This is a genomic window from Frankia torreyi (genome assembly GCF_000948395.1).
Lineage (GTDB): Bacteria > Actinomycetota > Actinomycetes > Frankiales > Frankiaceae > Frankia > Frankia torreyi.
The window spans coordinates 53,740-150,277 of the sequence record NZ_JYFN01000011.1 but is presented as its reverse complement, the minus strand read 5'-3'; the positions used below and the strand labels follow the sequence as shown (position 1 = coordinate 150,277).

Below are 96,538 nucleotides of genomic sequence, written 5' to 3'. Positions count from 1 at the left end.
GCCTTCGTGATCGCCGTGGTCGCCGGCACCTTCACCGGCCCGGCACTGTCTGCCAGCCAGTCGTCGGCGACCTTCACCTGCCGCATCACCTCGTCGTAGCCATCCGAGGGGAACAACGCCAACGCGACCACGTACCGGACCATCAGCGCCGCGGGCAGGTCCCGCGTCCGCTTCTCGCGACGACCGGTCTCGGTGACCACCCGGTCGACCAGCGCGTCCGGGAACTGCGCCGCCAGCACCCCCAGCCCGACCCGGTCCACCAACCGGTCCTCGGGCTTCTCCTTCACCTGACCGCGTCTCGGCACCCCTCGAACCTACACGATCAGAACCTAAGTTCCTGGTATTGGGGCGCGGGGCCGCCGAGTGCGGGGCCCCGGATCTTCTGACATCTGTACCTCGATTCTTGTGCGGGGGCTTGCTGCAGACTTGCGCTAACACCTTGCCTGGCCCCGAGGCGTGTGATCCCCGCGGCTCTGACCCGTCTCTGCCCAGAGGTTCTTAGTTCTTGCGGAGCCAGCCGGACGCGGTCCCTTCATTCCCGGTCTCGATGGGAACGTTGCAACAGGCGATCCGTACCGGCATGGGCCTACTGTACCGGTCCTTCGGAGACGTGTGTTTCATCCCGTCCGCGCCGGGGAAGTCTGGCTTTGCACTACGACGGTGGTCGGGTTTCGGTCCCGATGAATCGGATCGCAGGGTTCGGGTCGTACAGAAAAATCTGTACGCGCGAATTCAAAAAAACCAAGACGCTAGCAGAAGGTCGGATCGGATGCAAGAACCGCTGTCGGCGTGTCGTTGGGTCGAATCGTGCGGACGTCTAACGATGGGTTGCAGGAATTTGCGTCAACCTCATCGACTTCATGTGATAGGTGTGCGTGTTCCGGTGAGGGTTGGCCGGAAGTTTCGGTGAGATCTCGGTCTGCTGTTGCTATCGTGGCGAGCGGAAGATGCATCTCGATCATCTTCTGGGGCTTCTTGCGACCTCTGCCCAGAGGGTGAAGCCAATCGCTGCGGCCCTCAGTTGCAACCTGGGGGCCGCAGCTCCTGCCGGTGTCGATGCAGCCATCTTGCGCCGAGCCCGATGCGACACACTCTGCCGACTTCTGGCGGCGGGAGTCGCACCTCCTTGGTCGGATCCCTCGTGGCACCGACTGCTAATTTCCATAACCCATCGTAGTCGAGTGTTGGGCTCTTAGGTAACTAATTTTACGGGTCTACCTATTAATGCGGATCTTTGCCTTGCCTGTCCGCTCCGGTCTTTACTCGGTGTCGTAGGTGGTATGGGGTGGCCGGTCGGTGTTGCGTGCGGTGTTCTCGGGGCGTCCCCGTTCGGTGTGCCTGGTGGCCTGGATCACGCATCGTCATCGTCCTTCGCCGCCGCCTCTGCCGTCGACGGCGTAAGTCGAATCGGGAGGGGAGGTGCCTGAACGAGATCGGCCCGGCCATGGAGGTGTTTGTTCCGCGATCGGATCAACTGGTGGTGCTCTCGATCGTCATGGTGCTGTCTTCTTGTGCGGTAAATTCCGGCATTCGAGATCCCCGGTGTATTACCTGCAAAATTTCGGCATCCGCGCGGCATGCGTGCCGGTCCGGCCGGACCGGCGACTCTGAACGGCGGGATATGCCGGCCGCACGGATCATCCGATCCATGTGCGGCCCCGCGATCCTGATGGTCGTCGCCGATGTGCGCCACGGGAATATTTCTGATGCGGGCGGGCGGGCAGGTGTGCCGGGTACCTCGGCACGGTCCGGTGCCTGGTGACGGCCGGGCCGCCTGCGAGACTGGGGGCGATGGGTAGCGTCAGCCAGGTTCCCGGCGAGGCCGTGGACGCCGACAGTGACAGTGACAGCCCCGGTCTGCCGTCCGTCCACTCCGGACAGCTCGCCCCGCCGGCGCCAGTGCCAGCTCAGCCCTTGTCGACACGGCCGAGGTCGCGCCGCGCGCCCGGCGCGACCTTCGCGAAGCCCGGCTCTGGGATGCGGGCGGCTCTCGGTCGAGGCCGGCGGGGCGTGCGGAGACACGCGGTGTTCGCCGTACTGTTCGCCCTCGCGGTCGCCGCCCGGGTGCTGGTGCTGGTCGCCTACCCGCCGGCGCTGATGTATCTCGGGGACTCCGCCGCCTACCTGGACCAGGCCTGGCGCGATCTGTGGCCGGGGGACTGGCGGCCGTCCGGCTATCCGATCTTCCTGCGGATTCTCGACGGCCCCAGCCACGTGACCCGGATCGTGGTCGTGCAGCACCTGCTGACTCTGGTCGTCGCGATGGCGCTGTACGCGGTGGCGGTGCGGGCGGTCCGCCGGCCCTGGCTGGCCGCACTCGCCGCGGCCCCCGCGCTGCTCGCGCCGTGGGTGCTGGACCTGGGTCAGTTCGTGCTGGCGGACAGCCTGTTCGGGGTGCTCGTCTCGGCGGGCGTCGCGGTGCTGGCGGGCTGGCGGCGGCCGCGGGCCGCCGCCGCCGCGGGCGCAGGGCTGCTGCTGGGCGCGGCGCTGTGCGTGCGGACGGTGGGCTACGGGCCGCTGGCGGTCGCCGTTGTCGTGCTGGTGGCCGACGCGGTCGCCGTCGCGGTCGCCGGCCGCGGCCGGCGGGCGCCGGTGCGGGCGGTCGCCCCCGTCGTCGCGTTCGTGGTGGCGGCCGCCGTGCCGGTGGGCGCCTACGCGGGCTGGAGCGCGGCCGAGGGCAAGGGCTTCACGGTGTCCGCGCATTCCGGCTTCTTCCTGTACGGGCGGGTGGCCCCGTTCGCCGACTGTTCGACGATTTCCCGCGCCGACCTGCGTACTCTGTGTGACCCGCGGCCCACCGACCAGCGCGGCGCGCCGGTCCGCTACCTGTGGCCCGCCGACTCGCCGTTGCGCCAGGGCCACCGGCAGATCCCGCCGGGGCGGGAGGACCTCGCGGGGACGTTCGCGCACGTGGTGGTGCGCGAGCAGCCGTGGGCGCTCGTCACGTCCTCCGCCCGCTACCTCGCCGGCTACCTGGACCCGGTCCCGTACGAGACCCCGTTGACGTCCCGGGCGGACACCTGGGAGCTGCCGACCCGCGTCACCAACGTGCTGCCCCCGGACGACGCCCACGCCGACGACGGCTACTTCGTCGCCACGGCGGTGCGCTCGCCGCCGGCCAGCCTGCTCGCGGCCTGGTCCCGGATTTCCTACGCCCCGCTGCCGCTGGTCGGCCTGGGCCTGCTGGCGGGAATGGCAGCGTCGCTGCTCACGGCCGGCCGGACGATCCGGGCCCGGCGGGCGCTGCGGCGGGCCAAGCGGCCCCCGCAACGGTCAGCGGCTGCGCCGGCTCCCGATCGTGCCGCCCCTGCCGGGATCGGTCGGGTGTTCTGGCTGGCAGCCGGATCCGGGGTGTCGACCCTCGTGCTGTCCGCGGTCACCGCCGGCTTCGACTACCGCTACCTCGGCGCCGTCATCGGGCCGGTCGCCCTGGCCGCGGTCATCGGCGCGGGCGCGTTCGTCGCCGCGCTGCGGGGGCGAACCGCTGGATAGCCGGCGCGGCCCGGGCGTTACCGTCATATCGGCGGGGACGGACGGGGGCTCGCGCGCCGCCGGTTGATCGGCGGGGGGTGCGGGATGGGACGGCACCGCTCGACCGGCCCGGACGACGATGACTTCGCCGCCGGCCGCACGGCCGCCAAAGCAGCCGAGGTCCATGGTGGTGCCGCCCAGCAGGCGGCCGAGATCCACGGTGGTGCCTCACGGGAGGCCGCGGGTGGTCCTGCGGGCGATGCGCCGCCGGGGGCTGCCGGCCGCGGTCCGGCGATGCGACGGTGGTTCGTGACCGGGGTGGCTGCGGCCGGTCTGATCTTCAGCTCGCTGGGGCTGCTCGTCGCCGCGGTGGTCCCGCCGTTCACCGGGGCCGACGAGGCGCAGCACACGGCGTACGCCCTCGAGCTCGCCCACGGTTCGCTGCCGCAGCTCGACACCCCGGTGCGCGCGCGGGTGCCCGGCATGCCGGGACTGCCGGCGAGCTGCCGGGCCTCGCCCGCACAGGCCCGGGCCGCGGTCGACGCGCATGCCGACGGGCTGTGCGGGGTGCGCCTCGGCCGGGGGCTGTCCAACTTCGATCTGGTCTACACCGCCAACCATCCGCCGTTGTTCTACGCCGTGGAGGCGGTGCCGCTGCGGACCGGCGAGGCGTCGGGCCATCCGTTGGCCGGATTCCGCGCCGCGCGCGTCGTCAACGTGCTGCTCGGCGTGGGCGTCGTCGTCGCGACGGCGGCGTTGTGCCGCGGGCTGCTGCCGCGACGGCCGGGCGTCGCGGTCGGGGCGGCGGCGGTCATCGGGACCGTCGGGCTCGTCGTCGTCACCTCCGGGCAGATCTACAACGACACCCTGGCGATGGCGACCGTGACCGGGCTGCTCGCGGTGACCGTCGCCCTTGCCCGCCGCGGCCCGAGCCCGCGGATCCTCGCGGGACTCGCGGTGCTCGGGCCGGCCGCGGCGGCCAGCCGGGCGAGCGGCGCGGTGGCTCTCGCCGCCGTGGTGCCCGCCGTCGCCGCCGCCGTCGCGCTGCACACCAGGGGAAGCCGGGCCCGCCGGGCCGGCCGGGGCCTGGCCGCCGCCGGTGGGCTGCTTGCCCTCACCGTCGCCGCCGTCGGCTGGTTCTACCTGCGCAATCAGCGCCGCTACGGCGATCCCACGGCCTCCGAGCGGATCGCGGACATGTTCCCGCTCGGCGGGGCACACCCCTCGATCTGGCAGGTGCTGCGCAACGGTGATCTGTGGTGGTACGTCTACCGCGGGTTTTTCGGCCGGCCCACGCTCGTCACCGGTCACGCCGAGCAGGTCGCCGTCGGCATCGCGGTGGTCACCGGCGCCGGTCTGGCCGCAGCGGCCCTGCGCGCGTGTGCCCGACGCCGGTCCACAGGGGGTGCCCCCAGTCCGTCCGCGGCCGATCCGAGCGGTGGCAGTGGCGGTGGCGGCGGCAGCAGCAACAGCGGTGGCGGTGGTGGTGGCGCGGTCGTCGGCTGGCTCCTGGTGGCCGGGCACTGCCTGCTCGTCGTCGCCACCCTGGTGGGATACGTGGCCGCCGGTGGGGCGTCGTTCACCCGCTATCTGCTGCCGATGGCACCGGTGCTCGCGATCGGCGTCGCCGCGTCCTGCCGAGCCCTGCCGCTGGGCCGGCACGGGTTGCCGACCCTGGCCGTCGTCGCGGCGATGGCCGCCTGCACGCTGGTGCTCATCGGGCGGGAACTGGCCTGGAAGCGGCCCGCCCTCGCGCCGCTCGCCCTGCCCGACCGGCTGCGCGCCGCCTGGGCGCTGGGCGGGCCCGGCTCGCCGCGCGTCGGCCTGGCGGTCCTGGCGGCCGCCGCGATCGTCGCCGCGGCGCTGCTCGCCGCCGCCCTAGGAAAGCTCGGCGACCCGGCGGTAGACGGCCGCGGTCAGCTCCGCGGTGCGCCGCCAGGTGAAGGTGCGGGCGTGGGCGCGGCCCGCCTCGGCGTCGCCGGGGGAGGCGAGCAGGGCGAGGATCGCCTCGGCGAGGTCGTCGGCGAACGAGTCCCGGTCGGCCTGCCGGACCAGCCGCACCGGGCTGGCGACGGAGTCGACCAGGGCTCCGGTGACCTCCCGGACGGTCGGGATGTCGGCGGCGACGACCGGGGTGCCGGCGGCGAGCGCTTCCAGGGGCGGTAGGCCGAAACCCTCGTAGCGGGAGGGGAAGCACAGCACGCTGGCGCCCGCGACCGTGGCCCGCAACTGGTCGGCGTCGAGGTAGCCGGCGGTGATGACGCTGCCGGCGGGCAGCCCGGCGAGGTCGAGGGTCGGCCCCCACCCCGGCGGTCCGACGAGGACCAGCGGGGGGGCGCCGAGTTGCGCCGCCTGCAGCCGGCGCACCGCCTCCAGCAGGACCGGCAGGTTCTTGCGGGGTTCGACCGAGCCGACGAAGAGCAGGTACCGCTCGGGCAGGCCGTGCGCCTGCAGCCAGGCGGCCGTCGGCGCCGGGGTGGTGAACCAGGTGTCGTCGACGCCGAGCGGGGTGGGGGTGACCAGCGCCGGGTCGAGCCGGTAGGCGGTGATCACCTCCTCGGCGACGGCCCGGCTCGGGGTGAGCACGGCGCAGGCGCGCCGCAGCCCGCGGGGGACGAGATCGCTGTAGCGGGCGGAGGCGGCCGTGACCGTGTCCGGGGTCCGCAGGTAGGACAGGTCGTGGATGGTGAGCACGCCGCGGGCGTGGCGCAGCGGCGGGAGGACGAAGTTGGTCCCGTGCACGATGTCCGCAGCGCCGGTGAGCCATTCCACGGGCGGCTGCTCGCCGCGGATCCAGGCGTCCTGGAGCAGTCGCGCCGGGGCTCGGCGGGCGGCCGGGCGCACCCCCGCCGGCAGGCTCCCGGCGAGCTCGTCGAGCCCGCGCCACGTGAACGCCGTCGCCGCCAGCTCCCAGGAGGTGTCGAGCCGGGCGAGGCCGGCCAGCAGGTGCTCGGTGTAGCGGCCGACGCCGGTGCGCCGCCCGAGCAGCGGCGTGCCGTCGAGCACGATCCTCATCCGGTGCCTCCCGCCGCTGTCGTGTCGCTCCCGCGCTGCCCCGTCCCGGCCAGCCCACGTCCCGGTCAGTCCTGGTGCCGGTCAGTCCTGGTAGAGCCGGCGGCGGTCGGCGATGTCGCGCCACTGGTGGGCGAACGCGTCGTCCGAGAAGGTCTGGGCCCGTTCGACCGCCGCGGCCGCGAGCCGGCCGCGCAGGTCGTCCTCGGCGGCGAGCCGGCGGGTGAACGAGGCGACCTGCTCCGGTCCGGTCCACCGGTAGCCGTCGACGCCGTGCCGGACGATCTCCCGCTGCCCGGCGCGGTCGATGACGACCGGCACGCAGCCGCCGGCCATCGCCTCGACGGTGGTCATCCCGAAGTGCTCCGCCGTCCAGGGACGGCGTCGGTCGTCCTCGCCGTAACCGGTCGCCGACCAGAACACCGAGCTGGTCGACAGCAGGTGCTCGACCTGCGCCCGCGGGGCGTTCGGGTGAACCTGCACCGGCAGGCCGGCCCCGGCGGCGCGGACCTGCTCCAGGTAGGGCCGTTGGGAGTCCTCGCAGCCGCCGACGACGTGCATCGTCCAGCCCGGCAGGTCGCCGGCGCGGTACAGCTCGCCGAACCACTGCACCATCTCAAGCTGCCGCTTGGCGTGCCCGAGGCCCGGCATGAAGAACCGTCCGACGGTGACGACGGCCTTCTCCCGGACCGGTGCCGGGTGCAGCCGCTGCACCTGGATCGGGGGGAACAGCACGTCGGCGTCGCGCTTCCACAACCGCCGGATCCAGCCCCGGGTGAACTGCGAGTTGGCCATGACCACGTCGTAGCCGTCGAGGTAGGCCAGGTCCGCCGGGTCCCGCAGCAGCCAGGGGAAGCGCAGCGGCAGGCGGGCGATCGGTCCCTCGTCGCCGTCGGTGACCCGCGGCCGGCTCACCGCGACGCCGAGTTCGCGCACGTCCGCGGCGCCCGGCGAGAACGCGTCGCTGACCAGGGTGAGCTCGGTGCCGTCGGTGGTCGGCGGCAGCGGCACCTCGAACGGGGCGAAGTCGGCGCCGATCTCCAGCTTGGCCAGCACCCCGCCGCCCGCGTCGAGGACCCGCAGCGACGTGCCGGCCGGTGCGCCCGGACGGCCGATGTCGGCGCGCAGGGTGCGCCGCTCACCCGGGCTGACGGCGAGGATGCCCGACCCGTTCGTCCAGGTCCACTGCCGGCGGCGGCCGCCCTCCGGTGGGTACCAGCCCTGGCCGAAGCTGACCGCCGGGCGCACCCCGCGCAGCAGCGGGCCGGCGGTGCGCACCGCGGCCTTGCGCCAGGCCGCCATGTCGTGGTCGAAGGGCGTCGGGAAGAAGCACAGGTACGCCGAGCGGCGGGACTGCGGCGCGATGCGGCTCATGTACGAGCCGTTGACGAACAGGTCGTAACCCGCGGACACCGCCGCGATGGCCTCCTCACCGCGGTCCGGCAGCCGGACATAGCGGCAGCCGGCGAGATCCAGGCCGAGATGGCTGCCGAGCTGGTCGAGGTCGACCTCGGAATGCCCGAGGATGTCGACGCTCGCGCCCTCGGCCGCCAGCACCTGGGCGATCATGCCGTTGTGGCGTTCCCCGCCGCCCATCGAATGCCAGAACCGGTTGTAGACGGCGGCCCGCACCCCCCGCGCCGGCCGTTCGTCGGCGCTGGCGGCCGCGCTGGCCGTGGCGGCCGCGGTGGCCGTGGCGGCCGCGGTGGCCGCAGCGGTCGCGGTGGTCGGCGCGGCGGGATCCGTGGCGCCACTCGCGAGCTCGCTCATCGGGAGACCAGCCAGCTCTGCAGGCTCGAGCGCCGCTCGGCGGCGGTGCGGCCGATCTCGCGCCGGGCCCGCAGCATCGCGGGCAGCAGCCGCAGGTACGAGCCGTACACCCGCAGCCGCAGCAGCGTCGGGCGCAGCGCCGGCCGGCTGCGGCCGCGCCACGCCTGGCGCAGGGTGCGCACCGCGATGGAGGCGGTCGTCGCCGGGTAGCGCAGCACCGCGGACAGCGCCAGCGTCGCCGTCGCGTCCTTGGTGAGCATCAGCAGCCGGTTGCGGTCGGTGTGGAAGACGAACAGCGGCGACCACTCGACGCTCGACGCCGAGTGGATGTGCCGCAGCACCGCGCCTGGGACGTAGCGGATCGTGTACCCCCGCGCCCGGATCCGCCATGACAGGTCGGTGTCCTCGTAGTAGAGGAAGAACGCGTCGTCGAACCAGCCGAGCTCGTGACCCAGCGACGACCGGATGGCCATCCCGTTGCCGCAGGCGGTGAACACGTCCTCCGGCTGGTCGAACTGGCCGGCGTCGACCTGCTGGTAGCCGCGGTCCGCGCCATAGCCGTCGGTGAGCACGATCCCGCCGACGTTGTTGATCACATCGACGCGCGGGGCCTCCCCGACGACGGTGAGCGTCACCGTCGTCGACTCGCGGCCGACGGCCAGTTCGGCCCGGCCGCCGTCGGCGGCACCGGTCGGGCCGTCCCAGCTCAGGACGACCTGCTTACCCGACTCCGCCGCCCAGGTGAATCCGAGGGTGACCGGCCCACCGTCCGGGATCGGGACGCACAGCTCGCCGTCGCCGCGGGTCCAGAAGTACGGGGCCTTCGCCGGCCCCTCGGCGCCATAGGTCAGCTTCTCCCAGAGCACCTCGCGCAGCGCCTCGCGCCCGTTCACCGTCACCGACGACACCCGGACGCCCAGCTCCCGGGAGTCGTGCGGGCCGGGCACGAAGGTGGGCGTGCTCAGCCGCATCCGCAGGAAGCGGGGCAGGAACACGACCTTGCCGGTGGCGGCGCCGAGGTGCTGGCCACCGGGCTCGCCGAACGGCCCCAGCAGGGCCGCGAGCCACGTCGGTTCGGGAACGGCGTCGTTGTTCACCAGCACCGCGTACGGCGTGGTGACCTGGCGCAGGGCGAGGTTGTTGCCGCCGGCGAAGCCGAGGTTGCGGTCCGAGGGCACGACCCGCACCCAGGGGTAACGCTCGGCGAGCAGCTCCCGGGAGCCGTCCGCGGAGGCGTTGTCGACGACCCAGGTCTGGAAGGCGAAGCCCGCGTCCTGCTTGGCGATGCCGTCGAGGCAGGCCGGCAGCAGGTGCGCCCCGTTCCAGTTGACGATCACGATGGTCGCCAGCGGCTCGGTCCCCGCGCCGCCGCCCGGCCCGGCGGTGGTTCCCGTCTGCTTCCGCTCCGTCATCCGCGCAGCCTCGCCTCGTAGTCGACCTTGAGAAGCCCGTCCGCCTGCGGGCCGCTGACGCCGAACAGCTCCTCGAACCGGCGGGTCGTCACCGGGGCGCCGGTGGTGGCGTCCGAGACGTGCACCTTGACCGCGAACGCCCCGAGTAGTTCGGGTAGGTGCGGGATGGAGAAGTCCACGATGTGCCGCCCGGGGCCGACGGCGAGCCCACCGGGGGGCGTCTCCATCATCCAGATGGGCACCTCGCTCTGCCCGACGATGTAGGTGTGCAGATAGATCTGCTCCGGGGCGCCCTCGGTGACGTCGAGCTCGACGCTGACCGTGAGCCGCTCGCCCGGGTCGTACTGCACCATCGGCAGCCCGCCGGGATCCAGGCTGAAGGCCACCGACTGGGGGCGGACGGTGGCGTACTCCCACGACACCGGACCCTCGGCCGGCAGGCTGCCCAGCTTCTGCCGCAGCAGCTTCGTGCCCACGGCGGGGTTGCCGTCGTAGATCAGCGAGCCGGACTCCAGGACCAGGATCCGGTCACACATGCTCTCGATGAGGTCGAGGGAGTGGGTGACGAACAGGATCGTGCGCCCCTGCGCCCGGAACTCGGCGATCTTGGCCAGGCACTTGCGCTGGAACGCCTCGTCGCCGACGGCGAGCACCTCGTCGACGAGCAGCACGTCCGGATCGACGTGCACGGCCACGGCGAAGCCGAGGCGCACGTACTGGCCGGACGAGTAGTGCTTCACGTCGTCGTCGATCTTGTGCCGCAGCTCGGAGAAGTCGACGATCGAGTCGAACAGTCGGTCGATCTCCCGCTTGGACAGCCCGAGCAGCGAGGCGTTGAGGTAGACGTTGTCCCGCCCGGACAGCTCGCCGTTGAACCCGGCGCCGAGTTCCAGCAGCGACGCGATCCGGCCCTGCACCGAGACCTGTCCGCTGGTCGGGCGCAGGATGCCGGCGAGCACCTTGAGCAGGGTCGACTTCCCTGAACCGTTCGCCCCGGCGAGCCCGACCGTCTGGCCGCGCCCGATCGTCACGTCGACGTCGCGCAGCGCCCAGAAGTCGTCCCCGGCGGGGCCACCGCGGCGGACGAACCGTTCCTTCAGGCTCGTCGCGCGGTTGTGGTACGAGACGAACCGCTTGCTCACCCCGGTCCCCTGGATCACCACCGCCGAGTCGGGGACGGCCTCGCCGGGGCCGACCTGCTCGGGGGCACCGAGGGGATCGACCGCTGCGGGCCCGCCGGCCGGCGCCGCACCGTTCGCGCCGGGGACGCCCCAGGGATCCGACCGACCCGGCGGCGTCGCGGCGACCTCCGGGTAGGACGGCGGGGCGAGGTCGAGCGGTGTGGGGTCGAGCGCGGTGGGGTCGCGCGGTGCGGGGTCGAGCGCGGCGGGGCCGGCCGGCGCGGCGCCGTCGACCGGGCCACGCGGGGCCGCGGGACGCCGCCCCCACGGCGGGGAGGCCGCACCGCGCTGGTACGCGGACGAGTGTCGGGCCACTACAACTCCTTGCTGGCCGCCGGCGGACGTCTCACCATGATCGCACCGCGGTCGGCGTGCTGGCTCCAGGGCTCGCGGCGGCGGACGACGACGTCGCCGGGCCGCCGGGAGCCCACCTACAGATCCTCGGCGAAGTCCGCCTGCATGGTGCGGAACACGTGGAACCCCACCCAGAGCAGGACGACCGAGATCGCCCCTGCGACGGCGAGATGTTCCAGGTAGAACGTGTATCCCGGGTCCGCCTGGACGGGGGTCGAGCCGGTGGAGCCACCCCCAGGATCGTAGATCGCGCGTTGGAACGTGATGACCACCACTGCCATCGGGTTGAGCAGGTACACCCAGGTCCACTCGTGCAGCCGGTTCTGGATCAGGCCGAAGGCGTAGACCATCGGGTTCAGCCAGAACCAGGCGAGCAGGGCGACGTCGAGCAGGTGGGAGGTGTCGCGGTAGCGCACGTTGAGGGCGCTGACCAGCAGCGACAGTGCGACCGTGAACGTGATGGCGACGGCGCCCGCGGGCACGAGCAGCAGCAGGTCGGCGCCGATCAGGTTGTAGCCGAGGATCAGGATCACCACGAAAAGCACGAGCAACTGGAGCAGGAAGTGCACGGCGGCGAACCCGACCGCCGACAGCGGGAGTACGGCGAGCGGGAACCGCACCTTCTTGACCAGGTTCGCGTTCGCGACGACGCTGCCGCACGCCGAGGACACGCTGCCCGAGAAGGCGTTCCAGATCAGCAGCCCGGACATCAGGTAAATGCCGAACCGCGGAATTCCGGACTTGAGGACGATCTGGAAGACGAACGTGTACACCACGAGCAGGAGCATCGGGTTCGCCAGCGACCAGGCGAAGCCCAGCGTGGAACCCTTGTACTTGACCTTCAGATCCTTGCGGATGAGATTGCGTAGCAGTTCCCAACGCACCCTCGTCTGCGCCCGGCTGCGGCGGGCCAGCCGGCTCGGGTCCATCGCGTGCTGCCCCGGGCCGGGGCCCGCCGGATGCGGGGACGGGGCCGTCGGCGTACCCGCCGGCAGCGGAGCGTCAGCCAGATGTGACATGACCGGCCCTCCCCGTCCCCCGGAGGTCGGGCCGCCGGTCCCCGGCACGGCGTGGCTGGAGCTGCACCTGTCCGCTCCTCACTCGACACGACAGAGATCTGACAGTACCGAGAACCGTCTCCGGCCCGGCACGCCCCCGGCCGGGGCAGCGCCGGGACACGCCCGCCGGACGCTGCGCCCCCCGAAGGGTGATGCGCCCCACGGAGGGTGTTGTCCCGATCGCGGGTGAATGGCCGATGGAGCGCGATGGCGAACCGGCCCGCTTCTCGGCGGAATCGTGACGGTACCGTGCCCGGACCGAGCCGGCGCCGCCACCCGGTCCGCTACCCGGTCCGGTGACCGGTGCCCGGAACGGGGTTCATAGTATCGACCCGTCCATCTGGCTTCGGCCGGCCGATGCCGCGTGGGGGATTCCCGACGTTTGGCGGCCGTCGGGGCCGACCCGGCGGAGGCGGCCGTACCGGTCGCATGGAGCGGCCGTTCCGGTCGCATGGAGAGGACGGCCGTGTTCACCGACGTCCGACTACGCGAAGTGTGGTCGCATCTGGAGTCGGGCGGGGCACAGGCCCTGACTCTCGATGTCTTCGACACCTTGTTGTGGCGCATGGTGCCCGAACCCACCCACGCGTTTGTACTGCTGGGCCACCGGCTCGCCGACGCCGGCCACCTGCCGCCCAGCGTCTCGCCGGGAGAGTTCGCCCGGCTGCGCGTGCACGCCGAGCATGTGGCGCGGATGCACGCCCATGACGCCCGCGGCACCCACGAGGTGCGCCTGGACGAGATCTGGCAGGTGCTGGCGCCCGCGCTGCCGGGGACCGCCGGGGTGCAGGACCTGATCGACGCCGAGGTCGCGGTCGAACGCGAACTGTGCCGGGCCGACCTCGCCGTGGTCGAGCTCGCCGAGCTCGCCATGACCAAACTCGGCCTGCCGGTGTACCTGCTGTCGGACACCTACTTCTCCGCCAGCCAGCTCGAACGGCTGCTGAACCGGCCGGAGCTCTCGGGGGTGCAGTTCACCCGGATCTTCACCTCCTCCGATGCCGGGACCTCGAAGAGTGACGGGCTGTTCCAGCACATGCTGGCCGCGTCCAGTCTCCAGCCGTCCCGGGTGGTTCACCTCGGCGACCATCCCGTCGCCGACGTCGAGGGCGCCCGTGAGCACGGGCTCGTCGCCATCCACTACCCCAAGTACGCCGGATCGCTGCGGCAGACCCTCGACCTGGAGGGACTTCGTAACCAGCCCAGCGACGACGTCCCCATCGACCCGGTCGACGGCGACTTCGGGATGACCGCCCTGCGCGCCCGGACGCTGCACCGCGCGGACGCCCTCGCCGTGCCCGCCGGACTGCGCCGCTACTGGGAGACCGGGGCCACCGTGTTCGGCCCGGTCTTCGCCGGTTTCGCCGAATGGGCGGTGGAGCGGGCACGGGACTTCGGCGCCGACCACATCCACTGCCTGATGCGGGAGGGGGACTTCCTGTCCCGCCTGCTCGTCGACCCGGGCGAGGACGTCGGCATCTCCGTGTCGACGATGTGGGCGTCCCGGCAGGTGTGTGCGCTGTCCAACGTGTTCGAGGGCAGCCCGGAGGAGCTGAAGAGCTTCCTGGTCCGCCGGCACGCGCCGAGCGTCGGCCAGCTGCTGCGCCAGCTCGGTGTCCGGCTGGAGCACGTCGCCGGCATCTCCGCGCTGGCCGACCGGCGCCTCGACGTGCCGGGCCTGCTCGACGACACCCTCGAAGAGCTCTGCTCGGACGAGCGGATCCGCAGCGAGATCGTGCTGACCGCCACCCGGCTGCGCGAGCGCTACGTGCGCTACCTCGACAGCCAGCTCCCGGAGACCGGCCGGGTCGTCTTCCTCGACCTGGGCTGGGGCGGCACCATTCAGGCGCTGCTCACCCGCCTGCTGGCCTCCACCGGCCGCAAGCTGGACATCCTCGGCCTGTACCTGGCGACGAACCAGGCGGCGATGAGCCACCGGCTCGCCGGTATGGAGCTGGAGGGCTACGTGGCCTCCGGTGGCCAGCCGGAGACGATGGCCAACCAGCTCATGCGCAGCCCCGAGGTGCTCGAGCAGCTCTGCATGCCCGACGTCGGGTCGCTGGTCTCGTTCGACGAGATGAGCAACCCGGTCCTCAGCATCGACCGGACCTCACGCACCCAGGTCGCCCAGCGTGCCGCGGTGCAGGACGGCATCCTCGCCTTCCAGCGGGAATGGCTGCGTTACCGGCGCTCGGAGACCCCGATGCCGTCGCTGGCCTCCGCCGGGGCGCGCCGCGCCGGGCTGCGCACGCTGACCCGGTTCGTCGCCCGCCCCACCGCCACCGAGGCCGCCGCGTTCGGCTCCTGGGCCCACGACGACAACTTCGGCTCCGACGCCACCGAGGGTCTGCTGCCGCCGGAGCTCGTGCGCCGGATGCCCTATCTCACCCCGGCCGACATCGACCGCATCTCCATGCGGGAGCTGTACTGGCCCGCGGGCGTCGCCGGCGTCGCGAACCGGCCGCTCGCCATCATCAGCGGGCTGGCCGCGGCTGCCGGCGTCCCGCCGGAGGAGGTCTCGCCGGAGGCCGCCGCCGGCCCCGTCGAGGTCTACGTCGACACCGGGGCCGACTTCGTCAACGGGGTGAAGGAGACGGCGCTGACCCGGTCGGCCCGCGACGGGCTGTCGCTCGTCCGGCTCAGCCTGGAGGCCGTCGGCGCCCGCCGCATCCGCATCGACCCGGCCGGCCGGCGCGGGCTGCTGCGGCTGGACTGGCTGACGCTGTCGTTCCACATCAACAACATCGCCGAGCCCTACAAGGTGACCATCACCTCGCTGGACGACCCCGCCCAGCAGCTCGCGCTCATCGGCCTGCGGCTGCTCCAGTCGAACCTGGTGGAGATCCTCGGCGACGACCCCCAGTTCGTCTACACGATCGACCTCGCCTCCCAGCCGCATCTCGCCGGGGTCTACGCCCTCGACGTCGAGATGGCCTTCGGCTGGATGGGCATCCGGGGCGACTCGCTGATCCTGCCCGCCGCCGGCCCGGCCCGGGACGGGCTCCCCGTCCGGGCGGCCCGCAAGATCCGGCGCGAGCTCGGAGGACTGCGGTGACCGACCAGCGGGACCCCGAACCCGCCGCCATCGGACCGCTCGACGGTGCCGACGCCCCGGGCGCCCCGGGCGAGGGCGCAGAGCCGGGCGAGCCCGCGGTCCGGGGCCCGTTCGAGGTTCGCGGCGGCCCGTCCCGCCAGCCCGGCCCATCCCCGTCCGCGGTGGCGGTCTCCTCGGTGGCGTCGGCGACCGACGTGGCGACGCACGCCGTCGCCGAGACCGGTCCCACGGCCGGGACCGGGTCGGTTGATCCGGAGGAGCACGGTGCCGTCCGGGACAGCTTCGCCGAGCTCGCGGCCATCGCCGCCGCCAGCGACCGCGCTGGCGGCGACCCCGTCGGGACCGATCTGGCCGGTAGCGGCCTCACCGGTAGCGGTCCCGCCGGGACCGACCTCACTGGGGCCGATCTCGGCGGGGCCGATCGTGGCGGGACGGGCCCCGGGTTCGGCCTCGCCCGCCAGGGCGACCACGCCCTCGACGTGGGCGACGCCGCCGAGCCGACGCTGGCGCCGTTGCTGCTGCACTCCCTGTCCGACCTGCGGGAGATCTGGGTGCCGCTGATCGAGGCGTCCGGCGCGCGCAGCGTGGCGGAGATCGGCTCGGAGAGCGGGGTCACCACCTCCCTGCTCGTCGACCTGCTGCGCCGCGGGGGCGGTGGTCGGCTCGTCGTCGTCGACCCGAACCCGGGGGTGGCGCCGGCTGCCGGCGGCGGGCTCGACGTGCAGGTCATCCGCGGTTACAGCCCGCAGGCCCTCGACGACCACGCGCCGACCGACGCCTACCTCATCGACGGGGATCACAACTACGCCACCGTGCGCGGCGAGCTCACGGCGATCGCCGACGCGGTCGCCCGGTTCAGCCGCTCGTACTTCCCGCTGGTGGTCCTGCACGACGTCGGCTGGCCGGCGGGGCGGCGCGACCAGTACTACAACCCGGACCGGGTGCCCGCGGACGCCCGCCAGCCACACTCGTGGGACGTCGGCGTCGAGATCGACGATCCCGGCGTGGTCCGCGGCGGCTTTCGCGGGATGGGGGCGTTTGCCTGGGCGCTGACCGAGGGGGGCCCGGGCAACGGGGTGCGCACGGCGATCGAGGACTTCGTCGCCGAACACGCCGACCTGCGGTTCTTCACAGTCGCGCCGATCTTCGGCCTGGGCGTGATCGTCGACCGTCGGGCGCCGTGGGCACGCCAGATCGCCGACCTGCTGACGCCCTGGGTCTCCAACCGCCTGCTGTCCCGGATGGAGCGCAATCGCGTCGACCTGTACCTGCACGTGCTGCGGTTGCAGGACGCGGCGGCGGCGGTGGCCCGTGCGCGGCAGCGGGAGTGGGCCCGGCTCGACGACGAGCGCAGTCGGCTTGCCGCGGTCGAACTGGAGCACCTGCACCGCATCGGCCAGTTGGAGCACGAGCTCGCCGAGCTGCGCCGGCGCGAGGCCGAGGACGCCGAGCGCGCCGTCCACGGCCACCGGGCGGCCGCCGACGCCGACGAACCGAAGCTCATGCAGGTCGCCCGGATCGCCGGCTCGGCGCTGCGGTCCCGGCTGAGCCCGACCGGGCAGGAACGGCTGGCGCGGGTGCAGACCCGGATCGCCGACACCGGCACCGGCCGCACCGCCCTGCCCGCCCTGCGTCGCCGGCCGAGTGCCTCGCCGCGGGGTGGCCCGAACGATCCGGACGGCCCCCCGCGCGGGTAGGCCCATGGCCTCCCCGATCCTGGACGGCCCCGATCCTGGACGGGTGATTGCAGGAGGTTGGTGACGATCCAGGTCGGGTCGACGGCCATCAACCTCCAGCAATGCGCCAGGAACGACCGGCGGATGGTTGAAAGTCGATGGACGCCGCCCGGCTGGCGCGGACCTGACGGTCTTCGCCAAAGCCGCGCCACGGTGCGGCTGCCATCATGAGGTCGCCCCTGTCGCTGTCCTCCCCCGAGGTGGATCATGGCTGTGCTCCGGATCGTCGCCGACCTGCCGTCCCGGTCCCTGCCGGCCTCCCGGCGCTTCTACGCGGCCGTCCTCGGGCTTGAGCCGGTTATGGACCATGGGTGGGTCGTGACGCTGAGCGATCCCGATCGACCGGGACCGCAGCTCAGCCTGCTGACTCACGATCTGACCGCGCCGGCCGTCCCGGCCGTCTCGGTCGAGGTCGACGACGTCGACGCCGCCCATGCCGCGGCTCTCGCCGCCGGTGCCGACATCATCTACCCGCTCACCGACGAGCCTTGGGGGGTGCGCCGGTTCTTCGTCCGGGATCCGGACGGCAACGTCGTGAACGTCCTCGGCCACTCCCGGCCCTGAGGATCGGGCCCGTCGTCAGCAGACCGGCTGTCAGCAGACCGGCTGGTAGGGGACGTCCGCGATGTGCCGCTGCCATTCGGCATCGTCGATCTGTTTCGACGGGTCGGCGCAGGCGGCGGCGATGAGGCTGGCATCGTCGATGCGGCTGATCCGCACGGTGTAGTCGTCGCTGGCGGTGGCGATGCCATTGCCATCCGGTGTCCACGCCAGGGCCTGGATCCAGTCGCCGTGCCCGCTGATCGTGCCGACCGACGCCGGGCGGCCGGTGCCGGAGACGTCCCACAGGTGCACGGTGGTGTCCCAGCCCGCGGTGGCCAGCGTCCTGCCGTCCGGGCTGAAGGCCAGGTCGAACACCCACTTCTCGTCGGCGGGGAAGGACGCGGTGGCCGCCGGGCGCGACGGGTCGGTGATGTCCCAGATGCGGGCCGTGCCGTCGTAGGCGCCGGTGGCCAACCGCCGCCCGTCTGGACTGAACGCCACCGCCCACACGTAGTCGGTGTGCGCGGTGATCGCCGCCAGCGGCCGCGGCCGGCGCGGATCGGTGATGTCCCACAGCCGGGCGGTCCGGTCGGCGCTCGCGGTGGCCAGCAGGTGGCCGTCGGGGCTGAAGGCGACTTCGTTGACCCAGCTCGTGTGCCGGTCGAGCACGGACAGCGCGGTGGGATGGCGCCGATCCGTCACGTCCCACAGCCGGGCGGTGTTGTCGTAGCCGGAGGTCGCCAGCGTCCGTCCGTCCGGGCTGAACGCGGCGTCGAGGACCCAGCCGTTGTGCCCGAGGATCACGGCGAGCTCGGCGGGATGGCGGGGGTCGCTGATGTCCCACAGGATCGCCGACCGGTCGTAGCTGACCGTGGCCAGCGTCCGCCCGTCCGGGCTGAACGCCGCGTCCAGGACCCAGGACGTGTGCCGGTTCAGGGTCGACAGCTTCACCGGATGCGTCCGGTCGGAGATGTCCCACAACTGGACGAGGTTGTCCGCGCCGGCCGAGGCGAGCAGCCGCCCGTTCGGGCTGATGCCGACGCCCAGCGCGGACGCCGTGTGCCCCGTGAGGACGCTGGCGGTCGCCGCGGCGAAGGATGTGCGCAGCGCGGCGCGGGCCTCGCGCACCGGGCTGATGCGGTAGGCGGCCAACGACAGCCGGGCGGCGAGGTCCGCATCGGAGTTGCGCACGGCTTCGGCGGCCAGCGCCACCCGGGCCGCCGTCTCCTCCCGGCTCGGCCGCTGGCCGCCGCCCGTGGTCAGCGCCAGCGGCATCAACGCCGTGATCAGCAGTACCGCGAGGATGGGTGCGGCGAGCAGCGCGATGCGCCGCCGGTCCCACCGGCCGCGGCGCCGGCTCGGCGCGGCGAGGTCGCCCGCCGCGCCCACGCCCGCCGGGCCGGCGTCGGGACCGCCCCGTTCCGGGTCGCCGACGGCCCGGGCATGGTGGCCGGGGCCGGCGGCGGGCGGCGTCTGGTCCCGATCGGCCGGCGGCGGCCACGCTCCTGCGGCGCCGAGGTCGGCGCGTGCGGCGGGGCCGCCACGCCCCCCCTGCGCCGCCTCGCCGGCGGCATGGTCAGCGGCATGGTCGGGGGAGGTCCCGGGCCGGGCCGGATCGGCAGGCCGGGGCCGCACCCCCGGCTCGGCACCCGGCGGCGATCCGTTGCCCTCCGCCCCGACACGCTGGGGTGGGGCCAGCATCGGCGCCCCGGACCGGATGACGCGGGTCACGTCCGGATCAGGATGGGTCGAAGGCCCCATCCCCACCAGACGCAGGAACAGCTCCTGCGCGGTCGGCCGGGCGGCCGGATCCTTGCGCATCGCCTCCTCGACGATCGGGCGAAGCGCCGGGTCGAGGCCGTCGAGCAGCGGCTCGCGGTGCACGACCCGATAGAGCTGGACCGGTGTCGGGCCGTCGCCGAAGGGAAACGACCCGGTCCCCGCGTAGGTGACCAGCCCGCCCCAGGCGAACACGTCCGCCGCGGCCGAGACGGGTTCGCCGTTGGCCTGCTCGGGTGCCATGAACGCCGGGGTGCCGACCCGCTGGATCTCCTGGCTCAGCATCGTCTGGGCGTCCAGCGCCCGCGCGATCCCGAAGTCGATCACCCGCGGGCCGAGGGAGGACAGCAGCACGTTGGACGGCTTGAGGTCGCGGTGCACGAGACCCGCGCCGTGGATGGACGTCAGCGCCGCCGCGACGCTCACCGCGAGGCGTTCCAGATCGGCCGAGCGCAGCGGGCCCTCCGCGGCCACGCTCTGGGCGAGGGTCAGCCCGTCGATGTACTCGGTGACGAGGTAGGGCAGCCCGCCCGGAGGGTCGACGACGTCGAGCACCTCCGCGGTGCAGAACCGGGCCACCCGGCGGGCGATGTCCGCCTCGCGCCGGAACCGGGCCCGGAACTCGGGCACCCGAGCCAGGTCCGGCCGGATCACCTTGACCGCGACGAGTCGGCCCGCGTACCCGGTCACTCCGGGGCGGCCCCGCCCGAGGTAGACGGTGCCCATCCCACCCTCGCCGAGCCGGCCCAGCAGCTCGACGTGGATGAGTTCCCGCGGGTCGTCGCGGTCGAGCGGCGCGACCGGGCCGCCCGGTCCCGACCCACCCGCCGCAGCCCCGCCGGCCGCAGACGGGTGGCTCACCGGGCCATGCGGCTCGGCCTGCGTGCCGCTCGGTGGCGGGGATGGCGCGCCGGGCGCGCCAGCGGATCCCGCGCTGGCGGCGCTCGCGAGCCCGGTCGCGGCGGCCAGGGCGGCGTGCCGCAGCGGGTCCTGAGGCAGCGACTGGTCCTGGGGCAGGAGCGGGTCCTGGGGCAGGAGCGAGTCGTGGGACAGCAGCGAGTCGTGGGGCAGCGAGTCGTGGGGCGCCGGCCTGGGGGCTGCCGGCGTGGCGGGCGCCGCGGACTGAGGCGATGTTCCCCCGGCGGGTGTGGGCGGGAACAGTACCGCGGCGGGTCCAGGCTCGACGGCCGGGCCCTGGTCGGGCGGCGGTGCGGGCTGGGGTGTCGTCCCCCGCGCCCTGCCCGTCTCCCGCTTGCGGCGCAAGGTCCCCCCCGAACTGAGATGGTCGACACCGCGGACCTCATGTGCACGATCATCATCTCATGGTCCGTTGAGCCCGGCCGGTGCCGTCTCGGTCGGTCCGGGCTCCGTGCCAGTGTGCCGCTGCGCGCGTGAGCGTGCACGCTGTGCAGTGCATAACGAAGCCTATGCCGGCATCGTCCCGGATTCGGCGGGTCAGCGTGGTTGCGGGTGGCGAGCGCCGTCGGCCTCGTTGGCCTCGTTGGCCTCGTTGGTCTCGTCGGCCTCGGTACTCGGCGCCGGTGGGCCGCCGGGTGCCGGTAGGGAAGTCGGCTTCGCGCCCTCGGGCCCGTCGGGCCGGGGCTGCCCGCTCGCCAGGGTGTCCCGGTGCAGCCGGGCCGCGCGGTTGCGGGCAGCCTCCCGCAGCCCCTGGGTCCGGGAGTCCGTCAGGACGACCCCGCGGCCGGGCCGGGACGGGCGGGCGTCGCGCTCGCCGATGACCAGCACCCACAGGCAGCCGACCAGGGTCGCCACCGCGAGCGCGCACACCGCGACGGCGATGAGGACCAGCGTCCCCTCCGACCACGGCGACCAGGCCGTCATGTCGTCCCACGCGTCGCCGAGATCGCCGTCCTCCGGCCGCCAGAAGTGCGGGAACACCATGCTGATCGACCAGACCTGCAGGGTGACCGCGCCCGCGAGGAACAGCAGCGGCATGACCCGCGACAGGTACCGGCCGGTGGCCGCCGCCCCCAGACCGATGCCGATCGCCAGCGACACCAGCCCGGCGTACAGGTATCGGCCGGAGATGCCGCTGACGTGGAACTGCTTGTCGAAGTTCTTGGCGGACTGCACCGCCATCAGCCCGAACAGGCCCCACGTGACCCACAGCAGGAGCAGCAGGTCGACCCGGATANGCCAGTTGCGGGCCCGGATCAGCGCGAGTGCGAAGAAGAAGATGACCAGGGCGGTGCCGGTGCGGACCGGGACGGTCGTGAGGTTGACCTCGAACCAACCGAACGATCCCCACCAGCGCAGGATCGTCCCGTTGATCAGGATCTCCCGGTAGGCGCCCCAGTCGTCGCCGAGGTACTGGCCCAGCGGGAAGCCGGGCGTCTCCGGCTGGAAGGCCCCCCAGCGCACGACGTTGACGATCCACCACCAGCCGCCCAGGGCAACCATGATCGCCCCGCCGAGCAGGATCTGCCGCCAGGGCGGTCGCTGCGCGGCGGCCGAGGGCCCGGCGGGTCCCGCGTCGGCGAGCCGGAACGGCCGGATGTCGGCCCGACCGCCGCCGGTGCTCGCCGCGCAGCCGCGGCCGGTGCTCGCCCTGGGTGGGGGCGTGCCGGCCGGGTCCGCCGCGGGCGCGCGCGCCCGCAGCGCGCGGGCGTCCCGCCGGGCCCGGGACCAGGCCAGCACGTAGGCCAGCGCGGCCATCGGGACCAGCACGATCGCCAGCGATTTCGTCATCAGGGCGAGGCCGACGAAGCCACCCGTCCAGGCCGCCGTGCGCAGTGAGGTGTCCCCGCGCAGCACGTAGACGATGCTCACGGTCGCCAGCCCGGCGGTCAGGACCAGCAGGTTGTCGTTGTTGACGCTGGAGCCGATGTGGGCCAGCTCCGGGATGGCCAGCGGGACCAGTGCCGCGCAGGTCCCCGCCACCCGGCTGCCGTCGGACAGCCGGTGCGCCCCCGCCCAGGCCAGCAGCGGCAGCGGGGCCACCATCGCCGCGCTGACCAGGCGCAGGATGCCGATGATCTCGTCCCAGCGCAGGTTGTCGCCGCCGCCCGGGATCGCCTTGAGGATCACCGCGTTGACCCAGTAGTACAGCGGCGGGTGCTGGACGATCTGCTGGATGCCGCCCCTGGGCGCAGGCGTCCGCTCCAGTTCCTCCCAGCTCGGCCGCTCGTCGCGGGGCGTCGCCCGCGCGGCGGTGAAGGGCCCCGCGGAGAGGTCACGCGGCCGCTTGTCGGAGCCGTAGGGCGCCGCCATGATCGCGCCGACCCCGCCGCGAGTCACGATCACGTGCCCCGGATGGGGCCAGCCTTTGCCCTCCACCAGGCGCATCACGGCGTCGACGTGATTGGGCTCGTCGGGCGCGTGGTACTGCGGCATCATCACCGACCAGCCCGCCAGCACCGCCGTGAACAGCAGGGTGATCGCCCAGACGGTGGGGGGCGCGGTGCGCAGGATGCGCCACGGCCGAAAGCGGGTCCCGTCGGGGATCACGGCCGGGGCGGGCGCGGTGGCGGCGCGGGCCGCTGCGGTCGAATCCACGGAGTCACCCAAGCTCTGCACGGTCCCATCGGACGAAGGTGCTGTCATGCTACGGACACCCCCGCTCGGTTGACTGCCCGGGTATCCGCACATCGGCCCTGGTCGCGGACGGTGGCAAAGTGCCTTCTGGCGTGCCGCAGGTCACCGTCCGCAGTGTTCCCCCGAGACTCGAGTCACAGTCCGGCGGTGTCCGTGGTAGGCCCGCCTCAGGCCGCACGCCTCAGGCCGGGCGCCCACCGCTCGGCACCGCGAGCCCACGTCTCAGCCCGCGAGCCCACGTCCCAGCCCGCGAGTTCGTGCCTCGGCCCGCGAGCTCGTGCCTCAGCGCCAGGAGTCGATGTGGCCGACGACCTTTGCCGGTGACCCGGCGACGACGGCCTTCGGTGGGACGTCGCGGGTGACCACCGAGCCCGCCGCCACCACCGCGCTCTCGCCGACGGTGACACCCTTGAGGACGATCGCGCCGGTCCCGATCCAGGCCCGGTCCTCCAGCACGATCGGTCCGCTCACCGGCTGCTCGACACCGTCGACGACCATGGGATGGAAGTCGTTGTCGAGAAGCTGGGTGTTCCACGAGACGTTGCAGTAGGCCCCGATGGAGATCCGTTCCCGGACGAGGATCTTGGCGAACCCGTTGACGTTCGCGCCGGGGCCCAGTTCCAGCACGCCGGAGTCGACGACGACCCGCACGCCTCGCTGCAGCGAGACGACCCCCTCGCAGCGCAGCCGGCCCTCCGGATGCACCCGGATGATCGAGGTGTCGCGCTTGGTCGACAGGCCGAACCCGCCGAGGCCGACCCGCAGCGCCGCGCCCTCGGCGAACTCGATGCGCTCCCGACCCTCGATGACGGTCGGCGAGCCGAGCCAGATCGGCTGCTTGTGGGCGAGCGGGTACCGCAGTCCTGCGACGAACGAACGGGCCGAGGTCTCCCGGGCGGCCCGCAGCGTCCGCACGTGCCGCACGTATTCGCGTAGATCACTTCTGAACGCAGCCACGGCTCAAACAGTAGGCGCCGACGTGGCCCGGTCGTCGGCCCGGTCGTCGGACCTCGGGACGGGACGTGCCACTCTAGAACGGCGCGTCCGAATGGACGGACCGCGCATCACCGCCACGGACCGGCGATCGGAGTGGGGACGACGTCGGGCCGCGCCATGCACCGGCCCGCCGCCCCGCAGCGGCGATCACCGCCGGGAACGACGACCGGGAGCCACACCGACGTGAGTGTCAGCGCCATCCACAAGCCCGACCATCCGGAGGGCAGCACGCCGACGCAGCCTGCGGCCGGCGACGACCTCGTCGCGCTCGGACCCGACGTCCCTTACGTCACCATCGTTCTGCCCTGCTACAACGAGCAGGACCATGTGGTGCGCGAACTGGAGCGCATCACGGCGGCGATGGACGCCAGCGGGTACGCCTACGAGATCCTCGCGATCGACGACAAGTCGACCGACAACACCCTCGCCGTCCTGCGCGACGCGGCCCCCCGCTTCCCCCGGATGCGGATCATGCCGTTCCGCCGCAACGGTGGCTCGGGCACGGCCCGGCGCATCGGCACCCAGGAGGCCCGGGGGAAGATCGTCGTCTGGACCGACGCCGACATGACCTACCCGAACGAGCGCATCCCGGAGTTCGTCCGCTACCTGGACGACAACCTCGACGTCGACCAGGTCGTCGGGGCCCGGCTCACCGAGGAGGGGACCCACAAGTGGGCCCGGGTGCCGGCCAAGTGGCTCATCCGGATGATCGCCCAGCGGCTGTCCGGGATGAAGATCCCGGACCTGAACTCCGGCCTGCGCGCCTTCCGTCGCGAGGTCTCCCTGCCCTACCTGCGGCTGCTTCCGCCCGGCTTCAGCTGCGTCACCACGATCACGATGTCGTTCCTGTCCAACCAGCACCCGGTCGACTACATCCCGATCGACTACGCGAAGCGCGCCGGGACGTCGAAGTTCCACCCCTTCCGCGACGCGCGCCGCTACATCCTGCAGGTGCTGCGGATGGTCATGTACTTCGACCCGCTCAAGGTGCTGATGCCGATCGCCCTGTGGATCATGGGGCTGGGCTTCGTCAAGCTGATCGTGGACCTCGTCCGCTACGACTTCCACGTGGCGACCTCGACCCTGCTCGCGATCCTCGTCGGCTTCCAGATCGCCGTGCTCGCGCTGATCGGTGACCTGGTCGCCCGTTCCCGCAGCAACACCTGACCATGCGCGTCGCGGTCATCGGCCCGACCCACCCGTACAAGGGCGGGATCGCCCAGCACACGACCGAGCTCGCGCACCGGCTGGCCGCTCTGGGGCACCAGGTCGTGATCGAGTCCTGGTCGGACCAGTACCCGGCGCGGCTCTACCCGGGCGTGCAACGCGTCGCAGAGCCGGAGATGGAACCGTTCGGGTCGACCCGCTACCCGCTGTCCTGGCGCCGGCCCGAGGGCTGGGTCCGGCTCGGCCGGCGGCTGCGGCGCGAGGCCGACGCGGTCGTTCTGGTCGTCGTCACCCCGATCCAGGCGCCTGCCTACCTGGCCATCCTCACCGCGCTGCGCGGCCGGGCCGGGCGCCGGGGCGGCGGCCCGCGGGTGCTGGCACTGTGCCACAACGTCCTGCCGCACGAGCGGCGCGCGGTGGACGAGCCGCTGATCCGGGCGGTGCTGCGGCGGGTGTCCGCGGTGCTCGTGCACACCGCGGCACAGGCCGAGCTCGCCGCGACGCTCACCTCGGCGCCGGTGGTGGTGGCCGAGATGGCCCCGCACCTGTGGTCCTCGCCGACCCGGCGGCGCCCGGAGGTGACCGAGCCCGCCACCCAGGCCGAGCCCGGCGTCCGGGCCACGGCGGGTGGCCGGCCGCGGCGCAGCCTGCTGTTCTTCGGGCTGGTACGGCCCTACAAGGGGCTCGACGTGCTGTTGCGGGCGCTGGCCCGCGGCCCGGCAGACGTCCGCCTCACCGTCGCGGGGGAGTTCTGGGGCGACGCCGCGCAGACCACCCGCCTCATCGCCGACCTCGGCCTGACCGACCGGGTCGACGTGCGGGCCGGTTACGTCGACGCCGCCGAGGTGCCCGGCCTGTTCGCGGCCGCGGACGCCCTGGTGCTGCCGTACCGGGCGGGCACGGCGTCGCAGAACGTCGATCTCGCGCACCTGTACGGCCTGCCGGTGATTGCAACGACCGTGGGCACCCTCGCCACCGCGGTCCGTGACGGCGTCGACGGCCTGCTGGTCCCGCCGGACGACGTCGACGCGCTCGCCGCGGCCCTGCGCCGCCTCTACGAGCCGGGCGTGCTCGCCGACCTGCGGGCGAAGGTCTCCCCGCCCGACCCGCAGGCGGCCTGGGGAAACTACCTCGACGCGGCGCTCGGCGCGCTCGGTGACGGGTGAGGATGCTCAGCCAGGTCCGACCGTGGTCCGGCCTGCCGCCCGGCTCGTCGCGTCGCGTCCGGAGACGATCACCTGAGGTATATCTGACGGGTCCAGGCGCGAACGGGGCCCACATGGCGGGCAGACTGTCCGTCAACAACGGCCGGAACGGAAGGCGGACTGGTGAGCCCCGTACGTGACGACGCCCTCGCCTTCGTGGGTCACCAGGTCCACGTGATGCGCCGCCGTGAGGTCGGCACCCTGCTGGAGTGGGCGGGCGAGCTGACCGGGCGCACGCTGCTCGACGTGGCCGGCGGCGACGGCTACTGGGCCGGTCAGGCCGCCCGCCGCGGGGCTCGCGCCGTCTGCCTCGACCTGGCGCGGCACAAGCTGGAGTTCGGTCGGCGGCTGCGCGGCCATCCGGGGCTCGTCGAGGGGGACGCGCTGGCGCTGCCCTTCGCGGCGACCACCTTCGACGTCGTCATGTCGGTGTGCGCGATCGAGCACTTCGACGACGGGCCGGCCGCGCTCGCCGAGATGGCCCGGGTGCTGCGCCCCGGCGGCGACCTGGTGATGTCCGCGGACGCGCTGACCCGGGCGACCGCCTGGCCGGACCTGTTCGACCGCCACCGCGAGCGCTACCACGTCAAGCACACCTATCCGGGCGAGCACCTCGCGAAGCTGCTCGACGACGCCGGGCTGGACGTCGTCCGGCAGACATACATGTTCCGCAGCGAACGCGCCGAGCGGCTGTACCTGACGTTGTCCGCGAGGGGCGGCCGGGCCGGTTGGAACGCGGCGGCGGTGCTCTCCCCGGCCGTCGCGCTGGCCGACCGCCGGGCCCCGGACACGGCCGGCAGCGTGGTGCTCACGCACGCCCGCAAGCGGGGGAGCTGAGTCGATGGCCCGGCGCTCACGGCCCGGTGAGGGGCCGCGCCGCACCCCACCGCGCACCCCACCCCCACCGCGTACCCCACCCCCGCCCCGCACCGGCCCGCCCCCGCCGCCGAGCTCCCGCTTCGCTCAGCGCGCGGTCGCCGCGCTCCTCACGGTGCTGCTGTTCGGCCTGATCATCTTCGGGGCGGGCGCCGCGGCCGACGCCGCGGACGGCGAACGGTGGTGGGGATATCTCATCGGCGGACTGTTCTGCGTGGTCATGGTCGCCGCCGCCCTGCGCAGTCGCCAGCGCTGAGCCGGGGCTACCGGCTCGGGGTATCCGGCTCGGGGCTTCCGCTACCTGCCCACTGAGCTGCGGCTACCCGGGCGGGTGCCGCCCCGGCGCCCCCCGGGCCCGCGCAGATCGGCACCTGGGTGGCGCTCGACGGGCCCCTGAATCGGGGCCGCTGAGGGGCCCGGGCAGACTGTGACCCGTGCGTGTGGGCTTCCTCGTCGAGCAGTTGCTCGCGCCGGTTCCGGGTGGGACCGGCCGCTATTCCGCCGAGCTCGCGACCGCCCTCGCCCGCCGTGCCGCGCCGGGGGACGGGGTGGTCGGCTGGTGTGCGGCGCGGCGCGGCGTCGATGCCGCGGGGCTGCCGGGCGTGCTCGGCCCGTTGCGCCTCGGGCTGCCCCGCCGGGCGTTGGCCGCGGCCTGGTCGCGCGGTGTCGGCCCCGCGCCGACCGGCGTGGACGTCATCCACGCGCCGACCCTCCTGCTGCCGCCCGCGGGCGGGACCGCCGGCCGCGTGACCGGCTCGGTGGTCGAGACCCTGCGTGGTTCTGGCCGGTCCGGCACATCGGACCGGTCCGAGTCCGTCCGGTCCGAGTCCGTCCGGTCCGGCGACCGGCCGGCGGGGGGTCCGGCGCGGCCGCCGCTGGCCGCGTGGGCCGCGCACAGCGTCGCGCCGGCGCTCGGGGACGCCCTCGACCGACGCCGGCCGCGACCGAAGCTGGTCGTGACGATCCACGACGCGGTGCCCTGGACCCATCCCGAGACGCTGACCCCGCACGGGGCGCGCTGGCACCGGCTGATGGGCGAGCGCGCCGCCCGGCACGCCGACGCGGTGATAGTCCCCNCCCTGGCCGTCGCCGCCGAGGTGGCCCGGCACCTGCCGATCCCCCCCGAGCGGCTGCACGCCATCGGCGAGGGGGTGGCCGAGGCGGTCGTCCGCGTGCCGGCCGACGCCGATGCCCGTGCGGCCCGCCTGGGCCTGCCCCCGCCGGGTGGCTACCTGCTCACCCTGGCCACGCTGGAGCCGCGCAAGGGGCTGGACACCGCGCTCGCCGCGCTGCGCCGGCCGGATGATCCGGGCCTGCCGCTGGTGCACGTCGGCGCGGCCGGCTGGGGCGGACTCGACGTGCGCACCGAGGCGGCGCGGCACGGTCTGGACGGCTCCCGAGTCCGCACTCTTGGGCGGATCAGTGACGAGGATCTCGCGGTCGTGCTCTCACGCGCCGGGGTGCTGCTGGCGCCGAGTCGGTCGGAGGGCTTCGGCCTGCCTGTGGTGGAGGCGATGGCGCACGGGGTGCCGGTGGTGATCTCCGACGCCCCGGCGCTGGTCGAGGTCGCGGGGGACGCCGCGCTGGTGGCCGGCGTCGGCGACGCCGCCGCGCTGTCGTCCGCGGTAGCCCGGATTGTCGGCGATTCGGACCTGCGGGGGCGGCTGTCGGACGCCGGACGCACGCGTGCGCAGGCATTTACCTGGAATGCGGCGGCGGAGGCGACGTGGGCGCTCTACCGTCGAGTCGGCGGCTCCCCTGCCGTGTCAGTCGCCGCTGACGGGCGGGCGTAGTGTTGCCCCCGTTGGGAAGCAAGCGGTCACCGTGAAGCAAGCGGCCACCCCTGTCAGGGTGGCGCGTCAGGGAAGGAGCGCCGTGGGACCCCGGGTGCTCGTCGACGCGACTTCGGTCCCGGCCGACCGTGGTGGCGTAGGGCGTTATGTCGACGGGCTGGTCGCGGCGCTGGGCGCGGCCGGTGCGGATATGGCGTTGGTCTGCCAGCGGTCGGACGAGGAACGCTACAGCCGGATGGCTCCACATGCCACCGTTCTGTCCGGGCCGGCGGCCATCGCCCACCGGCCGGCGCGGCTGGCGTGGGAGCAGACCGGGCTGCCACTGGTCGCGGAGCAGGTGAATGCCGACGTCATCCATTCACCGCACTACACGATGCCGCTACGGGCCCAGCAGCCCGTCTGCGTGACCATCCACGACGTCACCTTCTTCACCGAGCCGGACATGCACACGGCGGTGAAGGGGACGTTCTTCCGCTCGGCGATGCGCACCGCGGTGCGCCGCGCCGCCCGGATCATCGTCCCGTCGAAGGCGACCCGGGACGAGCTCATCCGCGTGCTCGACGGGGAGTCGACCACCACCGACGTCGCCTACCACGGCGTCGACACGTCGACCTTCCACCCGCCGACCGAGGAGGACAAGCTGCGGGTGCGTCGCCGCCTCGGCCTGGGCGACGCGCGCTACGTGGCCTTCCTCGGGATGCTGGAGCCGCGCAAGAACGTCCCGAACCTGATCCGCGGCTGGGCCGAGGCGGTGCACTGGCGGGACGAGCCACCCGCCCTCGTGCTGGCCGGCGGTTCGGGCTGGGACGACGACGTCGACGCCGCCGTCGCCTCGGTGCCCAGCCACCTGCGGGTGATCCGGCCCGGCTATCTGCGGTTCTCCGACCTGCCGGGGTACCTGGGCGGGTCGTCGCTGGTGGCCTACCCCTCGCACGGCGAGGGGTTCGGGCTGCCTGTGCTGGAGGCGATGGCCTGCGGCGCGCCGGTGCTGACCACCCCGCGGCTGTCGTTGCCGGAGGTCGGCGGGGACGCCGTCGCCTACACCCAGCCGGACCCGGACTCCATCGCCCGCGAGATGGGCGCCCTGCTCGACGACGCCGAGCGACGCAACCAGCTCGGGCAGGCGGGCCTCGCCCGGGCCCGGGAGTTCACCTGGGCGGCGAGCGCCGAGGCCCACCTGGCGAGCTACGCGCGGGCCGTCGCCGAGCGCTGAGCGCCCGCGGGCGGCTCGCGTCCGGCCCACCGACCGCCGATCGACGGGGGGCGGTGGGCGGTGGGCGCGAGCCTGCCCGCCGACGCCGCGCCTCATGGCCGACTCCCCGCGGGCGGCCGGCCCCGGGGCGAAGACCGCCGCAAAGGGCGCGCTACGGTCTCCTCGGCACGGATGCCGCTCGCCGTCGCCATGGCGGCGCGGGCCGTGCCGGTCGGACGGATGGCGGGCCGGCGGGGTGGACGGGCCGGCGAGGTGGACGGGCCGGCGGAGACGGGTGGGCCGGTGAGACGGGTGGGCGAGGACATGGGTGTGGAGCCGGAGATACGGGTCGTCGTCGTGACCTTCCGGTCCGGGGAGATCATCGGTGCGTTCCTCGACTCCCTGGCGAAGGCGACGACTCGGGCGTACGAGGTCGTCATCGTCGACAACTCCCCGAAGCTCGACGCGGGCACCCGGGCGGCGGGGGAGCGCCCCGAGGCGCGGCTGCTGCGCCCGGGCCGCAACCTCGGCTACGGCAGCGCCGTCAACCGAGGTGCCGCCGGCGCCGACGCGCCCTGGCTGGTGATCTCCAATGCCGACATCTCGTTCCAGCCGGGGGCGCTGGACGAGCTGATCGCCGCGGCGCAGCGCTGGCCTGGCGGGGGTGCCTTCGGTCCCGGGATCACCAACCCGGACGGTGCCCTCTACCCCTCGGCCCGCGACCTGCCGTCGTTGGGGCGGGGAATCGGCCACGCGCTGTTCGGCTGGTGCTGGCCGACGAACCCGTGGACCGCCTCCTACCGCCGGGAGCGGGGCGCTCCGCGGGAGATGACCGCCGGCTGGCTGTCCGGCTCCTGCCAGCTCCTGCGCCGGGAGGCGTTCGAGGCGGTCGGCGGTTTCGACGAGTCGTACTTCATGTTCATGGAGGACGTCGACCTGGGCCGGCGGATCGGGGCGGCGTCCTGGCAGTCGGTGTACGTGCCGTCGGCGGTCGTCGAGCATCTCGGCGGGCACTCGACGAAGCGGTCGTCCCGGCGGATGGTGGTGGCCCACCACCGCAGCATGTTCCGCTACCTGTCCCGGCAGTACCCGGGGCCGGCGCGCGCGCCCCTGCGGTTGCTGCTCGGCGCCGGGCTCGGCGCCCGGCTGCTGCTCGCCCTCGCCTTCGCCAAGGACAGTGCCGGGGCCCGGGCGACCCGGTCCGCGGAGCTGCTCACGGATCGCGGGACCACCACCGGGGGATGAACCGCGGCGGCCGGGCGCGCGTGGTAACGGCGCGCTGAACAGAAAGTATCTGCCCCATGGCGGCACGTTCGGGGTAGTGGTCCCGCTGCCCATCCGTCTTTAAGGGCTACCGCATGTCCTGCGACACTAACTGTCCATGGACGCAGTGATGCTTGTCGGCGGTCAGGGGACCCGTCTACGACCACTCACGATGTCGGCCCCCAAGCCGATGTTGCCGGTCGCGGGGGTGCCGGTCACCGCGCACATGCTGGCCCGGGCGCGCGACGCCGGGATCGAGCGGGTGGTGCTCGCCACCTCCTACCGGGCGGAGGTCTTCGAGGAGTACTTCGGGGACGGGTCCGCCCACGGCCTCGAGCTGGAGTACGTGACCGAGACGGAACCGCTGGGCACGGGCGGCGCCATCCGCAACGTCGCGGGGCGGCTGCGCGGCGGCCCGGACGACCCGGTCGTGATCTTCAACGGTGACATCCTGTCCGGCCTGGACATCCAGGCCCTGATCCGCCGGCACACCGCGGCGGACGCGGCCGTCACCCTGCACCTGACCGAGGTGCCCGATCCGCGGGCGTTCGGCGTGGTGCCCGTGGACGCGGACGGCCGCGTCACCGAGTTCCTGGAGAAGACGCCCGACCCGCCCACCAATCTGATCAACGCCGGCTGCTACGTGTTTCGCCGTTCGGTGATCGACACCATTGCCGTGGGTCGGCCGGTATCGGTCGAGCGGGAGACCTTCCCCGCCCTGCTGGCCGCCAGCACGCCGGTCATGGGCTACCCGGACAGCACCTACTGGCTCGACCTCGGCACGCCGGCGGCGTTCGTCCAGGGCAGCCGCGACCTGGTGACCGGCCGCATGGTCTCCTCGGCGCTGCCCGGACCGGTCGGGGACTGCCTGGTCCTGGCCGGCGCCGCCGTGGCCGCCGATGCCAAGATCGGCGGCGGCGCCACGGTGGGGGCGCGCGCCCGGGTGGGCGCGGGCGCCGCGGTCGACGGCGCCGTGCTCTTCGACGGCGCGGTCGTCGAGGCCGGCGCCACCGTGCGGGACAGCGTGATCGGCCGCGATGCTGTGATCGGTCCCGGCGTCCTGCTCGACGGTGTGGTCGTCGGCGACGGCGCCGTCATCGAGCGGGGTAACGAGCTGCGGGCCGGTGCGCGGGTGTTCCCGGGCGCGGTCCTCACCGCCGGCGCGGTCCGGTTCAGCTCCGACCGCACCTGATCCGGGCGATCCCGGCCGACTGTTGCGGCCGACTATTGCGGCCGATCGTCGGATGGGTCCTGATTGACGGGCCAGACTGATGTCCGTGCCGGTCAGTGCCGCACTCGGCGCCTCACTCAGCGCATCGGACGCGCTCACCGCCGTCATCGTGCGCACCTTCGCCGTGCTGCGGGTGCTGGGCCTGGTCACCACGGCGCTGTACCTGGCGGTCTGGTGGTCCTGGTACGGCCGGCACCCGCTGGGGCTCGCCGCCGCACTGCTGGAGCTCGCCTGGGGGCTCGGCTACGTGGCGCTGACCCTTCGTCGCGGGCTCGGCTCCGGGTTCGTCCTCGCCAACGTCGGCGCGGGTGCGGCCGGGGCGCTCGCCGCCGGTGCCGCCGTTCCGGCGGTGTCCGTCGGCGGTGCGGGGACCTGGGTCTACCTCGGCTGCGCCCACGCGGCCCTGGTCGCGGGCGCGATGACCAGCCGGCGGGTGTTCGCCGGCGTTCTGGTCACGCTGTGCGCCGCCCTGGTGGGCGGGGTGGGCGTGGCCGGGTGGCTCGCCGCGGCCGTGCCCACCGGCGTGGGCTGGACGGCGTCCGCGGCGGCGCGCGCGGCGTTGGATCCCGGCGGCGCCTATCGCCGGGTCGCCGTCTCCGTTCTGCTCGTCACCTGCCTGTCCCTGCTCACCCGGTTCGGGGTGGGGCGGCTGCGGGCGACCGCGGGCAGGGCCGACGGCCGGCTGCGGGCGGCGGCGGACCATGAGCGGGCCGAGACGATCGCTGCGGCCCGTGCCCGGGCGGAGCGGGAGCGGGAACGGGTCCTGCACGACACCGTGCTCAACACCCTCGCCGGCATCGCCTGGGGCGGTGGCGACGACGCACGGCTCGCCCGGACCCAGGCCGAGGATGCCATCGCCGCCGTGCAGGGGCTGCTCGACGGCCCGGCCGGCACGGCCACCCGCAGCCTCGACGCCCGGCTCGACGCCGTCGCCGACGCCGCCCGGCTGCGCGGGCTGCGGGTGCGGCTCGGCCGGACCGGCAGCGTCGGCATGCCCGGCTCGCCCCTGCCGGGCACCGCGAGCGGGCCGGACCTGCCGGCCGAGGTGGCGGCCGCGCTGGCCGCCGCGACCGCCGAGCTGCTGTCCAACGTCCGCCGGCACGCCGGCACCGGCCAGGCCTGGGTCACGGTGCACCGCACCCCGACCGCGGTCGGGGTGATGGTGCGGGACGAGGGGCGGGGTTTCGACCCGGCCGCCGTGCCCCCGGATCGGCTCGGGCTGAGCCGATCGGTGCAGGCCCGGCTCGCCGAGGTCGGCGGTCGCGTCCGGCTGGCCGCCGCCCCCGGCCGCGGCACCCGGGTCCTGCTGACCTGGGCGCGGACCGCGCCACCCGCCGACCCGGGCGCCGCGGACGGGCCGCCGGGATGGGCCGGTTCGGCCGCCGTCCGCCGGGCCTCGTCCGCCCGGCAGCCCCAGGCTCTGTCCGCCCGGCTGTCCCAGGCTCTGTCCGCCCGGCTGCCCGGTGGGCTGTCCGCCCGCCCTCCCGGTGAGTTGCCGGCCCGGACGTCCGCGGAAGCCGGCGAGGCGGGACCGAGGCTGGCGTCCGCCGAGGGGCTGCGCGACGTCTACACCGCGAGCCTGCGCCGCGCGGTGGCCTTCGCGGCCGTGATCTGGTACCCGTTTACCGGGCCGGTGCTGCTCGTGCTGCCCGGCGGGCTGCGCACGTCTCCGGCGGCCATCGGGCTGTGGCTCCTGCTCGGTGCCGCGGTCGTCGTGGTGACCCGGCGGGTGCGCCGCCGCCCGGCCACCCGGCTCGAGGCCCTCGGCCTGGTGGCGTGCGGGCTCGCGGTGATGGTCGCCACCGCCGCGCTGGTCGGCACCGCCGATCCAGGGGCGAGTCGGGTCGCGGCCTGGCCGGTGCTGGTGCTGCCGCTGCTGCTCATGCAGGTCACGGTGTCCCGGCCGGCGGTCGAGTGGATCGCCGCCCTGGGGTGCGCGGCCGCCACGCTCACCGGCGTCGCGGTGTTCGGCGCCGTGCCGGGGCCGTTGCCGTTCGCGCAGCTCCTCTCGGCGCTCAACGCCCTGGCGGCGTTGCAGATCATGGCCGCGATGGGCGGGCCGGTGCTGCGCCGTTCGGCGGACGCGGCGGCCCGGGCTCTCGGGCGGGAGGCCCGCCTCGCGGCCGGGCGGGAGGCCGAGGTCCGGATCCGGACGGATCGGGCGCGGACGCTCGGCATGATCGAGCGTGAGGTCCTGCCGCTGCTCGCGGCGGTGCGCGACGGTCTGCTCGACCCGCGTGACCCGGCGGTGCGCGAGCGGTGCCGGCGGTTCGCCGCCATGATCCGCCGCACCCTCGTCGCCAGCCACACCGCCGCGCTCGGCGACCTGGCGACGGCGCTGTTCGACGCGGAGTCCCGTGGCGTCCGTATCGACGCCCAGGTCGCCGGGGATCTGCGGGTGGCCCCGGCGCCCGTGCGCGCCCGGCTCGAGGCGCTGCTTCCGCGGGTGCTACAGGCGATCCCGGGCCCCCGGGCGCTGCTCACCCTGATCTGCGACGCCACCGGAGGCAGCCTCACGCTCACCGCGGCGGGCACGGCGATCCCGCCGGACTGGGCGCGTGCGATCACCGGCCCGGGCCCGGGGGCCCCCGGCGGCGCGCCCCGGCCGGGCGCCACGGCCGTGGCGGTCAGCGCGGACGGCGACGACGGCCAGCTCTGTCTGCAGATGAGCTGGGTGGTGGCCGCCGGTGGCGAGACCGACCCGGCGGCCGGCGTGCCCCACGGCGCCGGCCGGGCGACGGCGAACACCGATCGGTGAATGCGGCAATTTTCGGCCGTCGGCGGGGACAATCGGCCCCATGAGGTTCAGCGTGGAACGCGACGTGTTCGCCGACGCGACCGGCTGGGCCGCCCGGCATCTCCCGAGCCGGCCGGGTCTGACCCCGAACGTGCTGACGGGCCTGCTACTCGAGGCGGCGGCGCCGGCGGCCGGCCCGCAGCCGGGCGCCGGCCTGCTCGTCTGTGCCTTCGACACCGAGGTGGCCGTGCGGGCGCCGGTGGCGGCGGCGGTCGAGGAACCGGGCCGGGTCCTGGTGCCCGGCCGGCTGCTGGCGGACATCGTGCACAGCCTGCCCGCGACGACGGTCGAGGTCGCCGTCGACGGCGACCGGCTGGTGCTGCGCTGCGGCAGCGTGCGCTTCACCGTCCCGCTGATGGACCTCGCCGACTATCCCGAGCTGCCGCGCTTTCCCGCCCCCATCGGCGAGGTGAACACTCTCGGGTTCGCCGCGGCGGTCGGCCAGGTCGCCCCGGCGGCCGGGCGGGACGAGACGGTGCCGGTGCTGACCGCGATCCGGCTGGAGATCTCCGGGCGCGGCCTGGTCCTCGCGGCCACCGACCGGTACCGGCTGGCGGTGCGCGCCATCCCCTGGCAGCCGACCGTCGACGATCCCTGGGCCCTGGCCCACGTGCCGGCCAAGGTGCTCGCCGAGGTGGCCCGCACGCCCACCTCGGCCTCCCGGATCGTGATCGGGCTCGACCTTGCCGACCCGGCGGGCGCCCGGCTGGGCCTCGCCGCGGCCGGGCGGCAGACCATCGTCCGGCTCATCGACGGCACGTTCCCCAACTACCGCAAGCTCCTGCCCGAGACGGCCGCGTACACGGTCACCGCGCAGACCGCCGCGCTCGCCGCCGCGGTCCGCCGGGTGGCCGTGGTCGCCACCCGGACCGCGCCGCTGCGCTTCACCTTCACCCGGGACCAGGTCGTCGCGGAGGCGGGGGACGGCAGCGGGGCCCAGGCCAGCGAGACGATCCCCGTCGAGTACTCGGGGCCCGAGCTGTCCGTGCTGTTCAACCCCTCGTACCTGCTGGACGGGCTCGGGGCGGTGGAGGACGACGAGGCGACCATCGGGTTCGTGGCCGCCGACCCGGCCGAGGCCACCGCCCGGCCGGCCGTGCTCACCGGCAAGGACAGCGGCGGGGTCCGCGGCCCCGGCGGCGGTCCCGTGGACGAGGGCGCCTTCCGCTACCTGCTGATGCCGATTCGCACCGGCTCCGCCGCCTGACCCAGGCCCGGGTCACGGGCGCCGGCCAGCCGGTGGGGGTCTCGGCCAGCCGGCGGGGATCGGTCGGTCGGCGGGGGTCGGTCAGGGTGCGGGGTCGGTCAGGGTGCGGGGGTCGGGCTGGTGGGGGACAGCGACATGGTGCCCGCGCCCGGCGTGGGCGTGGCGGCGGTCGCGCCGGCCGGGGCCGTCAGCGGGCCGTCGGCCGACACGTCGAGGGTGCCGCCCTGCGCGCCCGACTCGGGGGCGGTCGGCGAGTCCCAGGTGGCCCCGGCCGGATCCGGGTTGGCGTGCTTGGCGACGAAGTCCTTGATGACGGCCGCGGAGACGGTGGTGCAGCGCTGGGTGCGGTCCCAGGCGGTCAGCACGAAGTGCTTGCCATCCGGGAACGCCGACCGGGTCCAGGGAACGCCGATGAACCGCGGACCGGCGTTGGCGGCCAGCGACCGCAGCTTCTCGACCTGGGCGGCCGGCAGGCTCTTGTCGTACCACCCGACGATGAAGCCGTGTTCGAGGTTGTGGACGGCGCGCTCGACCGGGATGCCCGACGCCGGGTTGTAGAACGCGATGCCGTCGGGCAGCGGGTCGGGGTTGTGGCTGCCCGAGGACGGCGGCGACGCCTTGTAGCTGACCGCCGTGCTGACGTGCGTCGAGCCCTGGGAGGCGTCGTTCACGGTCCCGGTGCAGCCGGCCGCGGCTGCGGCCGAGGAGGCCGCCGTCACGTAGCCGACCTCGCGAGTCTTGTTCTTCGAGTGGGTGTCGGCGACGCTGTAGATGATGATCCCGACCAGGAGCAGCACCACGACGAACCCGGACGTGCCGTAGATGAGCAGCGCGCGCCGACGTTCGGCGCGCTTCTGCTCGCGGCGCAGCTGTTCGAGCCGGACGTTGCGCTCGGCGCTCTTCTTCCCCACGAAGACAGATCCTACGAACTGTCGAACCAGTTCTGACAGGCAGGATGCGTTCGACCCGCCGGAGGGCACCCAGACCGCCCGGTTTCGGCGCCCTGCGTCACCTCCATACCGTCACGTTCCACCCGGTAACCGGGCGTAGCGGACGCCCGGTGCGGGGAGGTCACCGGCGCAGGAGGAACGGCTCCGGATCGCGGGGCGGGCGCGGGGTGGCGGGCGCGGCGGCGTGCCCGACGCCCACCGCGCCCATCGGCACCCAGCCGGCCGGCAGGTCGAGCACCGTGCCGACCACCTCGGCGCAGAACAGCGTCGAGGAGACCCAGCAGGAGCCGAGACCCTCGGTGGCCAGCGCCACCAGCAGGTTCTGCACCCCGGCACCGACGGCGACGGTGAACATCCGTTCCTCGGCCGCCGCCCGGCGGGCGTCGGGGTAGGGGTGTGCCCCGTCCAGAACCATGATCGGAACGATGAGCAGCGGGGCGCGGCGCAGCACGTCCCCGCGCCGCAGCCGCCGGTCCACCGCGGCCTCGTCGAACCCGTCGCGGCGCAGGTCCTCGGCCCAGGCGGTGGCCATCGCGGCGAGCAGCTCGGCGCGCCGCTCGGTGACCAGCACGAAACGCCACGGGGTGGTGTGATGCGGGGCCGGGGCGGTCAGTGCCGCCGCGACCGCCCGTTCGACCGCGGCCGGGTCGACCGGGTCGGCGGTGAACTCCCGCACGGTGCGCCGCTCGCTCAGCGCCGCCCGCCGCGCCTCCAGCGAGCCGAGGCGGAACATGTCCTCGCCGCTCGGCCGCAGCAGCGAGCGCGCCCCCGTCCCGTCGTCGGGCAGCCGGCCGTACCCGCGCACGACCGCCACCGGGGTGGCGCCGAGCTTGCCCTTGACCAGGTCGGCCGCAGCCGCCAACTCGTCGGCCTCGGCGACCTCGGTCATGCCCAGCTCGTTGCCGTAGCCGTCGATGTCGCCGATGTGGCTGCGCAGCGCGGCCATGCCCGCGACACCGATGGCCATGTCGGTCAGGCCGCGCCGCCACGGCCGCCCCGCGGTGTCGGTGATGACGACCGCCACGTCCACGCCGAGCAGCGCCGCGACGCCGGCCCGCAGCCGGGCGGCGCTGGCGTCCGGATCCACCGGGAGCAGGGCGAGGGAGTCCTTGGCGATGTTCGACGCGTCGACCCCGGCACTCGCCAGGACGAAGCCGTGATGCGTCTCGACGATCCGGGTCGGCCCGCGGCGGGCGACCTCGCGGACCGACTCGCCGTCGATCGCGGACTGGCGGGCGGCTTCCCGATCACCGGCAACGGTGATCAGCCGTCCCTCGGCCTTGGACACGATCTTCGAGGTGACGACGAGGACGTCGCCGTCGGCGAGCGGCCGGCCGGTCGCGGCCGCCGCCGTGGCCACGGCGGCGGCGAGATCGTCACCCGGCCGGATCTCCCCGATCCCGGTCAGCCCGAACACCGTCAGCGTCCCGCTCGGCGGCACCCCCGCGGGTCCCCCGGACCGCTGCTGCTCAGACACCGGCGACCTCCAGCGCCGCCCGGACGATGGCCACCGTCGCCGCCAGGTCGGTCATCAGCAGGGGCCGGGGGAGCACGGTCGCCCCGGGTACGACCGCGCCGGCGTCGACCGTGTCGACCAGCCAGCCGTCGAGCAGTCCCGCCGGCGACCCGGCGCCGGCCGCCTCGGGTGGCGCCGCCGCCCGCCCGCGACCCCCGTAGTGCACCCCCACGGCCTGCGCGGACGTCTCCACGCCAATGGCGGTCAGGCAGGCGTCGGCCATCCCGCGCACCGCCGCCCCGCCGATGATCGGCGAGACCCCGACGACCGGCGCCGCAGTCTCCCGCACGGCGTCCCGGATGCCCGGCACGGCGAGGATCGTGCCGATCGAGACGACCGGATTCGAGGGCGGGAGCAGCACGACATCGGCCTCACCGATGGCGTCGAGCACCCCCGGCGCCGGCTTCGCGGTCTCCGCCCGCAGCGGCACGATCGCCTGGGCCGGCACGGCGGCGCGCAGCCGCAGCCACCATTCCTGGAAGTGCACGGCACGCTGGCCGTCCTCGTCGGCGATGACCACGTGGGTCTCCACCCGGTCGTCTGTCATCGGCAGCAGTCGCACCCCGGGCTTCCAGCGTTCACACAGCGCCCGCACCACGTCCGACAGCGGGTAGCCGGCGTCGAGCATCTCGGTGCGCACCAGGTGGGTGGCGAGGTCGCGGTCGCCGAGCCCGAACCAGGCCGGTCCGACCCCGTAGGCGGCGAGCTCCTCGGCCACGACGAACGACTCGTCCTCGCGGCCCCACCCCCGTTCGGCGGAGATCCCGCCGCCAAGGGTGTACATCACCGTGTCGAGGTCGGGGCAGATGCGCAGGCCGTGCAGGGTGATGTCGTCGCCGGTGTTGCCGATCACCGTCACGTCGGCGTCGGGCAGCGCCGCGAGCACGCCGCGCAGGAAGCGGGCGCCGCCGATCCCGCCGGCCAGGGCTGTCACTCTCACATCAAGCGATCCTGGCACCGACGCCCGCCGGGTGGGTCACCGGCCGGTCGGGGCGCGTCAGCCGAGCCGGGGGCGGGCGAACAGCGGCGCGACCCAGCCGTTGAACTCCGGCCGGGCGGGTAGCGAGGTGTCCCGGCAGAACGAGGCCAGCAGGAAGTGCACGAGATGGCTGGTCGGCCGGCTGGGCGCCGGGTTGGCCAGGCCGCCCTCGATCGTGGCGACGACCGCGTCCGCGGCCAACGCCCGGTCGGCCTCGGGCACGTAGTCGTGCACCGCGGCCAAGGCGAGGCCGTGCAGCCAGGCGTGCAGCCGCTCGTGGTACTCCATCACCGGCTCGGCGTGCGGGGCACGCTCGGCGACGCACGGATGCAGCGTGCGCCGGCGTTCCACCGAGTCGAGGGCGAGGAAGAGCTTGTCCGCCGGGTCTCCGGGCAGGCCCGCGATCCGTTCCACCTCGACGTCGAGCAGGCGGTTGAGCACCGCTGCGAACGCGTGGTCCTTCGACCGGAAGTACCAGTAGACGGACCCGGGCTCGATCCCGGCGGAACGGGCGATCTCCGCGATGGACGTCCCGGCGAAACCGCGGGCCAGGAACTGTTCCTCGGCGACGGCGAGCAGCGCGTCGATCCGTTCTTCGCGGGGAACCTCCTGGCGGTTTCGTGGCACCTGATCAGCGTAACGACTCCGGCGCCTGGGGAGGAGTGATTCGTATGGAAGCACACGGCGCCCGGCTGCGATACCCAGACGTCGCCCGGAGCAAACGTCGACATCTGATGAGTGACGCACCTCACATGAATGTGGGTGCCAGTAACCCGCCCTTGCGAATCCGGTGGCATCCGGGCAGGTCAGGGGCCTGCCGTGGAGGGGTTCGCGGATAACCGGGCGGTCGTCCGGGGATGACCGGATCGTCATCCCGCCGTCTTCGCCAGGGTGCCGGCCGGGATGTGTCGTCGCTCACCCGGTTTCTCTTGATTCCGGTTAGAGAGAGCTGTGAGAGTGAACGTGAGCTCTCCACGTCGCTGGAAGGACCGTCATGTCCGACATCAGGACCACCAAGAGCCTCGAAGCCCTGTCCGCCTCCCTCAACCGCGCGCTTGCGGGGGCGCGGGCCCCCCAGGTCGTCGCCGCCCGCCGGGCGCAGATGCGGCGGTCCGCGGCGATGGCCGCCGCGTCCCCCGCCCACGGCGAGGCCGACCAGCCGCACCGCCGCGCCCAGGCCGAGACGGACGTCCTCGCCGCCCGCAGCCGGACCAACATGCTGATCGGCACGCTCGACCGGTTGCGCCGGCCCGGCACCGGATGGCGCGCCGCCGGCCGCGCCACTCCCTGATCCAGACGGGCGCTGATCCGTCCGGGCGCCCCGGGCCGCCGGCGTCCCCCGCTGCCGGCGTCCCGGGGTTCGTCCCCGGCCCGCACCCGACCCCCGGCGACGCCCTCCCCGGGATGCCCCAGGTTCCGGCTCCGCTGTGGTGTCGTCGCTTCTGCTTCTGTCCGCAACCCCGTGTCCCTTCGACACCGGTGGCGACGGGCCGGGCCCGTCGACCCGCCGGGCGGCGGCCGACCCGGCGCCACTGGAGAACCTGAGGTACTCATGACCAGTACGGCGGCGACTCCCGACGGCGTGGGCGGCCAGGCGGCCGAGCCCGGCCACGACCCGGGCCTGCCCCAGCCGTCGCCGAGCGCCGACGCCGTGCCGTCCGCGTCGGCGATGCGCCGAGCGCTGCGCCGGGCCCGTGACGGCGCCACCCTCGACGCCGTCGAGGCGGCGGTGCTGCTGGCCGCCCGCGGCGAGGATCTCGCCGATCTGTGCGCGTCGGCGGGCCGGGTGCGCGACGCGGGCCTGGCCTCCCTCGGCCGCCCGGGCGTCGTCACGTACTCGCCGAAGGTGTTCATCCCGCTGACCCGGCTGTGCCGGGACCGCTGCCACTACTGCACGTTCGCCACCGTGCCGCACCGGCTGCCCGCGCCCTACCTCACCGTCGACGAGGTGCTCGACATCGCCCGGGCGGGCGCGGCGGCCGGCTGCGCCGAGGCGCTGTTCACCCTGGGCGACCGGCCGGAGGACCGCTGGCCCGCGGCCCGGGAGTGGCTCGACGCCCACGGCTACGACTCGACGCTGGGCTACCTGCGCGCCGTCGCGATCGCTGTGCTGGAGGAGACCGGCCTGCTGCCGCACCTGAACCCGGGCGTGCTGAGCTGGGCCGAGCTCGCCCGCCTCAAGCCCGTCGCCCCGTCGATGGGGATGATGCTGGAGACGACGGCGACGCGGCTGTGGTCGGAGCCGGGCGGCGCGCACTTCGGCTCGCCCGACAAGGAGCCGGCGGTCCGGCTGCGGGTGCTCACCGACGCCGGCCGGCTGTCGATCCCCTTCACCACCGGCCTGCTGCTCGGCATCGGCGAGACCCGGGCCGAGCGCGCCGAGACGATCTTCGAACTGCGCGGGCTGGCCCGCCGGTACGGCTCCATCCAGGAGGTGATCGTCCAGAACTTCCGGGCCAAGGACGACACCGCGATGCGCTCCGCGCCCGACGTCGGCGCCGAGGAGCTGGCCGCGGCCGTCGCCGTGACCCGGATCGTGCTCGGCCCGACGATGCGGGTGCAGGCCCCGCCGAACCTCGTCGACACGGCCGAGTGCGCCCTGCTGCTGGCCGCCGGCATCGACGACTGGGGCGGCGTCTCGCCCGTCACCCCGGATCATGTCAACCCCGAGCGTCCCTGGCCGGACCTGGACGTGCTGCGCGAGGTGACGGCCCGGGCCGGCTTCTCGCTGCGCCCCCGACTCACGGTGTACCCGTCGCACCTGGACGAGCCGTGGATCGACCCGCGTGTCGCCGGGCATGTGCGCGCGCTGGCCGGCCCGGACGGGCTGCTCGCCGGGGGCGCCCGACCCGTCGGGCGGCCCTGGCAGGAGCCCGACGGCGGTCTCGGTGACACCGGCCGCGTCGACCTGCACACCGCGGTCGACACCGTCGGACGCCACAGCGCCACCCGGGCTGACTTCGACACCGTCTACGGCGACTGGGAGTCGCTGCGGGCGGAGGTCAGCGCGGCCGGCACGGGGGTCGACGGCGTCGTGGGCACCGGCAGCCGCGCCGTCGCGGCCCGGGCCGCCGCCGGTCTCGGTGCCGCCGGTGCCGCCGGTGCCGGCGCGCCGGAGCGGATCGACCCGGAGGTGCGGGCCGCGTTGCGCCGTGCCGGCACCGACCCGGCCGGGATCACCGACGCCGAGGCCCTGACCCTGTTCGGGGCCGAGGGGGCGGCGCTGGAGGAACTCTGCTCGCTTGCGGACGGGCTGCGCCGCGACGCGGTGGGCGACGACATCACCTACATCGTCAACCGCAACATCAACTTCACGAACGTCTGCTACACCGGCTGCCGGTTCTGCGCGTTCGCGCAGCGCCGCGGGGACGCCGACGCGTACACGCTGTCGCTGTCGGAGGTGGGCAGCCGGGCCGCAGAGGCGTGGTCGGTCGGCGCCACCGAGGTCTGCGTGCAGGGCGGCATCCACCCGGACCTGCCCGGCACGGCCTACTTCGAGCTCGCCCGCGAGATCAAGCGGGCGGCCCCGGGGCTGCACCTGCACGCGTACTCCCCGATGGAGGTCCTCAACGGGGTCACCCGGACGGGGATGTCCGTCGAGGACTGGCTGGTGGCGGCGCGGGAGGCCGGCGTCGACTCGATCCCGGGCACGGCGGCGGAGATCCTCGACGACGAGGTCCGCTGGGTGCTGACCAAGGGCAAGCTGCCCACGGCGAGCTGGGTCGAGGTGGTCAGCACCGCGCACCGGGTGGGTCTGCGCTCGACGGCCACGATGATGTACGGCCACGTGGACACCCCGGCGCACTGGGTCGCGCATCTGCGGCTGCTGCGCCGCATCCAGGACTCCACCGGGGGCTTCACCGAGTTCGTCGCGCTGCCGTTCGTTCACCACAGCTCGCCGATCTACCTGGCCGGCGTGGCCCGGCCGGGCCCCACGGTGCAGGAGAACCGGGCGGTGCACGCGATGGCGCGCATCCTGCTGAACGGCTCGATCGACAACATCCAGTGCTCCTGGGTGAAGCTCGGCGTCGACGGCTGCCGCTCGGTGCTCGTCGGCGGGGTGAACGACATCGGCGGGACGTTGATGGAGGAGACGATCAGCCGGATGGCCGGCTCCCAACACGGCTCGCGGCGATCCGTGGCTGAGCTGGAGGAGGTGGCCGCCGGGGCGGGTCGTCCCGCTCGGCAACGGACCACGACGTATGGGCGGGTGCCGGACGAGCGCTTTCACGCTGCCCGGGGCGGCCCCGTCCGGACCATGCTGCCGGTGGTGTCCTGACACCCGCCAAGTCGGCGCCATCAGAAACTACTCTAAGTAGTCGCGAGGGTCGGCTTGGCCGGAGGTGATGCCTGGCCGTTATAGGTTTAAGACGCTTGTCTGATTGCGTCACTGCCCGTTTAGGCCCTTTATGTCCGTTAGCTTCGGGCGGCATAATGCGGTCATCGCCGTCGGACCGATTGCACACAGTTACTGATCGGAAGGCCGCCTGGACCCTCGGCGATGGTGTGCAGTGACTGTGAGCTATGTTCTCATCGCTGGTTGTAGAAGATGTTGCGCCGGTGGGGTTGACGCGACCGACTCGGAAGCGTGTAATTACCGGCGTGTCATTCCCCTCGCTGGCGGGGTTCGTGCGGTAGTGCGTCGCCTGACCGGTGTGGAACCAGTCACCTGCGCGCCGGCGCCCAGGGGGTGGCCGACCGCACCGCGACGGGTCTGGAGGAGTCCCCATGGAGCACACCGACGCGGGCGTCCACACCGTCCTCGCGGACGTCGAGCGTCCCGCTGAGCATGACCCGTTCGGTGACCACTCCGAGCGGGTGCTTGCCGAACGGCCCACCCAGGCCACACCTGAGCCGTGCCTGCGGCCGGCGCTGGCCGCGGCCGGCGTCCCACCGGCCCGGTCGGGCTCGCCCGACCTCGGCACCGGTGCCACCCCGTTCGCCCTCGGCCCGGGGGCCGGGGCGGACGTCGACGTCATCGTGCGCGCGGGCGATGAGGTCGACGCCGACGACGACCCGGCCGTCGACGATCCCGACGTCGACGAGCTGGCCGTCGACGAGCTGGCCGTCGAGGCCGCCGACGACCCCACCGGCGACCTGCCGGACACCCTCGCCCCAGTGATCGATCTGGGGCTGGGTGACCTGCTCGGCGAGGCGATGGAGTGGCAGGAGCGCGCTCTGTGCGCGCAAACCGATCCCGAGGCGTTCTTCCCCGAGAAGGGTGGCTCGACCCGGGAGGCCAAGCGCATCTGTTCGGGCTGCGAGGTCCGGGCCGAGTGCCTCGAGTACGCCCTGGAGAACGACGAACGGTTCGGGATCTGGGGCGGCATGTCCGAACGGGAGCGACGCAAACAACGGCGCCGAGCGGTCTGAACCCGGGCGGTGGGTGGCGTCCGGCGGGGTGCAGGCGGCCCGGCCGCGCCGCGCGCCCTCGCGGCTCCGCCCGGACCGCGCCCGTCGACGGTGACGTCGCGGGTCGTGGTCGTCTGCGTGCACGGCCGGCGGCCGGGCACCGCGCAGGCCCTGCGGTCGGCGGTGTCCACGCAGGCGCCGCCGCCCGATCAGGCCCTCGACCTGCAGGTCGTCGAGGTCCGCATCGGCGGCGGTGCCGACGTCCCCCGCTCGGTCGCTCCTGCCGCCGCGGCCCCTTCGGCCGCGGCTGCCCCTCCGGTCGACGCCGCTCGCCCGGCCGACGCCGCTCGCCCGGTTGACGCCACCCCGTGGGCCGCCGTCCGTCTCCCCCGGCCGCGCGGCGCATCCCCGGCCGAGACGGACGCGGATCCCGCGCTCATCTCTGGTGACGGGACCGGCGCGCCGTCGACGGCCGGGGCAGCCGACCGACCGGAGCAACCCCGCCCCGGTCGGTCGACGGTGGTCCACCTGGCCGCCGGCACCCGCTTCGGAGTGGCGGTGGCTGCGGGCCTGGCCCGCCTCGGCGGGCCGCCGCGGGACGGCTACGTCTGGCTGCTCGACGACGGCGCCCTACCCGCCCCCGACGCCCTGCGCACCCTGCTGGCCTGCGCGCGCCTCGACCCCGGTGCCGCCGTGCTCGGTCCCAAACTCCGTGCCGGCCGCTCGGCGCCGTCGCCGACCGGGTCGCCATCGGCGCCGCTCCTGCTGGAGGCGGGAGTGAGCGTCGACCGCGCGGGCCGCCGGCACACCGGTGTGCGGCCGGGCGAGATCGACCGGGGCCAGCACGACGGGGTGCGCGACGTGCTCACCGTGGCCTGCTCCGGCATGCTCGTCCGGGCGGCCGCCTGGCGGCTGCTCGACGGCTTCGACCCCGAGCTCGACGGCGGTCACGACATCGACCTCGGCTGGCGGGCCGCCCGCGCCGGGCTGCGGGTCGTCGTCGTGCCCATGGCGACGATGACCGTCCCCGCCGAGGTCGTCGTCCCCGCCGAGGTCCCTGGCCCGGCTGCCATCGCGTCGGCCGGGCCCGGGAGTCGGTCGGGGCGGGGCCGGCGGGACAGGCAGGCCTGGGCGCCGGCGGACCGCGTCGGCGCGCTTCGGGTCCGCCTGGCGAACACGGCGCGACCGCTGCTGCCGGGGGCCGCCGCAGCCATCCTGGTCGGGGCACTCCCGCGGGCGCTGGGCCTGCTGGCGCGAGGGCGCCTTCGGGCGGCGGCCACCGAGATCGCCCTGCCCTTCGCCGTGCTGGGCCGGCCGCGCCTGCTGGCACGGATGCGCCGGCGCGCCGCGTGTACCCGCGCCGTGTCGCATCACGCCATCCGCACCCTGTTTCCCGCCCGGCTGCGCCGCCGGGCGGATGCCCGGTTGGCCCCGGGTGTCGGGGCCGGCGAGATCGGGGCCGGCGAGATCGGGGCCGGCGAGGTCGAGGTGCGCCGCAGCGGCCCGGCCGGGGGCGGCGTCCTGGCGGCTGCCCCATCCGGCCGGCGATCTACCCGGGCGGCGGTCCTGCTCACGGCCCTGCTCGGCGTCGTCGGTCTCGTCGCGATGCGCGGGATGCCGGCGGATGTGCTCGGCGCGGGCCTGCCGCTGCCCGCCGGGGCCCACGACCTGTGGACGGCGGTCTGGTCCGGTCGGGTCGGCACCGCCGGCGCCCCGCTCGACGGCGCGGGGCCGCCCCCGCCCTGGACCGCGCTGCTCGCCGCCGTCGCGAGCCTGCTCGGTGGCCGGCCCGGGGCGGCGGGCTGGCTCCTGCTCGCCGCCGGGCCGGCGCTTGCCGGGCTGACGGCTCACCGGGCGCTTGCCCGTCTCGGTCCCCGCCCGGCCGCCCGCTTCGGGCTCGCCGCGGCCTACGGGGCGAGCCCGGCGATGACCGGCGCGGTCGCCGCCGGCCGCGGCGACACCGTCGGCGCGCTGATCCTGCTGCCGGTCGTGCTTGCCGCCACCGACTCGGCGCTGCGCGGCCGGGCGGGTCCGGCCGGCGGGCGCCTGCGCGCCGTCTGGATGCTGGCCGTCTGCCTGGTCGGCTTCGTCGCCTGCGCCCCGTCGACGGCGCCGCTGGTATGGATCGCCCTGCCGACCGCGGCGCTGCTCACGGCCAGGCGGCGGCTGCTCGACGTCGCCGCCGGGCTCCCGGCGACGATCATCCCGTTGATCCCGACGCTGCACGCGGGGGGCGCGGGGATCCGTGCCGAGCCGGCGGCGGCGCTGGCCCGGTTCCCCCAGGCCTCCGTGGCGCTGGTGGCGGGTGCGGGGGAGCGCCCGAAGGCCGCTGTGGTCGGATTCCTGGTCGCTTGCCTGGCCTGCTGGCTGCTGGGCCGGTGGTCCGGCGGGGGCGGGGCGGGGCGGCCTGGCCGGGTCGGCTGGTCGCTGGCAGCGCTGGGCCTGCTCGCCGTGCTGCTCACCCCGCGCCTGGCCGGGGACGCCGACCAGCGAGTCGCCGGCGGCGAGGGCTGGTGGGTCGGCCCGCAGTACGGTCTCGTCCTCGCCGGCGCACTGATCGCGGCGGCGGGCGCGTGCCGCCCGGTCCGCGGCGCGCGGCGCGGCCGGAGAACTCCCAGGTCCGGAGCGGCACCGGGCACCGGCCGGCTGGCCCGGATCGTCGCACTCCCGGTGACGGCGCTGGTCCTCGCCGGGGCCGCCGCGCTCGCCGCCGGTCATCTCGTCGCCGGCCAGGGATGGCACGCCAGCCCGACCGCCTGGGGCCGGGACTCCGCCACTCCCGCGGACCAGGCCGATCCCCTGGACCAGGTCGGGGGCGTCGGTGACGCCGGGGGGGCGGTCGCGGGTGTCACCGGCGCCGCAGCCCCCTGGTCGGGCACCGGCGCGTCGGCGGTGGCGCGGGCGGTCCAGGCCGAGACCCGGACCGCGCCCGCCGGTTCCCGCCTTCTCGTCCTGTACCGGTCCGACCGGTCCGGCCTGATCCGGTACACCCTCGCCGCGGCCGGCGGGCCCCGCTTCCCGGCCGGTCAGGCCCGCCCGCCCCGGCGGGCCGCCGCCTTCCTCGGCGACGTCGTCGCCGATCTCGCGGTCGGCGGTGACCAGTCGGCCGGCTGGTTGCCGCTGCTCGGCGTCACCGCGATCGCCGTCCCCGCCGTGGCCGCGCCGGCGGACCTCGTCACCCGCCTCGACGCGACCCCGTCGCTGATGCGGGGCCGGGGCCGACCGGGAGTGCTGCTCTGGCGCCCCGTGGTCCCCGACCAGACGGGGCCGGCACGGGCGTCCCACCTGGCCGCTACCGCCGGCCCGCCGGCCTTCGTCATGGACTCGGACCTGCAGCCGGAGACTGCTCCTCGCGATCCCGCTCCCTCGGGCCCCTCCCGCCGGGACGGCGCGTCGTCCGAGCCCGCGTCGTCCGAGCCCGCGTCGTCCGAGCCCGCGTCGTCCGAGCCCGCGTCGTCCGATCCCGCGTCGCCTGATCCCGCGCCCCCGGACGCGAGGACTGCTCGCGGTCCCGCCTCCGCCGGGGGCGCCACGTCGCCGGGGATGGCGATACCCCTGGCGATCGAATCCCCGGCGATCGAGCCCCTGCCCGCGGCGCCGACCAGTGCCCGCCGGCTGCCGTCCGACGGGCACGTCGCGGCCCTGCCCGGCGCCACCCGGTCCCCGCGACGGGACCTGGTCCTCGCGGTCCCGGCCGGGACCGGGTGGCGCGCGTGGCTGAACGGCCGGCCGCTGCGGCCGTTCGCCGCCTGGGGCTGGGCGGCCGGCTTCCGACTGCCCGCCGAGGGCGGCACGGTTCGGCTGCACCGCGACGACGGCCGCGGACCCGAGCTGGCGCTCGTGCAGGCCGCGGCGCTCGGCGCACTGCTGCTGCTGGGTATCCCGGTACTGCTGGGTATCCCGGTACGGCTGGGTATCCCGGCCGCACGCCGGCCGCGCCGCACCCCGGATGACACCGATGCGTCACCCACCGATGGCCCGTCCGGGCGTGAGATCGGCCCCCAGCGCGGACCCCGGGACGGGTCGGCCTGGGCCCGTTCCTCGGCCGCCGGAGCTGATCCCGGCGGCCCCGGCGGGCTCCCACCGCCAGCCGATGGCTCCTGCGGGCGTGATGTCGGACGTGCCGCCCGGGCCGGCAGCGGGTCGGCGGGCGGCTCGGGATCGGTGGGGGAGGCGCCGTGACGACCGCATCCGGACGGCCCGCGGCGACGAGGTCGCCGCTGCGCCGCCGCGCCGCCGCGCGGGTGCTCGTGTCGGTCGCCGTCGTCGGCCTCGGCGGAGCCTTCCTCGCCGACGAGGGCGCCAGTCCCGCGCCGGCCGAGAGCTGGCCCGTGTCGGCCGCGCTGCTGGCCTGCCCGGATCTGACGACGACGCCGTCGGGTGCCCGTGATCCCGTGCTGGCCGGCCCCCTCGACCTCGCCGTACGCACCGCGGGGACGGCCGGCGGCCGGGTACGGGTCGCCACTCGGGCCGCCGAGCTGCGCACCCGCTTCGGTGGCGCGGCGCTGACCCAGCCACCCTCCGCGGCGAGGGGCGGCCGCGGCTCGGTGCTCGTGTCCGCCCAGGGCGCTTCGGCGGCCGGGTTGTCCGCGATCGTCACGGGAGTCGGCGACGGCGCGGGCCCGGCGCGGGCGCGCTGCCTCCCGCCGCGGGTCCGGAGCTGGTTCGCCGGGCCGTCGACGACCGCCGGCCGCGACCCGATCGTGATCCTGTCGAATCTGGCCGACCAGCCCGCCCAGGTCGGCGTACGGGTGTTCACCGATGGCACGGCCAGCCCACCGCAGGACATCTCCGTGCCGCCCGGGCAGGCGGTGACCCGCCGGCTCGCCGCGCTTGCCCCGGAGGCCGCCGTGACGGCGCTCGACGTCGAGGTGCGTTCCGGCCGGGTGCTCGCCTGGATGGTGGACCGGTCGAGCCTCGGTGGCCCCTTCACCGCACCCCGGCTGGTGCCGGTGACCGCCCCGCCCGCCCGCCGGCTGCTGCTCGGCGGGGTGCTCGTCCCGGCGGGACCGCCGGGCCCGGCGGCGCGCCTGGTGCTTGCCGCGCCCGACAGGGAGGCCACCGTGTGCGTCAGCGTGCTGACCGCGGCCGGCCGGCACACCCCGGTCGGCCTGGAGGCGGTGCGGGTGCCGGCTACCGGCGCGATCACCCTGCCGGTGCCGTTGCCGCCGGGCGGGGCGTCGGCGGTCCTCGTCGAGTCGACCGCCGGCGCGGCCGCGGTGGTTGCCGAGCTGGGCGTGGCCTCGGGTTGGCCGGGGGTGTCGACCTGGGCCGGCGCCGTCCGGCTCGGCGCCTCGTCGGGACGCCGCGGCCTGGACGCGTTCGGCCAGGGCGTCGGGCTGTCCGACCCGACCGGACCCACCGCCGGCGCCGGCACCGCGCCCGACGCGGCGGTCGACGTGCCAGCGCCGCCGGTGGGAGCCGCCGGAGCCGTCGTGCTCGCCGCGCCGGCGGGGCCCGTGACGGCCTGGCTCGACGGTGATCCCGTGCGGCTGGGGGCCGGCACGGTGGCCCTGGTCCGCGGACCGTCGGGCCCGGCCGGGGGGCGCCTCGTCGCGATCGGCGGCCCGCTGGTCGCGACGGCGGTCGTCGGCGCCGCGCAGGCGCCGGACCCGTCCGGGCTCGGTACCGCGCAGCCGCCTGTCCCGCCCGCGGTGCCGCCGTGGGACACGCCCCCCACCGGTCCCCCCGTCGCCAGGCCGGCCGCGTCCCCGCTGGTGCTGCCGAAGATCCTGTCCGCGGTCGTCCCGCTGGGGGGCGCGCCACGCCTGCTCGATGCCCTGCCGGCGGTGGCGGATCCCGCGGTGCCGTACCGCTGAGCGGGGTCCGCCACCGGTGGGCCGGACCTCGGCGGGCGAAAGCCGCCGATCAGCCCCGATCCGCCAGGTGTCCGGTCAGGCGGGGTGGGCGCCCGGCGCGGCGAGGAAGACCCGGCCGGTGCCGGTCAGGGTGACCGCCGCTCGGCCCGCCACCAGCACCGATCCGCCGCGGCGCAGCTCCAGCGGGGCGAGGGCGGTCCCGTCGTCGGCCGAAGCGGTGACCTCGACCCGGCCCTCGACCGCGAGCAGCACCGTCGGGCGCCCCACCGGCACGCTGCCGCCGGTGCAGACGGCCTCGGTGAGGGCGAAGTCGGCGACGGGGACGTCCCAGCCGCGCAGCAGCCCGCCAGGAGAATCCGCGACGGTGCGGGGATTGTGGATCGGCGCGTCGCTCGGAGTGGGATCGAAGATCCGCAGCAGCTCGTCGACGTCGATGTGCTTGGGGGTCAGGCCGCCGCGCAGCACGTTGTCGGAGGTGGCCATGATCTCGATGCCGAGCCCGGCGACGTAGGCGTGCAGCATCCGGGCCGGCTGGAACAGGCCCTCCCCGGGGCGCAGCGTCACGTCGTTGAGCAGCAGCGCCGCCGCGATGCCCACGTCGCCCGGGTGCGCCGCCGCGAGCCGCCCGATGAGGTCCGCGGCCCGCGCGACGTCCTCGCCGCCGCCGTCCACCGGGTCCCGGGAAGCCGGTCCGCCGTCGCGGTCGCCGAGGGCAGCCTCGTCACCGGCCGGGCCCCGGCCGCGCGCGCGGCGTAGCCGGTCGGCCGCCGCGACGAGAGCGCCGACCAGCTCCCCGGCGGGGCCGGCGGGCATGGTCAGCAGGGTCCGCAGCACCGTGGCCGCCCCGGCGGCCGGATCGTCGGCCAGGGGGCGGAAGGCGGCCAGGAGGGCCGGTGCCCCCAGCCCCTGCGCGACCGTGAGGGTGCGCGCCGGGTCACGGACGCCCGCGAGCGCCCGGAACGGGGAGAGGGCGACGATGAGCTCGGGCTTGTGGTTGCGGTCGCGGTAGCGCCGGCGGGAATCGTCGACGGCGAGGCCGGCGGCGTCGTCCGCGTCGAAGCCGGCGGCGGCCTGGGCCAGGTCGGGATGCACCTGCAACGACAGCGCCTTGTCCGCCGCCAGCACCTTGAGCAGGAACGGCAGCGGGCCGACGAGGTCGGCGGCCGGGCGGCGGGCGCCGTCCGCCTCGACGAGCGCCGGCGCCACGGGATGGGTCCCGAGCCACAGCTCCGCGACCGGACCGCCGGCGGCGGGGGTGCCGAGCAGCTCGGGGATGGCGGTCGCCGACCCCCATGCATAGGGCTGCTCGGCCCCGTGCAGCGCGAGTAGGCGGGGGAACCCCGCCGGCACCTGTGGGCCCGCGCCGGAGAATTTGCCGGCGGGCGGGGACGGGGCACCGGCAGGCGGCGTGGGCGCGGAATTGCTGGTCACGGTCTCCTCGGACGGGCGTGCTCCGTGGGGGCGGGGGTTGGCCGCCGCCCCGGTGCGGGCGGTGGACGGTCGGGCTACTCCTCCTCGCCCCAGCCGTGGCCTTCCGGGTCGATCACGGCTGGATCGACGCCCATCATCTCGGCCACCTCGTGGATGATCGCGTCCAGCACGAGTTCGGCCAGGTCCTCGCTGTCCACTGCCCTGGCCTCTATGGGCCGGCGATATACCACGATGCGGCGGGGGGTGCCCGAGCGGCCCTTTCCGGTGGCCGGCTGGAATCGGGCGAGCGGGATCTCCTCGTCGGTCACCGCCACCGGCGGCACGTCCTCGACGGCGAACTCGACGTCGGACAGCTCCGCCGACCACCGGTGGTCGAGATGCTCGACGGCGTCCAGCACGAAGTCGTCGAAGCGATCCCCGCGGGTGGCGTAGGCCGGCACGTCGGGCGGCAACAGCGCCCCGCGGATGCCCCGGCCCCGCCGGTCACGGCGCCGACGGGGGGGAATCGGCCGGGCCGCCGCCGGGAACCGCTCGAGCTCGGTCACCCTGTGAGCGTAGCGTTCGTGGCAGGGGCCCGTGTCGGTCCCGGCGGCCGTCGTGATCCGGTCGCTGCGCCAACCCCGCCATCCGGCGACTGACCCCGAATCCCCCTCCCAGCCCGAGGAGGTTCCACGATCTTGATGATCTCGATGCCGTGCCGGATGCTCTTGCCGCGCGCGAGTTCGGACGCGCGGTGCAACGATATGGTCGACAACGCGTGACGATTCAGCCTCGCGCCACGCGACACGACGATAGGTGGTGGCCGTCGCCCGTTCCGGGGGCTACCGTCCGGAACGTGAAGCCTCGGCGCTGCTCCCGCTCGGCCTGTTCCGCAGCCGCGGTCGCCACGCTCACGTATGCCTACGCCGAGTCGACAGCCGTACTGGGCCCGCTGTCCCCGTACGTCGAGCCGCACTCGTACGACCTGTGCGGCCCGCACGCCGACCGGCTCACCGTGCCGCTCGGCTGGGCGGTCGTCCGGCTCGAGGCCGAAGCGTCACGTGAGGGTGGCCGTGAGGTGGCCGGGGATGACCTGGAGGCGCTGGCGGACGCCGTGCGCGAGGCCTCCCGGCGCGGCCCCGAGGCCCCCCGGCGTGGTCCCGAGCCGCCCCAGGGTCCCCAGGGTGGGCCTCAGGCGCCTCCAGGGGGTCGCCGCGGTCACCTGCGGGCGGTGCCCAGCCCTTCCTGAGGTGACCCGGCGCCGGTGACCTCCGACGACCGGGGACCGGGAGGTAGCGGCGGGCCTGGCCGCCCGCCGCTCCCGTAACCGACCGGGGCCGCGCGGCTGTCGGGGGCCGGCCGCGGAGGTGCGTGGTCGGCGGCGTGTGGCACGCGTGGGCTTCCCCGGACGCGGTCCCGGGTCTGTCGGACCCGGCGGATATGGTCAACCGAGTGCGGCCGCAGTGGCGCCGTGCAGGCCCGGGGGACCATTCACCCGGTGCGGGGGACACCAGGGAGAAGGGTGGGGACCGGATGCGCGACCTGTCGCGGATCTTCAAGGCGTACGACGTCCGGGGTGTCGTGCCGGCAGAGTTCGACGCCGAGATCGCCCGGCTGACCGGCGCCGCGTTCGTCCGGTTGCTCGACGCGGAGCGGATCGTCACCGCCCACGACATGCGGGAGTCGTCCATCCCGCTCGCCGCAGCCTTCGCCGAGGGCGCGGCCGGCCAGGGCGCCGATGTGGTCCTCGCCGGCCTCGGCTCGACGGACCTGCTCTACTTCGCCGCGGGCTCGCTCGACATCCCCGGCGCGATGTTCACCGCCTCCCACAACCCGGCGAAGTACAACGGCATCAAGCTGTGCCGGGCGGGCGCGGCGCCGATCGGCCAGGAGACCGGGCTCGCCGAGATCCGGGCGATGGTCGAGCGGGGCGTGCCCGCCGGCCCCGGTCGCGTCGGTACGGTCACCACGAGTGATCTCCTCGCCGACTACGTGCGCCACCTGCACACGCTGGTCGACCTGTCCGACATCCGGCCGCTCACCGTCGCGGTCGACGCCGGCAACGGCATGGGCGGGCTGACCGTCCCGGCGACCTTCGCCGGCCTGCCACTGACGGTGGTCCCGCTCTACTTCGAGCTGGACGGCTCCTTCCCCAACCACGAGGCCAACCCGATCGAGCCGGCGAACCTGCGCGACCTGCAGGCCGCGGTCCGCGCCTCCGGGGCCGACCTCGGGCTTGCCTTCGACGGCGACGCCGACCGCTGCTTCGTCGTCGACGAGCGCGGAGAGATCGTTTCTCCGTCGGTCATCACGGCGCTGGTGGCGGACCGTGAGCTTGCCCGCGAGCCGGGCGGGACGATCATCCACAACGTCATCGTCAGCAAGGGGGTGCCCGAGCTCGTCACCGAGCGTGGCGGCATCCCGGTCCGCACCCGCGTCGGCCACTCGTTTATCAAGGCCGAGATGGCCCGAACGGGCGCGATCTTCGGCGGCGAGCACTCCGGCCACTTCTACTTCCGGGACTTCTGGCGGGCGGACTCCGGCATGCTCGCCGCGCTGCACGTGCTCGCCGCGCTGGGCGGCCAACCGCGGCCGCTGTCCGAGCTGCTCGCCGGCTACGTCCGCTACAGCGCCTCCGGCGAGATCAACTCGGAGGTGGCGGATGTCGTCGCCGCGACGCAGGCGGTCGAGAAGGCCTACGCCCCGCACGCCACCGACATCGATCATCTCGACGGTCTGACCGTCTCGTTCGCGGACGGATCCTGGTTCAACCTGCGCCCGTCCAACACCGAGCCGCTGCTGCGGCTCAACGTCGAGGGCCCCGATGAGGCCACGATGCGCCGGCTGCGCGACGAGGTCCTCGCGCGCGTCCGGGGCGGAAGGGAATCCTGATGAGTCTCGACCCGCTGCTGCTGGAGATCCTCGCCTGCCCGTGCAGCAAGCACGGGGAGCTGCGGCCCGATGAGCTGGACGGCGCGCCTGTGCTGGTCTGCCTCGCCTGCGACCTGGCCTTTCCGGTCCGCGATGACATTCCCGTGATGCTGCTCGACGAGGCCGTGCCGTTCTCCGGCCGGGCCGCGTCGGCATCGAGCTGACCCCCCGCGGCGTCGGCGTGTACCTCGACGAGGCAATCCTCGACGACACGGCCAGGATCGACTCCGGCAACGCCGCGGCCCTCCTGCCGCACGTCGCCTCGGCGGCCCTGCAGGTGCGCCAGAGCGTCATCCTCGCCGAGGAGGCGGGGGTGGCGCGGCTGGGCGCCGACGGGCGGCCGCGCGCGGTCCTCGTCGCCGGGGTCGGCGGCTCCTCGCTGGCCGCCGGCGTCCTGGCCGCCGTCGCCGGGCCGGCGAGCCCCGTCCCGGTCATCGGCCACCATGCCCACGGCCTGCCGGGTTGGGTCGGCGTGTCCGACGTCGTCCTCGCCGTGTCGGCCTCCGGCACCTCGGCGGAGACGTGCTCCGTGGTGGAGGAGGCCGACCGGCGCGGTGCGCGGATCGGCGTCGTCGCGCCGCCGGACACCCCGCTGGCCCACCTCGCCGCCCTCGCCGGGGCGCCGTTCGTCCCGCTCGTCGGGCAGCGGCCGGCCCGGGCCATGCTCTGGTCGCTGGCGGTGCCGCTGCTCGTCGCCGTTCGGGAGCTGGGCATCGTCCGGCTCGGCGCCGACGCCGTCGAGGCGGCCGCCGCCCGGCTGGAGGAGGTGGCGACCCGCTGCCGGTCGTCGAGCGAGTCCTTCGTCAACCCGGCGAAGACCCTGGCTCTGGAGCTGGCCGGCTCCCTGCCGCTCGTCTGGGGCACCTCGGCGGTGACCTCGGTCGCGGCCGAGCATGCCGCCGCCCAGCTCGCGACGAGCGCGAAGTACCCGGCGATCGTCGGGGCCCTGCCGCATCCCGGCCACCATCAGGTGGCGTTGTTCGACGGTCCGTTCGGGGCCGGTCTGACCGCCGGCGGGACGGGCGCCCGCGACGACCTGGAGGACTTCTTCCGCGACCGGATCGAGGACGAGGAGGAGTCGATCCGGCTGCGACTGATCCTGCTGCGCGACCCCGGTGCGGAACGGTCCGAGGTCGGCCGCCAGGCGGAGGCCGCCATCGCCGTCGCCGCCGAGCGCGGGGTCGGCGTCACCGAGCTGCGGGCCGAGGGGGCCGGCCCGCTGGAGCGGCTCGCCTCCCTGATCGGCCTGTTCGACTTCACCGCCGTGTATGCGGCGCTGGCGCTCGGGATCGACCCGACCCAGGCGCCCACCGTCCGCGATCTGGGGCGGTAGTCCCGCCAGGTCGGCGGAGAATGACCGTTTCGTACCCATTGATCCGTCCTGTGTAGGCGGACTATCCGGCCCAATGTCACGGGCCCGATGCTCGGATCGGTGACCGGCGCGCCGGCCGAGCGTCGCCAGCCACGACCCGCTGCTCTGCGCAGCGTCAGCCACGAGCTGCGGGCGCCGGTCAACTCGGTGCTCGGCCTCGCGCGCCTGCTGCTCGACGTGGAGGCCACCGGCCCCCGCTGAGCCGTCCGGCTTACCTGCCTTCTCGTACCGCGACGTGCGCCGCCAGGACATTCCCGTACCTCACCGATCACAAGTGGATACGCGCTCTAACGGCCGCCCCGGTTCTGGCCGTTCTGGCCGCCGCCGTTCTGGGGCCCCCCGTTCTGGGCCCCGCCGTCTGGCTGGCCGCCGCCGTTGTCCTGGCCGTTCGGGACCGCCTGCTGGGTGCCGTTCTGGCCGCCGAGCGGGGCGCTGCGGGCCTGCGGCTGGCCGAACACGCCGGGCAGGACCTGCTGGCCGAGGTTCTGGAGCATGTCGCCGAGGCCCTGGCCCGGCGTCGGCGCGGGCGGGGGCGGCGGGGTGTTCTGCAGGCCGCCCTTGGTGCCGTGGGCCACCGTCGGGTCGGCGCCCGGCAGCGCGACCACCGGCTGGTTGGCCAGCGCCGCCCGCATCGACTTGCCCCAGATGATCGCCGGCAGGTCACCGCCGAAGACCCGCGACCAGGTCCGGCCGTCCGCGACGACGTTGCGCAGCGGGTGGGACTCGGCGCCGGTGGGGTCGCCGACGGACACCGCCGCGGTCATCTGCGGGGTGAAGCCGACGTACCAGGCGGCGGAGAACTCGTCGGTGGTGCCGGTCTTGCCGGCCGACGGGCGGCCGATCGCGGCGTTGGTCCCGGTGCCGTTGATCGGAACGCCGGCCAGCACGCTGGTCACCGTGTCGGCGACTCCCTTCGCCAGCACCTGCTCGCACTGCGGCGGGCGGGCGACGTCGATCGGGTCCTTGCTGGAGTCCACGGCCCCGGTGGCGAATCGCGGAGCGCAGCGCAGGCCGCCGCCGGCGATCGTCGCGTAGGCGTCGGCCATCTGCAGCGGCGAGACGTACATGTACTGGCCGCCGCCGATGGCGGTCGCCCCGTCCGTCGGCCCGATCTTGTCGGCCTTCGGCGGGACGACGCCGAGCCGCTTGGCCATCTCCATCACCGCCGGGATGCCGGTCTTCTCCGCGAGCTGCACGTAGAAGGTGTTCACCGAGTCCCAGGTGCCGCGCGGGATGTCGTAGATGCCCGCCTCGGCCGGGTCGGAGTTCGAGAAGCCCTTGGCGCAGTCGCCCTCACCGCGGTCGAGCGGGAACTTCGGGCTGACGTAGCAGGCCGGCGAGTAGAAGGCGGTCGACGTGCCGTAGCCCTGCTCCATGGCGGCGGCGAGCACGAACGTCTTGAACGTCGACCCGGGCTGGAACGTCGCGTTCGTGGGCAGCGGCACCACGGTCTGGTTCAGTCCGGCGTTCGACCCGTACACCCGGTTGACCGCCATCGCGAGGATGTTGCCGGTGCCCGGTTGGATGACCACCTCGGTCGCCGACACCCGGTTGTCCGGGGCGATCGTCGAGTTCACCGCGTCCTGCGCCGCCTGCTGGACCAGCGGGTCCAGGGTGGTGCGGATCACCAGGCCGCCCTCGTAGATGCGCCGGTTGCGTTCCTCCACGGTGGTGCCGAGAGCCGGGCTGGCCCGCAACTGCGAGCGGACGTAGTCGCAGAAGAACGGCGCGGTCGACGTCTCGCAGGAGTCCGCGGCCGGCGGCGGGGCCGGCACCACGTTCAGGGGCATCTGCTTCGCCGCATCCGCCTGCGTCGGCGAGACGTAGTTGTTCTCCGCCATCTTGTCGAGCACGGTGTTGCGCCGGACCAGCGCCGCCTGCGGGTGCGCGGCCGGGTTGTACCGCGACGGGCTCTGCACCAGCCCGGCGAGCAGGGCCGCCTGCTCGAGGGTGACCTGGGAGATGGGTACCCCGAAGTAGTGCTCGGCGGCCGTGCCGACGCCGTACGCACCGTCGCCGAAGTAGGCGATGTTCAGGTAGCGCTCCAGGATCTCGTCCTTGGAGAAGCGCTTCTCGATGTCGAGGGCATAGCGGAGCTCCTGGATCTTGCGGTCCAGTGAGTCGCCGGCGGCCACCTCACGCTCGTGGGTCGTGCGGGCGTTCTGCAGCAGCACGTTCTTGACGTACTGCTGGGTCAGCGTCGACCCGCCCTGGGCGACCCCGCCGGCCTCGCTGTTGCGCAGCGCCGCCCGCAGGACGCCCTGTGGGTCGACCCCGCCGTGCTCGTAGAAGCGGGCGTCCTCGATGGAGACGATCGCCTCCCGCATGATCTTCGGGATGTCGCTGCCCGGGACGACGATGCGGTTCTCGGCGCCCCGCAGCGTCGCGATCACCGAGCCGTCGGAGGCGAGAATCGTCGAGCTCTGCGGCAGCGGGGGGGTGACGAGCTCGCTCGGCAGCCCGAGGAAGTGGTCCGCGCTGCCCTTGGCGAACAGGCCCACCGCCCCCACGAACGGCAGCGACAGCAGGGCGACGACCACCCCGAGCGCGCTCGCCGTCAGCGCCATCTTCTTCAGCACGCGGCGCCGGTCGACCGGCGGCCGCGGCAGGGTGCGGGCGCCCGGCCCGCCGCCCTGCGCGGCTCCGGCCGGCGCCTGGGAGTCGAGGGTGTCCGGACCGCTCGCGGGCCCGTCCTGGCCGCGGATGGCGGTGCCGGTCGATGCCACCGAGGCCGTGCCGGTTGCCGGGCTGACAGTCGTCGCGGCCGCGGTGGCGGCCGCGGTCGTACCGGTTTCGGCCGGCTCCGAACGCGCCGCCGTGCGGCCACGGATCTTCGCGCGGACTCCGGCCTCAGCGGCCGGCCCTGCCTTACCTGCCGGCCCTGTCTTACCTGCCGGCCCTGCCTTACCCGCTGGTCTCGCCTTACCTGCCGGTCCCGCCTTACCTGCTGGTCTCGGCTTACCTGCCGGTCCCGCCCCAGGCGTCGCTGCTTCCGCCGTGGGCGCCGCCGATCCCGGCGTCGCCGGTCCGTCCTTGGACGTCACCGGTCCCGACTTCGGTGCCGCCGGTCGTGGCGGTGCCGCCGGTCGTGGCGGTGCCGCCGGTCGTGGTGGCGCCGCCGGTCGTGGCGGGGTGGCCGATCTCGGCGGGGTGGCGGCGCGTTCGGCCGCGACCCCGCGGGGCGTGCCGTCGGCGCGGGGCGGCACCCCGGCGGATCCCCCTCGCGACGAACCACCCGCCGGTACGGGCGGGCTGGGCCGGGATGGAGTGCTCGACTCCCGTCCGCCAGACGTCGACGTCACCCCCTCGGTGGGCCGGCGGAACCGCCGGGATCTTCGTGGGACCTCAACCAGCATGCGTGACCCGGCGCTTGGTCGCTCATCGGCACCCGGGTGCTCGCGGGCTGACCGAACAGTTCGGGCGAAGCGAACCTGGCTGCGGACGGGCGCCGATTCACGGCAGTTGGCATGGACGGTCCGATACCGCTGGTAACGGTAGACGAGCGTTTCCCGCGCGGGCGACCCGGCGGGCCAGGTGTGTGCGGTACGCCTCGGATTGTTTAGCGACCGTTAAGGGAGTGGGGCTCCGATGGTCCGGATCCGGGGGGCCCGGCCGGGCCCGGCATGCGCAGCAGCCGGCGGCCCTTCTGTGCCTCGAAGTCGAGGGCGGCGACCGGCGGGGACGGCGGGATGCGCCGGGTGAGCTGCCCGAGTCGGCGGACGTCGGCGGCGACCTCCGCCTCGGCCAGCACCCGCACGGCGAAGGCCAGGTCGCTGAGGCTCACGTGGTAGCGCCGCTCCAGCTCGTCGGCGTAGGCGGCGGCGAGCAGCTCGCGCTCGCCGTACTCGCGATGACCGCCGGGGGAGCGGGCGGGCACGAGCAGGCCCAGCGACTCGCGGTAGCGCAGCATGCGCGGCGTGGTGTCCAGCACCGCCGCCGCCCGCGCGATGGGGAGCCGCTGCTCGGGCCGGAGCTGGACCCGCTGACGTAGTCGCTCCAGCACGTGCCGCACGAACGAGTCCTCCCGGCGGGGTGGGGCGGCACCCTCCCGGCCTCTCACGTCGTTCCGATCATGCGACGAAGAGTACGGGCGAGGCGCCGCTTGTGGCCCCGATTCTAACAACAGGCTGTCAGGTTCTTTGACATCGTCTCGGCGGGCTCGTCATCGTTCGAGTTGTCGACGCGGCGTCCGTGAATCCAGTCGCCGCCACGGCGTCCCCAGCCACGGCATCCCCAGCCACGGCGTCGCCAGCCACGGCATCCCGGCTTCGGCGTCTCATCCCACGACAGGAGCACCATGTCCGATCTGGCCGATCTTCCCGAGCTACTGCCCGACCCGTCCGACCGACCCGACGCCGCCGGGCTGCCGCGCCACGACGTCGCTGACCTGGCCCTCGCCGCGCAGGGGCGATCCCGGATCGACTGGGCCGACCGGGCGATGCCCGTGCTGCGCCAGATCCGGGAGCGCTTCGCCGCCGAGCGCCCCTTCGCCGGGGTGCGCATCGCGGCCTGCATGCACGTCACCACGGAGTCGGCGAACCTCATGCGGGCGCTGGCGGCCGGCGGCGCGCAGGTCACGCTGTGCGCGTCGAACCCGCTGTCCACCCAGGACGACACGGCCGCGGCGCTCGTCGCCGAGTACGGCATCGCCACCTTCGCCCGCAACGGCATCGACCGCGACGGCTACTACGCCCACATCGGCGCCGCCCTCGACGCCGCGCCGCACTATGTCTTCGACGACGGCTGTGACCTGGTCAACATCCTGCACACCGAGCGCACCGACGTGCTCGGCGGCGTCCGCGGCGGCTGCGAGGAGACGACCACCGGGGTGATCCGGCTGCGGCAGATGGCCGCTGCCGGAGCCCTGCGCTTCCCCATGGTCGCGGTCAACGACACCGACACCAAGCACATGTTCGACAACCGCTACGGCACCGGCCAGTCGACCCTGGACGCGATCTTCCGGGCGACGAACACGCTGCTGGCCGGCCGTACGGTCGTGGTCGCCGGCTACGGCTACTGCGGCCGGGGGGTGGCGTCGCGGGCCAAGGGTCTCGGCGCCGCGGTGATCGTGACCGAGATCGACCCGACCAAGGCGCTGGACGCGGCCATGGACGGCTTCCAGGTCATGCCGATGAGCGCGGCGGCCCGGCTCGGCGACGTGTTCATCACCGTCACCGGCAACCGGGACATCGTGCGTCGGGAGCACTTCGCGGTGATGCGCGACGGCGCGATTCTGGCGAACTCCGGCCACTTCGACATCGAGATCGACATCACCGCGCTCGCCGAGCTCGCTGTCGAGGTACCGCGTCGGGTGCGGCCCTCGACCGACGAGTACGTCCTCGCCGACGGGCGCCGGCTGCTGTTGCTCGCCGAGGGTCGCCTGGTGAACCTGGCCGCGGCCGAGGGGCACCCCGCCGCGGTGATGGACATGTCCTTCGCCGACCAGGCGCTGACCGCGGAGTGGCTGCACACCGCTGGGCGGGACCTCATTCCGGGCGTCTACGACGTCCCCACCGCGATCGACAAGGACGTCGCTCGGATGAAGATCGAGACGATGGGCATCGAGATCGACACCCTGACTCCGGCGCAGGTGGAGTACCTGAGCTCCTGGGAGCACGGATCCTGACGCGATGATGTGAGGTTTAGCGACCTCGGGGTGTCGAGTCTGACAATTTGATGTCAGGAGTGGGGTCGACCGTTCAGTGAGGGTGCCTGCCTGGGCCAAGCGCCGCCCGGACCGGGCGTGGGCGACCCGGTGCCCGTCCATGAGGCACCCGGCGGCGGGGGGAAGGGGGCCCGCGGGGGAGCCACGCCCGGGGGAGCCGCGAGCGGGCGCTGCGCGGCGAGCCTGGCGTAGGCCCGGCGGGTGCGTTCGGCGAGCACCGCCGACAGGTAGGCCCACCCCGGCGTGCCCGGGGGCGGCGGCGGCGTGACCACCGCGCGCACCTCGTCGACCAGGCCGCGCCCGAGGCGGTCCAGCGCCTGCGGCGACAGGGCGTGCGAACGGCTCAGGAACTGGCGGGCGCGCAGGGCGAGGCCGTCGTCGAGTCCGGTCAGGTCGAGCAGGGACGCCCACCCGAGCAGCGGCGGCGGCACGAACGGCGCGGCGCCGACGGTGCGCGGGACGCTCACCTGCAGCACCACCGTCCCGGCGAACACGTCGCCCAGGCGCTTGCTGTGCCGGGAGGAGATCATGCTGATGATGGCGGGCAGGCCGAGCAGAGGTCCGGGGCGTTCGACGACCGCGCCGATGAGGCCCCGGGTGAAGGCGTGCCGGAACCGGATGGGCCCGCCGTCGTCGCGAACCACCCGCAGGCCCAGCGCCATCTTGCCGAGGGTCCGCCCGCGACTCAGCGTCTCGCACGCCACCGGGTAGCCGAGCACCATGGCGAGGTAGACCAGCAGAAAGATGGCGGCGACCAGCGCGTCGTCCTCGGGTCGTACGACGAGCACGACCAGGGCGCCGAGTACGTACAGGATGTAGAGCTGGGCGAGCAGGTCGATCAGCCCGGCCACCAGCCGCGACCCCAGCCTGGCCACCCGCAGGTCGATGGCGACCGCCTCGCCGGTGACGATCGCTTCACCGGCAACGATCGCCTCCGCGCCCGGCGCGCCGGCGTGGCCCGCTCCGCTGGGACCGCTCCGGACGACCTGGTTCATGGGGCCCCCGGGAATCTTGGTGTGCGTGCGGATCTCACCATATGGTCTCCGGCGGGCATCGAGGGCCGCCCGTCCGGGTGATCCAGGACGGCTCCGGCGCTCCCCGTCGGCTGTCAAAACGGTCTGCATCGGCATACTACCGTCACTTACCGCATGCCCGGACCAATCGCGTCGGTCTACAAATCCTGGTTCGGTATCGGGTGTTGCGGGCGTAGTCGGCACCGGCCGTCGCCTTCTTCGGGTAACCCGGCCGGTCTGGTGTGCCGGCTCTTGACGGTGCCGCGGAAATCCCCTCATGATGCAGTGGTGATCTCTGTTCCGTAGTACCGAGAGAAAATGGCCGGCGGTGCGTTCGGCGGCTTTCTTGGATCTCTGGCGGGCTGGGGACATGGCGGTGGATGTGGCCGCGGTGCCCCCGGCCCGATCGGATCCATCATCGGGGATTTTGTGGTTCGGGCGATGCCGGGTTGTCTTCCGCCGGCGGACCGGACGGTGTGGGACCGGTGACTGCGGATGGGTACCGGGTCGGCGCCGAACCAGGCGCTGAATGGTCGACGGCCGCCGATAACCCGCGGCCCGGGTTGCGTCGGACAGCCGGTCGATCATGGCCGAATTTCGGCGGCCCGTTCGTGTTCGGCCGGCCTTCGCGTGCGGATTCCTTTGGAGCGTGACAACATGCCCGACCAGCCGATCCACACGTTGGTAGTGGAGGATGACCCCGTCCTCGCCGCCAGGCTGCGCGGCTATGTCGACAGCGTCCCCGGGTTCGTCGTCAGCGGGGTGGCTCGCAGCGGAGAGCAGGTGCTGTCACCCGCCCTGCACGGTCGGCTCGACCTGATCCTGTTGGATTTCTTCCTGCCGGACATGAGCGGGCTGGACGTGTGCCGGGCCCTGCGTGCCCGCGGCTCGACCCTCGACATCATCGCCGTCTCCCTCGTCCGAGATCTGGCCATGGTGCAGACGGCGATGTCCTACGGCGTCATCCAGTACGTCGTGAAGCCGTTCACCGCCACGGCGTTCCGGCACTGTCTGGAGCGGTACTCGGCCTTCCGGCGGCAGATCACGGCCAGCCCCGGCGGTCTCGTCCGCCAACATGACGTGGACCTCGCCCTGTCCCGGCTGCGACCCGACGGCTCCGGCGTGACGCTGCCCAAGGGGCTGTCCGCCGCCACGCTCGACACCGTGGTCGGTTACCTGCGCGGGGCGGTGCGGCCGTTGTCCGCGGACGAGGTCGCCGGGGGCGTCGGGCTGTCTCGGGTGACGGCGCGGCGTTACCTCGAATGGCTGGCCGGGCAGCGCCTGGCGATCCGGACGATGAGCTACGGCCACATCGGCCGGCCGCGCCACCTGTACCTGTGGCGTCGGCCGTGACGTCCGCCGCCGGATCGGGCCGGGCAGACCACAATGACCTAAACAGCGACAGCGCCCGAGCCGCGCGCAAAGGTAGGTGTTGGCGGCCTCATCGGCCGTTTCCGTGACTGCGGTCGTCCCGCCTCCTCCATCAACCGTCGCCTTGCTCTCCTCTCGGGCCCGGCATCCGCGCGGCGCCTTCCAGGGAATGCCGCATCAGGCGTAGTCACGTCGCCGGCACCGGCCATCAGCCATTCATCGCGCTCACTGATCCGGCAGCCCGGCGCGGTGTGGACGGTTCCCGCTTCTGTTGCGTCCCAACCTGCGCGCCCGGCGCCGCTGTGCGCGCCGCGACCCATGCCTTGCCGACCGGACCACCCGTCTTGCCGACCGGACCACCCGCCTTGCCGACCGGACCACCCGTCTTGCCGACCTGACCACTTGGAGTGACCGCGATGGCCAGTGATCGCCCTGTCGCCGCGCCCAGGGAACGAGACGTGTTGCTGACCGGGATGGGATTCTGCCTGCCCGGTCTCGAACGCCCCTGCCTCACCGCGGACGACGTCTGGGCGGTGGCGTCGAAAGGTGTTTCCTGCCTGCCGCAGGGTGACATCCACTACGGCTCCGTCGCGCTCACCGAGGAGATGTTCGACGACCGGCTGCCCGACATCCCGGCGCTCTACCGCCAGCAGCTCACCCGATCGCACCGGCTCGGACTGGTCTCGTTCGTCCAGGCATGCGAGGACGGCGGGCTGGACTTCCGCGCCGGCGACCTCACCGAGGCGGCCATCCTCACCGGCCGCGGCAGCGTCGACGACAACGTCCGCGTCTACCGGGATCTGATCGATACGCGCCCCGAGGAACTCACCCCGGCCGCCGCCGTCGGGATTTTCATCCAGACCCAGCTCGGGGTCACCCCGTACGACGTCGCGCTGCTGCAGGCGTCCCTCGCCCGCACCCGCGGGCCGAGCTTCTCGGTCACCTGCGGCTGTTCGTCCTCGACGATCCAGCTCGGGAACGCGCTGCGCATGATCCAGAGCGGTGAGGTGGAGGTGGCGGTCGTCACCGGCGTCGACTCCGGCAACGCGGATCTCGCCCGCCGAGGGCAGGGGATCTTCCTCGCCGCCGAGCGGGGCGGCCCGGCGGGCGCCCCTGGGTTCGTCCCGGACCAGCTTCCCTCCACCGACCACCCCATGCACCCATACGACGAGCGGGCGGGCGGCGTCGGGTTCGGCGAGGGGTCGGCGACGGTGGTGCTGGAGAGCCGGGCCCATGCCGAACGCCGCGGCGCCCGTCCCCATGGGCGGCTGCTCGCGCAGGCCACGACCCGCGACGGACTGTTNAGCCCGCTGTCGGTGGACATCACCGGAACGGCTCTGGTGACCGGGGTCCGGCGCTGCCTGGGCGAGCGGTGGAGCATCGACCAGATCCCCTACATCAACGGGGGCAGCGACGGTGACCCCAACGTGACGAACATCGAGGTCAACGCCGTACGGGAGCTGTACGGGCCGAGGGTGCCGGCGGTGCTGCTCAGCTCCCAGGAGGCGTGCTTCGGCCACAGCGGCGCGCCGGCCGGTGCGCTGGGCGCGGCCCTGACGACCCTGATGATCGCCAGGGGCGAGGTGTGTCCCACCGCCGGCTGCGAGCGGCCGGCGGCGGACCTCAGCTTCGACCCGATCCCGGGGACGAGCCCGCGTCCGCTCGACTTCGACTACGCGCTCAGCTTCACCTACCAGATCGGCGGCCTCAAGGCCGTGATCCTGCTGGGCTCTCCGGACGCGACCTGACGTCCCTTTCCTGATTTCCCGTTCCCTCCCCGTGCTTCCCGTTCCCTCCCGTCTCCCCGCCCATCGTGGCCGGGCCCGACGGGCCCGGCGCGGCTCCGCTGATTTCGCCATGTCTGTGTGCCGCCCGAGGCCGGGATGTGCCGTCAAGAGCCGTCAAGAAAGGAACTGCACCCGTCATGAGCGAGGCACCCGTTCAGAGTGTTGACGTGGCCACCCGGCCCGGTGAGCAGCCGGCGTCCGCGGTCGGTGCGGCCGAGGACGGCATCGCGGTGATCGGGATGGGCTGCCGGTTGCCCGGGGGAGTGGACTCCCCGGCGTCTTTGTGGGAGCTGCTGGTCGCCCGGCGCGACGCCATCCGCGAGCCACCGCCCGGTCGCTGGGTGGCCGAGGAGTACCTCGACCCGACCCTGACGGCGCTCGGCCGGTCGGTGCCGCGCCAGGCCGGCTACCTGGACGACATCGCCGGCTTCGACGCGGACTTCTTCGGCGTCTCCCAGCGGGAGGCCGACGTGCTCGACCCGCAGCACCGGCTGCTGCTGGAGGTGGCCTGGGAGGCGTTCGACCACGCCGGCCTGCCGGCGGATCGGCTCGCCGGCACCTCCACCGGCGTGTTCATCGGGCTCAACGGCTCTGACTACGCCGAGCGGCTCGTCGGGCGGCCCGAGGAGCTGGAGGGGTCGCTGCTCGTCAACGGGCCGTGCGTGGCCAGCGGCCGCATCGCCTACCTGCTGGGCCTGCACGGGCCGTGCCTGACGGTGGACACGGCCTGCTCCTCCTCGCTCGTCGGCGTGCACCTGGCCTGCCGCAGCCTGGCGGGCGGCGAGTGCGACGTCGCGATCGCCGGGGGCGTGGCCATGATGCTCTCTCCCCGGGCGTCGAAGTCGATGGTCCGGATGAGCATGCTGTCGCCGACGAGTCGCTGCCACGCCTTCGACGCCGCCGCCGACGGCTTCGGCCGCGGCGAGGGCGCCGGCCTGGTCGTGCTCAAGCGCCTCGCCGACGCCAGGCGCGACGGCGACCGGGTGCTCGCGGTGATCCGCGGCACGGCGGTGAACCAGGACGGCCGCACCGACGGGCTGAGTGTCCCCTCCGAGCAGGCGCAGTACGCCGTGGCGAAGGCCGCGCTGCGCCGGGCCGGCGTCGACCCGGCGGACGTCGGCCTGGTCGAGGCGCACGGCACCGGGACGACGGTCGGCGACCCGATCGAGTTCAGGGCCCTGTCGCGGGCCTACGGCGCGGGAACCCAGCGTTGCGCCCTGGGATCGGTGAAGACGAACCTCGGCCATCTCGAGCCCGCCTCGGGCGTCGCCAGCCTGATCAAGGTCGTGCTCTGCCTGCAGCATGCACAGATCCCGGCGAACCTGCACTTCCACGAGTGGAACCCGGCGATCGCGAGCGTCGAGTCCCGGTTCTTCATGCCCACCGACCTGGTCGAGTGGCCCGTGCGGGACACGGGTCGGGTCGCGGCCGTGTCCTCCTTCGGATTCTCCGGCACCAACGCGCACGTCGTCGTCGCGCAGGCGCCGCCGTCCGCCATCGACCCGCTGTCCGCCACCGACTCGCTGTCCGCCACCGACCCGCTGTCCGCCACCAACCCGCTGTCCGCCACCGACTCGCTGTCCGCCACCGACCCGGGGGCGGCCCGCGTCGCGTCGGGGCCGGGCGGCCCGGACGTCGTCGTCGTCCCGGCCGGCTCGGCCGAGGTGTTGCCGGCCGCCGCCACCCGCCTCGCCGACTGGTTGGCTGCCGGCGCCGACCCGGTTGCCGGCGCGGTGCGCGACGTCGCCTACACGCTGGCCCGTCGGCGCGCGACGGGACGCGGCCGGCTCGGGGTGGTCGCCACCTCTCGGGAGGAGCTGGTCGCGGGCCTGCGCGCGTTCGCCGCCGGTCGCCCCGCGCCGAACGTGGTGACGGGCACCGCCAGCGCCGGCGTGCCGCGGGACACGGTCTGGGTGTTCTCCGGGCAGGGGTCGCAGTGGGCCGGCATGGGCCGCGACCTGCTGGTCGTGGAGCCGGCATTCGCCGCGGCCATCGCCGAGGTCGACCCGCTGATCCTGGCGGAGACGGGGTTGTCGGTCCTCGACGCGTTGCGGGCCGGCGAGGAGCTGGCGGGCTGCGACCGCATCCAGCCGGTGCTGTTCGCCGTGCAGCTCGGGCTGGCGGCGCTGTGGCGGGCGCACGGCGTGCGGCCCGCCGCCGTGATCGGGCACTCCATGGGGGAGGTCGCGGCGGCCGTCGTCGCAGGCGCGCTGAGCGTCGCCGACGGCGCCCGGGTGATCTGCCGCCGGTCGCGGCTGCTCACCCGCATCGCCGGGGCCGGCGCGATGGCCACCGTCGGGCTCGACCGGCGGGCGGTGGAGGCCGATCTCGCCGCGACCGGCGCCGACCGGGAGGTCTCGGTGGCCGTGCTGGCCGCGCCGGGCTCGACGGTCGTCGCCGGAGCCGCCGTCCGGATCGACGAGCTCGTCGCGCACTGGACCGCCCGCGGCATCCCGGCCCGCCCGGTCGCGGTCGACGTCGCCTCCCACTCGCCGCAGGTCGACCCGCTGCTCGGCGAGCTCGCCAGGCAGCTCGTCGAGCTCGACCCGGGCCGACCCGAGATCGGCTTCTACGGCACGGTCGAGGACTCCCCGCGTACGGTGCCCGCCTTCGACGCCGCGTACTGGTGCGCGAACCTGCGTCGCACCGTCCGGTTCACCGACGCCGTTGCCGCGGCCGCCGCCGACGGACACCGCGTCTTCCTCGAGATCTCCCCGAACCCGGTGGTGGCCCGCCCGATCGCCGACAGCCTGACCGGTGGCAGCCGCACCCCGGTGGTGCTGCCGACGCTGCACCGGGACGGCGACGGTCAGCAGGAGTTCCGGATCGCGCTCGCGGCGGCTCACTGCGCTGGCGTGCCCGTCGACTGGTCGGTGCTCTACCCCGACGGAGTGATCGTCGACGTCCCGCCGTTGGTGTTCGACCGCCGCCGCCACTGGATCGACGCCCCCCTTCCCGGCCCGCGGACCCTCGCGGCGACCCCCGGCGGCGCGGGCACACCACCACTGCCGGGCTCGCACTCCGAGGTGCCGAGCGGCCCGGTGCGGCACCTGTGGCGTTCCGACGTCGGCACCGCGGCCGTCGGGTGGCTCGCCGACCACCGGGTGCACGGCCGGGCGGTGCTGCCCGGTGCCGCGTACTGCGCCTTCGCGCTCAGCGCCGCGGCGGAGGTGTTCCCCGGCGCCGGGTCGGGGGAGGTCGTCCTGACCGAGACCGCGTTCGAGGAACTGCTCGACCTCGACGATCACACCGACGCGCTGATGACCGCGACACCCCAGGACCCGGACCGGACCCTGATCGAGATCTTCGCCCGCAGCGACGGCACGGAGAACGGCTGGAGCCGGCGCATGTCCGGCGTGCTGCGGCGGACCACCCGGCCCGCGTCGGACGGGGGCGCGACGTTGCTCGACCTCGCCGTCGCGCACCCCCGCCGCGTCGGACCGGACGAGGTCTACCGCAACCTGCGCCGCCGCGGAATCGATCATGGACCCGCCTTCGCCGCCATCACCGACCTGCACGCGGGGGTGGACAACCGCGGAGTCTGGGCGACCGTGACCGTCCCGCCGATCGCCGCCGCCGGCGTGCAGGAGCTGCCCATCCATCCCGTGCTCATCGACGCCTGCGCCCAGGCGCTCGTCGTCAGCCTGCCGGCCGCGACCGAGCAGGGTCTGGTCCTGCCCGCCGGCATCGACGAGATCCGGGTGTTCGGGGACACCGCGACCGTGCGGTACGTCCACGGCTGGATGGAGTACCCGGACGGGGGCGACGTCGGCAACCCCATCGGGCACGTCCGCCTGCTCGACGCCGCCGGCACACCCGTCGCCGCCCTCGACGGGATGCGCTACCTCCACCACAGCACGGCCGACTCCGCCGCCGCGGGCTCCGCGCCGACGGAACTCGCCGCGCGGATCGACGGCTGGCTGTACGGGTTGGCCTGGCAGCCGGCCCCGCGCCCGCCGGCCGATGGGCCCGGCCGGCCGGGCCGCTGGCTCGTGCTCGGCGACCCCACCGGCTCCGGGCGCGACCTCGCCGCCGCGTTGGTCGTCGCCGGGGCGGCCGCCGAGTTCGGGCTGCTGCCCGACGCCGCCGACGACACCCAGCGGTGGGCCCGCGGCACCGGGCAGGCGTGGACCACCGCGGGCCGGCCGGAGCGGGTCGTCGTCGTCCTCGACGGACCGGCCGCGGACTCCGACGTACCCGACGTACCCGACGTACCCGACGCGCTGGCGCTGTCCCCGGTGGTCGCCGAACGGGCCGTCCGGGCGTTGCTGACGGTGGTGCAGACCCTCGCCGGGCTGTCGGGCGCCGCGCCACGGCTGTTCACCGTCACCCGCGGCGCGCGGGCCCTGACGCCCGCCACCGTGCCCGACCCCCACCGGGGCGGGGTGCGCGGCCTGCTGCGGGTGCTCGCCCATGAGCACCCCGAGTTCCGCATGGTCCACCTCGACGCCGACCCGGCCGGAGTCCTGCCCGCGGGGGCCGGTGCCATCGCCGCTCCCGGCGGTACTGGTTCCGGCGGTACTGGTTCCGGTGGTGCAGGCGCCGGGCGCGGCCCGTCGTTCGCCGCCGACGCCGACGATCTCGCCGACGAGCTGTTCGCCGCCGACGCGCTCGCCCCGCCCGGCACCCCCGGCCCCGTCGCCGCCGACGACGAGATCGCCCTGCGCAGCGGGATCCGGTTCGTCGCCCGCGTGGTGCCGACGCCGGTGACGGCCGCCGAACGGCACGACGCCGCCCACCAGTCGGTGCGCTACGGCCGCGACGGCTTCGCGCTGCGCACCCCCGAATCCGGTGACCTCGACGACCTGCACATCGCCGTCGCCGAGCGGCGCCGGCCGGGCCCCGGGCAGGTGGAGGTGCGGGTGCGCGCCGCCGGGGTGAACTTCCGCGACGTGCTGCTGGCCCTCGGGGTGCTGCCGCCGACGCCGATCGGGTTCGAGTGCGCCGGCGTTGTCACCGCAGTCGGCCCGGGCGTCACCGTCCCGCGCCCCGGGGACGAGGTCATCGCGGTGGACCTGCTCGGCGGCGGGGCGTTCGGCTCCTTCCTGACCACCGACGCCGACCTGACCATGCCGATCCCCGCCGGGGTGGACGCGGTGGCGGCAGCCGGCATCCCGGTCGCCTTCGCGACCGCCTGGTACGCCCTGCGGGAGGTCGCCGACCTGCGCGCGGGCGAGTCGGTCCTCATCCACTCGGGCACCGGCGGGACCGGGCTCGCCGCGATCGCCGTCGCCTGGCTGCTCGGCGCCGAGGTCCTCGCCACCGCCGGCACCCCGGAGAAGCGGGCCTACCTGCGCGGCATCGGCGTGCGCCACGTCATGGACTCCCGCTCGCTGGACTTCGCCGCGCAGGCGCGCGCGGCGACGGGGGGCCGGGGCGTCGACGTCGTGCTGAACTCCCTGCCGGGCCCGGCGATCCGCGCGGGGCTGGACACCCTGGCGCCGTTTGGCCGGTTCGTCGAGCTCGGGCTGCGCGACATCCTCGCCGACAACCCTCTCGGCCTGCTGCCGTTCCGCAACAGCATCACGCTGGCCAGCGTCAACGCGATCGAACTGTGCCGCGAGCAGCGGCACCGGGTGGTGGCCCTGCTCCGCGAGCTCTCCGCCGCCTTCGCCGCCGGCGACCTCGTTCCGCTGCCCGTGCAGAGCTTCCCGCTCGCCTCGGCCGCCGAGGCGTTCCGGTTCATGGCCGGCGCCCGCCACATCGGCAAGATCGTGTTGACCGTCCCGGACGACGGGCAGGCCGTGGCGATCCGGCCCGGCGGCGCCCCGTCCCCGGTACGGCCCGGCGCGGCGTACATCATCACGGGGGGTCTCGGCGGGGTGGGCCTGGCGACCGCCGCCTGGCTGACCGCTCGCCGGGCCGGCCGCGTGGTGCTCAACGGCCGGTCGGCGCCGAGCCCGGAGATCGACAAGCGGCTCACCGAGCTCGCCGCCCAGGGCACCGACGTCCGGGTGGTCCTCGGCGACGCCGCCGAGGCGGGGGTCGCCGAGCGGCTCGTCGCCGCCGCCACCGCCGACGACGTCACCCTGCGCGGCGTCGTGCACTCGGCGATGGTGCTCCAGGACGCGGCGCTGACCACCATCACCGCCGAGCAGTTGCACGGCGTCTGGCATCCCAAGGTGCTCGGTGCCGCCCGCCTGCACGCGGCGACCGAGGGCCGTCCGCTGGACTGGTTCGTGCTCTACTCGTCGATCTCGTCGCTGCTGGGCATCCCCGGCCAGGGCGCCTACGCCTCGGCGAACTCCTGGCTCGACGGTTTCGCCGACTGGCGCAGCGCGCAGGGGCTGCCGACCATCTCGATCAACTGGGGGGTCTGGGGCGAGATCGGCGGCGGGGAGATCTTCGGGGCGCGGGGTTACGAGACCATCCCGACCCGCGACGGCCTGTACGCCCTGGAGACGGTCCTCGCGCTCGGCCGCCGGCACGCCGGCCTGCTGCCCGGCGACCCGACCGCCTGGATACCGCCGGCCGGTCGTCCGCTGTCGGTGTTCCGGGCCATCCTCCGGGCCGATGGTGCGCAGGAGGCCGAACACGACGGTCCGACCGACATCCGGGCGAGACTGCGGGCCGTGGCGGCGGGGGTGCCCCGGCGGACGCTGTTCGAGGAGTACCTGGGCGAGCATCTGCGGGTGGTGCTGCGGCTGAGCCAGAGCACGCTCGATCCGGACACGCCGCTGCGCTCGTTCGGCTTCGACTCGCTGCTCGCCCTCGAGCTGCGCTCCCGGCTGGAACCCGCGCTCGGCATCACTCTGCCCGGCAACTTCATCTGGAAGTACCCGACGATCACGGCCCTCGCCACCGGCCTCGCGGACTTCGCCGACCTGGCCCTCGACGGCGGCGACGGGTCCTGACGGGACGGCGGTGCCCCGGCCGGTCCCCGGCCGGTGCCACGGGTGGTGCCACGGGTGGTGGCGGCGGGAAGTCCCGGCGTCACCACCCGTCTGCGAGGATGGGACCGCCATGGATCTCGATGCGTTCGTCGCCGTGCACCGCCCGGAGTGGATCCGGCTCGGCCGGCTCGTCGACCGGGCCGGCCGGCCGCGCCGGATGAGCGCCGACGAGCTCGACGAGCTGGTCGAGCTCTACCAGCGGGCCGCGACCCACCTGTCGGTGATTCGTACCCGTTCCTACGACACCAGCCTCGTCGACGACCTCACCACCCTGGTGACCCGTGCCCGCGCGGCGGTGGGCGGGGCGCCCGACCCCGGGTGGCACGTCGTCGGCCGGTTCTTCGCCGTGACCTTCCCGCTGGCCGTCTACGAACGCCGCCGCTGGGTGCTCGCCACCGCGCTCGGCTCGGTGCTCGTCGCGCTGGCCGTCGGGCTCTGGATCGCCAACGACGCCGAGGCGCAGGCCAACCTGGCCCCGCCGAGCGCGGTCGCCAAGCTGTGTCGCTCCGACTTCGCGTCGTACTACACGGAGAACCCGGCTCCCTCGTTCGCCAGCCAGGTCTGGACGAACAACGCCTGGGTCTCGGCGACGGCGGTCGCCGCCGGCGCGCTGCTCGGCCTGCCGACCCTGCTGGTGCTGCTGATGAACGCGGTGAACACCGGGGTGGTCGGCGGGTACATGACGAGCTGCGGGCAGAGCGGCCAGTTCTGGAGCCTGATCCTCCCGCACGGCATGCTGGAGCTCACGGTCGTGTTCCTGGCGGGGGCGGTGGGCCTGCGCCTGGGCTGGTCGATCATCGCGCCGGGCCCACGGCGCCGCGTCGAGGCACTGGCCGCCGAGGGACGGGCCGCGGTGACGATCACGCTCGGCGCCGCGGTCGCCCTGGCGGTCTCCGGCGTCATCGAGGCGTTCGTGACGCCCTCCGGGCTGCCGACGGCGGTGCGGATCGGGATCGGCGCGCTGGCCTGGGCCGGCTTCGTCGCCTACGCCTGGAGCTACGGTTCGCGCGCGGCGGCGGCCGGTCAGACGGCCGACCTCGACGCCGCCCACGGCGCCGCCGACCTGGCCCCCGTGGCCTGAACCCGCCCCCGCCGACTCCACCACGCTTTCCCCGGCGCACTGCGTCGCCCGGACGGCAATAGGCTGCCGGGATGAGTCCGACCGCAGCCAGGGATGTCAGCGTCGACCGCGTGGGCCTGCTCGACTTCGTCCGCCCCCGCCACCGCGGCATCCTCGTCACCACCCGCCGCGACGGCGCCCCGCAGCTCTCCCCGGTGACGATGGGCGTCGACACCGCCGGCGACATCGTCGTGTCGACCTACCCGGAGCGGGCAAAGACCCGCAACGCGCGCCGCGACCCGCGGGCGTCGATGTGCGTGCTGTCCGACGAGTTCAACGGCGAGTGGGTCCAGGTCGACGGCACGATCACCGTGGTCGACCAACCCGCCGCGGTCGAGGAGCTGGTGGAGTACTTCCGCTGCATCAGCGGCGAGCACCCCGACTGGGACGAGTACCGCGAGGCCATGCGCCGTCAGGAGAAGGTGCTGCTCCGGCTGCGGATCGACCGGTGGGGGCCGATCAGCCGCGGCGGCTTCCCCGCCCGCCTGCTCGCCCCGGCCGACGAGGGCTAGCTAGCCCGGGCCGCGGGCTCGCGCTCGGCCGTTCGCCGCCTGGAGATGGCCGGCGACCAGGTTCGTCACCGCCGCCGTGGCCTCGCGGTGGGGAAAGTGGCCCACGCCGCCGAGGACGACCCGGCGGTCTCCTAGAACCCGTGATGGACGGCCTCGACGTTGTGGCCGTCGGGATCGCGCAGGAAGACGCCGTAGTAGGTGGGGTGGTACTCGGGCCAGACGCGCGGCGCGTGCAGCACCTCGACGCCGTCGCGCACCGCGGCCTCGTGCACCGCGTCGACGGCGGCCCGGTCCGGGGCGCGGAAGGCCACGTGCAGCTCCCGGGTCTCGGCGTCGGCCGCGGGACTGAGCCAGAACGACGCCATCCCGTCCGGCCCGGACAGACCGACCACCACGGAATCGCCGGCTGGGAAGCGTTTCGCCTCGCGGATGCCGATGGCCGCGAAGGTACGCAGGTAGAAGGCGAGCGATGCCTCGACGTCGGCCGCCTGGACACCTATGTGATCAAGCATGGCTGCATGCTAGCGCCGCCCTCCGACAGTTCGGTCACGATCCGACGCCGTGACCACCGTCCTGTCCGGGTGGCGCGGCTCACACTCGATGCCACCGGGAAGAGTCGTCGGCGGGCGTGAGGTTCGGACTGGGTAGTCCGCGACCGCGCTCGGCGGGGGCGTGACGGTGACGAGAGGGAGTCCGATGACCACCGCCTTCGACCCGATCGACCTGGCCGGCCTGCACCTGGCGAACCGCGTCGCGATGGCGCCGATGACCCGCAACCGGGCCTTCGGTCCCGGCGCCACCCCGACGCCGTCGATGGCGACCTACTACGCCCAGCGGGCCGGCGCCGGCCTGATCATCACCGAGGGCGTCCAGCCCTCCGCCGTCGGCCAGGGCTACCCGAACACCCCCGGCCTGCACAGCGCCGAGCAGGTCCAGGCATGGCGGGCGGTCACCGCCGCAGTGCACGACGCCGGCGGAGTGATCTTCGTCCAGCTCATGCACGCCGGGCGGATCAGCCACCCGAGCCTGCTGCCCGCGGGCGCGATCCCACTCGCCCCGTCCGCGGTCCGTCCCGCCGGCCAGACGTTCAGCGCCACGGGCATGGCGGACTTCGAGACCCCGGCCGAACTGACCGAGGAGCAGATTTCCGAGATCATCGCGGAGTTCGCCGAGGCGGCCAGCAACGCCATCGCCGCCGGCTTCGACGGCGTCGAGGTGCACGGCGCGAACGGTTACCTCATCAACCAGTTCCTGGCCACGAACGCCAACCGCCGCACCGATGGCTGGGGCGGCTCGGTCGCCGGCCGGATCCGGTTCGCCGTCGAGGTCACCCGGGCCGTGGTCGAGGCGATCGGCGCGAACCGGGTGGGGCTGCGGATCTCGCCCGGCGGCAGCTTCAACGACATCGTCGTCGACGACGTGCCCGCCACGTACACCGCGCTGGTGGACGCGGTGCGCCCGCTCGGACTGGCCTACCTGCACATCGCCGAGAACGCCGAGCGGTCGCTGACCGTGGAGCTGCGCCGCCGCTTCGGCGGCACGCTGATCCTCAACCCGGCCACGGGTGACCAGCCGACCGGGCTCGCGGACCTTCCCCTTGTCGAGGACGGCACCACCGATCTGCTCAGCTTCGGGGCTGCCTTCCTCGCCAACCCGGACCTGCCGGCCCGGCTCGCGGCCGGCGGACCGTTCAACCCGGGCGACCGAGCGACCTTCTACGGCGGCGACGACCGTGGCTACCTGGACTACCCGACGCTTCTCCCGGTGGGGATCGGCGCTCCCGGCGCTCCCGCCGTGCCCGCCCAGCAGTCAACCGCCGCGGACCTGCCTGCCTGAGCCACAACGGATGTCGGAAATTCGTATACCGTCCGGACCCGACCAGGCGGTTTGACGAGGGGAGCGCCCACCCATGGCAGACACCGACGATTTCAACGCCCGGATCATCGCCGACTTCCGGGCCACCGGGGGGCACCCCGGTGGTCAGTTCGCGGGAACTCCGATCCTGCTGCTGCACACCACCGGGGCCCGCAGCGGCACTCCGCGGATCAACCCGTTGGTGTACGCCGAGGACGGCGATCGGTACCTGGTGTTCGCCTCGTACGCCGGGGCACCCAAAGATCCGGCCTGGTACCACAACCTGAAGGCGCACCCCGAGGCGAAGATCGAGATTGACGCCCGGACCCTGGCCGTGCGTGTCGACGAGGTCACCGGCGCCGAACGTGACGCCATCTACGCCCGGCATGCCGCGACCTACCCGGCTTTCGCCGAGTACGAGGCGAAGGCCGGCCGGAAGATCCCCGTCGTCGCGCTGNCCCCCGNCCCCGCGNCCTGACGGCGCCCGCCGCGACGAACGCGGCGGCACGAGACCGCTCGCGGAGAGGCGCCGTGCCGCCGAGCCCCGGCAGGCGGCCGGGCGGGGGACGGCCTGCTTGACCTGACCGGCCTGCTTGACCTGACCGACGCCCGCGGCCAGCCGCTGTGCGCGGAGGTCCGGCCGCCGGCGATCACCTGGTCGGCGGTCAGAGCCGACCGAGGGACTTCAGGGTTCAGAGCCGACCGAGGGACTTCAGGGTTCAGAGCCGACCGAGGGACTTCAGGGTGAGGTAGGTGTCGGTGACGGCCGCGGCGTAGCCGGCGGGCGGCGCGTCGACGACCTCGACGCCGCGGCGGCGCAGCGTCTCGGTGAGCTCGCGGCGGCGCATCAGCGTCTGTTCGGCCGCTGCGGCGGCGTATACGGCGCGGACGTCGCCACGGCCGGCGGCGAGCTCGTCGACGCGAGGGTCGCGCAGCGCCGCAACCAGAACGGAGTGCCGCGCGGTCAACGTCCCCAGTGCCGGTAGCAGCCCCTCCTCGATCACGGCCGGCGCCAGCTCGGTGAACAGCACGACCAGGGATCGGCGCGAGGTCTCCCGCAGCACCGTCGAGATCATCCCGGCGTGGTCCGCCTCGACGATGGCCGGTTCCAGCCGGGCCATGGCGTCGGTCATCCGGGCCAGGTACGCGTGGTCGTGCGAACCGGGCAGCGTCACCCGGGGCACGCTGTCGTGCGCGACGAGACCGACCCGGTCGCCGGCCCGCAGCGCGACCGCGGTGAGCAGCAGCGCGGCGTCGAGCGCATGGTCCAGCCTGGGGACGTCGCCGACCCGCCCGGCGGAGGTCCGCCCGGTGTCGAGCACGCAGACCACCCGCCGGTCCCGCTCCGGCCGGAAGGTCCGGACCACCACCGCTCCGCGTCGGGCGGTGCCCCGCCAGTCGATTAGGCGGACGTCGTCGCCGATCACATAGTCGCGCAGGCTGTCGAACTCCGAGCCGGCGCCGGCCCCGCGGATCGCGACCTCGCCCTCGACCTCCCGCAGCCGGGCCAGCGCCGCGGGCAGGTGCCGGCGCGACGTGAACGGCGGCAGCACCCGGACCCGCCACGGAGACTGGTGGCGGCCCTGCCGGCCGGCGAGGCCGAGCGGACCGACGGAACGCACCGTGATCCGGAACGGCTCCCGGTCGCCGCGCCGCGTCGGATACAGCGTCGTCTCCAGGAAGCGCCGTTCCCCGGCGGGGACGACCACCCGGTGCTCCCGCGGCCGGGCGCCCGCGGACGGTGGCCAGGCGTCGCGGACCCGGGCCCGCACCGGCCGGCCACCGCCGTTGGCGATCCCGAGTACGAGGGGGACGGGCTGGCCCAGCCGGGCGGCCGTCGGCCCCGACCGGGTGAACTCCAGCGTGCGGACCCCGCCGGCCAGCGTCAGGTCGACCCCGACGAGCGCCACGATCACCACGTCGACGACCAGCATCGTCAGGCCGGGCGCGGGGGAGAGCAGGACGACCAGCGCCCCGAACAGGGCCAGCGCGACGGCGCGCCCGGTGATCGCCACCGGCCCTACCGGGGCACCGGGACGGTGGCCAGCACCTGTTCCAGCACGACGTCCGCGGTCACTCCGTCGAGTTCGGCCTCGGGCCGCAGGCTGATCCGGTGGCGCAGCGTGGCCCGGGCCAGGGCCTTGACGTCGTCGGGGGTCGCGTAGCCGCGTCCCGACAGCCACGCCCAGGCCCGCGTGGTCGCCAGCAGCGCGGTGGCCCCGCGCGGCGACACCCCGAGCTGCACACTCGGCGCCACCCGGGTCGCCCGCGCCAGGTCGACGATGTACGCCAGCACCTCCGGGTGCACCGCGACGGCGAGCACCGCCGCGCGCGCCGCGGCCAGCTCCGCCGGGCCCGCGACCGGCCGCACTCCGGCTGCGGCCAGGTCCGTCGGGTCGAAGCCGCCGGCGTGGTGGGCCAGCACCCGGATCTCGTCGTCGCGTGGCGGCAGCGGCAGCGTCACCTTGACCAGGAACCGGTCGAGCTGCGCCTCGGGCAGCGGGTAGGTGCCCTCGTGCTCGATGGGGTTCTGGGTCGCCAGGACGGCGAACGGAGTGGGCAGCGGCCGGGGCGTTCCCTCCACGCTGACCTGCCGCTCCTCCATCACCTCCAGCAGGGCCGCCTGGGTCTTCGGTGGCGTCCGGTTGATCTCGTCGGCAAGCAGCAGGTTCGTGAAGACCGGACCCTCGCGGAAGGTGAACGCGGAGCTGCGGTTGTCGTAGACGAGCGAGCCGGTGACGTCACCCGGCATCAGATCCGGGGTGAACTGCAGCCGCTTGGTGTCCAGCGACAGCGCGGTCGCCAGGGTGCGCACGAGCAGGGTCTTCGCCACGCCCGGCACGCCTTCGAGCAGCGCGTGCCCGCGGCAGAGCAGGGCGACCACCAGCCCGCTGACGGCGGCGTCCTGGCCGATCACGGCCTTGGCGACCTCGCCGCGCAACGCGATCAGCGCCCGGCGCGCGGCGTCGGCGTCGGGCGGTGCGGGCCACCCGCCCGGCCGGGCGGCCACCGGCGCCGGCGGGGCCACCGGCGCCGGCGGGGCCACCGGCGCCGGCGGGGCGGACGGCGCTGGCGGGGCGGACGGTGCTGGCGGGGCCGGCGGAATCTGATGCGTCGATGCGGCGCCTGGCCGGCGGAGAGTCTCCTCGGCCTGCGCGTCATCCCGGGCCGGTGGTACGTCGGCTGCGGGGCCGACGTGCTTGCCGGGAGTTCCCGAAACGGCCTGCGTGGCCGGAGCGGGCTGCCCGGACCTGGCGGGTGGGTCCGGGGTCGGCGCCGCGGGCCGGGCCGGTCCCGCGGCGGTCGGCTCCGCGTCGATGTTCGGAGAGGTCACCGTCCACCTATCTGTCGGTCGAGTTCGTCGAGCGCTCGGGCCAGCGCGAGCAGCGCGGCGTCCCGATCACCCGGCCGTCCGGTGCCGCGCCGGGCACCGGGCCCATCGCCCGCCGCCGTCGGCGCCCCCGGCGAGGCGGCGTCCGGCGGGAGATGACGCGACTGGTAGCGGTCCCGGGCCCGCCCGAGTGGGCTGGGCGCGCCGGTGGTCTGCGGCGGCATGCCCGAACCGTACAGGAGCGATCCGATTTCCGAGGGTGACCGCCCGGTGCGTTCGCTGACGGAGGCCACGAGGGCTACGGGATCGGGTCCGGGTGTCCCGCCCGGTCCGGCCAGCACGGGCAGCCCCGTGCGTTCCGCCAGTCGAACCCGGGTGCCGGCCCGCAGCGCGTCGGCCGCCCGGTCGCGGGCGTGCGCGGCGGCGTAGAGCCGGCCGCGACCCTCCACGGTCTCCGCGGCCCGCACGATCACGGGCAGCGGCTCGGGTACCGGCGGTCCCAGCCNCCNCCCCCGCCACAACGCGAGCAGCACCAGTACGACGAGGGCCTGCAGGCACGCCCACCGGAACCCGGCGGGCAGCAGCTCGGCGACGCTGCGGGTACCGACCCCGCCGGTGGCGTCCGCGGCCGGGGTGATCCAGGACAGCGTGGGATGCCGGGCGAGCAGGCCGAGCGCGAGCGCCGCGTTGCCCGAACGGTCCAGCTCACCGTTGGTGAGGAAGTCCGCGGAGCCGAGCAGCACCAGCCGCCCGGCCGCCGGCGCGGCTTTGGTCCGGCCGGGGTTGAGGACCGCGAGCTCGGCCGCGTCGGGCGGGTCGCCGTAGCAGAGCGTCGGACGCATGTCGCCGAGATCGGCGCCGTCGGCGGGGGTGAAGGCCCGGCCCGCGCCGATCGTGACGCTGCCCGCCACCGCCGCCTCGGGCAGCGCGCACCGCGGGTCGGACTCGTCGCCGGCCGGCTGCCGGTCGGCCGTGACGATGCCAACGTCGAGCGCGTCGAGTACGGCGTCACCCGGCGCCACCAGCACGACGTCGGAGCCTCGCCAGACGCGGCCGAGCAGGTCGGTGAGCGCGTCGTGGGTCAGCCGTCCGGGGCGGACGACGACGAGCGTGTCCTGCCGGCCGGCCGAACCCGCGGGCACGGCGTCGGCGGCGGACACCACCACGCCGCGGGCGCGCAGGATCTGGGCCAGGGCGCGGGTTCCGTCGGACTTGGGCGAGGCCACATCCAGCGCCGGCCGTCCGGCCGGGCGGGTGGCCAGGGCGGTGATCACGAGGAAGCCGAGCACGATGGTGCCGACGACGGCCGTCACGAGGATCCCGCGGCGCACCGCCGGCGGGCGGGGCCCGCTGCGTACAGCGCTGGGCGAGGCGCCCCCCGGGCTGGTGCCCCCCGGCGCCAGGGTGCCGCTGGCCGTCATGCCGGCACCGCGAGGCTGGCCGCCGCGCCGTCCCGCCCGCCGGCGCCGCTTCGCAGCCGCGACAGCGCGGCGTCCGCGTCGACGAGCATCTGGTAGCCGGCGGCGGTGGCCGGGCGGCCGCCGTACCAGATCTCGCTGAAGACCTCCACGGCGGCGGCCAGGGCAGCTCGCCCGCCCCCGGCCGGGCCGGCGCCGGCCGGGTCATGGTCGGTGCTGGGCGTGCCGGGGACGGTGGCGGGCGGGCCGGCCGGCCCGCGGTCGGCGGCCGGGGCGATCCGGGCGACCTCGGCGACGAGCTCCCCGGCGGTGCGTCCGGGGCGCGGGTCGAGCACACCCTTTTCCTCGAGCATCCGCACGATCGCCCGTAGCCGGGAGCGCACCGCCCGCGCGTAGTCCTCGCTGGCTGCGTGCCGGTCGGCCTCGGCCCGCAACTGCGCGGCGGTCAGCGGGCTGGACAGGTCGTCCGCGGCCGCCTGCCGGGCCCGCGCGGTCCGCCGGACCGGCCCCAGCCACCACCGCAGCGCGACCGCCCCGACGACGAGCACCACCACCAGCGCGAGGACCCCGAGACCGCGTGAACCGCCGCCCGACCCGCTGTGCGGGAGGATCCAGTCGAACAGGTCCGCGATCCGGTCGCCGATCCAGCTCAGCAGCCGGTTCCACCAGTGCGGCCGGCTGTTGCCGTAGATGCCGTCCGACAGCTCGCGGTGCGCCTCCTGCCGGGCGCCGTCGCGGGTGACCGGACCGCCCAGGGTCATCCGGGCGTCCCCATCCCGGCCGCGCGGGCCCGGGCGGCCTCGGCGAGGGTGACGTCCAACCCCTCCCGCCGGATCCGTAGGTCGATGTACAGCAGCACGACGGTGCCGGAGACGATCGGCGTGGAGATCGTCGTGGCCAGCAGCTCGCCGATCCCCTGGACGATGTGGCCGGTGACCGTGAGATCGCCGTTCAGGAAGTCGCCGAACACGTCCGACGACTCCAGGATCACCACGGTGACGGCGGTGAGGATCGCGCTGAGCATGAACGCGACGAGCGTCGAGAGAAGCAGGATGCCGAGGCTGCGCCACCAGGAGCCGCGCACGATCGCCACCGAGCGTCGCAGGGCCTGGCGGACGCCGCCGCCCTCGAGGACGTACGCGGGCGTCGCCAGCCCCAGATAGACGCCCACGACGACCGCGCCGACCAGCAGGGCGACCAGCCCGAGTGCCACCGCCACCGTGACGATGACCGTGAGGGCGAACAGGCCGCCGAGGCGTGGGGCGACCCGTCGGACGGCCTCGGTCGGCCCGATGCGACTACCCAGCGTCGCCTCGCTCACGACCACGCTGAGCACGCCGGACAGGAACAGCCCGAGGATGAGGTCGAGCGCGAAGGACGCGATGATGCCCAGCGCCGACACGGCGGTCGAGGCGTTCTCCGTGGTGATCGCCACCACCGTGGAGATCGTCTCGACGACGGTCGCGGACGCGACGGTGACTCCGATCGTCGCGCCCGGATTCGCCCGGATCGTGGCGAAGGTGCCGTCCAGGATTTCGCCGAGGGCCAGCGGACGCAGTGGGATGATCCCCGGCTTCGGTGCCGCCGCGCCCCAGCGCCACGGCCCTGGCGGACCGGGTGGGGGCCCATAGCGCCCGGGCGGTCCGCCCTGGGGAGGCCCGTGCCAGCCGGGCGGTCCGCCCGGCGGGGGCGCGTCGACGGGCACCGGCGGTTGACCGGCGGGTTGGTCGGGGCGCCCCCACCCGTCGTGGGGTAGCGGCGCGCCCCACGACGGCCCGGCGGAACCGTCGCCCGGAGGCGACGATGTGCCGGGCGCGGCCCAGCCGGGTCCGTCGGTCATGGGTGTGTCTCCACTCGTCTGCTCAGGTCCCACGTCTGCTCAGGTCCCACGGTTGCTCACGTCTCGCGGTTGCTCATGAGGCGACGTGGCTCCAGGCTTTCGCGGTCAGGGGTCTGTCCGGCGGCGGGGCGCCGCGCGGGGCCGTCCCCGTTGTCAGGATTCTGTGCCCTGGGACGGGGGTGTGCCGAGGCCGGCGCGCGGATATCGCCGGTCATGGCCGGGATCGCCCGCCCGGACGTGCTCCCGGTCGGCTGCACTGCGCACCGTCCGCACTGCGCACCGTCCGCTGCACGGAGATGATCCGCCCGGCAACGATCGTCTCAGACGGCGCCCGGGTGCCGTGCGACGACCTCCCCCGGCCCGCTTCTCTCCCGCCCGCTCCCTGCGGGCACCGGCCCCGGAGGGGTCCGTGGATATTCACAGCCGGTCGGACTGCGCGGGGTGCGTTGTCCACAGATCGCCCGCGGGGGCTGGCGGACGCATCGGCGGATGGTGATCCTTCCTCCTATGGCCCGCGCCTTGCTGCCCCTGCTCATCCGGAACCTGGCGATCCTCGCCGACCTGATCGTGCCGCTGTCGTGCGCCGGCTGCGGCGGTCGGGGGGCGGCGGTGTGCCCGGCGTGCGCTGCGGAGCTGCGCGGTCCAGCCTTCCTCGCCGCCGCGGGTCCCATGGCCACCCCGCGGCGGCGAGGGCTGCCGCCGTGCCTGGCGGCGGCTCGCTACGGCGGCCGGGTCCGGTCGCTTCTGCTGGCCTACAAGGAGCGCGGCCGAGTGGACGCCGCCCGGCCGCTGGGTGCCGCACTGGCCGGCGCGATCGCGCGGGCGTTGCCCGCAGCCCTGGGCGCGCCCACCGGGACGTCCCGCACGTCGGCCCCCGCGCCTGCGTGCGTGCTCGTGCCGGTGCCCTCGACCGCGGCGGCACGTCGTCGGCGCGGCTTCGATCATCTGGCACTGCTGTGCTCCGCAGCGGCCACCGTGCTGCGCCGGCACGGTCACCGGGTGCGCATCGCGCCCGTGCTGCGGCCGATGCGCCGGCTCGCCGATCAGGCCGGGCTGGGTGCCGCGGCGCGGGCGGCGAACCTCGCCGGCGCCTTCGAGCTGGCGAATCCGGCGCGCGCGGCCCGGCGTGCGGCGTTGCCGGCGGGCGCGCGGGTCATCGTCGTCGACGACGTGCTGACGACGGGGGCGACGGTGGGGGAGGCGGTGCGGGCGCTGCGGGCCGCCTCGGTGCGGACCACCGCCGTCGCCGTGGTCGCCGTCACCGATCCGACGCGCGGAAGAGCCGCCCTACCCGCGATCCACGGCCCGCCGGGGTGAAACTGCCGGTACGCACCGTCCGTGTCTGTCCGCAAGGGGCGAACGAACGGGCGGCGGCGGGCCCTGAGGCCTGTCGGGCGTAGCGCATGCGTCGTGCGGATGCTGGGCCGATGGGCGGAGTAGGCCCGCCGCTGCGGGGAAGGAGGCGAACGCGGGCGACCAACCGCAAACGGCACGACGGGAAGGTGCGACAACCGTGGACAGGGCGTCCGTGGATCGTCTCGGCCCGAGGCCGGACGGATCCCGGGGGGCGCCACAACATACCGGCGCACGGCCGGCCCCCGGCGCAGGTCGCGTCGCCGGGATTGGCGAACGGGAGGTGGATCGCGTGGACATCGTGGTCAAGGGCAGGCACACCGCGGTTCCGGAACGGTTCCGCAATCATGTCGAGGCCAAGCTCGCCAAGTTGGAGCGGCTGGACTCCAACATCATCAGCGTCGACGTCGAGCTGTCGAAGGAACACAACCCCCGGCAGTCCGACGTCTGCGACCGGGTTGAGCTCACCGTGTACTCGCGGGGCCCGGTGATCCGGGCCGAGGCCGCCGCCGCCGACTGCTACGCCGCCCTCGACCTGGCCACCAGCAAGCTCGCCGAGCGCCTGCGCCGGGCCGCCGACCGGCGGGTCCGTCACCACGCCAACCACGCCGGTGCCAAGCAGTCCGGCATCACCTCCGTGCCACTGGAGAGCCTGATGCCGCTGGAGGGCACCCGACCGGCCGACCTGCATCCCGCCGCCGAGGCGGCACCGTCCGGGGGAAACTCGGCGCGCCCGGTCGTCGCCGCCCCCGCCGACTCGCTCGCCGCGGCCCACAGCCCGACTGGCCGGGGCGCGGCGGAGGAGCAGGAACCGCTGGTCGTGCGGGAGAAGACGCACGAGGCCGACCCGATGACACTCGAGGACGCCCTGTCCAACATGGAGCTGGTCGGCCACGACTTCTACCTGTTCCTGGACGTCGACCTCGGCCTGCCCAGCGTGGTCTACCGCCGCGTCGGGTACGACTACGGCGTGATCAGGCTCTCGGGTCCGGCCGGGGCGGCGGCCGCCGCATCGCTGGACGCGCACCGTGACGTGGACCGATCCGCGCCGGATCGCGGCGCGTTCGCGAACTCGGCCGCTCTTTAGACGATCTGCAGGTCACGCCCACCGGCTGACGTGGGACCATTTGCCTCGGGTGTCGGAGTGCACGGCACTCCACCCCGCGCGCAGTCGCGCGGGGTGGAGTGGCCCGGGTGAAAATGGTCCTAAGGAGGTCAGATGACGGTGGAGGAGCAGCGCTCTGAGGATGTGCTGCCGACGCCATCGGAGGCGAACCCCATCCGGGTGCTCATCGTCGACGACCACGCACTGTTCCGGCGCGGGTTGGAGATGGTGCTGGGCCAGGAGGTCGACATCGAGGTCGTCGGGGAGGCCGCGGACGGGTCCGAAGCCGTGACGATGGCGAAGGAGATGGCTCCCGACATCGTGCTCATGGACGTGCGGATGCCGCGCCGCGGCGGGATCGACGCCACGAGCGCCATCAAGGAGGCGGTGCCGAGCGCGAAGATCGTCATGTTGACGATCAGTGACGAGGAGGCCGACCTCTACGACGCGATCAAGGCGGGGGCCATGGGCTACCTGCTCAAGGAGATCTCCATCGACGAGGTCGCGGCCGACATTCGCGCCGTCTACGGCGGCCAGAGTCTGATCAGCCCTTCGATGGCGTCGAAGCTGCTCAGCGAGTTCGCGGCGATGATCAAGAACAAGGACGACCGGCCGCAGCTCCCCACCCCCCGGCTCACCGACCGGGAGATGGAGGTGCTTCGCCTCGTTGCCAAGGGCATGAACAACCGCGATATCGCCAAGCAGCTCTATATCAGCGAAAACACCGTGAAAAACCACATCCGAAATATTCTGGAGAAGCTGCAGTTGCATTCCAGGATGGAGGCGGTGGTCTACGCGGTCCGGGAGAAGCTGCTCGAAATCACCTGAGTCATCACCGCGGGTCCCCGGGCGGGGGCGGGTCGTCCGGGAGCCGCGAGCCCACCCAGCAGTCGACCCGCCGTCCGTCGCCCACCACCAGGGCCCGTCGCAGGGTTCCCTCCAAGGTGTATCCGGTTTTCTCGGCCACCCGGAGGGAGGCGACGTTGCCCACCGCGGCCCGCCATTCGATCCGGGCCAGTCCCAGTGCCCCGAAGGCCCACCTGGTCAGCGTCGCCACCGCCTGTGACATCACGCCCTGGCCGCGTGCCGACGCCGCACACCAGTAGCCGATCTCGGCGCCGCTTGGGGCGGTTAGCTGGAGCAGCGCGATCGAGGCCAGCAACTGCTCGGTCGTCGCGTCGACCACCGCGAACGCGGCTCCGGTCCCATCGGCCCAGGTCTGGGGTGCCTCCCGGGTGACGAAGTCCTCGGCGTGGTGGCGCCCGTACGGAGCGGGCAGCCTCGTCCACCGGGAGATCTCCGGATCCTGGCAGGCCTGGTGGACGGCGTCGACGTCGTAGGGGCGCCAGGGGCGCAGATGGAGGCGGCCGGCGGTGATCTCCACCGGTTCGAGAGACGGCATGGCTCTTCTTCTACCGGCTCACCGCCGGGCCGCGCCCCTCATTTCCGACCGGACCGCGACCCAGCGCCGGTGCCGTCGTCCACTCGCCCGGGCACCTCGCGGCGCCCCCGGTCGTTGGACGGGTGACGGATCGCGGGTACCCGCGTCGTCGCCCAAGTTGTCCTGGTCGTTTGTGCCCGCGCAATCCCTGCCCAGGGGCGTTGGCGCCTCGTCCCCGCATCCACAGCCCATCGTCGACCGCGGCCGGAGGAACCGCGTCCCGATGGATGTTGTGGGGGACGGTCCAGGGGCTAGCATCGTGTGGTCGGTGCCTCGCCGACATGCCTGCCGGAGGAGTTTCGCCCGTGGTTCTAGACAAGATCTTGCGTGCCGGCGAGGGCCGGATTCTGCGCAAGCTCAAGGCGATCGCCGAGCAGGTGAACCTGATCGAGGACGACTTCACCGGGCTGTCCGACGGCGAGCTGCGCGGCATGACCGACGAGTTCCGTCAGCGTGTCGCGGAGGGCAAGGAGTCCCTCGACGACCTGCTGCCCGAGGCATTCGCCGCCGTCCGGGAGGCGGCCCGGCGCACGCTCGGCCAGCGGCACTTCGACGTGCAGATCATGGGCGGCGCGGCGCTTCATCTCGGCAACATCGCCGAGATGAAGACCGGTGAGGGCAAGACGCTGGTCTCCACCCTGCCCGCCTACCTGAACGCCCTGGCCGGCAAGGGCGTGCACATCGTGACGGTCAACGACTACCTCGCCCAGCGCGACGCCGAGAACATGGGACGCGTCCACCGTTTCCTCGGCCTCACCGTCGGGGTGATCCACCCGCAGATGCCGCCTCCGGTCCGTCGCGCCCAGTACGCCTGCGACATCACCTACGGCACGAACAACGAGTTCGGATTCGACTATCTGCGCGACAACATGGCCTGGAGCGCGGACGAGCTGGTCCAGCGCGGCCACAACTTCGCGGTGGTCGACGAGGTCGACTCGATCCTCATCGACGAGGCCCGCACGCCGCTGATCATCAGTGGCCCGGCGGACCATCCGACCCGCTGGTACACGGAGTTCGCCCGAATCGCCCCCCTGCTGGAGCGCGACGTCGACTACGAGGTCGAAGAGGGCAAGCGGACGGTGGCCATCACCGAGTCCGGCGTCGAGAAGGTCGAGGATCAGCTCGGCATCGAGAATCTCTACGAGTCGGTGAACACGCCGCTCGTGGGCTACCTGAACAACTCGCTGAAGGCCAAGGAGCTCTACAAGCGGGACAAGGACTACATCGTCACCGACGGCGAGGTCCTTATCGTCGACGAGTTCACCGGCCGGGTGCTGCACGGCCGGCGCTACAGCGAGGGAATGCACCAGGCGATCGAGGCCAAGGAAAAGGTCGAGATCAAGCAGGAGAACCAGACCCTCGCGACGATCACCCTGCAGAACTACTTCCGGCTCTACGACAAGCTTTCCGGAATGACCGGTACCGCCATGACCGAGGCGGCCGAGTTCCACCAGATCTACTCCCTCGGCGTGGTGCCGATCCCGACGAACAAGCCGATGATCCGCAACGACCAGCCGGACGTCGTCTACAAGACCGAGATCGCGAAGTTCGACGCCGTGGTCGAGGACATCGCCGAGCGGCACGAGAAGGGCCAGCCGGTCCTGGTCGGCACCACGAGCGTGGAGAAGTCCGAGTACCTGTCCAAGCAGCTCACCAAGCGGGGCGTGCCGCACGAGGTCCTCAACGCCAAGCACCACGAGCGGGAGGCGACCATCATCGCCGAGGCGGGTCGCAAGGGCGCCGTCACGGTGGCGACGAACATGGCCGGCCGCGGTACCGACATCATGCTCGGCGGGAACCCGGAGTTCATCGCCCAGGCCGAGCTGCGCCAGCGCGGGCTGTCGCCCATCGAGACCCCCGAGGACTACGAGGCGGCCTGGCAGGAGGCGCTGGAGAAGGCCCGTCAGTCGGTGAAGACCGAGCACGAGGAGGTCGTCGAGGCGGGCGGCCTGTACGTGCTCGGCACCGAGCGGCACGAGTCCCGGCGCATCGACAACCAGCTACGCGGCCGCGCCGGCCGGCAGGGCGACCACGGCGAGTCGCGCTTCTACCTCTCCCTCGGCGACGACCTCATGCGGCTGTTCAACGCGGCTGCCGTCGAGGGGATCATGGATCGCCTCAACATCCCCGAGGACGTCCCGATCGAGTCGAAGATCGTGACGCGGGCGATCCGGTCGGCCCAGACCCAGGTCGAGGGCCAGAACTTCGAGATCCGCAAGAACGTGCTCAAGTACGACGAGGTCATGAACAAGCAGCGCACCGTCATCTACGAGGAGCGCCGCAAGGTCCTCGACGGCGCCGACCTGCACGAGCAGGTGCGGCATTTCGTCGACGACACCGTCGAGGGGTACGTGCGCGGTGCCACCGCCGACGGCTACCCCGAGGAGTGGGATCTCGACACCCTGTGGACCGCGCTCGGCCAGCTCTACCCGGTCGGGGTGGAGGCGCCCGACACCGACGATCGCGACGGGCTCACCCCCGATCACCTGCTGGAGGATGTCCAGGCCGACGCGCAGGAGGCGTACGACCGCCGCGAACTCGACCTCGGTGAAGGCGCCGATGACGAGCCGATCATGCGCGAGCTGGAGCGGCGGGTCGTCCTCGCCGTGCTGGACCGCAAGTGGCGCGAGCACCTGTACGAGATGGACTACCTGCAGGAGGGCATCGGCCTGCGGGCGATGGGACAGCGCGACCCGCTGGTCGAATACCAGCGCGAGGGTTTCGACATGTTCCAGACGATGATGGAGGGCATCAAGGAGGAGTCCGTCCGCCTCCTGTTCAACGTCGAGGTCCAGATCGCCGGTCAGGAGACCGAGGCGGCGCCTGCGGAGAGCGTCGCTGTCGCCCCGGCGGCCCCCGCGGGAGCCGCCGCCCTGCCCGCCGCGGTTGCGCCCGTGGCCCTGCCGGACGCCGAGGACGACCGGGCGGCCGCGCGCCGGACTCCGCCGGAGGTTCCGGCCGCACTGGCGCCGCCTGCCGCGCCGCCTGTCTTCGTCAAGGGTCTCGAGCCGCGTCGCCCGACCGGCGGGCTTCGCTACACCGCGCCGTCGGTCGATGGCGGTGCCGGACCGGTGACCATCCTGGACTCGGGCGCCGAGTCGTCGGTCGGTGGCGGTGCGGCCCAAGCCGCCCATGGTCCCGCCGGCGGATCAGCGGCAGGTGCGGGTGCTCGCCCCGCTCGCAACGCCCCCTGCCCGTGCGGCTCGGGTCGCAAATACAAGCGGTGCCACGGCGATCCCGCGCGGCGCAACGCCGAGGTCGAGTAAGGGACGCGCTACCCGCACCTTCGCTCCCGGCCGTCGGACGGCGGGTGACCCCGCTGCCCGACGGCCGAGAAGCTGGCGCCGGGGCACCGATCGGTCAGCCGACCTGCAGAGTCGTGACTCGCCATCGGCCGCCGGTGGCCTCCATCCGCAACGCCAGCGCTGCGGCCCGCGCGCCGCGGCTGATCACCGCAGACACCTCGGCGACGCCCGGCCGCGGCTCGCTCACTCGCACGCTGCGCACCTGGCCGCGGCGGCGGTCGCTGAGCTGCGCGGCGATGCGCTCGAGATCGTTCTGAAGCCGGGGAGTCGTCCAACCGGCGAGGTGGGACACGGGACGGACGCCGCCGAGCGCCTCGACGATGGCCCGGACGACGATCACCGCGGCCTCCCGCGCGGGCGCGGTCGGTCGGCCGGCCGCCGGGCCGCGGGCCGCTCGGCGTCCCGTCGCGGGCAGATCGCTCGAGGCCGGTCCCAGCGTCGAGCCGGCCTCGGTGAACACCTGCTCCGGCACGGTTAGCTGCCGGGGCGAGCGGTCCACGACGGCGTCCGGGCGGCCCACGACGGTGTCCGGGCGGTCGGCGTCCGGGCGGTCGGGGGCCTGGCCTCCGGGGGGAGGGGCGGAACGTCCGCCGCCGCGGCCTCCGCTGGAGCCGCGGCGATGGCCGCCCCCGCCGGGAGCGGCCGCGGGCCGGCCTGACCGGTCGGCGGCGCCGCCGGCTCGCCGAGCGGGTCGGATCCGAGTGTGGGCCGGTCGACCGCTTGCGGCTACGGGCTCGATCTCGTCGTCGTAGGGCGGTTCGTTTGGGGCTACGGGGAGCAGCCGCATGCCGGGGACCGAGTGTGGTCGCCGGGGCAGGGTCAGGGCACAGGTGGCGGTCACGGCAGGCTCCGATGGTGGCGGGCGGGGTCAGGGCCCGGATGGCGGTTTGAGGCGTTGGCCGGGAAGGATCAGGTTCGGGTCGTGGCCGATCACGTCGGAGTTCGCGGCCCACCAGCGGGGCCATTCGGCCGCGATCTGCTCGTGTGTGGCGGTGGGGCCGAGATGACGGGCGGCGATCGTCCACAGGTTGTCCCCGCGCAGGACGACGACCTCCTCGGCCTCGCCGGCGCGAGCCGACTGGCCGGTGCCCGACGGGCTGGCCGGAACGCCGGTGCCGCGGTGCGAGGACGGGACAAGCGGGTCGCGTGCCGGCGCCGAGGACGCGGGTTGTCGCGCGGGCGCCGCCGAGGCACCGCCGGCGGGGGCCGGGCCGGTCGGTGCCGTCGACGGCGCCGCGGTGCGCGGCGGATCGGTAGCCGGACGCTCAAGATCCGGCCAGCTCACCGACGTGCGTGCCGCGATGAGCCGGACGGGGGGGCCGGGGTCAGGGGCCGCCGGAGCGCCGCTCTGGGCGGCGTCCGGAGAGTGGGGCGGTGTCGACGAGGTCGACGCCGGTGCGGTTGCGTGCAGGTCGACGACGGGGATGGCCTCGCCCAGGCCCGGCACGGAGATCGTCGGGCTGGCGCCCTCGTCTGCGGTGGTGGCCGGGGTGGCGGAGGCCGGGCGGCCGAGGTCGGGTAGCCGGGGCGTGGCCGGGGCGGGGCGATCGAGGTCGGGGCGATCGAGGTCGGGCAGCCCGACCGCGCCGGGTGAGGCCGGCGCCGGACGGGCCGCCTCGCCGTGGTAGGTCACGCCCTGCAGCCGGGGTCCGGGCGCGGCGGAGCGGGCGCCGGCCGCGCCGGTCGGGGCCGTGTCGGTAGCGGCCGCGTCGGGCGCCGTCGCGGCCGGGCGGTCGAGGGACGGCAGGCCGGTCGCGTGACCTGAGGCCGGCACCCCCGCGTCCCCGAGACCGACCGTCGCCGGGCGGCCGAGATCGGGGAACGTCGCCGGCGCCGTGACGCCGATCCCGGTCGCCGGGTGGCTGCCGGCGGCCGCGGCGGGCATCGCCGCCATCACCGGCGCGACGCCGGCGACCAGGGTGACGCCGAGACCGATTTCGATCATCCGACGCATCGCGCGGGGCAGGATCAGGCGGGCCAGCGCCGCGCTGAGCCGGCCGACGCCGCCGGGGATGGCGGCGGCCACGCCGAGCAGGACGCCCAGGCACAGCCAGAGCAGGCACAGCCACGCCACCGCACCGACGACCGTAACGAGGGCCTGCTCGGGTGCCGCGGTGAACCAGTCGGGCACATCGCCGACGCCGGCCGGCAGGTCCGCCAGCCGAGGGCCGAAGACGATCAATATGATCGCCGTGCCCGCGGCTCCGGCCGCACCGGCGAACAGCGCCAGTGTCCGCCGAGCCGCTCCCGCGATCATCGTCGCTGCTCCTGTCTGCCGGATGTCGTCGAACGACTTCGTTTGCCTATGTTTGGTTGTGTAAACCTCTGGCGTCCCACTGTCAATCCCGCTTGCGTCGTGCGTGAGGGATCGAGTCGCCCGGTGTGCAGCGGAACGTACCCGTACGGGAGGAGACCCGATGCGTTGGGAGGACCTGTTCGCGGACCTCGAGCTGCAGTGGGAGGCGAACGAGGCTGCCGAGCTCGCCGCCGAGCTCGCCGACCGCAGCCGCCGGGAGGCCGCCTACCTGCGGCTGATCGATCGCCTGCGGCCCGTCGTGGGACACCCGGCGCGCTGCCGGGTGCTGGGCGGGCAGCGGGCGCCGGAGACGCTGCACGGCACGCTGTCCGCGCTGGGGGTGGACTGGTTCCTGCTCGCGGAGCCCGGCGCGACGGAGGTGCTGGTGCCGATGCGCTCGCTGCTCGCGGTCGAGAACCTGCCGGTCGTCTCCGCCCAGCCGGGGCACGAGGGGCCGCTGGCCGCGAAGCTGGACCTGCGGTACGTGCTGCGCGGGCTCGTTCGGGACCGCTCCGTGTGCACGCTGTTGTTCGTGGACGGGACGAGCCTGCACGGGACGCCGGTCCGGGTGGGGGCGGACTTCCTGGAGGTCGCCGAGCACGCGGTGGGCGAGTTCGCCCGCCGAGGGCGGGTCCGGTCGGGGTGGACGATGCCGCTCGACGCGATCGCCTACGTGCGCCGCGTCCCCTGACCGGTCCGGGGAGTGGCTCGATGGCGGTGTCAGTCCTCCGGCACGGCCTCGTTGCGGCTCATGGGATTGGCCGCGACGAAGGCCCTGGTCTGCTCGTAGGCACGCTGGATGTACGCCTCCAGCTCCGAGCGTTCCACCCGCCACTGCCCCCGACCGCCGATCTTGATGGCGGGGAGCTCGCCCGAGCGGACGAGGGCATAGGTCTGGCTGGACGAGATGTTGAGGATGTCCGCCACATCGCTCAGCTGAAGGAAGCGGTCGTTCATCAAAGTCCTCCTACTGAGGGCGGATGTCTCTCCTCACGTGTGTATCAGAGATTCCACTGTTCATCGCGTCCAGATGCTTCAGCTTGTGGATAACTACGCGCGGACGCCCCCGAAAGCTCTCGCTCGTGGCTGTTCTGGTCCGCTACCATCCGCGCCTGCCGTCGCCGGCCGGCCGCCGGGCCCGGCGGCTCCCTGAGCTGCGTCGCCACCCGTGGGAAGCGGCGCGGAACGCCCGGGCGGTCGGACCCGGCGACGCGAAAATCGCGCGGCTTCGTCCCGGCGCGCATCGCACCGGGCCCGCTGCGCGTCCAACTGGTGAGCTCAGGACACCCGGGATGTCGCTGCGCGCGGGCGGTCGGTGGACACCGATTGTCGACGGTGGCGTTCCGCAGCGGAATCCTCGCTGGTTTCGGTGGGTTCGGGGCCTTCGACCGCGTACGCTCTGCGACCGGAAGGTGTGAACATGCACCAATGGTCCGGCCAGGAGAAAAGGGAGGTCTCCCGGTGACCGAGCTCGCCGCGGCGCCGGTCCGTCCCGAGGCGCCCCCGCCGCCGGGCTCGCCTCCCGCCCGCCGGCTGACCCGGCGGCGCTGGCGGGACTCCCGGCTGCTCGTCGGGGTGCTGCTCGTGCTCGTCTCGGTCGTCGTGGGGGCGCGGCTGTTCGCGTCGGCGGACTCGACCCGGCAGTGGGCGGTGGCGAGGACCGGCCTGCCCGCCGGGCACGTCATCGTGGCGGGGGNTCTGACCACGGTGTCCGCCCGGCTCGATGCCAGGACGTCCGACCGCTACTATCCGGGCGGCCGGCTGCGTGACCTGACCGGTGCCACCCTCGCCCGGCCCGTCGACGCCGGGGAGCTGGTCAGCGGGGCCGACTTCGCCGGGCGGAACACGCAGTCCACCAGGCTGGTTCCGGTCATGGTCAAGGCGGGCCGGCTGCCCGTCCTCGAGCCCGGCGACCACGTCGACGTCTACGTGTTCTCCGCCGGGGCCGCGGCGGCCACCGGCTCCGGGGACCAGGCCGGCAACCAGCCGAACCAGCCGGCGCCGGCCGCGGGGGCCGGCGCCGAGTCGCTGGTCCTGCACGACGTCGAGTTCGTCGGGCTGGAGAAGCTGGCCAGCGGTGACCGCTCGCTGACGTTGCGCGTGCCGGTCGACAACGCGATCCAGGCCGTGGCGGCGTCCCAGAGCGAGCGGGTCGACGTCGTGAAGCTCGAACGGGACTCCCGCGGCGGCGTCGGCTCGACCGGACCGACCACCGTGGCGGGGTACGGCCGGTGAGCCTGCCGATCCTGACCGCGGTGACCGACTCCGAGGTCGAGGCCGGCCTGGTCTCGGCCTTCGATCGCCGCGATCTCGGCGTCACCGTGGTGCGCCGTTGTGTCGACCTGCCGGATCTGCTTGCTGCGGCGACGACCGGTGCGGCGCGCGCGGCGCTGCTGTCGGCCGATCTGCGCCGGCTGGACCGCGATGCGCTGACCCGCCTGGCGATGGCCGGCATCGCGGTGGTCGGCCTGATCGCGCCCGGGGACGAGGACGCGGACCGCCGCCTGCGCCAGCTCGGCGTCGCGGCGGTCATCCCCGCCGACGCCACCGCCGAGGTGGTTGCCGGCGCCGTCGTCGAGGCCTCCCGTGCGCTGGCGTCCCACGCCGCCGGCCCGGCGGCCTGGCCCGCCGCCGCCTCCTCCTACAGCGAGCCGCTGCTGGGCTTCGGGCAGCTCGCCCCGGCCGGCACCGGCACCGACGGCCTCGGCCTCGGGGAGGCCGGTGACGGCCGGGTGATCGCGGTCTGGGGGCCGGCCGGAGCGCCGGGGCGCACGACGATCGCGCTGTGCCTCGCCGCCGAGATCGCGGCCTTGGGGTTCTCGACGCTGCTGGTGGATGCCGACTCCTACGGCGGGGCGATCGGCCAGCTCGTCGGCCTGCTGGAGGAGGCGCCGGGCCTGGCCGCCGCGGCCCGGTCCGCCAACCAGGGCCTGCTCGACGTGCCGCGGCTGGCCGTGCTGTGCCGGGACCTGGGCGAGGGCCTGCGGGTGCTGCCCGGCATCTCCCGGCCGTCGCGGTGGCCCGAGCTGCGCCCGGCGTCCATCGAAACGGTGCTGTCGATGTCCCGGCGGCTGGCGTCGTACGTGGTGGTGGACTGCGGCTTCTGTCTGGAGACGGACGAGGAGCTGTCCTTCGACACCGCGGCGCCGCGGCGCAACGGCGCGACGCTCGCGGTGCTCGAGGCGGCCGACATCGTCCTCGCGGTCGCCTCGGCGGAGCCGGTCGGTCTGGTCCGGTTCGTCCGTGGACTGG

Annotated in this window: 66 protein-coding genes and 8 pseudogenes (1 of these 74 cut by a window edge); 45 read left to right on the top strand and 29 right to left on the bottom strand. The window is 74.3% G+C overall.

Annotated elements, in window-relative coordinates:
* Positions 1–305 (bottom strand): transposase domain-containing protein (locus FF36_RS09640; protein ID WP_199865362.1); only part of this gene is annotated, 305 nt, incomplete at its 3' end.
* A gap of 1,139 nt (positions 306–1,444) precedes the next feature.
* On the opposite strand from FF36_RS09640, the gene FF36_RS35900 reads away from it, so the two are divergent.
* The 3 genes and pseudogenes from FF36_RS35900 to FF36_RS40725 all read left to right on the top strand — a co-directional run.
* On the top strand, positions 1,445–1,762 hold the full coding sequence (locus tag FF36_RS35900) for a hypothetical protein (protein WP_128423515.1): 318 nt from the start codon (positions 1,445–1,447) through the stop codon (positions 1,760–1,762).
* A 215-nt stretch (positions 1,763–1,977) separates the two neighbouring features.
* Positions 1,978–3,614 (top strand): annotated as a pseudogene (locus tag FF36_RS09635) (hypothetical protein).
* A pseudogene (locus tag FF36_RS40725) lies at positions 3,577–4,587 on the top strand (hypothetical protein); the annotation flags it as partial. The pseudogenes FF36_RS09635 and FF36_RS40725, both read left to right, overlap by 38 nt.
* A 762-nt stretch (positions 4,588–5,349) precedes the next feature.
* Here FF36_RS40725 and FF36_RS32590 read toward each other — a convergent pair.
* The 5 genes from FF36_RS32590 to FF36_RS09610 form a co-directional block, all read right to left on the bottom strand.
* Positions 5,350–6,486 carry a glycosyltransferase family 4 protein gene (locus tag FF36_RS32590; protein WP_082121791.1) on the bottom strand — a complete coding sequence of 379 codons (1,137 nt, stop codon included), beginning with the start codon at positions 6,484–6,486 and terminating at the stop codon, positions 5,350–5,352.
* A gap of 81 nt (positions 6,487–6,567) precedes the next feature.
* A complete protein-coding gene (locus FF36_RS09625; RefSeq protein ID WP_044884646.1) occupies positions 6,568–8,253 on the bottom strand; it encodes a glycosyltransferase in 1,686 nt (561 codons plus the stop codon).
* Entirely contained in the window at positions 8,250–9,665 is a 1,416-nt protein-coding gene (locus tag FF36_RS09620; RefSeq protein ID WP_044884645.1) for a glycosyltransferase family 2 protein, read from the bottom strand. Before FF36_RS09620 ends, FF36_RS09625 begins: the two co-directional genes overlap by 4 nt.
* Positions 9,662–11,161 carry an ABC transporter ATP-binding protein gene (locus tag FF36_RS09615; protein WP_044884644.1) on the bottom strand — a complete coding sequence of 500 codons (1,500 nt, stop codon included), beginning with the start codon at positions 11,159–11,161 and terminating at the stop codon, positions 9,662–9,664. The genes FF36_RS09620 and FF36_RS09615 overlap by 4 nt, the downstream gene beginning before the upstream one ends.
* Positions 11,162–11,277: 116 nt before the next feature.
* A complete protein-coding gene (locus tag FF36_RS09610) occupies positions 11,278–12,219 on the bottom strand; it encodes an ABC transporter permease (RefSeq protein ID WP_052681026.1) in 942 nt (313 codons plus the stop codon).
* A 505-nt stretch (positions 12,220–12,724) separates the two neighbouring features.
* On the opposite strand from FF36_RS09610, the gene FF36_RS09605 reads away from it, so the two are divergent.
* The 3 genes from FF36_RS09605 to FF36_RS09595 all read left to right on the top strand — a co-directional run bounded on the left by FF36_RS09605 (position 12,725) and on the right by FF36_RS09595 (position 17,613).
* Entirely contained in the window at positions 12,725–15,313 is a 2,589-nt protein-coding gene (locus FF36_RS09605; RefSeq protein ID WP_044884673.1) for an HAD family hydrolase, read from the top strand.
* The gene (locus FF36_RS09600) at positions 15,310–17,010 is read left to right on the top strand and encodes a class I SAM-dependent methyltransferase (protein ID WP_044884643.1); all 1,701 of its coding nucleotides are present in this window, start codon (positions 15,310–15,312) and stop codon (positions 17,008–17,010) included. The genes FF36_RS09605 and FF36_RS09600 overlap by 4 nt, the downstream gene beginning before the upstream one ends.
* A 246-nt stretch (positions 17,011–17,256) precedes the next feature.
* On the top strand, positions 17,257–17,613 hold the full coding sequence (locus FF36_RS09595) for a VOC family protein (RefSeq protein WP_044884642.1): 357 nt from the start codon (positions 17,257–17,259) through the stop codon (positions 17,611–17,613).
* 30 nt (positions 17,614–17,643) lie between these two features.
* On the opposite strand, the gene FF36_RS09590 is transcribed toward FF36_RS09595, so the two are convergent.
* The 4 genes and pseudogenes from FF36_RS09590 to FF36_RS09580 form a co-directional block, all read right to left on the bottom strand.
* Complete coding sequence (locus tag FF36_RS09590; RefSeq protein ID WP_277912845.1) at positions 17,644–20,136, bottom strand: protein kinase domain-containing protein; 2,493 nt, start codon at positions 20,134–20,136, stop codon at positions 17,644–17,646.
* A gap of 690 nt (positions 20,137–20,826) precedes the next feature.
* Positions 20,827–21,526: pseudogene (locus FF36_RS37575) on the bottom strand (hypothetical protein); the annotation flags it as partial.
* A gap of 1 nt (position 21,527) precedes the next feature.
* Positions 21,528–22,725: glycosyltransferase family 39 protein (locus tag FF36_RS37570; protein ID WP_242422405.1), on the bottom strand; the 1,198-nt coding region annotated here is incomplete at its 3' end.
* Positions 22,726–23,208: 483 nt separating this feature from the next.
* Entirely contained in the window at positions 23,209–23,883 is a 675-nt protein-coding gene (locus FF36_RS09580) for an acyltransferase (protein WP_236705601.1), read from the bottom strand.
* A 222-nt stretch (positions 23,884–24,105) separates the two neighbouring features.
* On the opposite strand from FF36_RS09580, the gene FF36_RS09575 reads away from it, so the two are divergent.
* The 11 genes and pseudogenes from FF36_RS09575 to dnaN all read left to right on the top strand — a co-directional run bounded on the left by FF36_RS09575 (position 24,106) and on the right by dnaN (position 36,653).
* On the top strand, positions 24,106–25,089 hold the full coding sequence (locus FF36_RS09575) for a glycosyltransferase family 2 protein (RefSeq protein ID WP_044884669.1): 984 nt from the start codon (positions 24,106–24,108) through the stop codon (positions 25,087–25,089).
* 2 nt (positions 25,090–25,091) lie between these two features.
* Positions 25,092–26,255: a glycosyltransferase gene (locus FF36_RS09570; RefSeq protein ID WP_044884641.1), complete on the top strand. Its 1,164-nt coding sequence runs from the start codon at positions 25,092–25,094 to the stop codon at positions 26,253–26,255.
* Positions 26,256–26,417: 162 nt separating this feature from the next.
* On the top strand, positions 26,418–27,131 hold the full coding sequence (locus FF36_RS09565; protein WP_044884640.1) for a class I SAM-dependent methyltransferase: 714 nt from the start codon (positions 26,418–26,420) through the stop codon (positions 27,129–27,131).
* 4 nt (positions 27,132–27,135) lie between these two features.
* A complete protein-coding gene (locus tag FF36_RS09560) occupies positions 27,136–27,426 on the top strand; it encodes a hypothetical protein (protein WP_044884639.1) in 291 nt (96 codons plus the stop codon).
* A gap of 178 nt (positions 27,427–27,604) precedes the next feature.
* Positions 27,605–28,246, top strand: a pseudogene (locus FF36_RS37565) (glycosyltransferase family 4 protein); the annotation flags it as partial.
* Position 28,247: 1 nt separating this feature from the next.
* Positions 28,248–28,963: glycosyltransferase family 4 protein (locus tag FF36_RS37560; RefSeq protein WP_242422400.1), on the top strand; the 716-nt coding region annotated here is incomplete at its 5' end.
* Between the two features lie 82 nt (positions 28,964–29,045).
* The gene (locus FF36_RS09550; protein ID WP_044884637.1) at positions 29,046–30,176 is read left to right on the top strand and encodes a glycosyltransferase family 4 protein; all 1,131 of its coding nucleotides are present in this window, start codon (positions 29,046–29,048) and stop codon (positions 30,174–30,176) included.
* Positions 30,177–30,479: 303 nt separating this feature from the next.
* Positions 30,480–31,400, top strand: a complete 921-nt coding sequence (locus tag FF36_RS09545) for a glycosyltransferase family 2 protein (protein ID WP_044884668.1) — start codon at positions 30,480–30,482, stop codon at positions 31,398–31,400.
* A gap of 136 nt (positions 31,401–31,536) precedes the next feature.
* Positions 31,537–32,610, top strand: coding sequence for a mannose-1-phosphate guanylyltransferase (manB, locus tag FF36_RS09540; protein WP_044884636.1), 1,074 nt, complete (start codon positions 31,537–31,539; stop codon positions 32,608–32,610).
* A 79-nt stretch (positions 32,611–32,689) separates the two neighbouring features.
* Positions 32,690–35,407: a sensor histidine kinase gene (locus tag FF36_RS09535; RefSeq protein WP_044884635.1), complete on the top strand. Its 2,718-nt coding sequence runs from the start codon at positions 32,690–32,692 to the stop codon at positions 35,405–35,407.
* Positions 35,408–35,447: 40 nt separating this feature from the next.
* Positions 35,448–36,653 (top strand): DNA polymerase III subunit beta, encoded by a 1,206-nt coding sequence (gene dnaN / locus FF36_RS09530; RefSeq protein WP_044884634.1) that lies wholly within the window; start codon positions 35,448–35,450, stop codon positions 36,651–36,653.
* 98 nt (positions 36,654–36,751) lie between these two features.
* Here dnaN and FF36_RS09525 read toward each other — a convergent pair whose 3' ends face one another.
* From FF36_RS09525 to FF36_RS09510, 4 genes are all read right to left on the bottom strand, one after another.
* The gene (locus FF36_RS09525) at positions 36,752–37,564 is read right to left on the bottom strand and encodes a DUF3105 domain-containing protein (protein ID WP_044884633.1); all 813 of its coding nucleotides are present in this window, start codon (positions 37,562–37,564) and stop codon (positions 36,752–36,754) included.
* A gap of 160 nt (positions 37,565–37,724) precedes the next feature.
* A complete protein-coding gene (locus FF36_RS09520; RefSeq protein ID WP_236705625.1) occupies positions 37,725–39,044 on the bottom strand; it encodes a coenzyme F420-0:L-glutamate ligase in 1,320 nt (439 codons plus the stop codon).
* Between the two features lie 28 nt (positions 39,045–39,072).
* Entirely contained in the window at positions 39,073–40,059 is a 987-nt protein-coding gene (gene cofD, locus FF36_RS09515; RefSeq protein WP_044884632.1) for a 2-phospho-L-lactate transferase, read from the bottom strand.
* A gap of 57 nt (positions 40,060–40,116) precedes the next feature.
* Positions 40,117–40,725, bottom strand: coding sequence for a TetR/AcrR family transcriptional regulator (locus FF36_RS09510; protein WP_044884631.1), 609 nt, complete (start codon positions 40,723–40,725; stop codon positions 40,117–40,119).
* A gap of 367 nt (positions 40,726–41,092) precedes the next feature.
* Here FF36_RS09510 and FF36_RS09505 point away from each other — a divergent pair, with 367 nt between their 5' ends.
* The 5 genes from FF36_RS09505 (at position 41,093) to FF36_RS09485 (ending at position 51,269) form a co-directional block, all read left to right on the top strand.
* Complete coding sequence (locus FF36_RS09505; protein WP_044884630.1) at positions 41,093–41,389, top strand: hypothetical protein; 297 nt, start codon at positions 41,093–41,095, stop codon at positions 41,387–41,389.
* A 261-nt stretch (positions 41,390–41,650) separates the two neighbouring features.
* Positions 41,651–44,377, top strand: coding sequence for a bifunctional FO biosynthesis protein CofGH (locus FF36_RS09500; RefSeq protein WP_044884629.1), 2,727 nt, complete (start codon positions 41,651–41,653; stop codon positions 44,375–44,377).
* Between the two features lie 449 nt (positions 44,378–44,826).
* Positions 44,827–45,471, top strand: coding sequence for a WhiB family transcriptional regulator (locus FF36_RS40720; RefSeq protein WP_052681025.1), 645 nt, complete (start codon positions 44,827–44,829; stop codon positions 45,469–45,471).
* Between the two features lie 90 nt (positions 45,472–45,561).
* A complete protein-coding gene (locus FF36_RS39910; RefSeq protein ID WP_277912841.1) occupies positions 45,562–49,632 on the top strand; it encodes a glycosyltransferase in 4,071 nt (1,356 codons plus the stop codon).
* Positions 49,629–51,269: a DUF5719 family protein gene (locus FF36_RS09485; protein WP_044884628.1), complete on the top strand. Its 1,641-nt coding sequence runs from the start codon at positions 49,629–49,631 to the stop codon at positions 51,267–51,269. Before FF36_RS39910 ends, FF36_RS09485 begins: the two co-directional genes overlap by 4 nt.
* A gap of 75 nt (positions 51,270–51,344) precedes the next feature.
* Here the strand turns inward: FF36_RS09485 and FF36_RS09480 are convergent, their stop codons facing one another.
* Together FF36_RS09480 and FF36_RS09475 are read right to left on the bottom strand one after the other, a co-directional pair.
* The gene (locus FF36_RS09480; protein WP_044884627.1) at positions 51,345–52,700 is read right to left on the bottom strand and encodes a type I phosphomannose isomerase catalytic subunit; all 1,356 of its coding nucleotides are present in this window, start codon (positions 52,698–52,700) and stop codon (positions 51,345–51,347) included.
* A gap of 74 nt (positions 52,701–52,774) precedes the next feature.
* Positions 52,775–53,245, bottom strand: coding sequence for a metallopeptidase family protein (locus tag FF36_RS09475; RefSeq protein ID WP_236705603.1), 471 nt, complete (start codon positions 53,243–53,245; stop codon positions 52,775–52,777).
* A gap of 290 nt (positions 53,246–53,535) precedes the next feature.
* On the opposite strand from FF36_RS09475, the gene FF36_RS32585 reads away from it, so the two are divergent.
* From FF36_RS32585 to FF36_RS35395, 5 genes are all read left to right on the top strand, one after another.
* Positions 53,536–53,928, top strand: coding sequence for a DUF3499 domain-containing protein (locus tag FF36_RS32585; RefSeq protein WP_082121788.1), 393 nt, complete (start codon positions 53,536–53,538; stop codon positions 53,926–53,928).
* A 284-nt stretch (positions 53,929–54,212) separates the two neighbouring features.
* Positions 54,213–55,571: a phosphomannomutase/phosphoglucomutase gene (locus FF36_RS09470; protein ID WP_044884626.1), complete on the top strand. Its 1,359-nt coding sequence runs from the start codon at positions 54,213–54,215 to the stop codon at positions 55,569–55,571.
* Positions 55,571–55,774, top strand: a complete 204-nt coding sequence (locus FF36_RS09465) for a Trm112 family protein (RefSeq protein WP_044884625.1) — start codon at positions 55,571–55,573, stop codon at positions 55,772–55,774. The genes FF36_RS09470 and FF36_RS09465 overlap by 1 nt, the downstream gene beginning before the upstream one ends.
* Positions 55,775–55,791: 17 nt before the next feature.
* Positions 55,792–56,943: an SIS domain-containing protein gene (locus FF36_RS09460; protein ID WP_044884624.1), complete on the top strand. Its 1,152-nt coding sequence runs from the start codon at positions 55,792–55,794 to the stop codon at positions 56,941–56,943.
* 87 nt (positions 56,944–57,030) lie between these two features.
* Entirely contained in the window at positions 57,031–57,183 is a 153-nt protein-coding gene (locus tag FF36_RS35395) for a hypothetical protein (RefSeq protein WP_199865709.1), read from the top strand.
* A gap of 86 nt (positions 57,184–57,269) precedes the next feature.
* Here the strand turns inward: FF36_RS35395 and FF36_RS09455 are convergent, their stop codons facing one another.
* Both FF36_RS09455 and FF36_RS09450 read right to left on the bottom strand, forming a co-directional pair.
* Positions 57,270–60,338 (bottom strand): transglycosylase domain-containing protein, encoded by a 3,069-nt coding sequence (locus FF36_RS09455; protein ID WP_044884623.1) that lies wholly within the window; start codon positions 60,336–60,338, stop codon positions 57,270–57,272.
* 203 nt (positions 60,339–60,541) lie between these two features.
* Positions 60,542–61,042, bottom strand: coding sequence for a MerR family transcriptional regulator (locus tag FF36_RS09450; protein WP_063925280.1), 501 nt, complete (start codon positions 61,040–61,042; stop codon positions 60,542–60,544).
* A gap of 237 nt (positions 61,043–61,279) precedes the next feature.
* Between FF36_RS09450 and ahcY the strand changes: the two genes are divergently transcribed.
* Positions 61,280–62,608, top strand: coding sequence for an adenosylhomocysteinase (ahcY, locus tag FF36_RS09445; protein WP_199865361.1), 1,329 nt, complete (start codon positions 61,280–61,282; stop codon positions 62,606–62,608).
* A 53-nt stretch (positions 62,609–62,661) separates the two neighbouring features.
* Here ahcY and FF36_RS09440 read toward each other — a convergent pair whose 3' ends face one another.
* Positions 62,662–63,642: an RDD family protein gene (locus tag FF36_RS09440; protein ID WP_044884622.1), complete on the bottom strand. Its 981-nt coding sequence runs from the start codon at positions 63,640–63,642 to the stop codon at positions 62,662–62,664.
* Positions 63,643–64,317: 675 nt separating this feature from the next.
* On the opposite strand from FF36_RS09440, the gene FF36_RS09435 reads away from it, so the two are divergent.
* From FF36_RS09435 to FF36_RS09415, 6 genes and pseudogenes are all read left to right on the top strand, one after another.
* Positions 64,318–65,013: a response regulator gene (locus tag FF36_RS09435; RefSeq protein ID WP_044884621.1), complete on the top strand. Its 696-nt coding sequence runs from the start codon at positions 64,318–64,320 to the stop codon at positions 65,011–65,013.
* 434 nt (positions 65,014–65,447) lie between these two features.
* A pseudogene (locus FF36_RS37550) lies at positions 65,448–66,334 on the top strand (beta-ketoacyl synthase N-terminal-like domain-containing protein); the annotation flags it as partial.
* Position 66,335: 1 nt separating this feature from the next.
* Positions 66,336–66,779, top strand: a pseudogene (locus tag FF36_RS37545) (ketoacyl synthase); the annotation flags it as partial.
* A gap of 176 nt (positions 66,780–66,955) precedes the next feature.
* Entirely contained in the window at positions 66,956–73,672 is a 6,717-nt protein-coding gene (locus tag FF36_RS09425) for a type I polyketide synthase (protein ID WP_063925278.1), read from the top strand.
* Between the two features lie 109 nt (positions 73,673–73,781).
* Entirely contained in the window at positions 73,782–74,792 is a 1,011-nt protein-coding gene (locus FF36_RS09420) for a stage II sporulation protein M (protein WP_044884620.1), read from the top strand.
* Between the two features lie 71 nt (positions 74,793–74,863).
* On the top strand, positions 74,864–75,343 hold the full coding sequence (locus tag FF36_RS09415) for a PPOX class F420-dependent oxidoreductase (protein ID WP_044884619.1): 480 nt from the start codon (positions 74,864–74,866) through the stop codon (positions 75,341–75,343).
* 131 nt (positions 75,344–75,474) lie between these two features.
* On the opposite strand, the gene FF36_RS09410 is transcribed toward FF36_RS09415, so the two are convergent.
* Positions 75,475–75,855, bottom strand: coding sequence for a VOC family protein (locus FF36_RS09410; protein ID WP_044884618.1), 381 nt, complete (start codon positions 75,853–75,855; stop codon positions 75,475–75,477).
* A gap of 184 nt (positions 75,856–76,039) precedes the next feature.
* Here FF36_RS09410 and FF36_RS09405 point away from each other — a divergent pair, with 184 nt between their 5' ends.
* From FF36_RS09405 to FF36_RS37540, 3 genes and pseudogenes are all read left to right on the top strand, one after another.
* A complete protein-coding gene (locus FF36_RS09405; RefSeq protein ID WP_044884617.1) occupies positions 76,040–77,179 on the top strand; it encodes an alkene reductase in 1,140 nt (379 codons plus the stop codon).
* A 73-nt stretch (positions 77,180–77,252) separates the two neighbouring features.
* Positions 77,253–77,654 (top strand): annotated as a pseudogene (locus FF36_RS09400) (nitroreductase family deazaflavin-dependent oxidoreductase); the annotation flags it as partial.
* 114 nt (positions 77,655–77,768) lie between these two features.
* The gene (locus FF36_RS37540; protein WP_339325601.1) at positions 77,769–77,945 is read left to right on the top strand and encodes a DUF5990 family protein; all 177 of its coding nucleotides are present in this window, start codon (positions 77,769–77,771) and stop codon (positions 77,943–77,945) included.
* Here the strand turns inward: FF36_RS37540 and FF36_RS09395 are convergent.
* The 5 genes from FF36_RS09395 to FF36_RS09375 all read right to left on the bottom strand — a co-directional run bounded on the left by FF36_RS09395 (position 77,917) and on the right by FF36_RS09375 (position 83,786).
* The gene (locus FF36_RS09395) at positions 77,917–79,212 is read right to left on the bottom strand and encodes a DUF58 domain-containing protein (protein ID WP_044884615.1); all 1,296 of its coding nucleotides are present in this window, start codon (positions 79,210–79,212) and stop codon (positions 77,917–77,919) included. The genes FF36_RS37540 and FF36_RS09395 overlap by 29 nt on opposite strands.
* Positions 79,213–79,217: 5 nt before the next feature.
* Positions 79,218–80,243 carry an AAA family ATPase gene (locus FF36_RS09390; protein WP_370657229.1) on the bottom strand — a complete coding sequence of 342 codons (1,026 nt, stop codon included), beginning with the start codon at positions 80,241–80,243 and terminating at the stop codon, positions 79,218–79,220.
* A gap of 791 nt (positions 80,244–81,034) precedes the next feature.
* On the bottom strand, positions 81,035–81,949 hold a 915-nt coding region (locus tag FF36_RS37535; RefSeq protein ID WP_242422398.1), incomplete at its 3' end, for a DUF4350 domain-containing protein.
* Complete coding sequence (locus tag FF36_RS09380; protein WP_044884613.1) at positions 81,946–82,707, bottom strand: DUF4129 domain-containing protein; 762 nt, start codon at positions 82,705–82,707, stop codon at positions 81,946–81,948. The genes FF36_RS37535 and FF36_RS09380, both read right to left, overlap by 4 nt.
* Positions 82,704–83,786, bottom strand: a complete 1,083-nt coding sequence (locus FF36_RS09375; protein ID WP_044884612.1) for a hypothetical protein — start codon at positions 83,784–83,786, stop codon at positions 82,704–82,706. The genes FF36_RS09380 and FF36_RS09375 overlap by 4 nt, the downstream gene beginning before the upstream one ends.
* Before the next feature lie 507 nt (positions 83,787–84,293).
* Between FF36_RS09375 and FF36_RS09370 the strand changes: the two genes are divergently transcribed.
* The 3 genes from FF36_RS09370 (at position 84,294) to FF36_RS09360 (ending at position 87,072) form a co-directional block, all read left to right on the top strand.
* The gene (locus tag FF36_RS09370; RefSeq protein ID WP_044884611.1) at positions 84,294–85,103 is read left to right on the top strand and encodes a ComF family protein; all 810 of its coding nucleotides are present in this window, start codon (positions 84,294–84,296) and stop codon (positions 85,101–85,103) included.
* Positions 85,104–85,431: 328 nt separating this feature from the next.
* Positions 85,432–86,226, top strand: coding sequence for a ribosome hibernation-promoting factor, HPF/YfiA family (gene hpf, locus FF36_RS09365; protein ID WP_044884610.1), 795 nt, complete (start codon positions 85,432–85,434; stop codon positions 86,224–86,226).
* 132 nt (positions 86,227–86,358) lie between these two features.
* Positions 86,359–87,072, top strand: coding sequence for a response regulator (locus FF36_RS09360; RefSeq protein ID WP_044884609.1), 714 nt, complete (start codon positions 86,359–86,361; stop codon positions 87,070–87,072).
* A 4-nt stretch (positions 87,073–87,076) separates the two neighbouring features.
* Here the strand turns inward: FF36_RS09360 and FF36_RS09355 are convergent, their stop codons facing one another.
* On the bottom strand, positions 87,077–87,646 hold the full coding sequence (locus tag FF36_RS09355; protein ID WP_044884608.1) for a GNAT family N-acetyltransferase: 570 nt from the start codon (positions 87,644–87,646) through the stop codon (positions 87,077–87,079).
* A 344-nt stretch (positions 87,647–87,990) separates the two neighbouring features.
* Here FF36_RS09355 and secA point away from each other — a divergent pair, with 344 nt between their 5' ends.
* A complete protein-coding gene (gene secA, locus FF36_RS09350; protein WP_044884607.1) occupies positions 87,991–90,951 on the top strand; it encodes a preprotein translocase subunit SecA in 2,961 nt (986 codons plus the stop codon).
* A gap of 94 nt (positions 90,952–91,045) precedes the next feature.
* Here the strand turns inward: secA and FF36_RS40715 are convergent, their stop codons facing one another.
* The gene (locus FF36_RS40715) at positions 91,046–91,510 is read right to left on the bottom strand and encodes an Rv3235 family protein (protein ID WP_370657175.1); all 465 of its coding nucleotides are present in this window, start codon (positions 91,508–91,510) and stop codon (positions 91,046–91,048) included.
* A 348-nt stretch (positions 91,511–91,858) separates the two neighbouring features.
* The gene (locus FF36_RS09340) at positions 91,859–93,247 is read right to left on the bottom strand and encodes a LysM peptidoglycan-binding domain-containing protein (protein ID WP_044884605.1); all 1,389 of its coding nucleotides are present in this window, start codon (positions 93,245–93,247) and stop codon (positions 91,859–91,861) included.
* A 160-nt stretch (positions 93,248–93,407) separates the two neighbouring features.
* Here FF36_RS09340 and FF36_RS09335 point away from each other — a divergent pair, with 160 nt between their 5' ends.
* Positions 93,408–93,977 (top strand): hypothetical protein, encoded by a 570-nt coding sequence (locus FF36_RS09335; RefSeq protein ID WP_044884604.1) that lies wholly within the window; start codon positions 93,408–93,410, stop codon positions 93,975–93,977.
* A 29-nt stretch (positions 93,978–94,006) separates the two neighbouring features.
* On the opposite strand, the gene FF36_RS09330 is transcribed toward FF36_RS09335, so the two are convergent.
* A complete protein-coding gene (locus FF36_RS09330; protein ID WP_009740318.1) occupies positions 94,007–94,243 on the bottom strand; it encodes a helix-turn-helix domain-containing protein in 237 nt (78 codons plus the stop codon).
* A gap of 504 nt (positions 94,244–94,747) precedes the next feature.
* On the opposite strand from FF36_RS09330, the pseudogene FF36_RS37530 reads away from it, so the two are divergent.
* The 3 genes and pseudogenes from FF36_RS37530 to FF36_RS09320 all read left to right on the top strand — a co-directional run.
* Positions 94,748–94,982: pseudogene (locus FF36_RS37530) on the top strand (SAF domain-containing protein); the annotation flags it as partial.
* Position 94,983: 1 nt separating this feature from the next.
* Positions 94,984–95,521, top strand: a 538-nt coding sequence (locus FF36_RS09325; RefSeq protein WP_242422397.1) for a flagellar biosynthesis protein FlgA, incomplete at its 5' end; no start/stop codon positions are given.
* Positions 95,518–96,538 carry the 5' portion of a CpaE/TadZ family protein gene (locus FF36_RS09320; protein WP_044884602.1) on the top strand. The gene runs 314 nt beyond the window's last position, so the window shows 1,021 of its 1,335 coding nt (coding positions 1–1,021); the start codon lies at positions 95,518–95,520; the stop codon falls past the right edge of the window. The genes FF36_RS09325 and FF36_RS09320, both read left to right, overlap by 4 nt.

Excerpts from the sequence above, each read along its gene's own strand:
- FF36_RS35900 (WP_128423515.1), top strand. The coding sequence starts at position 1,445 with ATGGAGGTGTTTGTTCCGCGATCGGATCAACTGGTGGTGCTCTCGATC.
- FF36_RS32590 (WP_082121791.1), bottom strand. The coding sequence starts at position 6,486 with ATGAGGATCGTGCTCGACGGCACGCCGCTGCTCGGGCGGCGCACCGGC.
- FF36_RS09625 (WP_044884646.1), bottom strand. The coding sequence starts at position 8,253 with ATGAGCGAGCTCGCGAGTGGCGCCACGGATCCCGCCGCGCCGACCACC.
- FF36_RS09620 (WP_044884645.1), bottom strand. The coding sequence starts at position 9,665 with ATGACGGAGCGGAAGCAGACGGGAACCACCGCCGGGCCGGGCGGCGGC.
- FF36_RS09610 (WP_052681026.1), bottom strand. The coding sequence starts at position 12,219 with ATGTCACATCTGGCTGACGCTCCGCTGCCGGCGGGTACGCCGACGGCC.
- FF36_RS09595 (WP_044884642.1), top strand. The coding sequence starts at position 17,257 with ATGGCTGTGCTCCGGATCGTCGCCGACCTGCCGTCCCGGTCCCTGCCG.
- FF36_RS09570 (WP_044884641.1), top strand. The coding sequence starts at position 25,092 with ATGCGCGTCGCGGTCATCGGCCCGACCCACCCGTACAAGGGCGGGATC.
- FF36_RS09560 (WP_044884639.1), top strand. The coding sequence starts at position 27,136 with ATGGCCCGGCGCTCACGGCCCGGTGAGGGGCCGCGCCGCACCCCACCG.
- FF36_RS09545 (WP_044884668.1), top strand. The coding sequence starts at position 30,480 with ATGGGTGTGGAGCCGGAGATACGGGTCGTCGTCGTGACCTTCCGGTCC.
- manB (WP_044884636.1), top strand. The coding sequence starts at position 31,537 with ATGGACGCAGTGATGCTTGTCGGCGGTCAGGGGACCCGTCTACGACCA.
- FF36_RS09535 (WP_044884635.1), top strand. The coding sequence starts at position 32,690 with ATGTCCGTGCCGGTCAGTGCCGCACTCGGCGCCTCACTCAGCGCATCG.
- dnaN (WP_044884634.1), top strand. The coding sequence starts at position 35,448 with ATGAGGTTCAGCGTGGAACGCGACGTGTTCGCCGACGCGACCGGCTGG.
- FF36_RS09505 (WP_044884630.1), top strand. The coding sequence starts at position 41,093 with ATGTCCGACATCAGGACCACCAAGAGCCTCGAAGCCCTGTCCGCCTCC.
- FF36_RS09500 (WP_044884629.1), top strand. The coding sequence starts at position 41,651 with ATGACCAGTACGGCGGCGACTCCCGACGGCGTGGGCGGCCAGGCGGCC.
- FF36_RS40720 (WP_052681025.1), top strand. The coding sequence starts at position 44,827 with ATGGAGCACACCGACGCGGGCGTCCACACCGTCCTCGCGGACGTCGAG.
- FF36_RS09470 (WP_044884626.1), top strand. The coding sequence starts at position 54,213 with ATGCGCGACCTGTCGCGGATCTTCAAGGCGTACGACGTCCGGGGTGTC.
- FF36_RS09465 (WP_044884625.1), top strand. The coding sequence starts at position 55,571 with ATGAGTCTCGACCCGCTGCTGCTGGAGATCCTCGCCTGCCCGTGCAGC.
- FF36_RS35395 (WP_199865709.1), top strand. The coding sequence starts at position 57,031 with ATGCTCGGATCGGTGACCGGCGCGCCGGCCGAGCGTCGCCAGCCACGA.
- FF36_RS09455 (WP_044884623.1), bottom strand. The coding sequence starts at position 60,338 with ATGCTGGTTGAGGTCCCACGAAGATCCCGGCGGTTCCGCCGGCCCACC.
- ahcY (WP_199865361.1), top strand. The coding sequence starts at position 61,280 with ATGTCCGATCTGGCCGATCTTCCCGAGCTACTGCCCGACCCGTCCGAC.
- FF36_RS09440 (WP_044884622.1), bottom strand. The coding sequence starts at position 63,642 with ATGAACCAGGTCGTCCGGAGCGGTCCCAGCGGAGCGGGCCACGCCGGC.
- FF36_RS09435 (WP_044884621.1), top strand. The coding sequence starts at position 64,318 with ATGCCCGACCAGCCGATCCACACGTTGGTAGTGGAGGATGACCCCGTC.
- FF36_RS09425 (WP_063925278.1), top strand. The coding sequence starts at position 66,956 with ATGAGCGAGGCACCCGTTCAGAGTGTTGACGTGGCCACCCGGCCCGGT.
- FF36_RS09420 (WP_044884620.1), top strand. The coding sequence starts at position 73,782 with ATGGATCTCGATGCGTTCGTCGCCGTGCACCGCCCGGAGTGGATCCGG.
- FF36_RS09415 (WP_044884619.1), top strand. The coding sequence starts at position 74,864 with ATGAGTCCGACCGCAGCCAGGGATGTCAGCGTCGACCGCGTGGGCCTG.
- FF36_RS09410 (WP_044884618.1), bottom strand. The coding sequence starts at position 75,855 with ATGCTTGATCACATAGGTGTCCAGGCGGCCGACGTCGAGGCATCGCTC.
- FF36_RS09405 (WP_044884617.1), top strand. The coding sequence starts at position 76,040 with ATGACCACCGCCTTCGACCCGATCGACCTGGCCGGCCTGCACCTGGCG.
- FF36_RS09380 (WP_044884613.1), bottom strand. The coding sequence starts at position 82,707 with ATGACCCTGGGCGGTCCGGTCACCCGCGACGGCGCCCGGCAGGAGGCG.
- FF36_RS09375 (WP_044884612.1), bottom strand. The coding sequence starts at position 83,786 with ATGACCGACGGACCCGGCTGGGCCGCGCCCGGCACATCGTCGCCTCCG.
- FF36_RS09370 (WP_044884611.1), top strand. The coding sequence starts at position 84,294 with ATGGCCCGCGCCTTGCTGCCCCTGCTCATCCGGAACCTGGCGATCCTC.
- FF36_RS09360 (WP_044884609.1), top strand. The coding sequence starts at position 86,359 with ATGACGGTGGAGGAGCAGCGCTCTGAGGATGTGCTGCCGACGCCATCG.
- FF36_RS09355 (WP_044884608.1), bottom strand. The coding sequence starts at position 87,646 with ATGCCGTCTCTCGAACCGGTGGAGATCACCGCCGGCCGCCTCCATCTG.
- FF36_RS09340 (WP_044884605.1), bottom strand. The coding sequence starts at position 93,247 with ATGATCGCGGGAGCGGCTCGGCGGACACTGGCGCTGTTCGCCGGTGCG.
- FF36_RS09335 (WP_044884604.1), top strand. The coding sequence starts at position 93,408 with ATGCGTTGGGAGGACCTGTTCGCGGACCTCGAGCTGCAGTGGGAGGCG.
- FF36_RS09330 (WP_009740318.1), bottom strand. The coding sequence starts at position 94,243 with ATGAACGACCGCTTCCTTCAGCTGAGCGATGTGGCGGACATCCTCAAC.